Source organism: Variovorax sp. P4_B11 (assembly GCF_056402355.1).
Genome location: NZ_JBFUHO010000027.1, coordinates 1 through 97,838, shown reverse-complemented (window position 1 = coordinate 97,838; position 97,838 = coordinate 1). Strand labels below are relative to the sequence as shown.

The following is a 97,838-nucleotide window of genomic DNA, read 5'->3' as shown; positions in this document are numbered from 1 at the left end:
ATGGCGCAGGAAGCGTCGCAACCTCTGGATCACTTCGCCGGCGCGTCGGCTGTCAGCGACGATGTCGGCAACGGTCGCGCGCAGCTCGTCGAGCGGGGGTACGTTGGAACGGAGTAGATCAGACGCCGTCTCCGCATTGGCCCGGCTCGCCGCGAGCGGCTGCGTGAGCTCGTGCACCAGCGAGGCTGCGAACACACCCATCGAACCGACCCGCGCTGCATGGGCTGCCTGCGCATGCGCCTCCTGTTCGTGCCGCTCCGCTGACTGGCGTGCCAGAAAACTCGCAAATGCTTCCCCGAGCAGTTGGGCCCGCGGCGCAATGACCTGCGGCCAGGCGGGATCTTCTCGGACCGTGGCGATCGAGAGGGCCCCCGCGACTTTGCCCGACAACAACAGCGGCACGACCATGGCGGCGCCGATGCCCCAGGCTTGCAGTGCGTCGAGGTCTGCGGCGGCCTCTGGAGGAAGCTCGGCATGTCGGTTGAAGCGCACCACCGAACCACGTTCAAGTTGCGCCGTGATCCAGGGCAGGCTTCGCGCACGAGGTGGTTCTGGCAGCTGGAGCAGCCCATTGACCAACCCACGGTGCGTCTTGCTGAACGTGGCGTTGCCCTCGACGCGCTGCCAGAGCGTGGCACGATCGGCGCCGAACGCCTGTGCCACAGAGCGCAATCCGGCCTCGAGGACGTTGTCCTGCTCAGCGCGCGGCGCCGCAAGAAGTCTGGTCAGGATGTCGGACGCGATGCGCTCGAATCCGATGGCGGCGTCGAGCTCTTCTAGCGCTTGCTTGTGTGCAAGGGCACTGCCGAAGATGGTCGTCATCACCTCCATGCGCTCAACCAGATCGGGCGGCCAGGCGCGCTCCGCTCGCTCGCAATCGAGGGCGATGCAGCCCTCGATCGCATTCCCGACTTTCAACGGCGTCGCCAGGCACGCCTTCACGCCGTACTTCTCCCATGTTGCCTTGTCGGTGGACGATTCCTTCGGCAATTCGTCGAGGCTTCCGAAAGCGATGGTTCGGCCCGCCATGAGACGCGGGAGCGCCCAAGGGAAGACTTTCGAAAGTTTGCCAGGAGAGCCCTCGAGCCGACCAGGCGATGCGCCCGAATGAGTGACGCGGGGGGCGCCATGGCCGTCTGCAAAGCGGATCAATGACGTACGGTCGACGTCAAGCACCTCGGAGATGCGCCGCAACGACTCGGTGATCGCGCCGTCGACCTGGTCGTTGGGCAGATTGACGAACCAAGCCGACAAGTCTGCCAGCAGGCGATCGAAGGCTACGCTCGTCTGCGCGAATGCGGCCGCAGAACATCCTTCATCCCCACCGAACCGTTGGCATCCTTGTTGGGAGACTCCGCGGCGATTGACCCGGCGATTGACCATGTCATTGTTCCTTCGCTCCACTGCGGCGCTCCGCGGAGCGCGACAACCCATGAAGAGCGTCGTGGGATTGCAGACAATCGAGCGCACGCCGTGACGGACCGCCCGCGCGACTGCAACTCCTTTGACGAATGACATCAAGGATTCCGGGCGCCACGGTATCGCTGTTCGATGTGGGCCCTGTTGATCTGCATCAATCGCGACGTGCGTGGCCGCCCGATGCAACTGCGCGAGCACGACGAGTTCACCGCGACGCCGGCCGAACTGGGCGCGCTCGTGGCGACGGTCAATATGGAGTTCGAGAGGCTTCTGCAAGCCATGGACAGCGCCGGCGTGGCGCTGAGCAAGGCGCTACGGAAAGTTGTGCGCAAGACCTAGAAGGCCAAACCAAAGGGAAAATAGCACGCGCAAACGACCGGGCGTCCAGGCCGTGAACAACGTGCTGGACCACGACTGAGGTGGCGCCACGCCATCCTTGCGTACAGCGTGGCGATAGTCGCAAACAGGCCCGGCCCCCTCAAACGGGTACCGCCTCCCGCCCCGCCCTCACCTCCCGCGTCCCGCGCAGCTCCTGCGCGAGCTTCGACCCCCTGACGCGCGCCTGCACCAGGCTCTCCTCCTTCACGTGCCCATAGCCGCGGATCTGCTCCGGCAGCCGCGCCAGCGCGATCCCCGTGTCGCGCACGGCGTCCAGCCCGACCTGCTCGATGCGCGCCAACACTTCCTCGACGGCCGCGCGGTACTCTTCGATGAGCTGCCGTTCGGTCCGGCGTTCGGCGGTCCGCCCGAAGAGGTCCAGCGGCGTGCCGCGCAACCGGCGCAGCGCCGCCAGCACGCGGAAGCCATGCAGCATCCACGGACCGAAGCGCTGCTTGACCGGATGGCCGTGCACATCGCGCTTGCCCAGGATCGGCGGCGCCAGATGGAAGCGCAGCTTCGCCTTGCCTTCGAAGGCCTGCGCCAGCTGCGCCTGGAAGCGCCCGTCGGTGTAGAGCCGGGCCACTTCGTATTCGTCCTTGTAGGCCATGAGCTTGAACAGATTGGCCGCGACCGCCCGGGCCAGCGCATCCTTGCCGCCATGCTTGGCCTCGACGGCCTGCACGCGTTCGACGAAATCCGCATAGCGCTTGGCGTACGCAGCGTCCTGGTAGGCGATCAGCCGTTCGACGCGATCCTCCACCAGCGCGCGCAACACCATCGGCCGCGAGACCGAGACGACCTGCGCCGGCGAGGCCTCGCGCGCGACCGCGGCCGGATCGAGCGCCGCCTTGCGCCCCCAGCCGAAGGCCGCCTGGTTGGCCTTGACGGCCACGCCGTTGATCTCGATCGCCTTCAGCAGCGCGGCCGACGACAGCGGAATGCGGCCCTTCTGGAAGGCGAAGCCCAGCAGGAACAGGTTGGCGGCGATGGCGTCCCCCATCAGGCGGGTGGCCAGCGCCGTCGCGTCGATGAAGTTGGCCCCGCCCTCGACGGACTCCTCGATCAACGCGCGCACCTGCGCGGCCGGAAAGACCCAGTCGGCGTCCTGCGCAAAATGGCCGGTCGGCTGTTCGAAGGTGTTGATCAGCGCATAGGTGCGGCCGGGCCGCATCTTCGAGATGGCATCGGGCGCACCGGCGGTGAGCATGTCGCAGCCCAGCACGAGGTCGGCCTCGCCGGTCGGGATGCGCTGGGCCTTGAGCTGCGCGTTGTCGCGCGCGATGCGCACGTGCGAGGTCACCGAGCCGTTCTTCTGCGACATGCCGGTCATGTCGAGCACGCTCACGCCCTTGCCCTCGAGGTGCGCCGCCATGCCGATCAGCGCGCCGATGGTGATGACGCCGGTGCCGCCGATGCCGGTGATCAGGATGTTGTGGATGTTCTCCAGCGACGCGCCCGCGGGCTCGGGCAGCGCCGCTGCGGTTTCAGCCCTCGCCGCCACCGGCTTGCTCTGGCGTGGCGTGACGCCCTCGACGCTCACGAAGCTCGGGCAGAAGCCCTTGACGCAAGAGTAGTCGGCGTTGCACGCGCTCTGGTCGACGCGGCGCTTGAGGCCGAGCGCGGTCGGCTGGGGCAGCAGCGAGGTGCAGTTGGACTGCTCGCCGCAGTCGCCGCAGCCTTCGCACACCGCCTCGTTGATGAAGACGCGCTCGGCGATCTGCGGAAACTCGCCCTTCTTGCGGCGGCGCCGCTTCTCGGCCGCGCACACCTGGTCGTAGATCAGGACCGACACGCCCTCGTAGTCGCGCAGCATGCGCTGCACCTCGTCCATCGCGTCCCGATGGTGGACGGTGAGCGACAGGCCCTCGCTGTCGGCCGGCAGCTTCGAGCGGTCGGCCCAGCGGCCCGGGTCCTCGGCCACCAGCGCGATGCGCCGCACGCCTTCGGCCGCCACCTGCTGCGCGATGCGCGGCACGCTGATCGGCCCGTCGACCGGCTGGCCGCCGGTCATGGCGACGGCGTCGTTGTAGAGGATCTTGTAGGTGATGCGGATGCCGGCCGCCACGGCCGCGCGGATCGCCATCGATCCCGAGTGGAAGTAGGTGCCGTCGCCGAGGTTCGCGAACACGTGCTTGCGCTTCGAGAACCAGGCCTGCCCCAGCCACGGCGCGCCCTCCCCGCCCATGTGCGTGGTGGTCTTGTTGTGCGCGGGGTAGATCGCGGTGGCCATCACGTGGCAGCCGATGCCGGCCAGCGCCAGGCTGCCTTCGGGCACCTTGGTTGAGCTGTTGTGCGGGCAGCCCGCGCAGTACCAGGCGGGCCGCGCCGGCGTGGCCACGGACTTGCCGAGCACCACGTCCTTGGCGTCGAGGATGGCCAGGCGGGCGCGGATCATGTCGCTGGTGTGGAAGCGCGCGATGCGCCCGGCGATCACGCGGGCGATCTGCGCCACCGAGAAGTCCGCCGTGGCCGGCAGCAGCCAGCGGCCGCGCGGCGAGGCCCACTCGCCGGCCTCGTCGAACTTGCCGATGACGCGCGGGCGCACGTCCTCGCGCCAGTTGTAGAGGTGCTCCTTGAGCTGGTACTCGACGATCTGGCGCTTCTCCTCGACCACCAGGATCTCGTCCAGCCCGTCGGCGAATTCGCGGATCGAGTCGGGCTCCAGCGGCCAGGGCATGGCCACCTTGAACACGCGCACGCCGATGCGCGCAGCCTCGTCGGCGTCGACGCCCAGCTCCTCCAGCGCCTCGAGCACGTCGCGGTAGGACTTGCCCGAGGCGACGATGCCGAGCTTGGCGCGCGGCGAGTCGATGGTGATGCGGTTGAGCCGGTTCTCGCGCGCATAGGCGATGGCCGCGTAGATCTTGTAGTCCTGCATCAGCGCTTCCTGCTTGCGCGCCTGCAGGCCCAGCGTGTCGGTCGACAGCCGCGCATGCACGCCGCCGGTCGGAAAGACGAAACCCTGCGGCTGGCGCGTGTGCACCCCCATCAGGTCGGCCGGGATCGGGCCCGACGACTCGACCGTATCGGCCAGCGCCTTGAAGCCCACCGGCAGGCCGGCGAATCGCGACATCGCGAAACCGTGCAGCCCGAGCTCGACGTACTCCTCGACGCTCTGCGGGTAGAGCATCGGGATCATCGAGGCCGCGAAGATGTGGTCGCTCTGGTTGGGCAGTGTCGACGAGTAGGCGCCGTGGTCGTCGCCGGCCACCAGCAGCACGCCGCCGTGCGGCGAGGTGCCGGCGTGGCTCATGTGCTTGAAGACGTCGCCGCAGCGGTCGACGCCCGGGCCCTTGCCGTACCACATGGCGAACACGCCATCGACCGTGCTCTCGCCGGTCAGCTGCACCTGCTGGGTGCCCCACACAGCCGTGGCCGCGAGTTCCTCGTTGACGCCGGGCAGGAACTTGACGCCGTTGCCGTCGAGCTGGGACTGCGCCTTCCAGAAGGCCTCGTCGATGCCGCCGAGCGGTGAACCGCGATAGCCGGAAACGAAGCCGGCGGTGTTCAGGCCGGCCGACTGGTCGCGCCATTTCTGCACCAGCATCAGGCGCACCAGGGCCTGGATGCCGCTCAGGTAGACGCGGCCGGTGGTGGCGGTGTATTTGTCGTTCAGCGAGACGCTGTCGAGTTCGGGAGTCGTCATTTTTGTTCGATCCGGTAGGACGCTTGAGTGACGTGCGCGCGGCCGCGGGTAAGCGGTGCCCGCACGGAATACCTCGGCCGCAGGTAGGCGGCGAGGCATGGTTTCTTGAGCTTGCGGTGGCTGCGGTTTCAGTGGGGCGCGTGGTCCCCCTGCTCTTCTTCGTACCAGCGGTCCTTCGCGAGCATCACGCGGTGATGGCCGCGGCCCGACGGCATCATCGGGAAGCAGTTCTCCTGCGCCGCCACCTGCACATCGAGAAAGAAAGGCCCGTCATGGGCCAGGCATTCGGCCAGCGCTCCGGGCAGCTCGGCCGGATCGGCGACGCGGCGCGCGCCCCAGCCGAAGGCCCTGGCCAGCGCCACGAAGTCGGGCAGCGCCTCGTTCCAGCTGTGGCTCAGCCGGTTGCCGTGGTTCAGCTCCTGCCACTGGCGCACCATGCCCATGTAGCCGTTGTTCGACAGCACCAGCTTGACCGGCGTGCGGTGCTGCGCGGCGGTCGACAGTTCCTGGATGTTCATCAGCACCGAGGCATCGCCGCTGACGCACACCACGAGCGCGCCGGGATGCGCGATCTGCGCGCCGATCGCGGCCGGCAGGCCGTAGCCCATCGTGCCGGCGCCGCCCGAGGTCAGCCAGCGGCCCGGCCGCTCGAAGCGCAGGTACTGCGCGGCCCACATCTGGTGCTGACCGACGTCGGTCGAGACGATCGCATCGCGGCCCTCGATGGCCTGTTGCAGCGAAGTCATCAATTCCTGCGGCAGGATCACGTCGGCGCGCGGCGTGTAGCCGAAACACTGCTGCGCGCGCCAGTGCCCGATGCGCCGCCACCAGGGCGCGAGGCGCTCCGGCGCGAGGCCGTCCAGCTCGGGCATCGTGAGCAGCACGTCGAGGATGGCGCCGCAGTCGCCGACCATCGGCACGTCGACCTGCACGATCTTGTTGATGCTGCTCGGATCGATGTCGATGTGGATCTTGCGCGCGTGCGGGCAGAACTCGTCGAGCTTGCCGGTCACGCGGTCGTCGAAGCGCGCACCGACGCAGACCACCAGGTCGGCCTCGTGCATCGCCAGGTTGGCCTCGAGCGCGCCGTGCATGCCGAGCATGCCGAGGAAGCGCGGGTCGGACGCCGGGAAGGCGCCCAGGCCCATCAGGGTCAGCGTGCACGGGGCGTCGAGCCGCTCCACCAGCCGCGTGAAGGCCGCGCAGGCCCCGGGCCCGGCGTTGATGAGCCCGCCGCCACCATAGAGGATCGGCCGGCGCGCCGTCGACAGCAGGTCGGCGGCACGCTGCAGCATCCCGCGCGGCGGCAGCCCCGTGGTCCGGCCCTTGCGCAACGTCGCGGCGGGCGTTGCGTGCGCGGCGTTCAGCGGCGTGAGCTGGATATCCTTCGGCACGTCGAGCAGCACGGGGCCGGGGCGCCCGGACGCGGCGATCTCGAGGGCGCGCCGGACCACGGCCGGGATGTCGTCGGCGCTGCGCGTCTGGTGGTTCCACTTGGTCACGGGCCGCGACATCCCGAGCGCGTCGCTCTCCTGGAAGGCGTTGGTGCCGATCACCGAGGTCGCCACCTGGCCGCTGATGCACAGCACCGGGATCGAATCGCTCATGGCGTCCAGCAGGCCGGTGATGGTGTTGCCGACACCGGGGCCGGAAGTGACCAGCACCACGCCGACCCGACCGGTGGTTCGGGCATAGCCCTCGGCGGCATGGACCGCCGCCTGCTCGTGGCGAACCAGGATGTGGCGCAGGCGCGGCTCGCCGTGCAGCGCGTCATAGAGCGGCAGCGCCGCGCCGCCCGGGTAGCCGAAGATCGTGTCGACGCCGCACTCGATCAGGGTCTCGAGCAGCGCGACCGCGCCGTTGCGCACGCGCGGCGGCGACGCGGGGTTGTCCAGGGGGGGCGATGGGTGGGGGGTGGCGAGCGTTTGCATGCCAATATTCTTCCGTTCTGATTGCAAAATATGCGTCTTTATTCCGGCTCATTTCCACATGAACCCAAAAACCAATCGCCAAAAGGAAGTCGGAGACGAAAAATCATCCGACAAGATTGACCTGGCCATCCTCCGCGTCCTGCGGGAGGATTCGCGCAAGACCCTGCAGGAGATCGGCGCCGCCGTCGGGCTGTCGCCGACCAGCTGCTGGACGCGGATCAAGAAGCTCGAGTCGCAGGGCGTGATCAAGCGCTACACCGTCGACCTCGACGCGCCGAGCCTGGGCTACCACGACTCGGTGATCGTCCAGCTCACGCTCGAAAGCCACACCGACGAGACGCTGTACGAATTCGGCCGCGTGCTGGCCACCATCCCGGAAATCCAGGAGGCCTACCTGGTCTCGGGCGACTACGACTACTACATCCGCATCGCCGTGCGCGACACGCGCGACTACGAGCGCCTGTTACGCGAGAAGCTCTACAAGATCCCCGGCATCCGCCACAGCAAGTCGCATTTCGTGCTGCGCGTGCTGAAGGAGGCCAGCGTGCCGCTGGGCTGATTCCCGACAATGGCCGTCATGAGACCCGATCTGGATTCCCTGGCGCTGTTCCTGAGCGCTGTCGCGTTTCCGCAGCGGCGGCTGGTGGACCACCTGCTGGCGCGCAGCCTCGTCTAGTTCAGTACAGGCGGCGCTCCCGGGATGACAACCGCTTGTAACTTGCTGGCCAAGCGATACCTCGTTGCGGACTGAAGGCTCGCCATACGGCGTGAGCGTTGTAGCGCCTACGCTGGCGCAGCCGCCCACGCTGCTACCTGCGGAGACTGCGCGACGCACGCCAGTCGCCGCAGCTTCTGCAATTCGGAATCCTGAAACTGCGAGGACTGCATGCAACCGAAGGCCTTGGCTTCATCGGCGAACCGGTCGGCCGCATCCGGCAGCGCATCGCGACCTTCGAGGCGAAACGAAACCGGCGCGAGCGGCCCGAATAACAGGGCACGCCGAAGCTGAGGCCAGCGCTGCGGATCGGGCTCCACGCCCGCGGCGCGCGCAAACAGCAAGGCCATCAGGTTCATCTTGGTTTTCTGTGGCTCGCCGCACGCGCGGCACTTGGCAACGCCCACGTGCATCTCTTCAAGCGTCGGCGCTGCGATGGCGCCGCTCCACACATAGGCCATCCACCGGGCCTGCAACTCGATCGGCGGAAACATCGGGCCCGACTGATCCCAGATGCCCACGAATGCAAGTCCAGGCAGCTGCGGATGGAAGGTGTGCTGAAAGAGATCGAGCCGCTGCGCGTCGAGGTTGAGCGTGCGGCGGATCGGTTCGCCGAGGAAGGGCATTTTCAGTTCGAAGCCGGTGCCGAACAGAATACCGTCGAAGGTCTCCGCACGCCCGTCGCTGAAGCTGACCCGCGTGCCTTCGACCCTGTCGAACCACGGACGCACCTCGATGCGGCCCTCGGCAACCAGCGGAAGAAAATGCTGGCTCAATGTCAGGCCCGCATCGAGGATGCTGTCGGCGGGCTTCGGCGCACCGAACTGTTCCGGACTGCCGCCCCAGGCCAGCACCAGCTCTTTCAGCATCTCGCCGAATTCGCTGCGCGGCAGCGACTCCTCCGCCAGCGCCTGGAAGCGCGTGAACACGCGATGGTCCGAGGGCACCCCGGCCGCGAGCTTCGGCAACACATAGCGCTGCCGACGATGGCACACGACCACCCTTGCCGCGCCGAGCATGCAAAGATCGCTGGCAATCTCGAGGGCACTGATCGCGCAGCCCGCGACGAGCACGCGCTTGCCGCGGTACCGCTCGGGATGCTTGTAGGCATTGGTGTGCGCCACGCCATTGCTGCCCGAAAAAGACGTCAGCCCCGGCACCTCGGGAATCCGCGAATGCTGGAAGCGGCCACAGGCGACCACGGCTTTCTCGAAGATCTCTTCGTCGTGCGCGCCATGGCGCACGGCCCATCCCCCGGGCACCGCCGCAAGCTCGCGCACCTTGGTGCGCAGACGTATCCGCGCGGACAGGCCGAATCGGTCCGCATAGCGCTGCAGGTAGTCGCCGATCTCGCGATTGGACGGATAGACCGCGAGGCCCGGCGCATGCGGCAGGTCGCTGAATTGTGTGAGCACGCGGCTGGTGTTGGTGCGCATCGATGGCCATACGCCGCTGCAGGTCGCATCGCCGCTCCACTGGCCGCCGGGCAATGGCGCCTGCTCGAACAGCACGGGCTCGAAGCCTTCGGATTGCAGGTAGCGCGCAGCGATCAGGCCGCCCGGCCCGGACCCGATGACGGCGACTCTTGGCATCGTTGGAACCTCCGTCCTCATCGGGACCGGCACGCATGCCGAGCGTTTCAGGGGGTGGCGCCCGATTTCCCGAATTACGGCGCCGTCGACATGGTAGATCTCTTTGCCCTCGTTCTTCAGAGCGCCGTCGTCGAACTCGGATCTCCCTCGACGATGACGGCGAAGATCGGCCCCAACTGCCACTCACACAGATCCTCGTACCTCGAACTGCTGCCAGCTTCACTCACAACGTCGCCACTTTTGTTTCCAGGAAGGGTGAGGGGCTGGCTTGCCTTCGAAACGCAGGCTGACATCAACAATGGGAGCTGTGGACCAACGCGTTGCGCGAGAGAAAGCTCGCCACGGCGTCGTTGACCACTTCCGGATGTGTCACGGGGCCCATGTGACCCAGATCGTCAAACTCAAGCACTTCGACATTGGGAAGCGCGTTCGTCAGAAGTCGGGCCACCCCCCGCGACGAAGCGGGCGACTTCCCCCCCACCATGTAGAGGACTGGAACCTTCAACGCGCGAAACGCCCGCAATGGCGTCGGCTCCGAAAACAGGGCGCGAGCCCTGGATGGGGCCGGGGACCTGGAGCCGCATACCCGCCGCTCGCCAAGCGCCGGTCGCAGCATCCATGGCCAACGTCGCAGGCTGACGGCGATCCAGCCGCCTCGAAGACCGGTTCCAGCAAAGCCACCTCGTCGCTCAGCGTCACGATGCGATCTCGTGGCCACGCCGGGCCTTGTCCCGCGCCCAGCGAGTCCGGCGCGAAGACGTGGAAGTCCGGGGACAGGCAATCCATCAATACGCGCCACTGCGACAAAGTACTTGCGTTCGAGTGGACGCACACGACACCGGGTCCGGTGCCCGCCTCACGCACACTGGGAATTGGGAATGCCATCGGTGCTCCTTGAAACGCGGCTCATGTGCCGCACCATCGCGACTTCGGGTGAGTCGTGCGACTCGGTCCCGCTGCAGGCGAGCGGCGCCTGCGACGGATAGGGAATCGGTTGCGGAATCAGGACAAGGACGATCGCGCTCGCGAGAGCTGCGACGGCGACGACCAGCACCATCAGCGCTTTTCGCAGAGACCGCGTGGTGGCGCTGGCTCCCGCCCGCTCGACAGCGTCGGTCCGCGGCGGTTCCTGATGGATGGATTTCATGGAACGTCTCCTGAAAAGCGGTGCATCCTCATCTGCCTCACGGCAGGTCGCTTCAGTTCCCATTTTTGCGTGGGCGCGCTGGGCTGTATGTGCGATTCGGCACACCTGAGCCCATCTCGATGTTGGCCCTGCGTTTCCTCAATTCGGATCTGACCTCACGCGGTGGCTGTGTGGTGCACTTCCGCGCTGGAAGCGGAGACTCACTAGGGAGCAAACGTACCGCTGTCGCCCAGGCGCTCAAGGCTTATCTTCGTAGGCCTCGGCCGGGCGGTCGTTCGGCGAATGGAACGCCGCTTTCAGCGAATCGCTCAACGGAATGTTGATGACGGCGTTGCGGGGCGGAATCGGCGCCATGAACCACTTCGCGTAGAGCTTCTCGAGCGCGCCCGAGGCCATCACGCCGCCCAGGTAGCCATCCACCGCGCTCTTGAACGCCGGGTCGTCCTTGCGCAGCATGATCGCAATCGGCTCGATGCCCAGCGGCTTGCCGACGATCCTGAAATCGCCTGGGTTGCGCGCATTGGCGATGTTGCCGGCCAGCGTGTTGTCGTCCATGGCGAAGGCGTCGGCGCGGCCGGTTTCCAGCAGAAGGAAGCTTTCGGCGTGGTCCTTGGCGAGCACGATGTTCAAGCCGAAGCCCTTGTTGTCCTGCTCCAGCTTACGCAGCCGCTGGACCAGGGTCGTGCCGGTGGTGGTCACGATGGTCTTGCCCTTGAGCTGTTCCACCGACTGGATGCCGCTGTTCGCCCGCACCGCGAAACGCGCCTCGGTGATGTAGGTGGTGTTGGCGAACGCGACCTGTTGCTGGCGCGCAGCGTTGTTGGTGGTGGAGCCGCACTCGATGTCGACGGTGCCGTTCTGCAGCAAGGGCACGCGGTTCTGCGAAGTCACGACCATCTGCCGGATCGCCACGCCCGGCAGCAGCTTGCCGAGCATCTGCTCGCACAGCTCGACGTGATAGCCGACGTAGCTGCCGCCCAGTGAATACGAAAGAGGCGGCGAGGCTTCGCGCACGCCCATAGTGATGGTGGCCGCCGCCGCGGCCTTGGCCAGCGTGCCGCCGCTGTCCTGCGCGCTGGCGCCCACCACGGCGCACACCAGTGCTGCGCCGATGAAGATCGATCGATTCTTCATGATGATGCGCACCGTGCAGGTCAAGCCGCCACCGCCACGGGGGCTGGGCTCGCGATCTCGTCCAGGCTCTCGCGCAGGGCGCGGTCGAGGATGGCGATGGCGCGGTCGATCTCGGAGTGGCTCACGGTGAGCGGGGGCGCAATGCGCCACACCGAGCCGCGCTCGGGCCGGCGGCGGATGTTCATGCTCAGGCCCAACTCGAAGCACTTCTTCGTCGTGCGCGCGCCCAGCTCGTGGTAGGGCAAGCGCGAGGCGCGGTCCTGCACCAGTTCCACGCCCAGCAACAGGCCTTCGCCGCGCACATCGCCGATGGCTTCATAGCGCCGCTGCATCTCCAGCAGTTGGCCGCGCAGGTAGGCGCCGGTGGTGCGCGCGCGCTCGATCAGGCTATCCTTTCGGATGGTGTCCAGCACGGCCAGCCCTACAGTGGCGGGCAGCGGGTCGGACACATGGCTCGTGTAGAAGGTGAAACCCTTCTCGAACACGTCCTGCTCGATCTTCGGGCTCGTGGCCACGGCCGCCAGCGGCAGGCCGCCGCCCATGGTCTTCGACACCGACATGATGTCGGGCACCACGCCGTAGAAGTCCGACGCGGTGCGATGGCCGATTCGGCCGAACGCCGTCTGGGCCTCGTCGAAGATCAGCAGCATGCCGCGGTCGTCGGCCGCCTTGCGCAGGGCCTGCATGTACGACTTCGGAGGCACCAGCACGCCGCCCGCGCTGATGATGGGCTCGATGATGATGGCTGCGCGCCGGCCCGTGGAGGCCATGTCGTACATCTTCAGGCCCAGCTCCAGGCACGCCAGCGCAGACTCCTCGCCAGACATACCCTGGATGTAGGGCCGGTAGGCGTTGGGCTCGGGCATCAGGTAGACGCCGGGCACGTGCACGCCGTAGCCCTTACGGTCGCTTGCGAAGGACACGGCGCTGGTCCCACCCGTCACGCCGTGCCACGAGCCGCCCACGGCCAGGATCTCGAAGCCGCCGGTGTACATCTTGGCCATTCGCAGCGCCACTTCGTTGCTCTCGGAGCCCGTGTTCACGAATATCGACTTGGTGAGCGGTGCCGGCATCCAGTCGGTGGCCATCTTTTGCGCCAGCTCGGCCACGACTTCAGGAATCATGCCGCTGAACATGTGGAAGGCCTTCTCGCCGGCCTCGTGAACCGCGCGCACGATTGCCGGGTGGTTGTGGCCGATGGTGGCGCACATCTGGCCCGAGGTGAAGTCCAGGATCTCGCGGCCCGTGTCGTCGATGACGATGGCGCCGCGGGCGCTTCGGAACAGGTTGGGGAAGGTGTCGCCGCCGTAGCGCACCATGTATACCTTGGCCGCCGCGCGTAGTTGCTCGCTCATGTCCGAATCCTTTGCTGAAGTGGTGAGAAGATTCGTGAATGGTCGCGAGGAGCGGCGCCGCGGTCCAATGTCGAGTTTGCATCCAGGGGCAATGCGCGGCACGCATCGACGATGCGAACAACGAATTGGGATTCGACTTGCAAATTGCGCCCGCACAGGCGTCAATTCACCCTATGGACATTCGCTGGTTTCAGGATTTCGTCACCCTCGCCGAGGTGCAGAACTTCACGCGCGCGGCGGAGATGCGCAACGTGTCGCAAGCTGCGTTCAGCCGCCGCATCCAGGCGTTGGAGCAGTGGCTGGGCGCGAAGCTCATCGACCGCGCGAGCTACCCCACCAAGCTCACGGCGGCGGGTGAGCGCTTTCGCACGGTGGCCACGGGCCTGCTCAACCAGATCGCCGACGCCAAGGCCGAGATCGGCGACGCGCCCTCGCGCAACCACGTGCGCATCGCCTCCACCTATGCACTGGCCAGCACGCGGCTGCCCGGTTGGTGGGCTCGCTGGTCGAGCGCGGGCGAAATCAGTTGCAGCCTCGAGGTTGGCAATGTGCACGACACGGTGTCGGCCTTCAATGCGGGTTCGGCCGATGTGCTGATCGGGTTCCACCAAGCCGCTCACCCGGTGCAGATCGACCCAATGCGCTTCGAGCGGCACGAACTGGGCGTGGAAAAGGTGCGGCCCTACGTATCGCGCACATTGGCCGAGTCGGGACGGCTCGAACTGCCGGGCACGGCGTCGAAACCGTTGCCACTGTTGATGTATTCGGCAAGCGGCTACTTCGCCCGCGTGGTCGACTCGGCCATCGAACAGTCGGCGCAGGCGCTGGTCGGCTATCGCGCCTTCGAGGCCGAAATGACCGACGTGCTCGGCGACCTCGCGTTGCAGGGCCTCGGCATCGCATGGCTGCCTGACAGCTCGTTCGTCTCTGGCCGGCTGGCCGGGCTGGCGCCGCTGGGTGACGGCGCCTGGGACATCGAAGTGAGCATCGTGGCCTATCGCGCGCGGGTCAATGCGCGGGCGGTGGTGGGGCGGCTCTGGGAACAAATCTGTGCCGTGCATGACCTTGGGTGATGGCGACAGCGTGCCAGTTTCGAGCAATTTGGAACGGTATCGCGAAGTGGAAAAGCCGCCGCCTCTCGCTCAACTGCAGTCATGAAAACGCGAACAAGTCACTGGGGCGTCCGTTTGCCACCGTCCGCTTTCGCTCGTAGCTGCCGTTCCCCGCGCCAGCCGTAAGACCGCAACGGGCCCGGAGCGTTGGTTGGCGACATTCGGAAGCGGCCGCTCACGCGCGATTTCGCCCAGGTCGTCCACCGCGATCCGACGCTGGCGCCGAACTCGAACTTCCTAAACGATGTCGGCGAGGTCAAGTTCCAAAGTAGACCGGCCGTTCGTCACAGAAAAGGGCCAAGGTCGGGTTTCGGCGACCGCCGTCATTCGGCAGCCGAATTCGAAGGACAGCAGACAGTCTTCAGCAGCAGTTGGAGGCAGCGCGTCAATGATCGCAACTGGAGCTCTGCAGTCGACCAGCCGCCCTCCAACTGCCCTTTGGGCATCGGCCTACGACGGTGCTCCTTGGACCGCCTGTCTTCGGATCTGTTGGGTTTGTCTGCGGATGTAATGACTCAAGGCCCTCTTGACGTCGACTCGTTGACGAACTCGACGATGCTCAGACGTCGAGCACGTGGCGCAGCGCATGGAACGGCACCCGCCAAGTCCCGCCATCGCCGGTGCCGAGGGTAGCCGTGCGCTGGTTGATGCGCACGATCACGCCGGTGATGTTGCGACCATCACGGTCGTTGAACGTCACGGTGTCTCCGCGTTGGAACTCGCGCGCATGGGTTGTCGCGCTGGCAGGTTCCGGCGGCGGCTCATAGGGAGCTTGCTCGTCGCGACGTTCGGCACCGTGATAGCCCTGCATCGCCAGGCACGGGATCTTCCAGGTTCGCTTGGTGCCTTCTTCCAGTACCGTCGCCTGGGTATCCCGCATGGCGATGATCTTGCCGCGGCGCATCTGGCCGTCGCGGAAGTCGACGAACTGCACAGGCTGGCCAAGATGGAGGTTCGCACGTGCGGCAATTCCGCGACGCGGATCGGCCAACATGCCCTCGATCAATGCCTTGAGCTGGTAGAGCTGCGGGCTGCTCGCGCCCTCGAGGGCTTCCATCATCCGCGGGTCGGTGCCTTGCGAGTTCACTGCGTCTTCCTTCGTCGCGCAGCCTGCTTGCGTGGTTCAGGCCGCCAGTCGTTGCTCAACGTGTTGCCCGCCCATGTTCCATGGCAGCAACTCGTCGATGCGGTTGATCGGATGGTCGGCAATTCGGTCGAGCACGTCGCGCAGGTACGCCTGCGGATCGAGCCCGTTCAGCTTGGCCGACTCCACCAGACTGTAGATCGCCGCGGCCCGCTCGCCGCCGGCGTCCGAGCCCATGAAGAGATAGTTGGATCTCCCAAGGGCCACGCCACGCAGGGCACGCTCTGCGGCGTTGTTGTCGATCTCGATGCGGCCGTCGTCACGATAGCGCGTAAGCGAGCGCCAGCGCCCGAGCGAGTAGCCGATCGCCTTGGCCAGTTCCGACTTCCTCGAGACCCTGCCCAGCATGCTCTCGAGCCAGGCGCGCAGGTCTTCCAGCAAGGGCCCGGCACGCGCTTGTCGAGCCTGGCGTCTCACGTCCGGAGGTTGACCCCGGATCTGGGCTTCGATCGCATACAGCGCGGCGATGCGCTGGAGCGCCTGCTCGGCAATGGACCCTGGCACGAAGCCCTGGCTTTCATGCAGATCCCAGAACGGCCGACGCGCATGAGCCCAGCATGCCGCTTCGACGACGCGCCCGCTCGCGTAGATCTTCCCGTAGCCACCGTACGCATCGGCTTGGAGGATGCCGCTGTAGTTCGCAAGGTGTGTCTGCGGATGCTCGCCCTTGCGGTTGGGTGAGTAGCGATACCAGGCCGCAGGCGGATGCGTGTTTCCGGCCGGTCTGTCGTCGCGCACGTAGACCCACAGCCGGCCAGTCTTGGTGCGGCCTCGGCCGGGGTCGAGCACCGCCACCGGCGTGTCATCGGCGTGCACCTTCTCGCCGGCCAGCACGTAGCGGCCGAGCGCCGCCACCAGCGGGTCGAACAGTTTCTCGCTCTGGCCAACCCAGCCGGCCATGGTCGACGGGTCGATGACGACACCGTCGCGGGCATAGATGCGGCTCAAGCGGTGAAGTGGAATGTGATCGCAATACTTGGACACCAGCACGTTGGCCAGCAGCCCGGGGCCGGCCACACCGCGCGCGATCGGCCTGCTCGGCGCCGCCGCCTGGAAGATCGCTTCGCATGCCACGCAGGCCAGCTTGGGCCGCACGTGGCGGATCACCTTGAACCGCGAGGGTACGTACTCCAGTTGCTCCGAGACGTCCTGGCCGATCAGGCGAAGACGACCTCCGCAGGCGGTGCATCCGCATGGCTGGCCATTGCTGTCATGGTGAGCGGTGCTCGTTTGTGGCCGGTACACCTGGCTCTCGCGCGGCAGGTGGGCGGGCAGCGTGCGATCGATCTGTGGCGCGTTGGCAGCATCGGGTGCGGCCGGCACGATCGGCACGGAGCGTTCATACAGTGGTGCACCCTCCAAGAGAGCGATTTGAGGGTCGTCCAGCTGCTCGCTGGACGATCCGAAGCGAGCCCGGAGGCTTCGAAGCAATTGCAACTTGAGCTTGTCGACCATGAGCTTGAGGAGCACAACTTCGGCGTCTCGCTCCTCGACCACTCTCAGCAAACCCTCAACGGTGTGAGGTGCTGCGGGATCGTTGATAGGTGTCGTCACGTCCTCCACTGTGCCCGGCCCTCGACAGGTCGAACATCAGTGCTACACCGGAGAACTTCTCATCCAGTAGTTGCTCCGAGCCGGAGCGCGGAATCATGCAGCAAGCGTCGGCTCGTGTGTGCGCACCGGCATGCGCCAGTCGATGCCTTCCAGCAGCATGGACAGTTGCGCCGACGTGAGCGACACGCTGGCGGACGTGGCCTGCGGCCAGACGAAGCGGCCTCGCTCGAGTCGCTTGGCCAGAAGCATCAGTCCCTGGCCATCGAACCACAGGACCTTCAGGATGTCGCCGCGCTTGCCGCGGAAGACGAAGACGTGGCCACAGAACGGGTTGGCCGCGAGCGCCGTCTGCACCATCGCCGCCAGGCCGTCGAAGCCCTTCCTCATGTCGGTGTGGCCGGCTACGATCCACACGCGCGTGTTCGAGGGAAGACCAATCACGCGATGGCACCGAGTAGCCGCAGCACGCAGCGCACGCTGGCCTCGTCGACGGCTCCGCGCAGGCGAACACGTGTGGCTCCCACGTCGATCTCGATCACGCCGCTCGAAGGGCGAGGCGCAACGGCCTTGGGGGCCTTGGACACGGGATCCATCTGCACCGTTACCGGCAAGAGCGTCGGTCGCGCTGCAGCCTCGACTGCAGGTGCTTCGGCACGCAGTCGAAGCCGGCGCCAGTTGAACAGGAGATTGGCATTGATGCCGTGCTCTTGCGCGATGGCGGCGACCGACGCGCCGGGTTCCAGGCTGCGTTCGACCAACTCCTGCTTCAGCTCCTCGCTGTGCCTGCGCCGGGTGTCCTTGCCCGAAGTGACTCGCTTGTCCATATGTGCACGTACCGGTTAAATGCACACATCCAAGCGTGAGCATGATCAGGCGATCCTGCTCATGCCCGCGCGGTCCCGCCAGAGGGTGTTGAGGCCACGCTTACCTTGTTCTCGGCTTATTGATCCAGAACACATGCATGCTGTTCCGGGGCAAAACATTCGCAAACAGCGATCTAGGCTACATGTGGCCCGGAGACGGCCCTCACTGCCAAGAGGAACCAAGGGAATCCGCAAACAAGCAAGAGCGCGTTGAAGCCAGGGATCACGCTACTACCAATAGTTCCAAAAACACCATGTGCCACTCCGCCTTCCTGCGCCGGAGGGCGCCCATGAACCGAAGCTACGAAAGATGAGGTCGGCAATGGAAGCTCTAGAGACCAATCCCCTGAGTAGCAAGCCGGACTTGATCCCGCCGCTAATGCTGCCCGACGAGTGAAGGCAAAGAACAACGCCGAGGTGGAAGACATGGACTGCGCCCCGGACCCTGGCTTCAGCTCCCCACTCCGGCACGTTCGAGCATGGCGTGCAGCAGCACGTTGCAACCAGCGGTGATGTGCTCGGGCTTGGCGTCCTCGATTTCGTTGTGGCTGATGCCGTCCTTGCACGGGATGAAGATCATCCCGGCCGGTGCCAGCCGCGCCATGTAGATAGCGTCGTGCCCGGCGCCCGAAACGGCGCGCATGTTGCTGTAGCCGAGCATATCGGCCGCGCGCCCGACCGCCTCCACGCAGTCGGCGTGGAAACGTTGCGCCGGATAGCCCGAGACCTGCTCAATCTGGATGGGAAGGCCGGTCTCGGCGCTGAGCCTGGCAGCCACGGCGCGAATGTCGGCGTCCATTGCGTCGCACAGTTCGTCGCTGGCATTGCGCAGGTCGATCGAAAACTTCACGCGCCCCGGGATCACATTGCGGCTGTTCGGATGCACCTGCACCATGCCCACGGTGCCGCGACCGTGCGGCGGATGGCGGTGCGCGCAGGCCACCACTTCCTGCATCAGCCGGGACGCGACCTGCAGCGCATCCTTGCGTAAGGCCATCGGCGTTGGCCCGGCATGCGCCTCCATGCCGGTAACGGTGCAGTCGTACCATCGAATGCCGAGTACTCCGGTCACCACGCCGATGGTCTTGTCGTTGTCTTCGAGCACCGGCCCCTGCTCGATGTGGGTTTCGAAATACGCGCCGATCGCGTGTGCGCCGGGTTCCTCGCTGCCGAGGTAGCCGATACGCTCGAGTTCACCCTTGACCGTCTTGCCCTCGGTATCGGTGGCTGCGTAGGCATGATCGAGCGTGAAGGCCTTGGCGAACACACCCGAACCCATCATCACAGGAACAAAGCGCGAGCCTTCCTCGTTGGTCCAGAAGGCGACCTCGATCGGCGCTTCGGTCTCAATGCCGTGGTCGTTGAGGGTGCGCACCACCTCGATGCCGGCCAACACGCCGTAATTGCCATCGAACTTGCCGCCGGTGGGCTGAGTGTCAATGTGGCTGCCGGTCACGATGGGCGGCAGACTGTTGTTGCGGCCGGGTCGGCGCATGAAGCCGTTGCCGATCTTGTCGATCGTCACCGTCATGCCGGCCTCGCGCGCCCAGCTGGTAACCAGGTCGCGCCCTTGCTTGTCCAGGTCGGTCAGCGTGAGGCGGCACACGCCGCCTTTGGGGGTGGCGCCGATGCGTGCCAATTCCATCAGCGAGGCCCAAAGTCGCTCCCCGTCGATGCGAAGTTGGTGGATGGCCGGAGCCGTGTTCGTCTCCATTGGAGTCTCCTGTTCAGCGTTGCACCGCGGTCGGCGCGAGCCCTTGCGCACGCTTGGCCACGGCTTGGAAGTTGGCACCGAAGGCCGGACGCTTGAGGTAGCGGCCGCTGCCTTGCTCGGCGCGCAGATCGCCGTTGGCGTAGACCACACGGCCACGGCTCACGGTGTGGCTGGGAACGCCGCGTACCGAGCGTCCTTCGAAGATGTTGAAGTCGCCCCTGGAATGCTGGGTCTTGGCGGAAATCGTCTTCGTGCCGTGCGGGTCCCACATCACGAGATCGGCGTCGGCACCTTCGGCGATCACGCCCTTTCGTGGGTACAGATTGAATAGCTTGGCGGTGTTGGCCGAGGTCACGGCGACGAACTCGCTGGGCGTCAGCCGCCCGCTGTTGACGCCGGCATCCCAAATCACCGCCAGGCGCTCCTCGATGCCGCCGCAGCCGTTGGGGATCTGGGCGAAGTTGTCGCGCCCGGCGGCCTTCTGCGCCGCGCAGAAGGTGCAGTGGTCGGTGGCCGTGGTGTGCAGGTTGCCGGATTGCAGGCCACGCCACAGCGCCTCCTGGTGATCCTTGGGGCGAAACGGCGGGCTCATGACGTGGGCGGCGGCGCGCGCGAAGTCCGGGTCGCGGTAGACACTGTCGTCGATCACCAGATGCCCGGCCAGCACCTCGCCGTAGACGCGCTGGCCGCGCGCGCGGGCGCGGGCGATGGCCTCGGCAGCTTCGATGCAAGACACATGCACCACATAGATCGGCACGCCCAGCACGTCGGCGATCGCAATCGCGCGGTTCGCGGCCTCGCCCTCGACCATGGGCGGGCGCGACAGCGGATGACCCTCGGGCCCGGTGATGCCCAGCTTGGCTACTTCCTGCTGCAGCAGGTAGACCAGTTCGCCGTTCTCGGCATGCACAGTGGGCATGGCGCCAAGCTCAAGCGCGCGGCGAAAGCTGTTCACCAGGGTCTCGTCGTCGCACATGATGGCGTTCTTGTAGGCCATGAAGTGCTTGAAACTGTTGACGCCTTCTTGCTGCACCAGGGTGGCCATGTCGCGATGCACGCTGTCGCCCCACCAGGTGATGGCGACGTGAAAGCTGTAGTCAGCCGCCGCCTTCTCGGCCCAGCCGCGCCAGGTGCGGTAGGCCTCCATCAGCGGCTGCTGGGGGTCGGGAATCACGAAGTCGATGATGCTGGTCGTGCCGCCGGCCAGGCCGGCTGCCGTGCCACTGTAGAAGTCGTCCATGGCAACCGTGCCCATGAACGGCAGCTGCATATGGGTGTGCGGGTCGATGCCGCCGGGTAGCAGGTACTGGCCGCCGGCGTCCAGCGTCTGCGTGCCCGACGGGGCTTGGGCCTGCAGGTCGGCGCCGACGGCTGCGATGCGGCCGTCCATGCACAGGACATCGGCAGCGAACTCACGGTCGGCGTTGACCACCGTGCCGCCGCGAATCAAAAGGGCTGTACTCATGAAATTTGCTCCGGAAAATGAGGCCGCCGGTCTGGGGGCGGCCGGTCCATCAGGCGCGGCCCAGTGCCGTGCTCCGCGCCGCCACCTTGCCGGCCATGCCGACCCGGTAGACCACGGAAGCGATACCCAAGCCGACGAACCAGGCGTAGGTGTAGATCTGCTTGAACAGGTCGCCGACGTCGGGGAAGCTCTGCGGGAACGCCGCGTTCAGAAAGCCCGGCACATTGGGCAGCACACCCAGAACGAAGGCCAGCACGGCCACCCAGTTCCAGCCGCCGCGGTAGCTGTACTCGCCACCCTCGCAATAGAGCGCATCGACTTGCAGTTCGGTGCGGCGCAGCAGGTAGTAGTCGACGATCAGAATGCCCGCCACCGGGCCCAGCAGCGCCGAGTAGCCGATCAGCCAGGTGAAGATGTAGCCCTGGGTCGACTCGAGGATCTTCCACGGCATGATCGCAATGGCGATGCCGACCGTGATGTAGCCGCCGGTCTTGTAGCTGACGTGGCGTGGGCTCAGCGCCGAGAAGTCGTAGGCCGGTCCGACCAGATTGGCTGCCAGATTCACGCTCACGGTGTCAATCAGCAGGATGATCAGTGCGATCAGCACCGCTGCGCCGCTCATGCGGCTGGCCAGGTCCACCGGGTCCCAGATCGCCTTGCCATAGATCACCACGGTCGCCGAGGTCACGAACACCGCCAGCGCCGCCAGCAGGCCCATGGGCGCGGGCAGGCCCACTGCCTGGCCCACGAGCTGGTCGCGTTGCGACTTGGCAAAGCGCGTGAAGTCGGGAATGTTGAGCGCCAGCGTGGCCCAGAAACCGACCATGGCGGTCAGCGAGGGCCAGAACACGGCGCTGAACTGGCCGGCCTTCTTGCCGCCTTCGACGAACTGCGAAGGTTGCTCGAGGACGGGGCCGAAGCCGCCCGCCTGCTTGTAGGCCCAGGCCAGCAGCACGAAGCAGATGACGATCTTGATCGGTGCGGTATAGGTTTCGAGCTTGCGGATGGACTCGATGCCATGCACCACGAAGTAGAACTGGATGGCCCAGAACAGCAGGAAACAGACCAGCTGGCCGAGGTTGATGCCCAGGCCGGCGATCTTGTCGCCCGCCAGCGGCTGGCCGAGCAGGACACCGACCAGGGTGTAGATCATCATGCCGCCGAACCAGGTCTGTATGCCATACCAGCCGCAGGCGACCAGGGCGCGCAGCAGCGCCGGAAGCCGCGCGCCGCGCGTGCCGAATGAGGCGCGCGCCAGCACGGCATAGGGAATGCCGTACTTGGCACCGGCGTGGCCGATCAGCAGCATGGGCAGCAGCACGATCAGGTTGCCGAGGAACACCGTGCCCACGGCCTGCCGCCAGGACATGCCGCTTTCGATCAGGCTGGCGGCCAGGGTGTAGGCCGGAATGCACATCACCATGCCCACCCACAGGGCGGTGAAATGGAACCAGCGCCAGGTGCGCTGGGCGGCGCTGGTGGGCGCCAGGTCCTCGTTCCAGAGCCCGCTGTGTGGGCGCGGCCGATTGTCAGTATGCATGGATTTGTCTCCTTGGTGGGGTTGCGGCTCAGGTCATCTGCGGGAAAGCAAACTCCGGACCGCGGGCAATGCTGTCGGGCCAGCGCTGCATCACCGCCTTGTGGCGGGTGTAGAACCGCACCGCCTCGGGTCCGTAGGCATGATGGTCGCCGAACAGGCTGCGCTTCCAGCCGCCGAAGCTGTTGAAGGCCATGGGCACCGGCAACGGCACGTTGACGCCGACCATGCCGACCTTGATGTTGCGCACGAACTCGCGCGCCACGTTGCCATCTCGAGTGAACACCGCCACGCCGTTACCGTACTCGTTGGCATTGATCATTGCCACCGCGCTGGCCAGGTCCGGCGCGCGCAGCACGCACAGCACCGGGCCGAAGATCTCCTCGGTGTAGACGACCATCTGCGGCTCGACGTGGTCGAGCAGCGTGCCGCCGACAAAAAATCCGTTCTCGAATCCAGGCACCTTGTATTGCCGGCCGTCCACCACCGGCTGCGCGCCCTCCTCGATGCCCTGGCCGATCAGGCTCTCGATGCGCTGTTTGGCTTGCTTGGTAATGACCGGGCCCAAGTCGGCGCTGTCCTGGTGGCCTTCGCCGATCTTCAGCGCCTTGACGCGTGGTGCCAGCGCGGCGACCAGCTGGTCACCGACATCACCCACCGCCACGGCGACCGAGATCGCCATGCAGCGTTCGCCGGCAGATCCGTAGGCTGCGCCGATCAGCGCGTCCGCTGCCTGCTCGAGGTCGGCATCGGGCATCACCACCATGTGGTTCTTGGCACCACCGAGCGCCTGCACCCGCTTGCCGTGCGCGCTGCCGGTGGCGTAGATGTACTCGGCAACCGGCGTCGATCCGACGAAGCTGATGCCGTCGATGGCGGGGTGGCGCAAGATCGCGTCGACCATCGTCTTGTCGCCCTGGACCACGCTGAAAACGCCGTCGGGCAGGCCGGCTTCCTTCAGCCACTGTGCCATCAACAGGCTGGCCGAAGGGTCACGCTCGCTGGGCTTGAGGATGAAGCAGTTGCCGCAACCGATCGCCAGCGGGAACATCCACAGCGGAACCATGGCCGGAAAGTTGAAGGGCGTGATGCCGGCCACCACCCCCAGCGGCTGGCGCACCGACCAGGCGTCCATGCCACGCGAGATCTGCTCGGTGTACTCGCCCTTGAGCAACTGCGGCATGCCGGTGGCGAACTCGATGTTCTCGATCCCGCGCGCCACTTCGCCCAAGGCATCGGGCAGCGTCTTGCCGTGTTCACGCACAAGGCATTCGGCCAGTTGCGCGCGCCGGGCCTGCACAATTTCAAGAAAGCGGAACATCACGCGCGAACGCTGCAGCGGCGGCGTCTGCGCCCAGGCCGGCAGGGCGGCCAGCGCGCCGGCCACGGCGTCGTCGAGATCGGCTTCGCTGCCCAGCAACAACGTGCCCTGCACCTCCCCAGTGGCGGGATTGAAGATGTCCTGCCCGCGCGCGCCGCTTCCGCGCATCAGTCTTCCGGCGATCCAGTGGGAGACTTCATAGTGGTTCATGCTGTGGGCTCTCAGGCAGTGGCGGCGGTTTGGGTGTCCGCGCGCATCGGGTTGTTGGGGTGGGTGGTCCAGTTGGCGTATTCGCCGCTGACCCGAAGACCGGTGCGCTTGTCGATCTCGCCGGGCGCGAGCGTGCGCATCGTGATGGTGTCAGGCACCGGGCAGATCGACACGCAGAGGTTGCAGCCGACGCACTCCGCATCATTGACCTCAAAGTGGCGCTTGCCGTCCTTGGTGGCCGTGATGGCCTGGTGCGAGGTGTCCTCGCACACCACGTGGCAGCGGCCGCACTGGATGCACGAGTCCTGGTTGATGACCGCCTTGTCGATGTGGTTCAGGTTGAGCGCCTTCCAGTCCTTGACGGTCTCGACGGCGCCGCCGCGAAAATCCTCGATCGAGCGATAACCCTGCTGGTCCATGAAGTTGGACAAGCCGTCGCATAGGTCTTGCACGATCTTGAAGCCGTAGACCATAGCGGCGGTGCAAACCTGTACCGTGCCGCAACCCAGCGCGATGTACTCGGCCGCGTCACGCCAAGTGGTCACGCCACCGATGCCCGAGATTGGCAGGCCTGCGGTGGCCGGGTCGCGCGCGATTTCGGCCACCATGTTCAGCGCGATCGGCTTGACCGCCGGGCCGCAGTAGCCGCCGTGCGAACCCCGGCCGTCGGTGCTCGGGCTCATGACCATGCGATCGAGGTCGACCCCCATTACCGAGTTGATGGTGTTGATCAGCGAAACCGCATCGGCGCCGCCAGCCTTGGCCGCACGCGCGGGGTGCCGCACGTCGGTGATGTTGGGCGTGAGCTTGACGATGGTCGGCAACGACGAGTAGTGCTTGCACCACTCGGTGACGCGCTGAATGTACTCGGGCACCTGGCCGACGGCCGCGCCCATGCCGCGCTCGCTCATGCCATGCGGGCAGCCGAAGTTCAGCTCGATGCCGTCGGCGCCGACGTCTTCGACCATCGGCAGGATGCGCTTCCAGGATTCCTCCATCACCGGCACCATCAGGGACACCACCATCGCGCGATCCGGCCAGTTGCGTTTGACGCGCCGGATCTCCTCCAGGTTGGTGCGCAACGGCCGATCGGAGATCAGCTCAATGTTGTTCAGACCGATGACGCGCCGGTCCTGCGACATCAGCGTGGAATAGCGCGGTCCGTTGACGTTGACCACCGCCGGGTCTTCGCCCAGGGTCTTCCAGACCACGCCGCCCCAGCCCGCCTCGAAGGCGCGGGTGACGTTGATTTCCTTGTCAGTGGGCGGCGCCGACGCAAGCCAGAACGGATTTGGGCTCTTGATGCCCACGAAATTGGTGCTCAGATCAGCCATGCTGGTTCTCCGGGGTCGATTGGGGTTCAGCCGCTGCAGCAGGCTTGCGCAGCGCGAGGTCGATGGACACAGCAGAACGCTTACCGTGTTCGACCGCTTCGACGGTCAGGTCGCGCCCGCCGTGGCGGCAGTCGCCGCCGGCCCAGACGCGGGCGCGGCTGGTCAGGCCGTCTTCATTGGTGACGATGCGCCCACCGTTGAGCTTGATGGTCGCGCCAGCTGGCTCGGCAACATAGGTCTGACCGACGGCCCTGAGCACCATGTCGGCTTCGAGCGTGAAGAACTCGCCGGTCTCGACCAGCTTGCCTTCCTTCAACGCGGTGCCCGCGAAGCGCATGCCGCAGAGCTCGCCGCCTTCACTGATGACTTCCTTGGGTGCGGCCCGGTGGCGGATCGTCACGCCATGGGTCTGCGCCCACTGCTGCTCGACGGTTGAAGCCGACAAGGCTTCAGGCCCACGCCGGTAGACGATGGTCACCTGCTCGGCGCCGAGCAAACGCGCCTGCACTGCCGCGTCGACGGCGGTCATGCCGCCGCCGATGACGACCACCCTCCGCCCCACCGGCACTTCGGCCGGGCTGGCGGCCTGGCGCAGTTCCGCGATGAACTCCACCGCATCGCGCAAGCCGGAGACTTGCGGCTCGGCAATGCCAAGTGCATTCACGCCCGCCAGGCCCACCCCCAGGAACACGGCGTCGAACCGTGCGAGCAGGCTGTCGAGCGTGAATTCGCGTCCCAACTGCTGGCCGTTGTGCACCTCGATGCCGCCGATCGACAGCAGCCATTCGATTTCCTGCTGGGCGAAGTCGCCAGCGGTCTTGTAGGTGGCCAGGCCGTACTCATTCAGCCCGCCAAGCTTGGGTTTGGCGTCAAACAACGCAACCGAATGACCCCGGCGCGCCAGCCCATGGGCACAGGCGAGGCCAGCCGGGCCGGCCCCGACCACCGCAATGCGGAAACCTGTTGAAGCCGCGCGCGTGAACAGGGGCGCGCCCGGGTTGGCGAAGTAGGCATCCGTCGCGTAGCGCTGCAGCGCACCGATCTCGACGGGCTTTTCCTCGTTCGTGTTGCGCACGCAAGCCTGCTCGCACAGCACCTCCGTGGGGCACACGCGGGCGCAGATGCCGCCGAGCGGGTTGGCCTCGAGGATGGCGCGCGCCGCGCCACGGTTGTTGTCCTGGGCGATGCGCTGAATGAAGGTCGGGATGTCGATGCCCGTCGGGCAGGCCGTGGTGCAGGGCGCATCAAAGCAGTAGTAACAGCGTTCGGCCTCGATCAGCGCCTGGGCGCGGGTCAGCGGCGGATGGGCATCGCCGAAGTTCCTCGCGTAGTCGGCCAGATTCAGGCGGGCGGCGTGAATGCCGCAGGCGCGGGTGGAGGGGGTCTCCATGGGGTTTCTCCTTGTGGCTGTTGCGGGTACGGCTCAGTGCTGAGCCATGACGTGACGGATCGCGCGCCGCAGGCCATCGCTCATGGCCTGCAATTCGTCGACGGTCGAGATGAAGGGGGGGCCGAGAGCGATCGTGTCGGCGGTGAAGCGCAGCAACAGTCCTTCGTCGAGGGCACGCTCGAACACTTTCATCGCACGCACGCCGGGGTTGCCGGGAATGGGCTCGAGGTCGATGCCGGCCGCCAGGCCCACGTTGCGCACATCGATCACGCCGGCCTCGCCGCCCAGGCCATGCACCACCTCCTCCAGCACGATCATCTGCGCGGCGCTGAACACGCCGTCGGCATCGGGCACGATGGACGCACCGACAGCCTGGTAGTCGGCATCGCTGGCGGCGATGCCGGCGCCCGCACCGGACTCAACATACACCTCATGGCCGCGCGCGCAGAGCTCGCGCACGTTGGCGGGCACCAGACCGACGCGGTATTCCCGAACCTTGATTTCCTTCGGCACTCCGATTCGCATGGCCTGGCTCCTTGTCTGAAGTTGATGCGTCGACGTGGAGAACTTTACTAGTTAGTAAATTTCTTCTAGTTGGTAAAAACCCGTGGGCGAATTTGGGGACAATCACGCCATGAGCACTTCACCCAGACGTGGGTCTGCACCTTCCTTGCGCAGTCAAGCCACCGTCGCCGAGCTGAGCACCGCGCCGCGGGCGCCGCGGGCTGCACGCCTGCGCAAGCAGGAGCTGATCCTGCTGGAAGCCGAGCGGCAGTTCGCCCGCTTCGGCTTCGAGGGCGTGTCGTTGGATAGCATTGCTGCCGAGCTCGGCATTAGCCGCCAGAACATGCTGTACTACTTCTCGAGCAAGGAAGAGCTGTACGGTGCTGTGCTTGATGCCGTGATGGAGTCTTGGTTGGGTAGCATGGACGTGATGGCCAAGAAGCACGATCCCGAGGCCGCGATCAGCAGCTACATCCGCGCCAAGCTAAGCTTCTCGCGGGACCGCCCCAGCGGGTCGGCCGTCTTCACCCGCGAGGTCATGGCCGGCGCGCCTCGTTATGCCGACAAGTTGGCCGAACGCGTGATTCCCAAACTGCGCGCCGACGTACGGGCTTTTGAACGATGGGCACGGCAAGGTCTCATCGAACGGGTCGATTTCACCCACCTGATGTTCGTCATCTGGTCGGCCACCCAGGCCTACGCAGACCTGGCACCTCAGTTCGCGCTGTTGGTCGGCAAGCAGCACCTGGACAACGGCGACTTTGAAGCGGCCCATGCATTGATCACCAACCTGGTGATGAGAAGCTTGAGGAAGTGACCCACAGAGCTTTTTTCCGCGCTGATGTGGGCGTTGCTCCTGTATCGCCTGAGCCGATGAACAGGCTTTTCAGGGGGCGGCTCTGCAGCGTTTGCGGCCCTTCCCTGCCGCCCGGCGAACTCACGCTGTAAGCCCGATTCCTGTCATCCCGATGCCATGGGGATTTCAGCATCGACGGCCGGTTTCAAGGTGGTGCAGACATAGCCGTTGCCGTTGCCGTTGCTCAAGCTGGACCCCGCCTCGGCGACCAAGGCCCATCGAATGGCAGCTATCCAATCAGCCGGAATGGAACTCCGGGCCCACTGCAGCCATACAGCACCCGCGATTGAGCGCCGCGAAGCGGTCGTTCAACAAACCCACAAGGATCTGACGACCCAGCTGTAGGTAGTCTTGGAAAGACCTGTCGAGTACTTCAACACACTGCAGAACTGACGTCCGTGTCCCGGAGCGCAGATGCTGGGGGCCTCCTACGATCGCCGACACGATCACTGCCGGCCCGCAAGGCGGTGCGGTTTGCGACCTCGCGGTGCGCAGTGAAGAGGCGATACTCCCTGCCTTCAGCCCCATGTCATTGGCCTTCGTCGTGCCGATGCCAAAGCCATCGGCATGAGCTTTCCAATGTGCCGAAACAGGCTCATGGCGTCGGCATAGTCGAGGGCGTTTGACCATTTGAAGGTCTGTGCCGTCGAAGGGCGGCGCGCTGCCACCGTGCCTTTTTGCTATTTGGCCAGTCCCTTGATCATGTCGACGACTTCAGGATTGGCGAGCGTGGACGTCGCCAGGATCCTGGCCATTCGAAATCGCTGCGAGCACGCCGCGGATGATCTTTACTGGCTCACGTAGCGCTCCGGATCCTTCCAGATGGTCTTGAAGGATCCGGGCCACGGATTGCGGATACAGGTGCTGCCCGCCCCGCTCGGGAGCTCCTTTCCCTAGTCATCGTAGATCACCGATTGAATGCCTGGGGTTGTACTTCGCGGGCTCGTCGGGTCCGTTGCGCCGCAGCGCGCGAATAGCTGTCGGCCATGTGTGCAAGCTCCATCCGGATGATGAGCCCGGACCGGCGGGGCGTCGCCGCCGAGTTGACTCAGAAGCTTGCTGAAGGGGGAATCAACCTCCGCGGGTTCTCGGCCTCCGTGATTGGCAGACAATGTGCGGTCTACGTGGCGGTGGACACTCGCTGGACGACGCCAATAAGGCGATGGCAGTCTTGGCGAAGGCCTGAAAGGCGCTGCCGAGTGGTCTCCGGCGAATCGAGGGACTGGTCGTCATCTCATCAACAGTCAGCCCCAGCGGTCGTCCTTCACCCTGACCACGCCGCCCTCGACGCGGACCGGGAACGTTGCCACCGGTTCATACGCGGGCGCTGAGCGCGCCGCGCCGGTAAGAATCGAAAAGTGCGCGCCGTGGCGCGGGCAAATGATCTCCTCGCCCGCCACTTCCCCGCCCGAGAGTGTCTCGGCCTCGTGGCTGCAGATGTCCTCGATGGCGTAGTAGCGGCCGTTCAGGTTGAACACGGCGATCGGCGTGCCTTCGATCTCCAGCGTGCGCGCGGTGCCGGGCGGAAAGTCCTCCACCCGGGCGACGGCGACCCATTCGGCCATGTCAGATCATCCCCAGATCCAAGCGTGCCGCTTCGCTCATCCGGTCGCGCGACCAGGGCGGATCCCAGACCAACTCCACCCGTGCTTCGTTGACGCCCTGCACCGCCTCCACCGCGCGCTCCACGGTCGCGGGGAAGGTTTGCGCCACCGGACAGCCCGGGGCGGTCAAGGTCATCCGGACCTGCACCTTTCCCGCAGCCTCATCGACATCGAGCCTATAGACCAGGCCCAGATCGTAGATGTTGACCGGCAACTCCGGGTCGTACACCGTGCGCAGCGCGGCGATCACGCGGCCCTCAAGCCCTTCCGGCTCGGTCTCGCGCGTGGGCTCAAGTTGCTGTGCCCTGTACAACCAGTCGACGATGCTCATTGCTTCACTCCGTGGACACCGGCCGGGTCTCGTCATGCAGCGCCGCGTGCAAGGTGTGCCAGGCCAGTGCGGCGCACTTCACCCGCACCGGAAATTCGTGCACGCCGGACAGCACCTCCAGCTTGCCCAGCTGCACTGCGGAGTCCGCGCCATGGCCCGTGGTCAACAGCGCAAGGAATCCCTCGAACAGCGCCTGCGCCTTTTGCTCGGTCTTGCCCTTCAGCGCTTCCGTCATCAGCGAGGCCGAGGCGGTGGAGATGGCGCAGCCTGCCCCCTCGAAGGTCACGTCCTCGATCACTCCATCGACCAGCTTCAGGTACAGCGTCAGCTTGTCGCCGCACAAGGGATTGAAGCCCTCGGCGCTGCGGTTCGCACCCGCCAGGCGCCCGAAATTCCGGGGCGTGCGGTTATGGTCGAGGATGACCTCCTGGTAGAGATCACGCGGATCGGGCATGGCCAAAGACCTCCTGCACCTTGCGTACGGCGCGGAACAGCGCGTCCACTTCGGCGCGCGTGTTGTAGAGCGCGAACGAGGCGCGCACCGTTGCCGGCACATGGAAGTGCTCCATCACCGGCATGGCGCAATGGTGTCCCGTGCGCACAGCCACGCCCTCGCCATCGAGAATCGTTCCGACATCGTGCGGATGCACGCCGTCGAGCACGAACGACAGGATGCTCGCCTTGTCCTTCGCGGTGCCGATGAGGCGCAGGCCGGAAACTGCGCGCGCCTGCTCGGTGGCGTAGGCGAGCAGTTGGTGCTCGTGCGCAGCGATGGCGTCGAGTCCGATTGCGCTCATGTAATCGATCGCCGTGCCAAGACCGATCACCCCGGCGATATGGGGAGTACCCGCCTCGAACTTGTAGGGCAGGTCGTTGAAGGTGGTCTTGGCGAAGGTCACCTCGCGAATCATGTCGCCGCCACCCTGGTACGGAGGCATCGCGTCCAGCAGCGCCGCCTTGCCGTAGAGCACGCCGACGCCGGTTGGGCCATACAGCTTGTGGCCCGAGAAGGCGTAGAAATCGCAGTCGAGCGCCTGCACATCGATCTTGATGTGGGGCGCTGCCTGGGCGCCGTCGATGAGCACCGCAGCGCCTTTGGCGTGGGCAAGATCGATGATGCGCTTCACCGCATTGATGGTTCCCAGCGCGTTCGACAAATGAGTCACCGCGACGAACCGGGTGCGCGCACCGAGCAAGCGCTCCAACTCGCCCGGCACCAGCTCACCGTCGTCGTCGATCGGCGCTACCCGCAGCACCGCGCCGCTGCGCTCGCACAGCAACTGCCATGGCACGATGTTCGAGTGGTGCTCCATCTCCGTGATGAGAATCTCGTCGCCCGGCTGCAAGCGCTGCCCCCAACTCGCCGCCACGAGGTTGATGGCCTCCGTGGCGCCGCGCACGAACACGATTTCCTCGCGCCGTGCCGCGTTGATGACGCGCCTCACGGTATCGCGCGCGGCCTCGTAGGCGTCGGTTGCCTGCTGGCTCAAGGCATGCACGCCACGGTGAATGTTGGCATTGAGCTCGGCGTAGTAGCGCGCCTCGGCATCGATCACGCACTGCGGCTTCTGGCTGGTGGAGGCGTTGTCGAGGTAGACGAGGGGCATACCGTGCACGCTGCGGTGCAGGATCGGGAAATCCTCGCGCAGCCGCGCCACGTCGAAGGCCAAGATCGGCGCCGCGCCGCGCAATGCGCCCAGTTCGCTCGCTGCGCTCTTCACAGCAGCTCCTTCACCTGCTCGGGCAGCCGGCCGCGCAGCAGTTGCTCCAGGCGCGAGCGCAAGGGCACGCAGCTCACCCGTGTCGCGACGTCCTCGGCAAAGGCGAAGGTCAGCAGCGCGCGCGCCGACGCGTCATCCATCCCGCGCGAACGCAAGTAGTAAATCTGCTCGGCGTCGAGCTGGCCGACGGTGGCGCCATGGCTGCACTTCACGTCGTCGGCATAGATCTCCAGTTGCGGCTTGGTATCGACCTCGGCGTTGTCCGACAGCAGCAGATTGCGGTTGGATTGCTGTGCGTCGGTGCGCTGCGCGTCGGGATGCACGATCACCTTGCCGTTGAACACCGCGCGCGAGGCGCCGTCTAGCACGCCCTTATAGAACTCGCGGCTGGTGCCGCGCGGTCGCAGGTGGTCGATGCGGGTGTGATGGTCCATGTGCTGCCTGCCGTTCGCCATGTACAGGCCAATCAGCGTGGCTTCGCAGCCCGGTGCGTTGAGTCGCGTGCCGATGTCGTTGCGCGAGAGCCGCCCGCCCAGCGCAAAGGACTGCGACGTGAACCGGGTGTCGGGCCCCTGCTCGGCGCGAATGTCGGCGATGTGATGGCCGCGCAGGCTCTCCTGCTGCAGCTTGGTATGGATGATGGTCGCGCCCGCGTCGGCCTGGATGTGCGTGACCGCGTTGGTGAGGTACGTGGCATCATTGATGCCGACGTAGTGCTCGATGATCTCGGCCCGCGATCCGGTGCCGGCGCGGATGATGTTGCGCGAGTGAACGGCAAGATCGGCGTCCGTCGTGATGAACAGCAGATGGATCGGCTCATCGACCGCACATCCCGCGGCGAGATCGATGTGCGCCCCATCGGCCCAGAACGCAGCGTTGAGCGCCGTGAAGCCGTTGACGAGCGCTTCGGCATCGCGGGTGAACACGGCTTCGAACCGATCCGGGCGGTCCGCGAGCGCCGTTGCGAGGCTGCCGACTTCGGCGCCGCGCGGCAGGGAACCGGGGCGCGACAACCCTGGCGCATGACGTCCGTTGATGAACACCAGCAGGTGGCTTGTGGCCACGGCCAGCTCATCGACCTGATCCGCGCCGACGCTGTTAAACGATTCGGGCACGAACTTGAAGGTGCGCTTCTCGAGGGTTGCCACGCTGGTGTACTTCCAATCTTCGTCTCGAAGAGTCGGAAAGCCCAGCTCGGCGAAGCGCTCGAACGCGACCGCGCGCGTGCGTTGCAGCCACGGCAGCCGTGCGCCCACGAGGCGAGGCTCTAGCTGCGCGAATTGCGCGCGGTAGAGATCTTTATTCATCATGGTCGTGCCGTTTCATTCAGCGCCTGAGCCTGAGCCTGCGCCTCGACCCAGCCATAGCCGCGGCTTTCCAGCTCCAATGCCAGCTCCGGAGGACCGGACCTGGCGATGCGCCCCTGCGCCAGGACGTGCACCTGATCCGGCACGATGTAGTTGAGCAACCGCTGGTAGTGCGTCACCAGGATGATTGCGCGCTGCGGGCTGCGCATGGCTTCAACACCATGGGCGACGACCTTGAGCGCATCGATGTCGAGGCCGGAGTCGGTCTCGTCGAGGATCGCGAGCTTCGGCTCTAGCACCGCCATCTGCAGAATCTCGTTGCGCTTCTTCTCGCCGCCCGAGAAGCCTTCGTTCACCGAGCGGTAGAGCAGGCCCTGATCCATGTCCATCAACTTCAACTTGCCTTTCACCAGGGCGAGGAAGTCGATCGCATCCAGTTCCTGCTCGCCGCGGTGCTTGCGGATCGCATTGAGGGCCGCCTTGAGCAGATAGATGTTCGCCACGCCGGGGATCTCCACCGGGTACTGGAAGGCGAGGAAGATCCCTTCCCGAGCGCGCGCCTCGGGCGGCATGTCGAGCAGGTTCTTCCCGACGTAGAGTACCTCGCCGGCCGTCACGACGTAGTCCTCCCGCCCGGCCAGCACATGCGCCAGCGTGCTCTTGCCCGAACCGTTGGGCCCCATGATGGCGTGGACCTCGCCGGCATGCACCGTGAGGTCGATGCCACGGAGGATGGGTTTGCCGTCGACCGAAACGTGCAGATTCTTGATGGACAGCATCAACCTATGCTCCCTTCGAGACTTACGCCGAGCAGCTTCTGCGCTTCCACCGCGAACTCCATCGGCAGCTCCTTGAACACTTCCTTGCAGAAGCCGTTCACGATCATCGACACCGCGTCCTCCGCCGAGAGTCCGCGGCTCTGGCAGTAATAGAGTTGGTCTTCGCCGATGCGCGAGGTGGAGGCCTCGTGCTCGACCCGGGCGGTGGGGTTCTTCACCTCGATGTAGGGGAAGGTGTGAGCGGCGCACTTGTCGCCCAGCAGCAATGAGTCGCACTGCGTGTAATTGCGCGCGCCGACGGCGCTCTTCGCGACCTTCACCTGCCCCCGGTAGGCGTTGCGTCCATGGCCGGCCGAGATGCCCTTGGAGAGGATCGTGCTTCTGGTGTTCCTGCCGAGGTGGATCATCTTGGTGCCGGTATCCGCTTGCTGGTAGTGGTTGGTCAGCGCCACCGAATGGAACTCGCCCACGGCGTTGTCGCCCTGCAGGATGACGCTCGGATACTTCCAGGTGATCGCCGAGCCGGTTTCCACCTGGGTCCAGGAAATCTTCGAGTTCGCGCCGCGGCAGTCGCCGCGCTTGGTGACGAAGTTGTAGATGCCGCCCTTGCCGTCCTTGTCGCCCGGATACCAGTTCTGCACTGTCGCGTACTTGATCTGCGCGTCGTCGAGCGCAATCAACTCGACGACGGCGGCGTGCAACTGATTCTCGTCCCGCATCGGCGCCGTGCAGCCTTCGAGGTAGCTGACGTACGCGCCGCGGTCGGCGATGATCAGGGTGCGCTCGAACTGGCCGGTGTTGCTGGCGTTGATGCGAAAGTACGTCGACAGCTCCATCGGGCAGCGCACGCCGGGCGGGATGTAGCAGAACGAGCCGTCGGTGAAGACTGCCGAGTTCAGCGTCGCGAAGAAGTTGTCGGTGTAGGGCACCACCGAGCCGAGGTATTGCCGGACCAGATCGGGGTGGTTCTGCACGGCCTCCGAGAACGAACAGAACACGATGCCGAGTTCGGCGAGCTTCGCCTTGTAGGTCGTGGCCACTGAAACGCTGTCGAACACTGCATCCACCGCGACGCCCGCGAGCAGTTCTCGCTCCTGGAGCGGCACACCGAGCTTTTCATACATCCGCAGCAACTCGGGATCGACCTCGTCCAGGCTCTGCGGTCCGCTCTTCTGTGATTTCGGTGCGGAGTAGTAGGCGATGTTCTGGTAGTCGATGGGCGGATGCTCGACCGTCGCCCACTGCGGCTCGGTCATGGTCAGCCAATGGCGATAGGCGTTCAGCCGCCACGCCAGCATGAATTCCGGCTCGTTCTTCTTGGCGGAAATCACGCGGATCACGTCCTCGCTCAGCCCGCGCGGCACGGTGTCCGTGTCCACGGCGGTGAAGAAGCCGTGCTGGTAGTCGCGGCTGATCAGAGCATCGAGTTGGTGTGCCGGCGCAGTCATGTGGAGCTCCTTCACGCGAGCGCGCGCGGCCGCAGTGCACGCCGAGCGTCCAGATGGACGGGCTTGAACGTCGGTTGCGCCAGGTCCGCCAGCGTCATCTGGCCCAGGGCATCCAGAACCACGCGATTGATACGTTGCCAATTCGTGTGGATCGAGCACGACCCTTCCAGCGCACAGAGGCCGGCGATGGCACTGCATTCGGTCAGGCCGATCGGGCCTTCCAGGGCGTCGATGAGCTCGGCAATCGAGATCTCGCCGGCGGGCCGCGACAGCATGTACCCGCCCTTCACGCCACGCACTGATCGCAGCAGGTTGACCCGTGCCAGGATCTTCAGGACCTTGCTGGCTGTGGGCAAAGCCACGCCAATCGTCCCCGCCAGTTCGGTCGCGGCATGAATCCGATCCGGCTCGCGCGCGATATGGGCCATCGCCACGGTGCCGTAGTCGGTCAACTTGCTCAGTCTCAGCATTGGCATCACCCCAGTGAAAGATTGGTACCAATTTGGTGCTGATTAGTTCCCGATGACGGGATTTGCTCGAGAGGACCGGCAGAGTGCGTATATCGAAGTTCAGACTGCGATGGGCGATTCGCAGCGCCGTTTCAGCATTCGCGGGGATCAAAGCCCGGGCGAAGATGAACTCAAGGTAGCTCGCCCCGTCGGGAGGCGGAGCGACGATCTGGCCGGGCTGCGCCGTAATGGTGACCCCCCGTGACCCCGGGTACCGACTGCGCGGCTGCCAGGCCTTCGAGGCCGTGGCAAATGCCGCGCTGCGGAATGGGGATCATCATGACCCCCGCGGCGGCGCCCTCGCCGGCAAGGCCGAGCGGTTCTGCCAGCGGCGAAATACGGCCCGTCCAGGGGATCGGGCTTTTCGAACAGGGCAAGGGTCGAGAGCTCGCCCCGTTCCAAGGTGCCTTCCGGCGCGTACTCCCGTCCGGGAATAAAGGCCTCAATGATCAATCCCAGCTCCTGGGCGTCCCGGTCGGCCCGGGTCTGGATGGCCTGCACCCGGTTCACGGCTCGAAATAGCTCTTCGGGATCATCGGCGGATCACGCCGCGGCTCCCTGGGGCGCGCCAATCATCTTGGCCGGTCGTGTTGCCTCAACGGGCAGGCTTGACAGAGGGCGCGCTCAAGCTGCAGAAGCTCGGGCTGATTCGCTGCTGCGCAAGCGGGCAAGAGTACGAACCGCTGCTGTCCCAGAAGCTTGCGTACCAGGCATCAAACGACCGCACCGAACAGTGCGCCCACACCCGCGGTGATCGCCATCGCGAGCGCTCCCCAGAAGGTCACCCGCCAGGCGCCCATCAGAACGCCGGCGCCGCCAGCGCGCGCGGCGACGGCACCCAACAAGGCCAGGAAGAAGAGTGCCGTCCCTGATATCCATGGAATCACGCTCTGTGCGGGCGACAACGCCGTCACCGCCAGCGGCAGCGCCGCACCGACCGCGAAGCTGGCGGCCGACGCCAGCGCGGCCGTAACCGGCCGCGCGATCTGGGCTTCGAAGATGCCGAGCTCGTCGCGCCCATGGGCACCGATGGCGTCGTGCGTCATAAGTTGCTCGGCCACCTGCTGCGCCAGGCCCGGCTCGAGCCCTCGGCCGACATAGATAGTCGAGAGCTCACGCCGCTCCGCGGCAGGATCCTTTTCGAGCTCGGCTAGCTCGCGCGACAGGTCGGCATTCTCAGTGTCCGCCTGCGAATGGACCGAGACATATTCACCAGCGGCTATCGACATGGCCCCGGCCACCAGCCCCGCGACGCCGGTCACCAGAATGTTGCCGTGGCTCGAACCGGCAGCCGCCGGCGGGTCGATCGCAAGCAGGGCCCCGACACAGGCGCCAGCACATTCCGTTCGGTAAGTCAGACCGGAATACCCATGATGCGGCGCCCCGACCCGTCGAACGACGCTAAACGCCCGCCAGTCGGTGGTTTGCTCGACGAGGTAGCTGCCGACCTGTGGCGCGACGATCGCCTGCGAGCCATGGCGCCAGTCCGGGCTGTCGTAGAGTGGCTGAAGCCGATAGCATCTGGGGATGTGGAACCACTACCAGACGATTAAGGCGCGCGAACGTCTCCAGAGGAAGTTCGACGTCACCCTGCCGCCGGACTGGGTGCCACCGAACGGCGGCCACATCTACAAGCACAACCACGCTCCGTTCATCATCAACCCGGCAGGCCCCGACAACGCCGGAGGCCTTGAGCGGGAGTGCCTCATTGGGGAGTTCGGGCTGCTGCCTGCGCGATCGCGCAAGCGCGATATCAAGCGCGACACATTGAAGGCCAGGTCGGAAACAGCGGCGGAGGAGCTCTCCTACGCAATCCCCTGGCGGCGCCAGCACTGCGTGATCCCGGCCGACTGTATCTACGAGCCCGACTGGCGAACGGGGAAGGCGATCGAGACCCGCATCGAGCGCGTTGACGGCGATCCGATGGGCCTGGCGGGCTTGTGGGACCGGTGGGTCGACGCCGGCACCGGTGAGGTCGTTTTCAGCTTCACGATGCTCACGATCGACGCGACCACGCACGCGCTGATGAAGAACTTTCACCGCGCCGGCAAGGACAAGCGCATGGTCGTGATCCTGCCGGAGGCGATGTACGACTCGTGGCTGGCGGCGCCCGCCGACGAATCGATGGCGTTCATGCAGCAGTACACCGCCGAGCTGCTGGTGGCCACGCCTGAGCCGCTGCAGCACGCGCCGCAGACCGGCCTGCTCTAGTCCACAGCAACGAGGAACGCGGCATCCTCAAACACGTCGACGGCGGCGTGAGGGCGGCATCGCTGTAACGGCTTCGAGCGTTCTGCCCTGCTGGTGGGCGCGCTAGCCTGCGTGGAAGGCTGAATGTTATTCACGATCGTCCTTCTTGTTCACTGAATGGCAATGCGGCGCGGTTGCGCGGATGCCCGTCGCTGGACCGTGATTCGCAGCACGCCATCGGTCAGCTTGGCGTTGACGGCGTCGGGGTGGGCGTCGTCAGGCAGCGTGATCGCTCGCCGGAAGGAACCCGTGAAGCGCTCATTAATGTGAACCGCCGTCTTGCTGTCGGCCTCAGGCAGGACAGCCTTTCGCTCCCCTGCGATCGTCAACAGGCCGCCCTCGAGATGGACCTCCAGCATTTCGGGATCGACGCCGGGTGCGAATGCGTAGATCTCGATGGTTTGCGGCGTCCCACCGACGTTGAGGGCGGGAAAGCCGCTGCGGCCAAAGCCACGGATGGTTGGAGACAGATCAAAGGCCTGCTGCATATCGCGCTGCAGGCGATCCATCTCGGCGAGCATGTCGCGCGGGAACAAAGATCGATACATGGCGAAACCTCCATCCAAGTTCAACGGAGCGCTGGAGGGGTTCTCCAGCACTTGCGGTTTGCCAGCAAGCTATTATTTTACCGGCTTCAAGGCCCAAAAGGCACTCTCGGAAACCACCTCTCGAGGGCCCGTCCGCAGGCGTGCCGCCGTTCGGCGCTGCGTTGCTGGTGAAGCGCAATCCGCACTCATCTGTGTCTCTGCGCCACTCGCCAACCTGGTCGAGCAGGTCCCGCGGATTCCCGCCGCGGCGACGGATGACTTCGACTTCGCTAGCGACGCCGGCCTGCGCAAATCTGGCTTCAGGATCAACGCGGAGTGCGCTCCTGCAGCGTTCGCGACAAGCAGCAGTGTAGGCAGCGCAGGTCACCTTGCATGTTCATAGCGCACAAGACGGTTCTGACCCTGCCTCGTTTGCACGTACATCAAGTCATGCTGCCATGGTATTGCTCGTCCCTGACGACGGGGGCGAGGTGGACCCTATGTGCCGACGGCCGGGGCTGCACCCCTGACGCTGGCTCGACCAGATCAAATTGGCGGATACGGCTGCGGCAACGAGCTATACGGCTTGCGCGAAGCGCACTTCGTCGATTTGAGATCTTTCGACCATGGACCCCCTCCGGTGAAAGGGTTGGTGACATACCCGATAGGCGGGTAAGGTCGCCATCAGTAGCCAAGACGCGCACCGACACGACAAGCTGATGAGTGACTGTACGCCTTCCCCGCGACGACGAGTGCACCACCGAGGGCATGGCCTTTCGATGCCTTGGATGTTGACGACCACTTCAGTCCGCCACATTGCGGACGGGCTCCGAGTGCGTGACCTAGCATTTCCGACAAGTGCGCCACGGCCTGAACCATGGGCCACACCGACTGCGAAATGGCGCGGAACTTCTTATGCAGGGGCCGATCAAACCACGGTGATGCAACGGTGGACTCAGTGGCTCATCCCGCCACGGGAGCTATGCTCCAAGGGGTTCGCCCCTTCCTCCCGCATCGCCCTGAAACCCGCCCTTGTGGCGGGTTTCTTCATAAGTCGCCAACATGTGAATCGAGGTCACGGAGTGGCTGCATTGCGGTCATCCAAGGCCTCAGATCGGCGTGTGTGCCTCGGACCTGAATCGGGTGGCATTCTGATGGATGCGTAACCCGCATCTATTCAGAGGCACCCTGAACACCGCGCACATGCGCGACTTAACCCGGACGCCGCCAAACGGGCTCACACCCAGCGCCGTACGGTCGCTTTGTAGCGGAGATATTCGTCTCTGGGCTACCAATCGGCGATCCTGGCCCAGCTGGCACAGCGTGTCTACAGCATGGAGCTCATTGAACAGCTGGCTGTGCAGGCTCGGCACCGGTTGGCTCGACAAGGCCATGCCAACGTTGAAGTCAAGATCGGCAATGGCTGCGGCGGGTGGCCCGAACACGCACCGTTCGACAAAGTGATCGTCACAGCGGCTCCCGAGCTCATCCCGCCGTCGCTCATCTACCAGTTGAAGTCCGGGGGCAAGATGGTGATACCCGCCGGTCTGCCCGACGGACAGCAACTCATCCTGCTCGAGAAGGACGCCAGCGGTTCGGTATCGACAAAGGAGATCTTCGCAGTGCTATTCTCGTTGCTCAAGGACACTGAGCCCGACTGAATCGCCGAATGGCAGTCATCACGCAGTCAACGAGACGCCAGCAGCCCCATGGCCAATAGCCTCGCTCACGAGACAAGCCCCTATCTGCTGCAGCACGCCGACAACCCGGTGGACTGGCACTCCTGGGGTGACGAAGCCATGTCTTTGGCCCGCAGCTCGGGGCGGCCGATCCTGCTGTCAGTGGGGTACTCGGCCTGCCACTGGTGCCATGTGATGGCCCATGAGTGCTTCGAGGATGCCGACACCGCCGCGCTGATGAACCGGCACTTCGTCAACATCAAGGTAGATCGCGAGGAGCGGCCGGACATCGACCAGATCTACCAGGCAGCGCATCAACTGATCACCCGCCGATCGGGCGGCTGGCCGCTGACCATGTTCCTCACGCCCGAGGGCAAGCCATTCTTCGGTGGCACCTACTTCCCCAAGCGCTCACGCTACAACAGGCCAGGGTTCGACGACGTGTTGGCGCGCGTCGCTGAGGTGTGGGCCGCGCAGCGCGTGCAGGTCATGGCGCAAGGCGAGGAGCTTGTTTGCGCCCTGGCCGACGCGCTGGCCGTGCGCCGCGCGGACGATGGCGTCCAGGTCGGTGCGGACGTTCGCGCCGACACGCTGCAGAAAGCTGCGGCGCGGGCCGCAACTGGCCTGCGCGACGCCTTGATGCTTGCCTTCGACGAGGTCGACGGCGGCTTCGGTGGTGCGCCAAAATTCCCGCAGGCAGCCGTCCTCGACGCGCTGCTGAGGCACGCCGTGGCCGCGCCCGACGAAGCAACGCACGACGCCGTCCTGTTGACCTTGCGGCGCATGGCCGAAGGCGGGATTTACGACCACCTGGGCGGGGGATTCTGCCGCTACAGCACCGACGCTCGATGGATGATTCCGCACTTCGAGAAGATGCTGTATGACAACGGGCCGCTGCTGCGCCTGTGCGCGGCAGCCTGGCAGCTCACGCGCGATCCGCTGTGGCGCCAGGTGTGCGATGACACGGCCGCCTGGCTGATGCGCGAGATGCAAGGCAGCGAAGGCGGCTATTTCTCCAGCATCGATGCCGACTCCGAAGGCGAAGAGGGGCGCTTCTATATTTGGCAACGTGACGACGTAGCGCAGCAACTCGGCGCGGCCGAGTTCGCCGCGTTTGCCGCGCGCTACGGACTTGACGCGCCACCCAACTTCGAAGGCCGTGCATGGCACCTGCACGTGGCCCGGCCGCTGGCCGAGGTGGCCGCTCGGCTGGGGCGTGATGAAGCCGAGTGTGCGGCGCTGATCGCCGACGCCCGCGCACGATTGTTCGCGCTGCGCGAGGCGCGCGAGCGGCCTGGCTGCGACGACAAGGTGCTGACCAGCTGGAACGCATTGGCCATCGATGGCATGGCCTTCGCGGCACGGGTATTCGCCGAGCCACGCTGGGCCGCGTCAGCGCGTCGCGCCGCGGACTTTGTTCGCGCAGCGCTGTGGCGCAAAGGGCGCCTGTTGGCCACAAGCAAGGACGGCCGCTCGCACCTCAATGCTTATCTCGATGACCATGCCTTCATGCTCGGTGCGATGCTCGAACTCATGCAAAGTGACGTGCTGCGCATCGCCGATCTGCAATTTGCCTGTGCATTGGCCGATCTGTTGCTCGAGCAGTTCGAAGACCCGCATGATGGCGGCTTCTTCTTCACCAGCCATGACCATGAAGCGCTGGTGCTGCGACCGAAGCCGGGTCACGACGGCGCCACAGCGTCGGGCAACGGCACAGCCGCTCTGCATTTGCAGCGCCTGGGCCACCTGATCGGCGAGCCGCGCTATGTGCGGGCCGCGCAGCGCGCGATGGCGCTGTTTGCCGGCGAGGTTCGGCGCACGCCACACGGCTGCCCGACGCTCGTGACCGCGATGGCCGAAACTCTCTCGCCGCCGACGCTGGTCATGCTCACCGGACCGTCGCCTACGCTCGCGCCATGGCGCGCGGCGCTGGCCGGCCGCTACCTGCCTGGCGTGTTGGTGCTGCGACTGCCTGCCGATACCCGCGGCCTGCCCGACGTGCTGGTCAAGCCGGCGAGTGTCCATCCCCAGGCCTGGGTCTGCCGCGAGTCGAAGTGCCTGCCGCCGATCACCGGTATCGATCTGCTGCTTGCCACCCTGTCACGTCATGACGCTGACTCCTGAGCGCCCCCGGGAAAAGTCTTCGACGTTTCCGCCCCCCGAGGGGGTCAAGGAACTCGGGAGCGGCCCTCGACGCGCTCGACCGGCTGCGTAGCACCAACGAAACCTTGCGCGGCGCAAAGCCAGCCGACCTACCGATGGAGGAGCCAACCAAGTTCGATCTGATCCTGAACCTCAAGACCCTGCGCGCGATCGGCATCACGGTGCCGAAGAGTAGCCTGCTTCGCGCCACCGAGACGATCGAATGACCGGGCGCCCCTGGGAGTGGCCTGCCCAGCAGCGGCTGTTCACGAAGGACTGGTCCTGGCCGCGAGCACCAGTTCGCGGCCGCGCTTGGTAGCTGACCTTCGGCGTGGTCACGCTGTTGGCCAAGGGCGGCTATCGGCGAGTTTGGCGAACAGGCAGTCACGGCCACTATTCGACGTTCACTTGCCAGGCTCAATTCGCCTGAAAGCCGACGCTCGCGGCACGCTCACAACAAACTCTGTTCGCGATAGGTGTGCTCGCATTGAAGCGCACATACAAACTGGCCCGATCAGAGAAGCGGACATTCAGCCATGCGGCAGAAACCTCTTCGCCGCAAACGCTTACGGCACTCGTGGACCTACTCGGCCTTGATCTGGCCCTTCGTCACGATGGCCGAGAACTTGGTCTGCTCGCCCGTGATGAAATCGGCGAACTGGGCCGGGCCCAAACCCACCGCAGTGACGCCGCCATCCTCGAAATTCTTGCGCACGGTCGGCAATTTCAGTGCTTCTTGCAAGGCGGCGTTGACCTTGGCAATGATCTCGGGCGGCGTCCCCTTGGGTGCAAAAACGCCTTGCCACACCGATACGCGGGCGCCCTTCCAGGTCGGCACGCTGGCGCCCAGCACGGGTGCTGAAGGGAGCGCCGGCGAAGGCTTGTCGTCAAGCACGCCCAGCACCTGGACCTTGCCCGCCTTGGCCTGCTGCATCACCATCGAGATGGGCAGCACCGCCAGGTCGAGTTGATTGCCGGCGAGGTCAGTCACGATCTGCGGGGCCGCACGATAGGGCACATGCACCATGTCCACCCCACCCTCCTGCTTGAGCATCTCGCCGCCCAGGTGCAGCGAGGTGCCGACGCCGGAGGTTGCGTAGCTGTACTTCCCCGGGTTGCCCTTCATGTCCTTGTAGAGTTCGGCGGCGCTGCGGCTGGCCAGACCGGGCTTGGCGGCCAGCACGAGGGGCTGTGAGCCAAGTAGCGTGACGGGCGCCAGATCCTTCAGGCCGTCGTAGCGCACCGTGGAGGGCGTGACCATCTTGGCGATGACGATGGTGCTTTCCACCGACAGCAACAGCGTGTAGCCATCCGGCTTGGCGCGCACCACCTTCTCGGTGCCGATGACGCCGCCGGCGCCGGCCAGGTTCTCGATCAGCACCGGCTGGCCCAGCTTGGCTGACATCTCGGGCGCAACCCAGCGCGCCATGGCGTCCACGTTGCCGCCCGCCGCGTAGGGCACGAGCAGCGTGATGGGCTGGATAGGCCAAGGCGCATCGGCGGCGGCGGCCGGCGCCGTGGCCAGCGGCGCTACGGCCGCTAGCGCGAGGGCGCCAAGCAGAGTGCGGCGGACGGAAGCGGTGGCTTTCATGATCGGGAGCTCCTGAGAAAAGATGGAAGGGTTGAAGGAATTTCGGCTCGGATTGCTGACGGCAACTCGCGCTCCAGCGCCGCGATCTCGTGCTCGAAACGCTGACGCAGCATTCGCTTGGCATCGTCGTCCAGCCAGGAGGCGTCGACGCCGGCGAGGCTGAAGGCATGGGCCTGGGTCCAGCCCCACTCGCAGCCATCGAGCACCAGGGCGTAGGTGTCCGTGAGGCTGGTGTGGAACATGGCTGGGTCGTCGGTATTGAGGGTCACCAGCAGCCCGGCGTCCACCATGGCGCGCACCGAACGCAAGCGCTTCTCGCGATTGCGGGTGACGCTGGTGACCCCGCAGACACAAAAGTACACGCCCCGTTCGCGCGCGTGGCGCAGGCCGTCTTCGCTGGCCAGCAGGTTGTAGCCGTGGTCCAGCCGGTCGCAGCCCATGAGGTGGATGCAGTCGTCGACGTTGGCGGGCGGCGCCTCTTCCAGCGTCTGGTTGTCCTCGCACACATGGGCGGTGCGCTTCAAGCCGGCCCGACCGGCGCGTTGGAACAGCTGCGCCATCTGGGCCGGACTGCCCTCGCGCTCGGGGCCATCCAGGCCCACGCCCACCACCAGTTCGTGCCGCAGGCGCACGATGTCGTCCATGGTCTGCTCGGCGCTCGCCATGGGCAGGCCGCGGTCCAGCGCGGCGATCAGCAGGGCCGAGCAGTCCCAATCGCGGCGGGCGGCGCGCACGCCCGCCACCAGTCCTTCCACCTGCACCCGGTAGGGCACACCCGTCGGCTGGTAGTACTGGGGGTTGAAGGAGAGTTCTACATGGCGCGCGCCGCTGCGGGCAGCATCCTCGATCGCCTCGTAGGCCACCCGCTCGAAGTCACCTGCCGTGCGCAGCACCCGTCCGCCCAGACGCAGCACGTCGATGAAGTCGTAGAACCCGCTGTAGGTGTAGAGCGTTTCCAGGGGGCGCGGGAGCGTCTCTCCGTGGCGCCGCGCCAATTCGGCCAACGTGGTCGGCCGCACCGCGCCGGCCAGGTGGCAATGCAGATCGACCTTGGGCAGCCGCGCCAGAAGTGCGCGGGGCACGGCAGCGCGGTCGGTGGTGGGCAATTCGATGGCGGCACTCGTCATGCCCCGAACAATAGATGCGCGCAGGCCCGGTGCACAGCACAGCGCCGTGCAGCAGGTTATGACGCCGGTGTCATGACCTTGGAGCGGAGGGTGCTCGCGCGTGCCAAGGCGCCGATCTCTTCACGCAGCCAGCGCATCGCTTGATTGGCATGGGTACGCTCATGCCACACCAGACGATAGCGAAGCGGCTTGATTGAGGCCGGAAAGGGCACGATGGCAAGCTGGGGGTCGGCCGCCGCAAAGTCTTCCGCCAGCGATCGACCAGTCGTGAAGATCAAGTCGGTACGCGCCAGGATCGCCGGAGCCAGGCCCAGGTACTGGGTGTGGACAGCGGTGCGGACAGCGGCACCCAACTCGGCCAACTGGTTGTCGATGACGGTGCCCTGGCCCGGCACGTGCTCCAGCGAGGCCAAGTGCCGGGCGCTCAGGAAGTCCTTGAGGATCATGGGCCCGCGCGCCAACGGGTGGTCCCGCCGCATCAGGCAGACGATGGGTTCGCTCAGCAGGACGCTGGCCCGCAAATGCGCCGGCAGCTCGGGCCAGACGGTAATCACCAGGTCCACCTCACCATCGGCCAGTTGGCGGTAGTGTTCAAAGCGCATGCCAAGTCCCTGGATCACCAGATCGCATTCGGGCGCCTGGCTGGAAATTCGGGCGGCCAACTCGCCAAAGAAGCGCCTAGGTAGGAAGTCGTAGGCCGCGATGCGGAACGACAGTCGCAGGTCGGCCAGCGAAAGTGGCCCGGCCTGCGCGGTGAGCAGCGACATGTCGGCCAAGATGCGCCGTGTCGGCGTTACCAGCGACTGCGCCCGCTCGGTCAGCACCATGCGGTTACCCACCCGCACCAGCAGTTCGTCACCGGTTAGGCGACGCAGCACGCCCAAATGACGGCTCAGCGCCGACTGCGCGATTCCCAGCTTGCCCGCAGCGCGCGACGCGCTGACCTCGGTCAGCAGCGCATACAGCGAGCGCAGTAGCGGCTCGTCCAACCGCCGGACGTTGTCTTCAAGAGGAGATGCGGCATTGGGCATGGCGCGAGTGTGCCGCAAAGGTTCATGCTTCACGTTCGGCCGCGGTTCGCCGCCGGCGACTCCACAAGCGACCTCAAAAACCTGCCGCGGTTTCGAGCCTGAGTGACCGCTCTCGAAGATTGCGAATCTCAGCTCTGGGCCCAGAACGCCAGTTCGCGACATTCGGAAGCAGTCGCTCACGCGCGACTTCGTCCTGGTCGTCAGTTGCCGCCCGCGATGTGAGCTGGCGACATCGGCGACGGTCAAGTTCCAAAGTAGACCGGCCGCTCGTCAAGAAAAGTGCCAAGGTCTAGTCTCGGCGACCGCTGTCATTCGGCAGCCGAATTCGAAGGACAGCAGACAGTCTGATCCGGAAGTCCAGATCCAGATTTGGCGCCCAAGTCGCTCTGCGACACGGCAACGTGACCCAGCGCTGAGCCCGAGCTGTGAGTCGGGTTCGATAACGACGCTTTATCGCCCTCCCCTCGCCTGGTCGCAGCCGCCCTCCCCTGGTCACGAGCCTTGAAGCGCAGCTCGATGCGCGCCATGATCTCGGATTGATCCAGGAGCGTTGTCATGGCTTCTCGTCGGCGCGTCGATCCTTCCCCGCTGGGCTCATCGGCGCCCAGCCATGCCTTGGTCGCCTCCTCGCTTCGTCCGGAGGCGGCGGCCACCGAGGTAAGCAGCGATCGAGCGGCGGGATCAGCCACAACCTCAGCGTTGGAAGCTGCAGATCTGGCCGCGCTCCGTCCCCTGGACATCCCAAGTCTGGCGCCGGAGGCACTGTCGAGCTTGGCTGCATCTTCCTTGCGCGCCCTGCTACGCCAAGGGCAGTCCCCCAACACCCGCACCTCGTACGACACCGCGATGCGCTACTGGGGTGCTTGGTTCGCGGCACGGTACGGGGTCGCTCTCGAGCTCCCAGTGCCCGTACCGGTTGTGCTTCAGTTCATTGTTGACCACGCGGAGCGACTCGACAGCACCGACGTCAACCGAGCGACACCTGACCGCCCTGCCCGGCTCGTGCACGACTTGCCAGATGCGATTGACCAACTTCTTGTGGATACGCACTTCAAGGCAAGGCCGGGGCCCATGGCTCTGAGCACCCTTTCGCACCGCGTTTCAGTTCTTTCCAAGGCACATCAGGTCCGACACGTTGACAACCCTTGCGCGCATGCCGGCGTACGAGAGCTGCTCCGAACGGTGCGGGTAGGCTATGCACGGCGGCAGGTCCACCCGCGTCAGCAAGCGGCCTTGACCCGAGATCCTCTGGAGGCAATGTTGGCCACGTGCGATGCGTCACCGCGAGGAGTAAGAGATCGTGCCCTGCTCCTCTTCGCCTGGGCAGCAAGCGGAGGTCGGCGGCGCTCCGAGGTAGCGACGGCCACAGTGGAAAATCTGCAAGATCACAAGGATCGCGGCTACGTCTACGTCCTGGCGCATTCAAAGACCAATCAGGAGGGTCGCAGCGACGACACCGTCCAGAAGCCCGTCGTCGGGCGAGCGGCCGAGGCACTTAGGACATGGTTGCAACTCAGCGGCCTGCGAGCCGGTCCGATCTTCCGACGAGTCCTCAAGAGTGGCCGGATACTGAATGAATCGCTACAGCCTTCGGCTGTTCGAAAGATCGTGATCAAGCGAGCGAATCTTGCGAACCTGCCGGGATACTCCCCTATGATTCGTCGCCATCGATGCGGCAGAACTCGCCTTCGACAATCACTTGCGCCCACGAACGAATCGATGAAGTCCGAAAAATCAGAGCGCGCCACCGCCCCGCATCACTGGCACCTGGCTGAGGACGATCTCGGTATCGCGCTGACCGATCTCGAGTACGCCGTGATGCGCACCTACGAGTCGTTCGTGCGATGGCAGGCCGAGTGCCTGGCGGCCGTCACGGGCGCGGCCTTGACCGGCCAGGAAAACGCGCTGCTTCACGTCATTCGCATGCACGATCAAGCGAAGACCATCAAGGATCTGTTGCATCTGACGAACCGCCAAGACGTGCCCAATGTGCAGTACGGGTTGCGCAAGCTGCTCAAGCTGGGCTTCATCGAAAAGCAGGGCTCGGGGCGGGCCGGCGTCTACTACGAAGCGACGGCGGAAGGCGCGAAGGTGTGCGACGACTACGCCAAGCTGCGCAAGAAGTTGCTGCTGGAAGGTGCCAAGCACTACCCCGCCTTCAGGCAGCATTCGCACAGCGCCGGAGCTCATCTGGAGCTCCTGGAAAGGCTGTACGAATCGGTAACGCGAGAAGCCGCCACTTTCCACCGGCGCGGCTGATCGCCCGCGAGCCCGATCCGCCGATTCGCAGGCGCAAGTTCCCACCACACCCCCCGGGAGCGTTCCTTCGGCCAAGGCACGAAGACCGATCACGGCCAGTCTTGGCCCTGAAACCGCGACCCGGGAAAACCCCCATTTCGGATCGACGGCGCCTTCCTATACTTCAATCAAATAGATAATCTATTTAAAAGTCTATTTAAAAGTCGCATGATGGCCACGAGATCGGACCCGGATCATGCAATGAACGCCAGGAGACGCACCGTGAACGCCAGTCATCAGCCTTGCACCACGCGCCAAGCCTTCGAGTTGCGATTCGCCCCGCTTGCTGACGGAGGCCGCGCGCTTGCCTTCCCATGCGACGAAAAGGGTTGCGTGGACCTGGATTCACTGGGCGAACGCCCCCGCATCGACTACCTGTTCGCGCGCGCCGTTCTCGTTACCGGGCGCGCGTTCTCGCTGCCGGCGGTGACAGCGCTGCACTGACACCCGCAGCACCCATTCGGGACCGCTTGTTCCGAAAGAGCAAGAGTCCACCCTGCGGTTTCGCGCATGCGGCGCGTGAAGCCATTTCTCACTCTCGGCCTCCAAGCCCTCGTCAACCGAAGGAACATCCATGAATCGCTTGTTGAATACATCCGACTTTCTGCTGGGCACGTTCGCCTCCAATTGCTCGGGCGGCATGTCCGTCACCAAGGTCGAGGAACGATGGGACAACTCCTGGGACAACAACCTGCGCCTGGCGGTGCTGCTCGACGAGGCCGGCATCGACTTCATGCTGCCCATCGCCCGATGGATCGGGTACGGCGGAGAGACCGACTTTCATGGCAACGTGCTGGAGACCGTCACCTGGGCGGCCGCGCTGCTGGCCCATACCCGGCGCCTGACTGTGTTCGCGACGGTTCATACCGCTGCGAACCATCCGATGGTCGTGGCCAAGCAGATCGCCACGCTCGATCAGGTGGGGGCGGGACGCGCCGGTCTCAACATCGTTGCCGGATGGAATCGGCCCGAGTACGAAGCTCTCGGCCTGACGCTGGCTGACGATCACAAGACCCGCTACGGATACGCCCAGGAGTGGTTCGACATCGTCCAGAAGCTCTGGACGCACCCGCGTCCGTTCGACTGGCAGGGCGCGTATTTCAAGCTCAGCAAGGCATATGGCCTTCCTGCGCCGCGCAGCGGCCGGCCGCCCATCCTGAACGCTGCGGGTTCAGCCGAAGGGCGCGAGTTCGCCTTGAACAACGCGGACTTCCTGTTCACGCCTGCAATCGATCTCGATCGTTCGAGCCAAGAGATCGCCGAGCTGAAGGCCAAGGCCGTCGTACAAGGACGCAAGGTCGACATACTGACCTTCTCGCATGTCGTGTGCCGGCCCACCGAGCGCGAGGCGAAGGACTACCTCAAGCACTTCGGCAACGACCACGCCGACTGGGCGGCGGTTGACAACCTGATTGCCCTGCAGTTCGCCAATGCCAAGTCCTTTCCCCATGATTTGTTGGCCCTGATTCGCGATCGAATGGCGGCCGGCCATGGCGGCTATCCGTTGACCGGCACGCCCGAGCAGGTGGCGGACGGCATTTGCGCGCTTGCCGCGGCAGGCTTCAAGGGGACGACCCTTTCCTTCGTCGACTACGTCGAGGAGTTTCCTTACTTCCGCGACCACGTCCTGCCCATCCTCGAGTCCCGCGGCCTGCGCGCACCCGTGGCGGTGGCTCCGGACTCCGTGCGGTTGGCAGCATGAACACCGTGGAAGCCACATCCATGCCGCGGGCGGCGCATTCGCTGGCCATGGCGGCCGAGCCGCCGGCCTTCAAATCGGCGATGCGCGAGCTCGCGGGGGGCGTCAGCATCGTCACGGTACAAGTCGGGCGTGAGCGCTCCGGCTTCACCGCCACCTCTGTGACCTCTCTCTCGGCCGATCCGCCCGCCGTGATCGCCTGCGTCAACCGGAAGAGTTCATCGGCATCCCTGCTGTCGAGAACCGATCGCTTCGGCGTGAGCATGCTCACGCACGCCCAGCAGCGGGTCGCGGACCGCTTCGCCGGAGTGAACGGCGTGACGGGCGGCCGGCGCTACGCCGCCGAGCGCTGGATCCAGCTGACCGCGGGCGGCGCGCCCGTCATGCTCGACAGCGCGATCTCGCTCGACTGCCATATCGAGGACATGATCGAAAAGCACTCGCACTGGATCTTGGTCGGACGTGTGATGGCCATTCACCGCGGCGAGGCCGAGGCAGCCCCACTGGTTTACTGGCGAGGCGGCTATCACCAACTGGCCGATTGCCGCTGCTAGCTCGTCGTCCGCACCATGCATCGCTCGCATCACATCAGCCCTGGATACCACCCATGAACACGAACTCCTTGACGCCACTCCAACGTGCCCTGGCCGCCGACTCGGTGCGCATCATCGACCTGACCCAAACCCTGTCGCCATCATTTCCCGCATTGCAACTGCCACCCCAGTTCGGCCAGGTGTGGTCGTTCAAGATGGAGAAGATTTCGCAGTACGACGACGCCGGCCCGGGCTGGTACTGGAACAACTTCTCCTGCGGCGAGCACACCGGCACTCACTTCGACGCGCCGGTGCACTGGGTAACCGGCAAGGACCAACTGAACAACACCGTCGACACGATCGATCCGTCGCGCTTCATTGGCCCGGCGGTCGTGGTGGATGCGAGCGCGCAGGTCGCGATCGACCCTGATTGGCTGTTGACCGTGGACTTCCTCGAGGACTGGGAAGGCCTGCATGGACGCATTCCGGCGGGCGCCTGGGTGCTGTTCCGCACCGACTGGTCTAAGCGCATCGCCGATCCGGCAGCGTTCGTCAACATGCAGGAGGACGGTGCGCACACGCCCGGCCCCACGCAGGAGACGGTGCAGTGGCTGATCGAGGAGCGCGAGGTACGAGGATTCGGTGTCGAGACGATCAACACCGATGCAGGTCAGTCCCACGCATGGCCGGTGGCCTATCCGTGCCACACGCTGATGCACGGGTCGAACAGGTATGGACTGCAATGCCTGACGAATCTGGACCAGTTGCCGCCGACGGGATCCGTGATCTTTGCTGCGCCGCTGAAAATCGAGGGCGGCTCCGGGAGTCCGCTGCGCGTACTTGCGCTGGTGGGGTGACTCGACCCACTCGCAGCACGTCCCGCCAGCCCTCCGGACGGGCGGCGGACCCTGCGCGCCTTTATCAGACCAACGCATCTACCGCTTCTTGGCCATGGCGGCGGCTGTTGGCGAATGCCTGCTTTCTGCGGTTCCACTCGAGGTCCTGAAAGGCAGGGTTGCGCCCGGAACGCCAGTTCGCGACATGCGGAAGCAGCCGTCCACGCGCGATGTCGCCCTGGTCGTCCACCGCGATCCGACGCTGGCGCCGAACTCGAACTTCCTAAACGAAGTCGGCGAGGTCAAGTTCCAAAGTAGACCGGCCGTTCGTCACAGAAAAGGGCCAAGGTCGGGTTTCGGCGACCGCCGTCATTCGCCAGCCAAATTCGAAGGACAGCAGACAGTCTTTTTGAGGCGTTCGCACAGTCGACAGCGGCACGCCAGGGCATCGTCGATCAGTGCCATTCGCAACAGCCTGATTTAGCAAGTCCCCTTGCATGCTGCTGACGGGCCGACGCGATGAAGAGGGCGCTTTCGTAGTGCCTATCCGGTCGCCATCGACTCGCAGGGCAACCGACCTGCATCGCAGACTCGCAGCGAGTCCGGCCCCGCCCCTCTCCGTCGGCCAACTCGCGCCGCGACACCGTTTTGACAGGCACCCTTCCGATCTGCCCATCCCCGGGTAAACACCCATTTCGTTGGGATTGCAACTAGTTGGCATACCAATCACAATCGGCTCAAGCCCGAGCGGTCCCGCTGGCGCACCGGGGCACGAACCACTACTGGAGACTCACGATGAACACCAACCGTCGCGCAATCGCATTTGCGCTCCTCGCCTCAGCCAGCCTGACGCTCGCCTTGCCACAGGCCATGGCGCAAGGCGTGAAGGTCGGCATCATCGGACCCTTTTCGGGGCCATTCGCCCACTACGGCACCCTGTTCAAGGCTGCGGCGGAAGGATATGTCGCCAGCCAGGGCGGCAAGCTCGCGGGCAAGGACATCGAGTTCATCTACCGCGACACCGGCGGCCCCAATCCGGCCCTGACCAAGACCCTGGTTCAGGAGCTGCTGGTCAAGGACAAGGTGGACTACCTGGGCGGCTTCGTGTTCACGCCGAATGCCATGGCCGTCGCACCTCTGATCCAGCAGTCCCAGACGCCGACGGTCGTCTTCAATGCCGCGACTTCAGCCATCACCGAGAAGTCCGACTACTTCGTCCGCACGAGCTACACGCTGTGGCAGGTCACCGTGCCGGCGGCGCAATGGGCGGTCAAGCAGAACATGAAGAAAGTCGTCACGGCGGTCACCGACTATGGTCCGGGCATCGACGCCGAGACGGCCTTCAAGAGCGAGTTCACCAAGCAGGGCGGCACTGTGGTCGAGAGTATCCGCATGCCGATCGCAACTACCGACTTCGGCCCTTTCGTGCAGCGAATCAAAGCCAGCGGCGCTCAAGCGGTGTACACCTTCCTTCCCGGCGGCCCGCCCAACCTGGGCTTCGTCAAGGCCTACAACGAGAACGGTCTGGCAAAAGCCGGGGTGCAGTTCCTCGGCTCGGCCGAGACCGACGAATTCGACCTTCAGAAGTTCGGTGACGCAGCACTCGGCCTGACCACGGCCTTCCACTATTCGGGCGCGCACGACTCGCCCGAGAACAAGAAGTTCATCGCCGCACTCAAGAAGCAGGACCCGCGCGCCGTTGCCAACTACGCGTCGGTAGGCGCTTGGGACGGCATGTATGTCATCCACCAGATGATCGAGGCGACGGGCGGCAAGAAGGACGGCCCCAAAGCACTCGCCGCCGCACGCACGCTCAAGTGGGAAAGCCCGCGCGGGCCCGTGAACATCGACCCCAAGACGCGTCACATCGTGCAGAACGTCTACCTGCGAAAGGTCGAGAAGGTGGGCGATCAGCTGGTCAACAAGGAGCTGCAGAGCTTCGGGCCCCAGGCCGACTTCGGCCTGGAGAAGTGAACGTCTGTCCGCATCGCATTCCCTGAGTTCCGTCCCGTGAACACTTTCCTCAACATCCTGATCGACGGGCTGGCCTACGGCATGGTGCTGTTCGTCATCGCTGTCGGACTGTCGGTGACGCTGGGCCTGATGCGCTTCGTGAACCTGAGCCATGGCGCGTTCGCCATGGTCGGGGGCTACGGCGCGGCCCTCCTGACCCGCGAAGCCCAGTGGAGCTTCTGGCTGGCAGTGCCAGCCGCCATCCTGGCAACCGCTGCGCTCGGCGCCGCGCTCGAAGCACTGGTCCTGCGTCACCTGTACCGCCGCACAGAGCTCGACCAGGTGCTGTTCACGATCGGACTGAGCTTCGTACTGATCGCCACCACCAACGCACTGGTGGGCCCGCAGGTGCAGATGATCCCATTGCCGCCTTTACTCGCCGGCTCGGTGGACCTGGGTTTTCGCACCCTCCCCGCCCAACGCCTGGTAGTGATCGCTGCCGGCTGCGGCGTTGCGATGCTGGCCGCATGGACGGTCACGCGCACCCGCTTCGGTATCTGGCTGCGCGCGGCGGTCGACCACAGCGGCACCGCCTCTGCACTGGGAATTCCGATCCGCACGGTGCAATGCGCGAGCTTCGCCGCAGGCGCGGCGCTGGCCGGTCTCGGCGGCATTCTGGGCGCCGAGCTGATGCCGCTAGAGCCCTTTTACGCACTCAAGTACCTCGTGCTGGTCCTGGTCGTCGTCGCCGTCGGCGGCATGGGCAGCATCGCCGGGTCACTGGCCGCCGCCGTGCTGCTTGGGGTCATCGAGACCGCTAGCAAGTACCTCGCCTCAGATTGGGGAAGCCTGTTCTTCTTTGTTGCCATGGCCGTTCTGCTGGCCTGGCGTCCCAACGGCCTGCTGAAACGATGAACACCATAACCACGACACCGACGCTCGCTGCGCCACCGGCGCAAGCCGCAGCACCGCGCTGCGCCCCCGCTTGGCGAGCACCCGCGGTGCTGCTCGTGACTGGCATGGCGGCTTGCGTCTTGATGCCGGACCAACTGGGTCTGCTGACGAGAATATTTATTGCAGCGCTCCTCGTCCTCTCGCTGGACCTGGTGGTGGGGGTCGCCGGATTGGCCACGCTCGGCCATGCCGCATTGTTCGGCATGGGCGCCTATGCCGCGGGCATCTTCGCGCTGAAGGTCCACCCCGATCCTCTGGTCGGACTGGCCGTCGGCATCGCAGCTGGCGCAGGTTTGGCACTGCTGTCGGGCGCGTTCCTGCTGCGCTACCAGGGATTCACCTTCCTGATGCTGACCGTCGCGGTCTCGCAGATCCTGCTGAGCCTGGCGCAGAAGGCGCGCCGGTGGACGGGCGGCGACGACGGCTTGTCCGGCTTCGTCATGGGGCCGCTCCTAGGCCGATTCGATTTCGATCTCGAAGGCCGCGTCGCTTCAGTCTATGCATTGACCGTGCTGGTCGTGCTTTTCTACGTCACACGCCGAATCGTGGATTCGCCCTTCGGTCTGGCCGTGCGCGGCATCCACGAAAACCGCGCTCGGATGGCGGCCCTGGGCACGCCCGTGTTCGCTCGGCTGTGGGTGCTGTACACCGTGGCCGGCGCCATCGCCGGCGCGGCCGGCGCGCTGTCGGCCCAGACCAATGCCGTTGTCGGCATGGACAGCCTGTCGTTCGCGCTGTCCGCCGAGGCCCTGGTCATGCTCATCCTGGGCGGTGCCGGGCGGCTCAGCGGTGCGCTGGTCGGCGCAACCGTGTTCACGGTGCTGCACCACACGGCAGCCTCCATCAATCCCTACCACTGGCTGTTCGTGGTAGGCGCCTTGCTGATGCTGGTCGTCCTCGTGTCGCCGGCCGAGGCCTGGGCCTGGCTGCGCCGCCGTGCCGGAGGTGTGCGATGAGCGCGTTGCTGGAACTCAAGTCCCTCGACAAGCGCTTCGGCGGACTTCATGTGACGCGTGGCGTGTCGTTCGCGCTGCGCGCCGGCGACCGGATGGCGCTGATCGGTCCCAATGGTGCGGGCAAGACCACGCTGGTCAACCAGATCAGCGGCGTCCTGACCAGCGACGCTGGCGAGATCCGCCTTCGCGGCGAGAACGTCACACGGCTGAGCCAAGCCAAGCGTGTGCGCGCCGGCCTGGCCCGCACCTTCCAGATCACGACCCTGGCGCCGCATTTCGCGGTGCAGCGGCAAATCGAGCTCGCACTGTTCGAACGCGAGGGGTTGACCGGCGGGATGTGGCGCAGCGTCGATGCGTATCCGACCCTGCAAACGGAGGCGCAGAGCATCCTGACCCGCTTCGGTCTGCGTACACACGCAGCCACAGCGACAGAGGACCTCGCCTATGGCGAGCAGCGCCTGATCGAAATGGCACTGGCACTGGCGCTGCGACCCACGGTCCTGTTGCTGGACGAGCCGATGGCGGGCGTGCCCAAGGGCGATGGTGACCGGTTGCTGGCCGCGCTGGATACGCTGCCGAGTGAACTGGCCGTACTGATCATCGAGCACGACATGGACCTGGTGTTCCGCTTCGCCAATCGCATCGTCGTGCTGGCCGAAGGCGCGGTGCTGGCCGATGGGTCTCCCGACGAAATCCGGTGCGACCCCAGAGTGCGGGCCGCCTATTTGGGTAATTGAGATGGCAGAACAGATGCTCAAGCTCGAGGGCGTGGTGGCTGGATACGGCCCAACCACCGTGTTGAACGGCCTCTCGTTCGAAATGGCGGCCCAGGAGCGCCTCGCCATGGTCGGGCGCAACGGCGTGGGCAAGACCACGGCGCTGCGGGCCATCATGGGACTGGTGCCGCTTCGCAGCGGCCGCGTGACGTTCCGTGGCCACGATGTTTCGGCCCTGGCGCCGCACCAGCGTGCGGAACTCGGCCTCGGCTACGTGCCGCAGACGCGAGACATCTTTCCCTCCCTGACCGTCGAGGAAAACCTGCTCGCCGGCCTCAAGCGGCGATCGCGCAGTGCCCTGGACGAGGCCTACGGCCTGTTTCCGAGGCTCGCCGAGCGTCGGCGCAATGGGGGTGCCCAGCTTTCGGGCGGCGAGCAACAGATGCTCTCGGTTGCCCGGGCCCTGCTTGGCCAGCCATCGCTGCTCTTGCTCGACGAGCCGTTGGAGGGCCTCGCGCCGCTGATCCGACAGGAGCTACTGCGCGCCTTCCGCGACCTGAGCCAGGAAATCGGCATCGCCGTCGTCATCGTCGAGCAGCAGGTCGATGAAGCGCTCGGTTATGCGGAGCGTGCGCTCGTCCTCGACCATGGGGCTGTCGTGCACAGCGGCGGCGCCGCCTCGCTTCTGAACGACCGTGAGACGCTCGAGCGCTGGGTCGGCATGGCCGTGCATTGAATGCCAACGAGCACGATCGCATGAGCCATCGCAGACTGACATCGGTCCCGCAGCCGCAAGAAAACGCGGCGCCCCCGACGGTGAACCTGGACCGCTACGTTCCGGCGTACCTGACCTGGATTGCCAACAAGCTTTCGCGCGGGGCCTCCCAGCACTACCTGAGCACTTTCGACGTTGGCATCGAGACCTGGCGCTGCCTGGTCCTGTTGGCGGTCGAGCGGGCCATCTCGGCTCAGCAAGTGTCCACCGTCATTGGCATGGACAAGGGCTCGGTCAGCCGCTGCTTCAAGAGCATGCAGGAAAGGGGCCTGATTCGCACCGAGCTCGACACCTCCGATGGCCGGGTCCGCATCGCAGTGCTCACGTCCAAGGGGCGCCATTTGCACGATCAGATCATGGGCATGGCCTTGGACCGCGAACGAGCCTTCCTGTCGGTCCTGGACGAAGACGAAGTGGAAGTACTGCTCGGGCTGATGCGCCGTCTCCACGCCAACCTGCCAGCGGTCGAGGTCTCGACGCAGAACTACGTGCGCGCGCGCTTTCCCAAGGCGGCCGGCGCACTGCGATCCAAAGATGAAGAAACACCATGACGAATGAACTGACGGTTCGAGTCGCCCGGCGCGTCGAGGAGGCAGAGGGCATCTGCAGTTTCGAACTCGTGCCGCAGGACGCCGCCGCTCTACCCGCCTTCTCGGCGGGAGCACACATCGATGTCCACGTGGCGCCGGGCCTGATACGCCAATACTCGCTCAGCAACGATCCAGCGGAGCGGCACCGCTATCGCATCGCGGTCATGCGCGAGCCGACTTCACGCGGCGGATCGGCCGGAATGCATGACCAAGTGCAAGCCGGCGATGTCCTGCGCGTAAGTTCGCCGCGCAACCACTTCCCTCTCGCAGAGGCGCCACGCAGTCTCCTGCTGGCAGGAGGCATCGGCGTGACTCCAATCCTGGCCATGGCCCGCACCTTGCACACGCAGGGCAGGCCATTCGAGATGCACTATTGCGGCCGCTCCGCGAGTCGGATGGCCTTTCTCGACGAGATCGAGTCGTCAGGGTTCTCGCGCTGTGTCGCCCTCCACGCCGACGACGTGCCCGCGCAAAAATTCGATGCGCAGCACGTGTTGGCCAATCCCCGCGAGGACACCCAGCTGTATGTCTGCGGCCCGACCGGCTTCATGGACCACGTGCTGGAGACCGCCAAACGCCAGGGTTGGCCGGAAGCGCAGCTGCATCGCGAGTACTTCGCCGGCCAGGCGACGGCATTGGCCACCGATGGCAGTTTCGAGCTTCGCCTGGCAAGCAATGGCCTGAGTTGCCAAGTGCCTGCCGGCAAGACCGTGATCGAGGTACTGGCGGCGCATGGCGTGGACGTGCCAACGTCGTGCGAAGCAGGCGTCTGTGGAACTTGCTTGACGCGTGTTCTGGAAGGCACGCCCGATCACCGCGACACCTTCCTGACCGATGCCGAGCGCGCGGCCAACGACCAGTTCACGCCCTGTTGTTCGCGAGCGCTATCCCCGCTCCTGGTGCTCGACCTTTGAATCGCCCCTGCCCCTCCAAGGAGAACTTGAATGACCACGACCTGCATCCCCATCAAGACCGTGACTCAGACCGCTGACGCCAGTTCCTTTCCGCTTGACCAGTGGTATGTGGCCGGCTTCTCGTCCGAGCTCACAGACAAACCCATCGCTCGAACCTTCCTGAACCAGAAAGTGGTTCTGTTTCGCACGGGGGAAGGTCATGTTTCGGCGTTGGAAGACCGTTGCTGCCACCGGTCGCTGCCGCTCTCGTGCGGGACAGTCGAAGGCGCTGGGGTGCGCTGCGGCTATCACGGCCTACTGTACGCACCGAATGGGCAATGCATCGAGATTCCCGGCCAGGAGCGCATCCCCTCGAAAGCCAAGGTCAAGGCCTACCACGTCGTCGAGAACAACCAGATCATCTGGATCTGGATGGCTCGAGAAGAGGGAGCCGAGCCTGACCGCCCAACGCCAGACTACCCGTTCCATGACGACCCGCGCTACAAGTTCGGCAGCGGCAACTATCACTACAGGTCGCCCTGGCAACTGATTCACGACAACCTGCTCGACTTGAGCCACCTGGGCTATGTCCATCTGCAGACCATCGGCGGCGACGCCAAGCTGCACATGAACGCTCCCATGAAGGTCTCCTCCGAAGGTGGGCAGGTCAAGGTGGTGCGCCTGATGCCCGACTCATCGCCGCCTCCGACCTACCGCGCGGCCTGGCCCTTCGGCGAGAAATGCGAACGCTGGCAGGAAATCGAGTTCGACGTTACTCATCTGCGCATCTGGACAGGCGCTGTCGAGCCGGGAACCTATGCCATCGACGACCCCAACCGCGGCGGCTTCCACATGCGCGGCTTCCATGGTGTCACCCCGGAGACCGAAGAGACCTGTCACTACTTCTGGAGCATGGCCAGCACCAAGCACCCCGACATGCCGGAGAACATCGACGCGGTCATCCAGCAGACGGCCTTCACGTTCGACGAGGACCGTACCGTCATCGAAGCGCAGTACCGGAACATGCTGGAGTTTGGGGACAAGGCGAACTGGATAGACATCCACGTCGATGCCGGCGCGAACCGCGCAAGACGCATCGTCGCCGAGCTTCTCAAGCAGCAGGCAGTTGCCGGATCCAGCGAAGCCTGATTGCCGCAAGATCATGGAAGTGATCCGGGCAGCCGGCAAGGTCGGCATGCCGGGCTTGTACATGGCGGACGACCCGGGCGGGGTCGAACAATAGGCCAGCGGGACCGTCGATCGCACACGCGCCCGTGCGCCTTCGCCGGAACCAGTGGCGCACAAGGCGGCTACAGTGGCGCAAGCAACTCTAGCCTTTTTCTCCGATGCCTCGTACCAAGACCATTTCCGCGCGCAGGACGGCCTCCAAGGCTGCGCCGGGCGACGTTGTCGATCTCGAAAACTACGCCCCGGCCTATCTCACCTGGATCGCCAACAAGCTGTCGAGCGGGGCCTCGCAGGCCTACCTCGCCGCTTTCGACGTCGGCATCGAAAGCTGGCGCGTCCTGGTGCTGCTTGCCATCGAAGGCTCCATCTCGGCGCAGAAGGCTTGCGGCGTCATCGGCATGGACAAGGCCTCGATGAGCCGCTGCTTCAAGAGCATGCATGAGCGCGGATTCATCAAGCTCGCGCTCGACCCGCAGGACGGGCGTGCCCGGATCGCGACCCTGACACCAGCCGGACGTGCCATCCACGACCAGATCCGCGACATTGCGATGGAGCGCGAGCGCGCTTTCATGTCGGTCCTGACGGTGGCCGAGCGCAAGGTGCTCCTCGATCTGCTGCGCCGCCTGCATGAGAACTTGCCGGCCGTCGAGGCCGCGACGCGCGACCATCTCAGTCGCCATCACCCCCATGCACTACAGCGGCGAGGCGCCAAGGCGACAGAACCCTGAACTCCTTCGTCTGGTCGGGTGCCGGCATCTCGCCTTTTTCAATGACATCGACCTGAGCCTGCGCATCAGCTTCGCAGCGCTTGCTGCCGATCACGGGCGGTCCCCGAACGCACGCTTTGGGCCCGCACACCGGTCATTTTGGGTAGGACGGAACTCCTGGAGCGGATGCACGTTTCTAGAGCCGCAACTGAGTGCGCACCAAAGCTACCGTTCAGACGAGGTCTTCACTAGCGGACCTCGGCTGTCGCACCGCGGGCCCACCTTTCACGGGCCGTTGAGCGCCTGCAGCCCCCGACCGGCCACGAACGTTCGCCGACGCCGAGCGGCCACCAGGGTCACCGCCGCACAACACACCAGGTTGAGCATCGCAATCAGCGTGAAGAACAGGTCGCAGGCGACGAAGGCCCCATAAGCAACAGCCGTCGCATTGGCCACGACCCAGGATCCCCAGGTGAGCAGGGAGATGTCGCGTGCGCCGTCAGCGCTGCGCCAAACCGCCCTCAATTGCGGCAGGTAGGTGAAGATCCGCGCCGCGTTGGTCAGGATGTAGAGCCAGGCGATCATTGTGTCTGACGCGTGGGGCGCCGGGATGGGAAGCAGGGTCATCTTGCGGCGATCAGCATCGGTATCGAGCTCTCGATCCACTGCGGTGGTCGCAGGCGTGTCGATTCACTGGCGAGCCTCCGCATTGAAGAGCCAGGTGTCGAGAAGCGCCGTTCCCTCCGGGCCTACGCGGAGCGCCCGGCCCTTTCCCGTGCGCGAATTGAGCGTGTAGACCCACAGCACCGTCGTGCCGCGCGCTGTTGCGAAGATCGATTCGCCTTCCGACTCGGCAAGTGCAAGTTGGTTGCCGAGACCCGCACAGCCTACGCCCGCGCGTGAGGCAAATCCGCAGTCGGGGCGCTCGGGTCCGTTCAGAAGCGACGGCACCGAGGGTTGTTCGGTCGTCCAGAATGTGACCTCCTCGAGCCGTTCGCGCACGCAGGCCTGCTCCGCGCCATTCATGACCCCATCGAGCCCGTCGTGGGGAAACTCGTATTTGCGCACCAGCAGGACGCCACTTCGGGTCGTCGGATTGACCAGCAGCACGAGCCACGACGCACCGGCGTGCTCACGCAGCAGACTGGCGCGCAATCGTTGTCGGAGCTGCGCGACGAATCGATCTCGTTCGCCCGACTGGATGGCGCCGCTGTCCATCGCCCGCTCGGCCACTGTCCCGGCGTCCAAGGACATCGCGGCCATCGCCTCCAGCTCGACGCGCACGCGCGAATTCAGCGCGCTGCGAGTCGAGACCCCATCGGAGGCGCTGGCATCGCTGGCGATCTCGTTCGCATAGAACAAGCCGGTATAGCCGGCTTGCGTCGTGCCTCTGATGGCTTGCTTGAGCGAACGGCATTCGCCATCCGCATGCGCCGTGCCAAAAGCCAACATGCCAGCCAGCAAGAACAGAACAATACGCAGCCAACAGGTTGCGACGCATGTGATCGAGACGGCGTCACGCCGATGTTGTGCAGCCTTCCGGGACGTGAACGCAAAGACCGCTGCTCCCATGCAAGGTTTCATCGCCGACGCCAGACCTGGCCAAGCCAACCCGATCAAGAGGCCGGCGAACAACAACGCCGGACCGCGGCGGTCTGCAAAACCGAGTAGGGACTTCATCGTGGGCTCTCCTCCTTCAACGGTCTGCGGTGGCTGCCCGTGGAAGGCATGGTCGCGGCGCCTGAGCTGCCCGGCGCGCCAACGTTCAATATTGACCGGCGGGCCCTGGTGTCGTTGTGAGATGACTCAAGCAGACGGCCGCCGTCCGGGCCGCGCCTGCGGCAGGCCTTCGCCCCAGTCTGGTATGCGTTAGATCAGGCTCGGGCGCGCACGGCAGGCCGAGTTGGCGCTTCGAAGGCACTGGTCAGCCGGCTGCTGACCGACCTGGCCAAGGGCGGCTGCGTCGAAGTCTCGCGCGAGCGCATCGCGCTGTCGGAAAGTTGCCACTCCGCTGGTAACTGCGCTACTTTTCGTAGCGCACGACGCCGTCCCAACGGGACAACTGCTCCCGGACTTCCAACGGTCTTTACTGTGCTTGCAACCAGCGCATGCGAGGATCGTCTGCCCACGCGGGCGCGCCAATCGCCGCTTGGAGCTCTTGCAGATCGGCTACCTTGCACGACCTCGGGCGAAGGTCAAGTTCCGAAGTTGGACCGGCCGATCGCAATGAAAAGGGCCAAGCTCGGGTTTCGGCGACCGCCGTCATTCGGCAGCCAAATTCGAAGGACAGCAGTCAGTCTGGAGGACGCGTTCGAGCTTGGACCTCGAACTAGATCTGTCGGCCATCATCGGCCTTTCGCGCGCCCGCCTACTACGACCGGTCTCGCCCGCAAAGCGTCAGAATCGATCGGAGATAAACGACTACTTCTTCTTCAGAGTCAGCGCTCGGAGATACTCGGCCAGATCTAGCGTACCGTCGTGGTCCGGATTCGCCGCGTCGAAAGTGTCCTTGCTCTTGATGCCGGCCTTGCCCGCTTCCTTGCGATCGAGGGTGCCGTCCTTGTCGGGGTTTGCCTTGTTGAACTGATACGTGATGGCGGCAAGGAACTCCTTCATGTCGAGAGTGCCGTCCCTGTCGGGGTTCGCATGATCGAAAGCTTCCCTGCTGATGCCAAATTTCCTGGCCTCCTCCCAATTGACAGTGCCGTCGTTGTCGGGATCAGCTTTTTTGAACGCCGCGGCAATCTCCGCGTCTGTCGGCTGCCCCCCTGCAGCAAACGCTGTAAGGGAGATCAAGGCCGTCGCAACGGCCGTCATGAGGATTTTCATCGGGAACCTCTTGAAGTTGAATGCGGAAATCGCTTTTTGGCGCACTGAAAGACCCCAAGCGTACATGTATCCACGCCGCGCGGTTCTCGGCATTCCACCGCTGCGGTACGTCAGACAATGTTGAACGGGACGATGGGAAGGAAGGCTTCACAATACCGTTTTCCAGCGTTCCACTGCCATGCCCCCGCCACGCATCCCGCCCATTCAAGGTCTGTTGGCCTTCGAGGCGGTGGCGCGCCTGCGCAGTGTGACGCTGGCGTCCGAAGAACTCAGCGTGACGCCCAGCGCGGTAAGCCACCGCATCCGGCAGCTCGAAACGCAACTCGCCCTGAAGCTTTTCGCGCGCAACGATTTCAGCCTGAGCGCTGATGGCGCCGCCTACCTGGCCCGCGTGCGCGAGGCCCTGGCGGCGCTGCAGCAGGTGCCCAGCCAGGCTGACGCGTCCGGCACGGCCCGGCTGCGCGTTGCGGTCACGCCGACCTTCTCGCGCCAGTTGCTGCTCCCGCGGCTGGCGCTGTTTCGCCATGCCTACCCCGAGATCGAGCTGAGCCTGCAAGTTGCCATCCCGGTCCTGAACATGACGGCCGAAGAGTCCGACATCGAGTTGCGATTCGGCACCGGGCCCTTTCCCGACCGCGAGTCCATGCACCTGCTGTCGGACGAGGTGTCTCCGGTCTGCAGTCCCGATTACCTGCACGAGGCCGGCCCCTTTGACAGCTTCGAGACCGACGAAGCGGTGGCGCGCGCCCGGCTGATCCGCACACCTCTGGAGCCCTGGCGCACCTGGTTCAAGACCTGCGGTATCACGCAGGCGGAGCCCCGCGCCGGCGACCAGTTCAACGACCTCGGGCTGGTGCTCGACGCCGCCGTTGCCGGTTTCGGCGTGGCGTTGATGCGGCTCAAGCTGGGCCAGGCCTGGCTCGACAGCGGGCGGCTCGTACGCCTTTCGCGCAGGAGCGTGCGTTCGCCGCACGACTATTTCCTGTGCTGGAAGCCGGGCACGCTTGAGCGTTGGGAATGCGCGGCCTTCGTCGACTGGCTACGCCAGGCATTGCGCGACTGAGGCCGATCTTGACGCGGCGCTGACGCCGTTTGAAAAGTCTTCACGCGGTCGACCAGCGTTTTTCACGCCAGGCGTGAACCGGCGTTTCTACAGTCGGTGCCACACCCTGCCGCGGCCGGCCCCACCGGTTTCGCGGCGTTCTTGAACAACGACTCCGGAGACAAGCCATGGCCTGGCAGCAAATCTACGACCCCTTCGGCAACATGATCATTTCCACCGCGCTGGCCGCGATCCCGGTGGTGGTGATGCTGGCCTGCCTCGGCTTCTTCCACATCAAGGCGCACTTCGCCGCCGGCCTGGGCCTGATTGCCGCGCTCGTGGTGGCAGTGTTCGCCTACAGGATGCCGGCCGAAATGGCCGGGCGCGCGGCGCTGTTCGGTGGCTTCACCGGCCTGCTGCCGATCGGCTGGATCGTGCTGAACATCATCTTCCTGCAGCAGTTGGCGGAGCAGAACGGCAGCTTCAAGGTGCTGCAGGATTCGCTCTCGGGGATCACCGAGGATCGCCGCATCCAGCTGCTGCTGATCGCCTTCTGCTTCGGCGCCTTCTTCGAGGGCGCCGCCGGCTTCGGCACGCCGGTCGCTGTCACGGCCGGGATCTTGATCGGGCTCGGCTTCTCGCCGCTGGCCGCCTCGGGCCTGAGCCTGATCGCCAACACCGCGCCGGTGGCCTTCGGCGCGCTCGGCACGCCGGTCATCACGCTGGCCAAGGTGCATGGCTACGACCTGATGGAGGTCACCGCGATGATCGGCCGCCAGCTGCCCTTCTTCTCGCTGATGGTGCCGTTCTGGCTGATCTGGGCCTTCGCCGGTCGCAAGGCCATGATGGAGATCTGGCCGGCCATCCTGGTGACCGGCCTGTCCTTCGCGATCCCGCAGTACCTGGTGTCCAACTTCATCGGCCCCGAGCTGGTCGATATCATCGCGGCGATCGTCTCGATGGTCTGCCTGGTGCTGTTCCTGCGCATCTGGCAGCCGCGCACGATCTGGCGTTCGCCCTCGCTCAAGGGCCACGACGTCAGCGCGCACGAGGCCAAGCCGCCGGCACCGGTGGTGACCCACAGCCGGGCGGCGCTGATTCGCGCCTGGACACCGTGGCTGATCCTGTCAGTGTTCGTCTTCATCTGGGGGCTGCCCTCGGTCAAGACCGCGCTGAACGGCGTCTTCGCGCCCTCGTTCCCGATGGCCGGTCTGCACGACATGATCGAGAAGATGCCGCCGGTAGTGGCCACGCCCACAAAGGAGGGAGCGGTCTATGTCCTGAACCTGCTGTCGGCGACCGGTACCGGGATCCTGTTCTCGGCGATCGCGAGCGCGCTGTTCATGCGCTACAACCCGCTGGAGATCGTGCGCATCTTCTTCCGCACGCTGTGGCTGGTGCGCTATTCGCTGCTGACCATCGTGCTGATGCTCGCGCTCGGCACGCTCACGCGCTTCTCGGGCACTGACACCACGCTGGGCCTCGCGTTCGCCAACACGGGCGTGTTCTATCCATTCTTCGGCACGCTGATGGGCTGGATCGGGGTGGCGATGACCGGCTCCGACACGGCCAGCAATGTGCTGTTCGGCGGCATGCAGAGAGTCGCGGCCGAGCAACTGGGCCTGTCGCCCAACCTGATGGGCGCGGCCAACAGCTCGGGCGGCGTGATGGGCAAGATGATCGACGCGCAGTCGATCGTGGTCGCCTCCACCGCCACGCGCTGGTTCAACCACGAGGGCGACATCCTGCGCTACGTGTTCTTCCATTCAATCGCGCTGGCCTGCCTGGTCGGCCTGTTCGTGACCCTTCAAGCCTACGTGCGGCCCTTCACCCTGATGGTGATCCACTGAGCCGGGAGACATTCGCCATGACCATCATCACCACCATCGAAGACCTGCGCGTGTTGGCGCAGCGCCGCGTCCCGCGCATGTTCTACGACTATGCCGACTCCGGCTCCTGGACCGAGAGCACCTACCGCGCCAACGAAAGCGACTTCCAGAAGATCAAGTTGCGCCAGCGTGTGGCCGTCAACATGGAAGGCCGCAGCACACGCAGCACCATGATCGGGCAAGACGTGACCATGCCGGTGGCCATCGCGCCGACCGGCTTCACCGGCATGCAGCATGCCGACGGCGAGATCCTGGCGGCACGCGCGGCCGAGCAGTTCGGCATTCCGTTCTCGCTCTCGACCATGAGCATCTGCTCGATCGAGGACGTGGCCGCCCACACCACGGCGCCGTTCTGGTTCCAGCTCTACGTGATGCGCGACAGGGATTTCGTCGACCGGCTGATCGATCGCGCCAAAGCCGCCCGCTGCTCGGCCCTGGTGCTCACGCTCGACCTGCAGGTGCTGGGGCAGCGCCACAAGGACCTGAAGAACGGCCTGTCGGCGCCGCCGAAGCCGACCCTTGGCAACCTGATCAACCTGGCGACCAAACCACGCTGGTGCATGGGGATGCTCGGTACGAAGCGCCGCACCTTCGGCAACATCGTGGGCCATGCGAAGGGCGTGGGTGACCTGTCGACGCTCAGTTCGTGGACCGCCGAGCAGTTCGATCCCGCCCTGAGCTGGGCGGATGTCGAGCGGATCAAGAAGCGCTGGGGAGGCAGGCTCGTCCTGAAGGGCATCATGGACGCGGAAGATGCGCGCCTTGCAGCCGCCAGCGGAGCAGATGCGCTCATCGTCAGCAACCACGGCGGGCGCCAGCTCGACGGCGCGCCCTCGACGATCGAGGCGCTTCCGGCCATCGTCGAAGCGGTGGGATCGCAACCGATCGAAGTGTGGCTCGACAGCGGCGTGCGCTCGGGACAGGACGTGATCAAGGCCCTGGCGCTCGGCGCCAAGGGCACGATGATCGGCCGCGCCTTTCTCTACGGCCTCGGTGCGATGGGCCAGGCCGGTGTCACCAAGGCGCTGGAGATCATCCACAAGGAACTCGATATCACGATGGCTTTTTGCGGCCACACCGACATTCGCAACGTCGATCGCGGCATCCTGTTGCCGGGCACGATTCCGGGCTAAGCACCCCCGCCAATGCCGGTGGGCTTGGTGTTGTGGACATGCGAGCCTGCGGCTAGGGGTCGGTTTGCTTTCGGTGTCAAAACTGACGGTTCGAATCCCCAGCAACGGCGCGGGGTCAGTTCGCTAAGTCGTTGATTTCACGAGCATTGCCGTTCCGCTGCGGCGTATTGTGTCCGGCCCTCGAACTGCGAAGGAGCGCGGGTAATGCAAGGCTGGCAGACGTCCTACTTGGGGCTGCGCGAGATCCCGGGCTAGCTCAGCGAGTTCGAGCTGCAAGCGTTTTTCAGCTTCAGCCACGTCGAGCGCGTGTGCTGCGCGACGAGGTGGCGCACTGCGCCACTGCGCCGACCGCAACCGGCTGCTCGTTCTCACCCGGCAATGGTTAGCCGACGAGCGGGCGCGTCGGCCGACAGCCGATCGGCGTTCCCAGGATGCTGCGCATGTACTGCCTCCAGCAGTGGTACGGCCTGGCCGACGATCCCATACCGCTGGACGTTCCCGCTGATGTCTCAGTCAGTTCCCGGGCTCCGCCGCCGGGCGGCACAAACCTCATGTTCATCACGTTTCCGCCCGACGCCGTGATGATGAGTCCTGGCTTCGATCCGGCGGCCGCAGGCGCGGAGTACATGCAGGTCCTGCCCGGCTTGGCGGAGAAATTCGAGATGGACCACCCCGGCATGCACACCACCGATTCCGCGACTACGGTGTGCTGATGGAGGGCGAACTACACCTCGAGCTCGACGATGGCGCCACCAAGAAGCTCGCGCACGCGATGTGGTCATCCAGAACGGCACGCGGCACGCTTGGCGTAACAAGAGTGATAAGCCGGCGACCATGCTGTTCGTGCTCGTTAGAGCCAGGCGTTCCTGAGTTCAGGGCGTCTTTGCGATATGGCTTGCGGCCACGCCAGTCAAATGGCAGGTCGCAGTCCTTCTCGAGCGGTCGTTGACCATAGTGGTCCGGGGGACGGTGTCGGCCGACTCGTGTCAGTTGCCGTCCAAAAGTCGATGACCGGTGTCAAGGCATATCAGACTTCGCCCGCGATCCACCCGCCTCACCGACTGCGTCAACCCAGTTTCGAAGCCCGATCGAACGGGCGCTTTTCACGTCGCCGAAGTGGTAGTCCGGCCCCTGAAGAGACATCCACTTTCCTGATCTCGTTGCCGCAAAGCTGCCGGTCGAGCCCTCCCACAGGGACCTGAAGGAAGTCCCGCAGCGGAGGGCACACATCGGCAGGCAGCAGACGGAACGGTTGAGGCGCCAAGCACGACTTGAGGCTTACCATCGCTGCATGGACTCACGCGAGACCGCCCCCTCCCCCGAGCGCAATAAGCAGCCGATCCTCGAGGTACTTGCGCGCGTATTGCCGCCACGCGGCCTCGTGCTCGAGATCGGCAGCGGCACCGGGCAGCACGTGGCGCACTTCGCCAGGGCTTTGCCCGCCCTCACTTTCCAGCCCAGCGAGATGGACGTGGAGCGCCATGCTTCCATCGAGGCGTGGGTGGCCGAAGGCAACCTGTCGAACGTAAAGCCGCCCCTCGCCATCGATGTCACGAAGCATCCCTGGCCCGTATCCGCGGCCGACGCGGTCGTGTGCATCAACGTGATTCACATCTCCCCGTGGGAGGCCACGCTCGCGTTGATGGCGGGCGCCGGCAGGATCCTGCCCGCCGGTGGCGTGCTTGTGACCTACGGCCCGTACATGCGCGGCGGCGCGCATACGTCGCAGAGCAATGAAGCGTTCGACGCGAGCCTGCGCGCAAGGAATCCGCTCTGGGGCGTTCGCGACATCGACAAGGTGGCGGAAGTGGCGGGCAATGAAGGCCTTGCGCTGGAGGAGGCCGTACCAATGCCGGCAAACAACTTCACTCTGGTCTGGCGGAAATCAAACGGCGCACTCCCCGGCGCGCGGGCCCTCATCGACGGGTTTGCTTGAGCACCAAAGCTGTCGGCCACGAATGGCGGGAACTGGCTGTTCGCCAAATTCGCCGATAGCAGTCCTTGGCCAATCGGGCGATTTCACGCCGAAGGTCAGCTACCAGTGACGGCCGCGAACTGGTGCTCGCGGCCATGAGCAGTCGGTCGCTCCGCCACCAAGCTATGTCCGTTTCAGGTGAAACCGGTCGTCGCCCGGCTTGATGGCTGCATGCATGGCAGTACCAGCTTTGGGCAGACAGTTTTGCCGCCGGACGGCACGCTCCCGTCGTTGCTGCCGACACGTGACTTGCTGAAAGGCGCATATCAGCTCTGTGGGAGCGATGGCTTCGTCATTGCAGGCCCGCACTAGACTGGCAACACCGAACAAGACAAGCGCGCTTTGCGCCGGAAACGGAGACCATGAACGACCTGACCCAACTCAACTACGAGCTGAACAACTTCGTAGCCACCCTCACGCTCAATAGCCCGCCGGTGAATGCGCTCACGCGCACGCTCAACGACGAACTCACGCTGGCCCTCGATCGCATCTCCGAGATGGACGAAGTGCGCGTCGTCGTGCTGACCGGCGCGGGCAAGGTGTTCTGTGCCGGCGCCGACCTCAAGGGCCGCGCGTCGGTCATCAAGGGGCCAGGTGATCTGCCCGCCCATTCGCGGCGAACGCGCGAATGCTTCCATGCGATCCGGGAGTGCGCCAAGCCGGTGATCTGTGCGATCAACGGCGCCGCACTCGGGTCCGGTGTGGCGATGGCCGCCTCCAGCGACATCCTGATCGCATCGGAAAAGGCGTCGCTCGGCCTGCCCGAAGTCGACGTGGGGCTGCTCGGCGGCTGCCGTCACGCGATGCGTTTGTTCAGTCACTCTCGCCTGCGTCGCATGATGTTGACAGGCATGCGCGTGCCGGGTCCCGAGCTGTATCGCCTTGGCATCATCGAAGAGTGCACAACGCCGGAGGACCTGATGCCCAAGGCGCTGGAACTGGCGGCCACCATCGCGTCCAAAAGCCCGGTGTCGACACGCATGGGTAAGCACACACTGAATGTAATCGAGGACATGAGCCTGCGTGACGGCTATCGCTACGAACAGGACATGACGGCGCTGATCGGCAAGACCGACGACGCGAAGGAAGCGCAGCGCGCGTTTGCGGAGAAGCGCGCCCCGGTCTTCACGGGACGCTGAGCCATGACGCCTGCAAATTCGCGTGTATATCCCGGTAGCCTGTACCCGACCCGGCGCGGGATGCTACTGGCCAGTGCATCGCTCGGGCTCTCGGCGCTGGGCCTGCCCGCCCATGCGGCCGCGTATCCGGACAAGCCGATCCGTCTCGTCGTGCCGTTCCCCGCGGGTGGCGCGACCGACCTGATGGCACGCACTTTGGGCCAGAAGCTGTCAGAGCGCATCGGCCAGCCCGTGATCATCGACAACCGCGCCGGTGCTGGCGGCGGGATTGGCGCCGAAGCGGTGGCGACCTCCGCACCCGACGGCTACACGCTGCTGTTCGCCACCATGGGTTCGCTCACCATCAACCCGAGCCTGTACAAGAACCTGCGGTATGACCCGGCCAAGAGCTTCGAGCCCATCACGCTGACGCACAACACGTCCAACCTGCTCGTGGTCAATCCCAACGTGCCCGCCAAGTCGGTGGCCGAACTGATCGAGCTCGCGCGCAAGAGGCCCGGCGAACTGACCTTTGCATCGGCGGGAAACGGCACCACCAGCCACCTCTCTGGCGAGCTCTTCAAGAGCCTGGCCAAGGTCGACCTGACGCACGTTCCTTACAAAGGGAGCGCACCCGCGATGACCGACTTCCTCGGCGGTCGCACCTCGATGATGTTCGACACAGCGTCGAACTTTGTCGAGTACGTCAAGAACGGCAAAGTGCGCCCGCTCGGCGTCACCGACCGCAAGCGTCTGCCTTCGATGCCGACCGTTCCCACCATCTCCGAAACGCCCGGCATGGGCGAGTACGAGATGTCGCTCTGGCTCGGCGTGCTCGCGCCCGCTGGCACACCCAACACCATCGTCGCAAAATTGCATGACGAGATCGGCGCTGCCATGTCGTCGCCGGACATCATTCGACAGATGGCCGATGCCGGTATCGAAGTTCGGCTCAGCACCTCGAAGGAATTCGCCGCGCTGATGCGCGCGGATACAGCGAAGTGGTCAGAGGTGGTAAAGCGCGCCGGCGTGCGCCTCGACTGATTCCGATCGCGAGCCGCCTCGTCACACGCGAGACGGCCTCTTCCCATCGGCAGCGTTCTAATCTTGAACAGCAAGCGTCATGACCGGACGCGTCCTTCAAGACTCGAGGACACACCATGTTTGCTGAACTTTCCCCCAAGACACACAAGACCTGCTGCAGCGCATGCGACAGTTCTTCGACCGGCCCTTCAATCCGAACGAGGCGCGCTGCTACGAAGAGAAGGAGGCGTTTCGTCGCTCGGGCACTGCCTGGCAGGTATCGCCGTTGACCGAGGGGCCCAAGCCGCTCGCGCGCCGCCGGCCTCTGGAACACAACCAAGGCGCCGCGTGCCGCGTGGCCCTTGCGTCAGCCTCCGTGGAACACCTATCAAACTCGTTCCAGGATGACCGCGATGCCCTGGCCGACGCCGATGCACATCGTGCACAGCGCATAGCGGCCGCCGCCCTTGTGCAGCTGGTTGATGGCGGTGGTGGCCAGGCGCGCACCGCTGGCGCCCAGCGGGTGGCCCAGCGCGATCGCGCCGCCGTTGATGTTGACGCGCGCATCGTCGTCCTTGAGCCCGAGCAGGCGCAGCACCGCGAGGCCCTGCGCAGCGAAGGCCTCGTTGAGTTCGATGACGTCGATCTGGTCGAGCTTGAGGCCGGTAAGCTGCAGCACCTTCTGCGTGGCCGGTGCCGGGCCGATGCCCATGATGCGCGGCGCCACGCCGGCGGTCGCCATGCCGACCACGCGGGCGCGCGGCGTCAGGCCGTGCTTCGCCGCGTTGGCCTCGTCGGCCAGCAGCAGCGCCACGGCGCCGTCGTTGACGCCGCTGGCATTGCCGGCGGTGACGCTGCCATCGGGCCGCACCACGCCCTTGAGCTTGGCCAGCGCTTCGAGGCTGGTCTCGCGCGGATGTTCGTCCTTGCTGACGATCACCGGGTCGCCCTTCTTCTGCGCCACGCTCACCGGCACGATCTCGCTGTCGAAGAAGCCTGACTTCTGGGCCGCCACGGCGCGCTGCTGCGAAGCCAGCGCCATGCGGTCCTGCGCCTCGCGCTCGATCTTGTAGTCGGTGGCGACGTTCTCGGCGGTCTCGGGCATCGAGTCGACGCCGTACTGCGCCTTCATAAGCTTGTTGACGAAGCGCCAGCCGATGGTGGTGTCGTAGACCGCATTGTTGCGGCTGAAGGCGCTCTCGGCCTTGGGCATCACGAAGGGCGCGCGGCTCATGCTCTCGACGCCGCCGGCGATCATCAGGCCCGACTCGCCGGCCTTGATGGCGCGCGCGGCCGTGCCCACGGCATCGAGGCCCGAGCCGCACAGGCGGTTGATGGTGCCGCCGCCGACCTCGATCGGCAGGCCGGCCAGCAGGGCCGCCAGGCGCGCGACGTTGCGGTTGTCTTCGCCCGCCTGGTTTGCGCAGCCGTAGAGCACGTCGCTGACCGCCTGCCAGTCGACCTTCTTGTTGCGCGCCATCAGCGCCTTGAGGGGCACCGCGCCAAGGTCGTCGGTGCGCACGCTCGACAGGGCGCCGCCGTAGCGGCCGAAGGGGGTGCGAACGGCGTCGCAGATGAAGGCTTGGGTGGCCATGTGGTGGATCCAGAAGATTGACAAAAGCAGCGCCACTGGGGCGCTGAGCGCTTCGAAAAGATCAGGTGTCCGCCGGTTCAGTCCAGTTTGGCGCCCACCGCCTTGGCCAGCGAACCCCAACGCTCCGATTCGGCGGCGATGAACGGTCCGAACTCCTCGGGCTTGCTGCCGACGACTTCCACGCCCTGTTGCTCGAACTGCTGCTTCAAATCGGGCGACCGCAATGCGGCTCCGACGGCGMCATACATCTTCTGGATGATCTCGGGCGGTGTCCGCGCCGGCGCGAGCATGCCGTACCAGTTGTAGGCTTCGGCTTTCGGCAGACCGAGCTCGCCCACCGTAGGGACATCCTTGAGCACGGGAATGCGGGTGGCGCTGGTCACCGCCAACGCGCGCACCTTGCCCGACTGTATGAACGGCAGTACCACGGGGATGTCGACCATCATCATGTCGACCTGACCGCCCATGAGGTCGGTCAGCGCCGGGGCCGCGCCCCGGTAGGGAATGTGGTTGATGTTCAGCCTGGCTTCGCGCTTGAGCAGTTCGGCCTGGAGGTGCGGCGTGGTGCCGCTGCCGGCCGATGCGTAGTTGATCTTGCTGGCGTCGCCCGTGGCGGCGGCCTTCAGGTCCGCGAAGGTCTTGTATTTCGAACTGGCCGCCACCACCAGCACCGCCGGAACCTTCAACGCCTGGGTCACGGCAACCAGATCCTTCTGCGGGTTGTAGGGCATCGACGGGACGATGTGCGGCACGATCGCCAGTGCGCCCGCCGAGGAGAACAGCAGCGTGTAGCCGTCGGCCGGCGATTTGGCGACCGCGTCGGCGCCCAGCAGGCCGCCGGCACCGCCCTTGTTGTCGATGATGATCGATTGGCCAAGGGACGTGCTCAGCTTGGCGCCGAGTGCGCGCGCTGTCTGGTCAACCGGCCCACCGGCAGGAAAAGGAACGACCAAGCGGATCGGCTTGGTGGGATAGGCCTGCGCCCATCCCGAGGCCGCGGCCAGAGCCAGGGTCAGTGCAGCTGCGGATTTGAAAAGTGCATTCATGGTCGATGTCTCCAGTTTGTCGTGGATGAACTTTAGGGACGGGAGCGATTCCTGCCACCGCGCTCTGGCGCATAGCTGCTATGCGAGGCTGGGCACGCGAGTCTTGCCGGTATGCGCCACGGCGCATCACAGTCTTGCGGCCCCGCACGTAGCCCAAAAAGGATCCTGATTCCAGAATTCAGTCCACCACAAGGAGACTTCAAATGACCACCAACAAGGGCCCGCTGTCGCACGTCAAGGTGCTCGACCTGAGCCGCATCCTCGCCGCGCCCTGGGCTAGCCAAATTCTCGCGGATCTGGGCGCGGAGGTGATCAAGGTCGAGCGGCCCGGCGCCGGCGACGACACGCGCACCTGGGGGCCACCGTTCCTCAAGGACGCCGAAGGCAACGACACGAAGGAGGCGGGCTACTACCTTGCAGTCAATCGCGGCAAGCGCTCGATCACAGTCAGCCTTGAGAAGCCCGAGGGCCAGAAGATCGTCAAGGAACTTGCCAAGCGAGCCGACATCGTGCTCGAGAACTACAAGGCCGGCACGCTGGCGCGCTATGGCCTGGATGAAGCATCGCTGCGCAAGATCAACCCACGCCTCATCTACTGCTCGGTCACCGGCTTTGGCCAGACAGGACCGCGGCGCGACCAGCCGGCCTACGATTTCCTGATTCAGGCGATGGGTGGCCTGATGAGCGTGACCGGCGAGAAGGATGGCCGGCCAGGCGGTGGACCGCAGAAGGTCGGCATCCCGATCGTCGACCTGATGACCGGCATGTACACCGCCGTTTCGGTGCTGGCCGCATTGGCACGGCGCAACGAAACGGGCGTGGGCGACAACATCGACATCGCGATGCTCGACGTGCAGGTCGCCACCCTGTCCAATCAGGCAATGAACTACCTGGTCTCGGGCAAGGTGCCGCGCCGCAACGGCAACGCCCACCCCAATATCCAGCCGCAGGACGTGTACGCCTGTGCGGACGGCGATGTGATCCTGGTGGTTGGCAACGACGGCCAGTTCGCGAAGCTGTGTGAGGTGTTCGGGCGGCCGGACTGGATCGTCGACGAGCGCTTTGCCACCAACGCACAGCGCGTGCGCAACATCGGCGAACTGTCGGGCATGTTGCGCGACGTGTTCGCCGAGTGGGAACGCGACCGGCTGATTGCTGCGCTCGACAAGGCGGGCGTGCCTTGCGGCCCCATCAACACCGTGGCGGATGTGTTCAAGGAACCGCAAGTCAAGGCGCGCGAGATGCTGCGCTACGTGCCGCATCCGAGTGGGGTCGACGTCCCGCAGGTGGTCAGCCCCATGCGCTTTGCCGAGTCGCCGCTGCAGACACAGTCGGCGCCGCCGCTGCTCGGCCAGCACAGCGATGACATTCTTGTCGAGTTGGGCTACAGCCCGGCATGCATCCATTCTCTGCGCGGCGCGGGAGCGATCTGATGACGAAAAAGATGAGGCTGCACTGGTCGCCCAAGTCGCCCTATGTGCGAAAGGTGATGATCTGCGCGCACGAACTCGGCATCTTGCCCAGGCTCGAACTCGTGCGCTCGGTCGCAGCCATGCTCAATCCCAACGCGGCCCTCATGGTGGACAACCCGTTGTCGAAGATCCCGACGCTGGTGCGCGAAGACGGCTCGACGCTCTTCGACTCGATCGTGATCTGCGAATACCTGAACGACCTGGCCTGCGGCTCGCTGTTCCCGATACAGGGCGAGGCACGGTGGCAAGCGTTGCGCTGGCATGCGCTGGGGGATGGCCTGCTCGACGTGCTGATCCTGTGGCGCAACGAGCGCGAACGCGAGCATCCTTTGCGGGCGCTGGCGGATGCTTTCGAGCTCAAGACCCGCGCCTCGCTGAAGCTGCTCGACGCGGAGGCCGACTCGATCGGCAGCGCGCCGTTCTCCATCGGCCACGTGACGCTTGGCTGCGCCGTAGGGTATCTCGACTACCGCTTCGACGCGTTCGGCTGGCGTGCGCTGGCACCCCGTCTCGCCGGCTGGTTTGCAACTTTGCAGGCCCGCCCTTCCTTCCAATCCACGGAGCCCGTCGATGGTTGAACAACCCACCTCAACACGCGGCGAGGCATTGCCGCTGGACAAGAGCGTCATCGTGATCGGTGCCGGCACCATGGGTAGAGGCATCGCGGAAGTGACGGCGGCCGCCGGCCACACGGTCTACTTGCGCGACACGAACGACGCAGCGGTCGAGCGCGGCCTCGGCATGATCCGCGCAAGCCTGGACAAGCGGGTGGCGCGCGGCAAGCTCGGCAGCGCGGCGCGCGACGAAGCACTGAAGCGCGTCCAATCCACACTGCCCGACGGCGCGATGGCCGGGGTTGGCCTCATGACCGATGGCCGCACCGCGACCGAGCGGGCCGCCGCGCTGGGTGAGGCGGTGGTGCTGTTCGATCTCGCGCTTGATTACGTCAGCTGTGGTCGGATTGCCGTCGCCGCGGCGGCTCAGGCGAGCGCTGCAGACGTACTCAAGGCCGCGGGACTGTTCGGCGCATTGGGCAAGCGTGTCTCGCAGCTCGCGGACGTGCCCGGCATGTTGGTGATGCGCACGGTGGCCATGCTGGTCAACGAAGGCGCGGAAGCCGTGTACCAGGGCATCGCCTCCGCCGACAGTGTCGATGCCGCGATGCGCAAGGGTGTCAACTATCCCGTCGGCCCGATGGCATGGGGACGCGCCATCGGCCTTGCAACCGTGCTTCGGACGGTTCGCAACCTGGGCGCAAGCTATGGCGAGGACCGCTACCGCGGTTCTGTGTGGCTGCAACGCGAAGTGCAGGCCGCGTCATGAATGCCGAGACCCCTTGTCCCATGGTGCGCTGCGAGCGCAGAGGCCGTGTCGGCATCGTGACCATCGATCGGCCGGAGCGTCGCAATGCCTTGAATCTCCAGGTCAAGCGCGAGCTGGTTGAGCACCTGGAGGCGCTGGCCAGCGACGATGCCGTTGCCGCGGTGGTGCTGGCCGGCAGCGAAGGCTATTTCGTCGCCGGCACCGACATCGGCGAGATGTCGAGCATGCGGCCAAACGACCAGGTGCGCCTCGACACCGATCGCGTGTTCCACGTCGTGCGGCAACTCTCGAAGCCAGTGATTGCCGCAGTGGAAGGCTACGCGCTTGGCGGTGGCTGCGAACTGGCGCTGGCATGCGACATCATCATCGCGGCCGAGGATGCGAAGTTCGGGCAGCCCGAAATTCGTGTCGGAATCATGCCCGGTGCAGGCGGCACGCAGCGGCTGCTGCGCGCTGCGGGCCGCTACAACACCCTGCTGTGGAGCTTGACGGGCGACATGATCCCGGCAGGCGACGCCTACCTGTCCAATGTGGTGAGCGAGCTGGTGCCAACGGGGCAGGCGCTGGCACGTGGCGTCGGCAAGGCAGCTGCCAGTGAGGCAGCAGATGCGCTGAACTCCACCGCCTCGCCGATTCATTGTCATTCGGCGGTCGCACCGGATTTCTTGACGATCTCGGCCCACTTCGGGATCTCGCTGCGAATCAGCGTACCGAAGGCCTCGGGGCTGCCAAAGGTGGTCTCTATGCCAAGCGTCGCCAACTGCTCGCGCAATGCCGGCGTTGCCATCGCGCGCCCCAGCGCGGCATGGATCTTGGCGACCACATCCTTCGGCGTGCCCGCCGGCGCCAGCAGGCCGAGCCAGTTGGAGACCTCGTAGCCCCGGACGCCGGCTTCGGCCACGGTCGGCACCAGCGGCAGCGCCTGCAGCCGCCCGCTCGAAGTCACCGCGAGCGCGCGCACGCGGCCGGACTTGATGTGCTCCTCGTAGACGGTGTAGGAGTCGAAGGTCATATCGATGCGGCCAGCCAGCACGTCGGTCAACAGCGGCGCGCTGCCCTTGTACGGTACGTGCAGCATCTTGACGCCGGCCATGCTCTCGAACAGCGCGCCGGCCAGGTGGCTCGAGCTGCCGTTGCCGGCCGAGCCATAGGTCAACGCGCCGGGTCTGGCCTTGGCCTGGGCGACAAGTTCGGCGATGTTCCTGGCGCTCACCTGCGGCCCGACCACCAGCACGCGCGGCGTCAGGTGCGTCACGCTGATCGGCGCGAAGTCCTTCAGCGGGTCGTAGCGCAGCCTGGGATAGAGGGCCGGGTTGATCGCCTGCGTGCCCATGGTCGCAAAGAACAGCGTGTAGCCGTCCGGCGCCGCATGGGCGGCGGCCTCGGCCGCCGTGGTGCCGCCAGCGCCGCCGCGGTTGTCGACGATCACCTGCGTGCCGAGTTCGGTGCCAAGCCGCTGCGCCATGCCGCGCGCCATCACGTCGGTGGCGCCGCCGGCCGGGAAGGGCACGGTCAGGCGGACCGGCTTGTCGGGGTAGGCTGCCGAGAATGAAGGCGAGGCCGCGAAAGCCAGCACCATCGCCAGCAGCATCGCGCGACGGTCCCTGCGGTTATTCGCAGCGGAAGTTGGTTGCGTCATTGATGTCTCCCGCGCCCTTGTAGCGCGCCTGTTGCGGGTGCGGGCACAGCGGACGGCTGCGGGCACCGACATTGAAGTACCCGGGGTTGCTGGCCTTGGCAAGGACACTGTCGGGTGCCGTGCCCGCCTCGACCCATTGCACCAGTTGCGGCAGCATGTCGAAGGTGTCGGTGGCGGGACCGCCTCGGCAATGGTTCATGCCGGGCACCACGTACATCCGTGCGAAGTCCTGCGCACTGCCGCCCATCTGCCTGGCGACACCTTCATACCAACGCAGCGTGTCGTTCAGCGATACCGACGAGTCCGCGCCACCGTGGTAGACCATGAGCTTGCCGCCGCGTCTCTTGAAAGGGGACAGATCCGTGGCGTCCGTGAAGTACATCGACGCCGAAGACGGCCTGTAGGCTGGTGTGACGCCAGGCGCCGAGATGCCGTAGATCTTGACGGGGTCCGTGTCGAAGTTGTAGGCCAGCGAGAAGGGCAAGGCATCGCTGTCGGCAAACGGGACCTTCGGTGCCGAGGTGTAAAGCACCGATATGGCGGAAACGAATGAGAGCTTGATAGCGTTGTTCGCCGTTGCGCTCGATGATCCGAGCCACCACGAACGCCATGCCTGGCTGTAGCTCTTGTCCGTGGCCGAGACTCCGCCCATGCCGGGATCCCACGGCCAGTCTGAGTAAAGTTGGCGGCCCTTTGAATCGACGGCACCGGCATATGCTGTCTCCAGAGTCCTGATCTGGTCCGCGGTCAGGCAGCTGTCCCCTTTGGCGCCCGGGCACTGCGCCGTCAGCAACTGGACATGCACCCGTGGCGCGGTGCAAGCGGGCAGGTTGTCGACGATGCCATCCGACAAGCCATCGAGCGCGTCGCACGCCTTGAGCACTGCATTGCGCACCAACAGCAAGTCGGCGTCGCTGAAGCTCTGGCCAATGGCCGGCTGACCGTCAGGAAGCGACTTGCCCAGGCGCTTGGCCAGCCCAGCGAAGAGTTGAGTCGTCTGGATGCCGGCCAGCGGGCCCAATGGCAGGTGCAAGGTCGGATCGCCGGCAATGATGCCGTCGTAGTGCTCGGGGTAGCGCTGCGACATCAGCAAGGCCTCGCGCCCGCCTTCCGAGCAGCCCTGGAAATAGGCGTAGCGCTGCGGCTGTCCGTAGTAGGCCCGCGTGAGCAGCTTCCCCACGCGCGTGACCTGGTCGTAGGACTCGTAGGCGAAGGCAAGGCGCGCCTGCGGGTCGAGCCCGAACGCGGCTGTGCCGCCAGCATCGGGACGGCTGTTGAGCGTATTGTCGTGGCCGGAGTCGGTCCCAATGGTCGCGAAGCCCTGGCCCATCACGGCGACTGGGTCGACCAGCACGCCGTTGATACCGCCGCCGCCGCCCATGTAGAAGCGCTGGTTCCAGGCTTGCGGCAGACGCAAGCGGAACCGCGTGGCGTAGCGCTGGCCGTCGACGCCGACTCGGGAGTCGATGTCGCCGTCGATGCGGCAATGCGCCGGCTGTGTCGGCGTCGCCGTCTCGAACACCGCAGCCAGGATGCGCGTATTGGGTGGCAGGGCGACGGCGGTGGCCAACGCGCCGCACGCTTGCGGTGTGTCGAATGCCGCGCCATTGGCGATGACGTCGTTCCGGTAACTGCAGGCGCCAAGGCCAAGTGTCGCCACAATCGCAATGGCCAGCGTCGGCCGATTGGCTCTTGCCGGGCGATCCATCGTGGGGCGCGGATTCATCGGTAAAGGCGCTCCGGATTGGCGCGAAGCACCTGGCCTGCAATGGCCTCGTTGCCGGCCCAATCCCTGAACATCGAGAGCAGTTGCGCAGCGTCGGGCGTGGGCGTCACCCGCAGATGCGGCCAGTCGCTGCCCCACACCAATCGCTCGGGGTTGGCTTCGATCATCCTTTGCTGAAAGGCCCGCCCGGCTTGCCAGTCAGGTGCGTCGAGGAGGTTTCGATAGGCACAAAGCTTGACCCAGACCTTGCCCGACGCGAGTAGTTTGAGCAGCGTCCGAAACCCCGGTTCGTCCGTGCCGGCGTTCACGTCGAAGCCGCCCATGTGGTCGATCACGATCGGCACGGGCAGCGCCAGCAATTGGGGGGCAATGGCGGGCAGTGCCTTGCAGTCGGTCCATAGCTCTGCATGCAGGCCGGCGTCTGCGAGCGCGGGTGCGAGCGCCTGCAGGTCATCGAAAGACGCGCTGCCAGCGAAGTTGGTGCCTGGGCCGCTTCGATGACTGAAACGTGCACCTCGCACGCCGTGATCACGCAGGCCATGCAGCGCCAGCTCGTCGCCTGGTTGCACCACGACCACGCCGCGCAGGGAGGGCCGTGCCGCCAATGCGTTCAGCAGCAGTGTGTGGTCCTTGCCATATGCGCTTGGATGCACCAGCACTCCGTGGTCGAGACCAAGTCGTGCGAGCAGCGCCAGATAGTTCGACTCGATGGCTTCCGGCGGCGTGTAGTTGCGCTCGGCCGCCAACGGAAATTGGTCGTAGGGACCGAATAGGTGGGCGTGGCAATCCCAGCCCGCGCCTGCAGCGGCGGACTCTCTCATCGCAGGTCTGCCTTTTGCGGGAGCTGGAAGGCCGGTGCGACGCCATCAGGCAGTGGAATCTCGTGACAGTTGAGCGTCATTGCGACCATCGTGTAGTAGCCGATCAGAGCAGTCAGTTCGACCACCGTGCGTTCTCCGAAGCGCTCAAGCGCCGTGGCGTAGGTCGCATCGGAAACCGAGTTGTGCCGGTTGAGTTCGACCGCGTAGTGGTAAACGGAAGCGTCGTCCGCCGAAAGGCCGGGTGGCTCGGTCTGGGCGAGTAGCGCTTCGATGATCGGCTTTTCGATGCCCGCCTTCTCGGCTTCGGCGCGATGCGCATACCACTCGAAAGGCGAGTTGCAGGCTCGACCGGTGACCAGGATCGCGATTTCTGACTGCCGCGGCGTCAACGTCGTGCCGTAACGCAGCAGGGCGCCGATCGCCTGCCATTTGTCCGCGAGCTCCGGGTTGTGGAGCGCGGCTCGAAGAGGACCCTGAATGCGCCCGCGCGGCCCGGAAATGATCTTGTCGTAGACGGCGCGCTGCTCGGGATTCATGGTCTCCGGCGCGGGCAGGGAAATTCTTGGCATGCACGTGTCTCCTGTGGTCGATCGTTGCCAACGAGCTTAGGCGACCGGGACGATGCGAGCAGCTGTGCGCGACGCAACGCTGCTATGCGTGCGCACGCAAGACGAGGCTACGCGGGACCGCCGGAGTGCCACATCCCGCTGCGCGCGCTGTCTTCCACGACGCTGACGATTTCCGCCGCGACCGCAGATACCGCCCGCGCGGGTCCCTTCGTGCGCGCCAGGGCCATGGAAACGATGCGCTGCAGTGGCGGCGAAACGATCTTGGCCGCTTGCAGACGCCCTTCCTTCAATTCGGCCCACACCGCATGGATGGGTAGCACGGTGTAGAGCCGAGCTTCGGCGACTGTCGTTCGCATCAGCGGAAGCGAATCGGCTTCGATGGCCGGCGCCAGCGTAATGTGCCCCTGCCGGGCCATCGCGTCCAGTGCCGTGCGCAGCCCATTCGGAGCGCTCGGCAGGATGAAAGGCAACTCGTGCAGGGCGGAAAAGGCAACTTCGGGTGCAGCAGTCAATCGGTCACCCGCGGGGCCGATCAGGTAGCTGTCGACGGTGGCAAGCGCCTGCTCCTGCTCGTAATGTGCATTGCCGTATCGATAGAGAATGGCTATGTCGACGCGCGCGTCGGACAGCCATTCCTCTACCTGACCGCTCGAGCCTTCGAGGATCTTGAGCTGGATTCCCGGATGGCGTTCGCGCAACTGTTTGAACAGGCGGCCGACGATCGGATTGGTGATCGAGGGCAGCGATCCGATGGTGACTCGGCCAGAAGGCTCGCGCGCCTCACCATGGATTTCCAGCTCCAGCTGCTCCGCATCCGAGAGAAGCGCCTTTACCAGCGGAAAGATGCGCTGGCCGACATCGGACAGTGCCACGCCGCGGCCTGTGCGATTGAAGAGCCGCGCCTTGCATTCCCGCTCAAGCGAATTCAGATGGCGGCTCAGCAGGGATTGATTGCTGTCCAGAAACAGGGCTGCTCGCGTCAGGCTGCCGAGTTCTGCAATGGCCAGGAATGCCCGCCACTTCTGCAGGTCAGAGGTGATGTCGAGCTGGATCTGAGTGGCTTTGCCAGTTTGCATCGGACTTCGCTCGCATCGATATAAACGTGCCATTGTCCGGCTTGTCAACGGCACTCGAATGCCGGGTTTCCCTCACCCCTGCCGCCCACGTCGCCCGATTTAGGCCGCCACTTTGAGCTTCGGCATGGCGCTCGCGCGATTCCGGTTGTGGTGGCCGATCACCTCGACGGTGACGGCGCCCACGATCATCAGGGCTGCAAGGTAGTATTGTCCTGCGGCGAGGGTTTTGGTGGCCGCTTTCGCCCTGCATACCTGCCGTTGGCCGCTCGGTGGCGACGGACAGCAACGGGCCCATCTGCGCCCTTCGCGCCTCGCGGGTGAACTTCAGCAATCAGTCTGAAAGGGCGTTGTCACGTTGGCCGCCAGTGGCTGCAACATCGGCAGGTGGCGTTGCGATTCAGAAGGCGGAGGACGGATTTTGGGTGAGGCCTGTGAAAAGGCGCCAGGCGTCGAAGCGCTCAGGCAGGCGAAAACCTCGCATGCGCCGCTCCCTCTCACGGGTGGGCCTGATGGCTGTTCTCGGCACGGTTGTTCACGCGGGCGCAGGCCTTGACGAACACATGCCGGACGTTCGCCAGCTCCGCGATCTCGGCCTTGGCGGCCGGGTAGCTGCGGGATCCGAAGCGTAAACAAGCGGGGTTGGCCGGCTGCGTTCAGGCGCTCTTGATCCAGATGGCCTTGGTCTGGAGGAACTCTTCCATATGCTCGGTGCCGGATTCGCGGCCGTACCCGCTCATCTTGTAGCCGCCGAACGGCACGGCAGGATCCATCAGTTGGTAGCAATTCACCCACACGGAGCCGCTGCGAAGTCCGGCACTGACTTGCATCGCCGTACCCACGTCTCGGGTCCATACGCCGGCGCCCAAGCCATAGACTGTGTCATTGCCGCGCCAAATGGCCTCGTCGACGGAGTCGAATGGCAGCGCGGAAATGACCGGCCCGAAAATCTCTTCGCGGGCGATCCGCATGCCGTCACTGACCGAGGAGAACACGGTTGGCTCAACGAAGTATCCTGCGTCGTATTCGGGGCCGGCTTTGCGGCCCCCTCCCGCCAGCGCGACGGCCCCCTCCTGCACCCCTGATGCAAGGTAGCCGCAAACTCGGTCCAACTGCGCGGCGGACACCAGTGGCCCCAACTGCGTCGTAGGGTCGCGCGGATCGCCGAGGCGCAGGCCGCGGGCGAAGTCCGCCACTCGCGCAACGAATTCGTCATAGATGTGTCGTTCCACGAACAGACGGGTTCCCGCGCTGCAGATTTGGCCCGAGTTGGCGAATACGGCCATCGCTGCGCCGGGCACCGCGGCGTCCAGGTCAGCATCGGCGAAGACAATGTTGGGCGACTTCCCGCCTAACTCGAGCGATACGCGCTTGATGTTGCCGGCGGAGGCTTGAATGATCTTGCGCCCCACCTCCGTGGATCCGGTGAACGCAACCTTGTCCACGCCAGGATGTGCGGCCAGCGCAGCACCCGCTTCGCTGCCGCCGGCCACCACGTTGACTACGCCGGGCGGAATCCCTGCTTCCAGGCACAGCTCGCCCAGCCGCAATGGCGACAGAGGGGCCTGTTCCGCCGGCTTGATGATGATGGTGCAGCCCGCTGCGAGCGCCGGGGCAATCTTCCAGATCGCCATACCGAGCGGTCCGTTCCACGGGTTGATAGCCGCGACGACGCCGACCGGCTCCTTCACGGTATAGGAGAAAACCGCACCCGCCTGGGAATTCGGGATGGTCTGCCCGTGCACCGCGGTCGCCAATCCGGCGTAGTAGCGCAGCAGTCCGACTGCCCGCGAGCGTCTCCCTATTGTTGCGCTGATCGGGGCTCCCATGTCCAGGGTATCGAGCAGCGCGAGCTCGTTGAAACTCGCATCGACGAGGTCCGCGAGCTTCAGCAGGCATTGCTGGCGGTCAAAGGGCTTCATGCGTTTCCAAGGACCCTCCAGGGCACGTCGCGCCGCAGCGACCGTCGCGTCGATGTCTTCAGCCTCGGCCCAAGCGACATTCGCGAGAAGTTCTCCCGTTGCGGGATTGCGCGTTTCGAAGGTCTTGCCCGATAGCGCCGGCACACGCCGCCCGTCAATCAGAAGAAGGCGAGGACTGTCATCCAACCAGGCGGGGACGTCTTGTCTATTACGCATGCTGCAGGGCTCTCTCTTTGGTCATTTGCGGGCGCTGGGATGGCAGGACAGGATTGCAGATGAACTCGGCGGCACGCTCCCCGATCATCATGGCCGGTGCGCTGGTATTGCCCGAGATGATGTCGGGCATGATCGAAGCATCTGCGACCCGCAATCCCTCGATTCCATGGACGCGCAATTGCGCGTCCACGACTGCTGCCGGGTCAGACTGGGGCCCCATCTTGCAAGTACCGACAGGGTGGTAGATAGTCATAAGTCCAGCACGTATGGCCTGCTCCAGTTCCGCATCCGACTCAACCGCCGCGCCGGGAAACAACTCCGTTCCAAGGTGCCGAGCCATTGCATCGGCAGCGAAGATGCGCCGCGCTTCGCGGACGCCGCTCACCAGCGTGCGTAGGTCGGAAAGCTCTTCGAGGAAGCAAGGGCGCATGAGGGGTTGGTCCTCCGGACGCGCAGACTTGAGGCGGAGGTGACCGCGGCTCAATGGCCGCAGCAGCGTCACGAAAGCCATCACGCCGTGCTCGCGTGGAATCGCGCGCGCAGAGTTCTTCAGCCCGGCCATGAACGTGAGTTGCACGTCGGGTCTTGTTTGCGAGGGACCGGTGCGCAGGAAGCCGCCGGCCTCGGCGGCATTGGAGGCCAGCATTCCCGAACGCCAGAACCAGAAAGCCAACGGACTGAGCGCGATGGCCGGCAGGAAGCGCGCAGAGAGTGCATAGGACTGTCGGCTCGGATCACGCATCGACAGCGGCACCGACGCGTGATCCTGCAGGTTCATGCCAACACCCGGCAAATCTTGTGCGACCGGGATGCCGAGGTCCATCAAATGCGTTGCGGGTCCGACCCCGGAAAGCATCAACAATTGCGGCGAGTTCACCGTCCCCCCTGTGAGAACCACCTCGCTAGCGGCGTTCAGGCGCCGCCGACTGCCGTTTTGGATCACGTCGACGCCCACTGCGCGCCCGCCCTCGATCACGATCCGTTCCACCAGCGTGTCTGTCAGGACAGTGAGATTGGGTCGGTGCATGACTGGATGCAGGAATGCGCGCGAGCTGCTCAAGCGGATTCCGTCGCGTTGATTCACCTCCCAAAGCCCGAACCCATCCTGCCGGCCACCGTTGAAGTCATCGTTGCGCGAGTGGCCGGCCTGCACGGCCGCCTCGACGAATGCGCGCGATAGGGGGTTCGCGGCACCGGGGCGAACGACATCGAGTTCGCCGCCAACACCGTGATGCGGCCCGAGTCCTCCCGCGCGGTTCTCGTGCCGCTTGTATGCGGCCAGCACTTCTTCGTAGGACCATCCCGGATTGCCCTTGGCTTCCCAGGCATCGTAGTCGGCGGGGTGGCCCCGGACGTACACGGAACCGTTGACGGAACTGCAGCCGCCGAGCAGCCGCCCGCGCGGCACAGCGATCTTGCGATGATTGATCGCCGCGCCGCCCTGAAACTCATACTTCCAGTTGTACTTGGCATGCGGCAGCAGGAAGATGTTGCCCACCGGCAGCGACGTCTTGATGTTCGCCGGAAACGCGCGATCCGATGGGCCAGCCTCCACCAGCGCCACGCGGACTGCAGGGTCGGCCGAGAGCCGATTGGCCAGGACGCATCCCGCAGAGCCAGCGCCAACGACGATGAAGTCGTACCCGGCGTTCACTGCTCGATCTCGGCAGCGCGACCGACGAAGGCAGCGTCGGTCTCTCCATCCGGGGCCACCTCTACCAGCACCTTGGCGATCTGGCCGGTGAACGCGAATGGTGCCTCGTACGCCAGACTCACTGGTAGGCCGGTGTCGCGGCCGCAGGTCAGACCGGACTGCACGGCGCGGTGCGGCCAAGTCCGTTCCACCCGCACAGTGCCCACCACGGCGCCGTCGACCACCAGACGGCCAACGCCGCCACTGTCGCCGTGCCGCGCAAACTCGTAGCGCACCGTGCGAGGGCCGGGCGCCAGTACCCCATTCGACGTCACCACGAACTTCTCGTCCTCGGAAAAGACGTACTCGTGCACCAACTTCCCGCCTTTTATGTACATGGTGTAGCCGGCCAGCGCCGTCCCGAACGCGAGCAGGACACCTTCCGCGCCCGACGGCGGAATCACGATGTCGGCGGCGATCGCATAGGAGCGAGAGGTCAAGTCCGGCGCGCTCAGCCGATCGATCCGCGCTTGGCCCGCTCGGTACTCGTACACCCGGGTCTGCACCTGCGGTGCTTCGGGCGGCAATCGACCCCACTTGCGATCGTCCAGCGGCAGCACTTCGAAGGCACGAGCCTCCGACCACCACAGGTCGACCATCTCGCGCAGACGGTCCGGAAACTTGTCCCCCAGGTCGTGGCACTCTGAGAAATCATTGTCCAGGTGATAGAGGGCCCAGCGGTCGGCATCGAAATCCGTCCCCGGTTGATGCAGCGTAACGGCCTTCCAGCCGCGATGCCAGATAGCCCGGTCGCCGTTCAGTTCGAAGTGCTGGGTGACCTTGCGCGTCGACGCCGTGGGATCTTCAAACGTGTAGCGCATGCTCGTGCCGTGCACTGGCACCTGCTCGACGCCCTGGTGCACGCCCAACGCCGGGACACCAAGCACATCGAGTACCGTCGGGAACAGGTCGATCACGTGGTGATACTGAGTGCGCAGGCCAGGCTCAGTGATGCCCCTAGGCCAGTGCACCAGCAGCGGCGCACGCACGCCGCCACCATACGTATTCATCTTGTACCACTTGAGCGGGGTGTTGCTGACCTGTGCCCAGCCGGCGGCATAGTGCGGATAGGTGTAGGGTCCGCCCAACTTGTCCAGCGCGCCTTCGCGTTGCTGCGCAGTCTCCGGGCCGTGGTAGATCGCCTTGCGCATGTTCAGCGAAATCGATCCGAGCGGGCCGCCTTCGGGACTGGCGCCGTTGTCGGATATCAGCACGATCATCGTGTTCTCGATGCGTCCGCTGTCTTCCAAGTACGAGATCAGCCGTCCAATCTGCTGGTCGGTGTGGTCCAGGAACCCGGCAAATACCTCCTGGGAGCGTTCGAGGAACTCCCGATCTTGCTCCTCGATGTCTGCCCAACTCTTCACACCAGGGTTCCGCTCGGGGAGACTGGTGTTTTCCGGCACCACGCCCAAGGAACGCTGTCGGGCCAGGCGCTCTTCGCGGATGGCGTCCCAGCCTTTGGCGTAGCGCTTGTGATACTTGTGGATGAATTCGGCCGGAACATGATGCGGGAAGTGGCATGCACCTAACGCGAGGTACATGAAGTAGGGGCGCGTCGCGTTCGCCACCCGGAGATCGCGGATCATCGCGATGGACTGATCCACCAGGTCGTTGGTGAGGTGATAGTCAAGCCGAGGAGTCAGGTCCACGGGATGGTTGTCGCGGAAAAGCTCTGGATTCCACTGGTCCGTCATCGCGCCCTGGAAGCCATACCAGTGGTCAAAGCCGCGGCCCAGCGGCCATTGTGTGAACGGCCCGGCAGCGCTGATTTCCTTCATGGGCGTCAGGTGCCACTTGCCCACTGCCATCGTGCTGTAGGCATGTCCGCGCAAATTCTCTGCAAGCGTTCCGGCCCGCTTGCTTATATGCCCGCGGTAGGAGGGGTAACCGCCGGCCCACTCGGCAATGGCGCCCATGCCAACGGCATGCGCATTGCGCCCGGTCAGCATGCAGGCTCGCGTGGGTGAGCACATCGAAGTCACGTGAAAGTTCGTGTACTGCGCGCCCATCCGCGCAAGGCGGTCCATATTGGGAGTTTCGATTTCGGACCCATAGCAGCCCAGGTCGGAGAAGCCTACGTCATCCAGAACAATGAAGATCACGTCCGGGGCGTCCGCGGGTGCCTTGGCTTCAGGCGGCGTCCAGGGCGTTGAGCTCTTGTAGGTTCGGCCGATGGTTCCGGAAAAGTGCGAGTCGTAGTCCATGGGATGTGTCGCTGACGATAAAAGACCTGATTAGGGGTCAGCCAACCGGATCAAATTTTCGCAAGTGAGACAATCCAAGGGTGATTACCGACGCCAGCCTTCGCCGCCCAGGGGCCGACACATTCGCTGCAGCAATGGGTTTGCTGCCGCCCTCAACGGCAGGAGCTATCCGCGCCCTCGGTCAAATGCGCAGCTTCGAGGACCGTGAGGTTGTGCTCAGCAGTGGCGCAGTCGCAGGTTCGGTGTTCTTGCTGCTCGCTGGCAAGGTACGGCTTGCAGGCATCACGCCCGAGGGCGAGGAAGTGTTGCTCCGCTGGTTCATGCCTGGGGAGTTCGTGGGGCTCGCATCGGTTCTCGGGCGCCTGCCGTTTTCGGCAGAGGCGGTGGCCACTGGGCAGGTCCAAGCCGTCCAAGTAGATGCCGACGCCCTGTATCGCCATCTGTCCACGGATCCGCAAGGCGCCCTGCAATTCGCACGAATTGTGAGTGCCTTTGCGTCCGAACTTGTCGAAGTGTTCGTCACGTTCACCGCCGGAAGGCTGGAACGCCGTATTCTCGGAGTGCTTCACCGGTTGGCCGCGCATGAGCCGCCTGCGGCCGAGCATCAGGGCATCCGGCTGGAGGTTTCACAACAGGATCTCGCACATGCGGTAGGTGCATCTCGGCAGCGTGTGTGCATCGAACTGCGCAAGCTCGAGGAAGGCGGCTGGATCCGGCTCGGCTATCGCCATCTTGTCGTGCTGCGAAGCCTGCCGTCGCAGCCGCTTGTTCGGGGTGATTGAAGGCGGCGCCTTCGACGGCGGTATATACCCCTACATTGTCGCAATTGTTCCGGGCGGCTGATGCACGACGAACTTCAATGTGGCATTCAGAACGATGGAGCCTTCGATGAGACTGTCCCTTCCCCCCGCATTGATCAAGCGCCGCCAAGCGATTGCGATCGTGCCGATTCTCGCTGCGTTCCTCGTGACCGGCGTTGCATGGGCTCCGCCTGCTACCGCGCAGACTGGCTATCCGGAAAAGCCAATCCGGCTCATCTTGTCGGCTCCCGCGGGGGGCACTCTGGATGCAATCGGCCGCGCCGTCGCCGAGAAGATGAGTGCCGCCTGGAAGCAGCCTGTGATTGTTGAATCGAAAGCCGGCGCTGCGGGGATGCTGGCCGCCGCCGCCGTGGCCAAGGCGCCACCTGACGGGTACACGGTCCTTCTGAGCCTCGCTTCCGTTGTACAGAATACGGTTGTGCGGCCTGCCGCGCCATACCGCCTGCAGGATCTCGTTCCGGTCTCCCTCGTCGCGACGATGCCGGTCGTGCTGGTGGTCAAGAACGACAGCGCCGCGAAATCGCTGTCGGACTTGGTTCGCATGTCGAAGGAGCCACAGCAACGCGTCAGCGTCGCGTCCTGGGGCATCGGATCGACGGGGCACATCATCAGCGAGGCCATTCGCCAAAAGTCCGGCGCAGACTGGACCCACGTGGCGTACAAGGGCGAGGCGGAGCCGCTTTCGGACCTGCTGGGTGGGAGGGTGACCGCCGCCACCGGTTCACCCGGCTTTTACTTGAATCACCTGAAGGACGTTCGCGTCCTGGCGGTGGGCGCCCCGGCTCGGCTAAAAAAGCTCCCGGAGGTTCCGACCTTTGAGGAGGTAGGTTATCCAATGGCCAATCTGTCCGGCTGGGGCGGCTTTTTCGTACCGGCAGGTACCCCCGCCGCGATCATCTCAAAACTCTCCGCCGAGATTCAAAGAATCGTGGCATTGCCCGATGTGGCCGAGCGCATTCGATCTCTTGAGTACGAACCGGTTGGTAACAGTAGCGAGGCATTTGCCCGCTATGTCGAAGAGGACGCGGCCCGCTGGACTGCCGTCGTCAAGAAGGGCAACATCGTCCTCGACTAGGGCAATGCGCGTAGAGCAATAGTCTCACCTGAGCCGCCGATACTTTGATACGACGAAGGAGCTGCAGACCTGCGATTTCCTTCGGGCAGGCGCTGAACGATCCACAGGTCCTAGCGGGCGACGTGGTGGTCAATGTGCCTTTTTGTGCAGAGGGCGGCTCCGCGCGCTCGCCCGATATGCGGTTGAAGATCTCGGAGGCCGCGCGGCGTCCGTTCCTCACCCCTCCCACATTGGGTCGCGATACGGACGCGGTGTTGGCCCACGACTGGATGCTTTGCTGGCTATCAGGCCGTACGGCTCATGATGAACTGCGCTGAGCGGGCGCCAAAGTTCGTGCCGTCGAAGCGAGTCGCCGACAGCGGCTGGGTCTGCTGCGCGAAACGTCACTGTTTATCGCGCTTGGCATCTTCGGCGGCCTGCCTATGTCTCTTGACACCGCGCCTGACGTAGCTTCCACGAAGTGAGGTCTTTCTGTTCTTCAAAATCGTCTCCTCTCAATTCGACTCTTTCGTTCTTTGGTAACGGAGGCCGTGTCGCTCGGATCGAAGGGTTGCCGCAACGCATTTGCGACGTCGACGCAGATCAAGACGACGCGCGGGGCGGGGCCACCTTGAGCCTGTCGTATCCGGCCCTGCTCCGGATAGAGGCGACCCTATTTAGATAGCTTCGACCAGTTCCGGCACGGCCGTGAACAGGTCGGCCATGAGGCCGTAGTCGGCCACCGAGAAGATCGGGGCTTCTTCGTCCTTGTTGATCGCCACGATCACCTTGGAGTCCTTCATGCCGGCCAGATGCTGGATGGCGCCCGAGATGCCTGCTGCGATGTACAGCTGCGGGGCGACGATCTTGCCCGTCTGGCCCACTTGCCAGTCGTTCGGGGCGTAGCCCGCATCCACTGCGGCGCGGCTGGCGCCCAGGCCCGCGTTGAGCTTGTCGGCCAGAGGTGCCATCACCTCGGTGAACTTCTCTGCGCTGCCGAGAGCCCGGCCGCCCGAGACGATGATCTTGGCGGCGGTCAGTTCGGGGCGTTCGCTCTTCGTGACCTCGCGGCCTACGAAGCTGCTCTTGCCGCTGTCGGCAACGCCTTCGGCCGTTTCAATCGCTGCGCTGCCACCGGTGGCGGCTGCGGCGTCGAAGCCGGTCGTGCGCACCGTGATCACCTTGGTCGCATCGCTGCTCTGCACGGTGGCGATGGCGTTGCCGGCGTAGATCGGGCGCTCGAAGGTGTCGGGGCTATCGACCTTGGTGATGTCGCTGATCTGCGCCACGTCGAGCTTGGCGGCCACGCGCGGAGCGACGTTCTTGCCGTTGGCGGTCGAGGGGAACAGGATGTGGCTGTAGTTGGATGCGATCGTCAGCACCTGGGCTGCGACGTTCTCGGCCAGGTTTTCAGCGAGGCTGGGGCCGTCGGCCACGATGACCTTGGCAACGCCCGCGATCTGGGCGGCGGCCTTGCCGGCTTCGGCGGCATTGGCACCGGCCACCAGCACGTGGACATCGCCGCCGCAAGCCAGCGCGGCAGTCACGGTGTTCAGGGTCGCGGGCTTGACGGTCGCGTGGTCGTGTTCGGCAATAACAAGTGCGGTCATGTTCAGATCACCTTCGCTTCGTTCTTCAGTTTGTCCACCAGCGTTGCAACGTCAGGCACCTTGATGCCAGCGCCGCGCTTGGGCGGCTCGCTGACCTTCAGGGTCTTCAGGCGGGGCTTCACATCGACACCCAGGTCTTCGGGCTTGAAGGTGTCGAGCTGCTTCTTCTTGGCCTTCATGATGTTGGGCAAGGTGACGTAGCGCGGCTCGTTCAGGCGCAGGTCGGTCGTGACGACGGCCGGCAGCGTGAGGGAGACGGTTTCGAGGCCGCCGTCGACTTCGCGGGTGACGGTAGCTTTGTCGCCAGCGACTTCGACCTTGGAGGCGAAGGTGGCTTGGGGCAGGTCCGCCAGGGCCGCGAGCATCTGGCCGGTCTGGTTGGCGTCGTCGTCGATGGCCTGCTTGCCCAGGATGATGAGCTGGGGCTGTTCCTTGTCGACCAGGGCCTTGAGCAGCTTGGCGACGGCCAGGGGTTGCAGCTCTTCTGCGGTTTCCACCAGGATGCCGCGGTCGGCGCCGATGGCCATGGCGGTGCGCAGGGTTTCCTGGCACTTGGCGTCACCGCAGGAGACGGCGATGACGTCGGTCACAACGCCCTTTTCCTTGAGGCGCACGGCTTCTTCCACGGCGATTTCGTCGAAGGGGTTCATGCTCATCTTGACGTTGGCAATGTCCACCCCGGTGCCGTCGCTCTTGACGCGCACCTTCACGTTGTAGTCGACGACCCGTTTGACAGGTACAAGAACTTTCATACTTACGCTCCTCTAATGTGTTGATGTGGTCCCGCGCAAGCGCGGCTGCTCGAACTCGACGGCGACCGGTACGCTGATCTACATGTGCAGCGTAACGCTGAGCCGCCTGGTACTCGGCGTGCTTGAGCGCAACAGGCTCCAAGGCACGCGTGCGCCCTGAGAGCCTGCGATGCCCGGACGCAGTCTCAGGCAGGCGAGAGCGACGCGCCGGTGACAAGCCCGATTGCCTCCACCTCAACTTTCAGCCCGAAATGCAGTGGTCCCGTGGGCACGACTGCACGGGAAGGTCGGACGCTGCCAGCCCACTCGCGATAGATCGCATTGAAGGCTGGCCAGTTCGCCATGTCATCGACATACACGCGGACTTGTACGAGGTGCTTGACTTCGCTGCCGGCGGTCTCCAGCGCCGTCTTGACATTCGCCAGCACCTGGCGCGCTTGATCCTCGAAGGAGGCGTCGACCAGCTTGAGACCGGCAGCAGTAATGGGCAATTGACCAGAGACGAAGGCAAGTCCTTGCGCAACACTTACATGGCTATAGTGCCCGCCGGGCGCAGCCAGATCGTCAGGGTCAACGTACTGAACTTCACCGGAGCCAGATTCACGGCTGAGCATGTGCTTTCCCTCCCTTCTTCTTGCTCTCAACAACTGCCGTCGATGGCCGTGCGCGAGCCACGCGGCGCGGACCATCGGAAGAGCGGACGATGAGCTCGGGCCTCCATATTTCCTGCAATTCGCTCGCCGGCGTCCCATCCAGACGCGACATCAGCATCTCGACCATCCGCTTCCCTGCCCGATGGGTCTCCGCAGAAAAGGTAGTCAGCGCCGGCGTGACATAGCGGCCAATCGGATGATCATCACCGCCGATGACACCGACGTCCTCGCCCGGCGTTCTTCCCGTCTCGGAGATGGCCCGCATGACGCCCAGCGCAACCAGGTCGTGGCCGCAGACGATGGCGGTCGGCGGATCGGGAAGATCCAGCAAACGACGCGCAGCGCTCACACCGCCTTCTTCCGAGATCGCTTCTTCGACGCACAAGTCGGGGTCAATCTCGATTCCCGCGGCGCGCAATGCCGCCTCGTACCCGATGCGCTGATAGTGACTGAACATCAGGAACTCGGGCGAGTGGACCAGGGCAATCCGGCGATGCCCCAGCGCGATGAATCGCGCGCATCCAGCGCGACCGACAACGGTGTGATCGATGTCCAGGTACGGGTAATCGGTGGATGTTTCACTTCGTCCGAACGCGACAAATGGAACGTCCCGCTCCAGAAGGTATGCGATCCGCTCATCGTCTCTGCGGGTACGACCAAACAGCAATGCATCGACGCGTTGGCGCTCGACCAGCCGCTTGAACACGTCGATCTCGGTTTCAACGCTCCGGGCTGACGCAATGATGATCTGGTAGTTCGAACCGTCCAGCGCCTCATCCACGCCCATGAGCATGTTCAAGAAGAACGGGTGAGCGAACGAGGCCTGCGGGGCCGACAAGACGAAGCCAATGGTGTCCGAAGACTGGCGCCGCAAACGACGGCCAGCCGGATCGGGCGAAAAGCCCAGGCGGACGGCCGCTGCCAGGACGCGCTCGCGCGTCGCCGGACTCACGTCTTCGCGGCCATTCATTGCCTTGGAGACAGTGCTGACCGACAGCTTCAGCTTCCCTGCGAATTCTTGGATGTTCAAGTTGCGTTCCTTGGTGAATCTGCGAGCTCCATTCTCGCGGACATCGACAGTTTACCGAAACCGTTTTTCCAAGAACCCTACTCGATGGCAGTTGACATTTCGTCATGACCTCGTAAGATTATCGAAATCGTTTTCGTAAACACATGATCATGACCACATCCGACACAGAACTTTTGATGATCCGAGATACGGCGCGCCGCTTTGTGCGTCAGCGTCTGGTCCCGCTTGAACAACAGATCGAGACCGACGACGACGTCAGCCTCGAGCTGCTCGCCCAGTTGAGATCCGAGGTCGCAGCGCTCGGGCTGTATGGCTTCAACCTCCCGGAAAGCATTGGTGGGCCGGGCCTCTCGGCCGCGACAAAGGTCGCGATCCTGGAAGAGCTCACGTACACCTCAGTGCCGTTGAGCGAAGTTTTCGGCCATTTGCCGCTGCAGCTGAGTCAAGTCAATGATGAGCAGCGRCAAACGATGCTGCCTGACCTCCTGTCCGGCAGCAAAATCGTCACCTACGCACTGACGGAACCCAATGCGGGCTCCGATCTGAGCGGGTTGCGCACGCGCGCAGTCAAGGCAGACGGGGGCTGGGTGCTGAGCGGCAGCAAGCACTTCATCTCGCACGCCGAAACTGCGGACTACATCATCGTCCTGGCGGTGACGAATCCTTCTGCCTCGCTCAAGGGGAAGCTCGGAACATTCATCGTGCGCCGCGACAACCCGGGCGTCGTGGGCATGACGCGCTACAAGAAGATGGGCTGGCGCGGCTACCACCTCAACGGCTTTTCACTCGAGAACTGTTTTGTGCCCGATGCCGATGTGCTCGGCGCGCCCGACGCGGGCTTCCTGGGGATGATGCAGTCGATCAACCAAGACCGGCTTCTCTCGGCGAGTCGCTCACTCGGCCTTTCTGCCCGCGCGCACGCGATGGCATGCGAGTACGCCGTGGAACGCAAGGCCTTCGGCGCCAGCTTGTCTCAGCACCAGGCCATCCAGTTCATGGTCGCCGACAACGATGTGGACATCGAGGCGGCGCGCTTGCTGATTCGCAGTGCCGCGGAAATGATCGAGGCCGACGATCCGCAGGCGCGAATCGCCGCGTCGCGCGCGAAGCTCTTCGCTAGCGAAATGGGATGCCGCGTCACCGATCGCGTGCTGCAGATTTTTGGTGCCATGGGCTACATGTGCGAACTCCCCATCGAGCGCTTCTACAGAGACGCGCGCGCCTTCCGTATCGGCGAGGGCACCTCCGAAATGCAGCGACTCCAGATTGCGCGATCTGCGCTGGCCGCATGAAAGACGAGTGATGGCTTTTGATCTTCTGAACACCCACTCCGGTGATCTACCGGCTTTTCATGCCGACGGTCACACGGTATCCCGCGCAGAACTCAAGATCTCGGCGCAACGTGCAGCCGCGTTTCTGCATCAGCTCGGGTTGCGCCGCGGCGATACGATGGCCGTCTGGATGCCGGATGGCGCCGTATGGCTGCAGCTGTTGTTCGGTGCGGCCCAGCTCGGTGTGCTCATGGTGCCTGTCAGCACCCGCCTCAAGCTCTCGGAAGCACAGCATGTGGTGGCCACGTCACGGGCGCGCGTGCTGGTGGTTCCGACAACGTTCCTGGACTTCGACTATCTGGGGGCATCGCTCGCCATTCAAGCGTCTGAACCCACTCTCGAGCATGTGATCGACGTGCCCGCTGGTGCGGGCTTTCAATGGGGTGACTACGCACCTCATCCGGAGATTGCCGGCCAGGACTCCGACCCGCTCTGTACCTTCAGCACCTCCGGCACCACCGGCAAGCCGAAGCTGGCAGTTCACACGCAAGGCGGGATCGCGACCCATGCCCGCAATGCCGGCCGCGTGAACGACATCCACCTGGGCGATGCGATGTTGTGCGCGCTGCCCCTTTACGGCGTGCTCGGCTTCGTCAAGGCCTTTGCAACGCTCGCCGCCGGCGGGGCCTGTGTTTTTCTGCCGGTGTTCAAAGCGGACGCCGCGGCCGCAGCCATCGAGAAGTACTGCATCACCCACTTCTTTGGTTCAGATGGAATGCTCGACATGGTGCTCAACGCCAAAGGCGGCTCGCTCGCCACCTGGCGCCGCGGGAGCTTCGCCGAGTTCGCGGGTCTCGGGCGCAAAGTGATCGAGCGCGCCTGGAATGACTTGGGCCTGCGCTTGAGTGGCCTCTATGGGATGTCGGAGTGCTTCGCGATGACGGCCATCCGTGATCCGAGCGCGGAGGCAGAGGTGCGAGGCATGCCCGGTGGCACACCGATCTCGCCAAGTATTCAGTTCCGCATCGCGGACCCGGTAAGCGGCTCGCCAGTGGCTGAGGGCGCACAGGGTGAGCTTCAACTGCGCGGCTACAACGTAATGATCGGCTACTTGAACAATCCGACTGCCACTGCTGAGGCGTTCACAGCGGACGGTTGGTTCAAGACAGGCGACCTAGCCTACGCGGACGGCGGCAGCTTTTGCTACCTGGCGAGACTCAAGGACAGCCTGCGACTGAAGGGCTACCTGGTTGACCCGACCGAGGTCGAGGACTTCCTCGCCAGACACCCCGCGGTCGATGCCGCGCAAGTGGTCGGCGTTTATCAGGAAGGCGAAGGCGACGTTGCCGTGGCGTTCATTCGCGCATCGGAGCAGCCTGCCGCAGAGTCCGAACTGCTTGCGTACTGCAAGGCGGGCATTGCTGGATACAAGGTGCCACGGCGCATCGTCGTGGTCGACGACTTCCCTCAGATGAGCGGCCCCAACGGCATCAAGATCCTCAAGAACGTCTTGCGCGACATGGCCACGGAACACCTCAACACCGTCAATTCCCTCTCCACACTTTCGAAAGCAAGCGCATGAAACGCACTGAAGTGAAATCCGACATTGCTTGGGCAAGCCCCAATACTGTTCGTTTAGACTATGAAGGACCTGAAACGGCGCGGTATGTGGGAGTCGGCTGGTTTGGGTCGGGGTCCGGGAGGGCCGATGATCTCGGGAGTGCAATCCGTGGGCACGCGCGTCGGCGCGTGGTGGTCGAATGATGCGTAAGGCGAGTGACGCCGCTTGACCATCCGCGGCGAGCGCTTGTTCAGCGTGCGCGTGGCGCGGATCCGGGCGCTGGCTTCGAGCAGTTCATTGAACCATCG

At 65.0% G+C, this 97,838-nt stretch carries 83 protein-coding genes and 5 pseudogenes; 37 read left to right on the top strand and 51 right to left on the bottom strand.

What is annotated here, in order from left to right; translation table 11 throughout:
* A partial coding sequence (locus AC1DYD_RS22875; protein ID WP_478175039.1) for a GAF domain-containing protein occupies window positions 1-1,518 on the bottom strand: 1,518 nt, incomplete at its 3' end.
* A gap of 33 nt (window positions 1,519-1,551) precedes the next feature.
* Here AC1DYD_RS22875 and AC1DYD_RS22870 point away from each other — a divergent pair.
* Window positions 1,552-1,758, top strand: a complete 207-nt coding sequence (locus AC1DYD_RS22870) for a hypothetical protein (protein ID WP_478175038.1) — start codon at window positions 1,552-1,554, stop codon at window positions 1,756-1,758.
* A gap of 139 nt (window positions 1,759-1,897) precedes the next feature.
* Here the strand turns inward: AC1DYD_RS22870 and AC1DYD_RS22865 are convergent, their stop codons facing one another.
* Window positions 1,898-5,446 carry an indolepyruvate ferredoxin oxidoreductase family protein gene (locus AC1DYD_RS22865; RefSeq protein WP_478175037.1) on the bottom strand — a complete coding sequence of 1,183 codons (3,549 nt, stop codon included), beginning with the start codon at window positions 5,444-5,446 and terminating at the stop codon, window positions 1,898-1,900.
* A 128-nt stretch (window positions 5,447-5,574) separates the two neighbouring features.
* A complete protein-coding gene (gene ilvB / locus AC1DYD_RS22860) occupies window positions 5,575-7,377 on the bottom strand; it encodes a biosynthetic-type acetolactate synthase large subunit (protein WP_478175036.1) in 1,803 nt (600 codons plus the stop codon).
* 58 nt (window positions 7,378-7,435) lie between these two features.
* Between ilvB and AC1DYD_RS22855 the strand changes: the two genes are divergently transcribed.
* On the top strand, window positions 7,436-7,936 hold the full coding sequence (locus tag AC1DYD_RS22855; RefSeq protein WP_478175035.1) for an Lrp/AsnC family transcriptional regulator: 501 nt from the start codon (window positions 7,436-7,438) through the stop codon (window positions 7,934-7,936).
* A 224-nt stretch (window positions 7,937-8,160) separates the two neighbouring features.
* On the opposite strand, the gene AC1DYD_RS22850 is transcribed toward AC1DYD_RS22855, so the two are convergent.
* The 4 genes from AC1DYD_RS22850 to AC1DYD_RS22835 all read right to left on the bottom strand — a co-directional run bounded on the left by AC1DYD_RS22850 (window position 8,161) and on the right by AC1DYD_RS22835 (window position 13,320).
* Window positions 8,161-9,867: a flavin-containing monooxygenase gene (locus AC1DYD_RS22850; protein WP_478175034.1), complete on the bottom strand. Its 1,707-nt coding sequence runs from the start codon at window positions 9,865-9,867 to the stop codon at window positions 8,161-8,163.
* Window positions 9,868-10,540: 673 nt separating this feature from the next.
* Window positions 10,541-10,831, bottom strand: a complete 291-nt coding sequence (locus tag AC1DYD_RS22845; RefSeq protein ID WP_478175033.1) for a hypothetical protein — start codon at window positions 10,829-10,831, stop codon at window positions 10,541-10,543.
* Window positions 10,832-11,068: 237 nt separating this feature from the next.
* Window positions 11,069-11,965 (bottom strand): transporter substrate-binding domain-containing protein, encoded by an 897-nt coding sequence (locus AC1DYD_RS22840; protein WP_478175032.1) that lies wholly within the window; start codon window positions 11,963-11,965, stop codon window positions 11,069-11,071.
* Between the two features lie 20 nt (window positions 11,966-11,985).
* On the bottom strand, window positions 11,986-13,320 hold the full coding sequence (locus AC1DYD_RS22835) for an aspartate aminotransferase family protein (RefSeq protein WP_478175031.1): 1,335 nt from the start codon (window positions 13,318-13,320) through the stop codon (window positions 11,986-11,988).
* A gap of 173 nt (window positions 13,321-13,493) precedes the next feature.
* On the opposite strand from AC1DYD_RS22835, the gene AC1DYD_RS22830 reads away from it, so the two are divergent.
* Window positions 13,494-14,393 (top strand): LysR family transcriptional regulator, encoded by a 900-nt coding sequence (locus AC1DYD_RS22830; protein WP_478175030.1) that lies wholly within the window; start codon window positions 13,494-13,496, stop codon window positions 14,391-14,393.
* A gap of 598 nt (window positions 14,394-14,991) precedes the next feature.
* On the opposite strand, the gene AC1DYD_RS22825 is transcribed toward AC1DYD_RS22830, so the two are convergent.
* From AC1DYD_RS22825 to AC1DYD_RS22775, 11 genes are all read right to left on the bottom strand, one after another.
* Window positions 14,992-15,519 (bottom strand): hypothetical protein, encoded by a 528-nt coding sequence (locus tag AC1DYD_RS22825; protein ID WP_478175029.1) that lies wholly within the window; start codon window positions 15,517-15,519, stop codon window positions 14,992-14,994.
* 36 nt (window positions 15,520-15,555) lie between these two features.
* Complete coding sequence (tnpC, locus tag AC1DYD_RS22820) at window positions 15,556-17,118, bottom strand: IS66 family transposase (protein WP_478175045.1); 1,563 nt, start codon at window positions 17,116-17,118, stop codon at window positions 15,556-15,558.
* A gap of 105 nt (window positions 17,119-17,223) precedes the next feature.
* On the bottom strand, window positions 17,224-17,544 hold the full coding sequence (gene tnpB, locus AC1DYD_RS22815; RefSeq protein WP_478175028.1) for an IS66 family insertion sequence element accessory protein TnpB: 321 nt from the start codon (window positions 17,542-17,544) through the stop codon (window positions 17,224-17,226).
* 23 nt (window positions 17,545-17,567) lie between these two features.
* Window positions 17,568-17,954, bottom strand: coding sequence for an IS66-like element accessory protein TnpA (gene tnpA / locus AC1DYD_RS22810; RefSeq protein WP_478175027.1), 387 nt, complete (start codon window positions 17,952-17,954; stop codon window positions 17,568-17,570).
* 490 nt (window positions 17,955-18,444) lie between these two features.
* Complete coding sequence (locus tag AC1DYD_RS22805) at window positions 18,445-19,707, bottom strand: Zn-dependent hydrolase (protein WP_478175044.1); 1,263 nt, start codon at window positions 19,705-19,707, stop codon at window positions 18,445-18,447.
* 13 nt (window positions 19,708-19,720) lie between these two features.
* A complete protein-coding gene (gene hydA / locus AC1DYD_RS22800) occupies window positions 19,721-21,172 on the bottom strand; it encodes a dihydropyrimidinase (protein WP_478175026.1) in 1,452 nt (483 codons plus the stop codon).
* Window positions 21,173-21,221: 49 nt separating this feature from the next.
* Window positions 21,222-22,712: an NCS1 family nucleobase:cation symporter-1 gene (locus AC1DYD_RS22795; protein ID WP_478175025.1), complete on the bottom strand. Its 1,491-nt coding sequence runs from the start codon at window positions 22,710-22,712 to the stop codon at window positions 21,222-21,224.
* Window positions 22,713-22,740: 28 nt separating this feature from the next.
* The gene (locus AC1DYD_RS22790; RefSeq protein WP_478175024.1) at window positions 22,741-24,240 is read right to left on the bottom strand and encodes a CoA-acylating methylmalonate-semialdehyde dehydrogenase; all 1,500 of its coding nucleotides are present in this window, start codon (window positions 24,238-24,240) and stop codon (window positions 22,741-22,743) included.
* A gap of 11 nt (window positions 24,241-24,251) precedes the next feature.
* Window positions 24,252-25,574, bottom strand: a complete 1,323-nt coding sequence (gene preA, locus AC1DYD_RS22785; RefSeq protein WP_478175023.1) for an NAD-dependent dihydropyrimidine dehydrogenase subunit PreA — start codon at window positions 25,572-25,574, stop codon at window positions 24,252-24,254.
* Window positions 25,567-26,964 (bottom strand): NAD(P)-dependent oxidoreductase, encoded by a 1,398-nt coding sequence (locus AC1DYD_RS22780; RefSeq protein WP_478175022.1) that lies wholly within the window; start codon window positions 26,962-26,964, stop codon window positions 25,567-25,569. Before AC1DYD_RS22780 ends, preA begins: the two co-directional genes overlap by 8 nt.
* Window positions 26,965-26,997: 33 nt before the next feature.
* Entirely contained in the window at window positions 26,998-27,489 is a 492-nt protein-coding gene (locus AC1DYD_RS22775) for a hypothetical protein (protein WP_478175021.1), read from the bottom strand.
* A 109-nt stretch (window positions 27,490-27,598) separates the two neighbouring features.
* Here AC1DYD_RS22775 and AC1DYD_RS22770 point away from each other — a divergent pair, with 109 nt between their 5' ends.
* Window positions 27,599-28,285 carry a TetR family transcriptional regulator C-terminal domain-containing protein gene (locus AC1DYD_RS22770; protein WP_478175020.1) on the top strand — a complete coding sequence of 229 codons (687 nt, stop codon included), beginning with the start codon at window positions 27,599-27,601 and terminating at the stop codon, window positions 28,283-28,285.
* A gap of 1,283 nt (window positions 28,286-29,568) precedes the next feature.
* Here the strand turns inward: AC1DYD_RS22770 and AC1DYD_RS22765 are convergent.
* From AC1DYD_RS22765 to AC1DYD_RS22725, 9 genes are all read right to left on the bottom strand, one after another.
* Complete coding sequence (locus AC1DYD_RS22765; RefSeq protein ID WP_478175019.1) at window positions 29,569-29,889, bottom strand: Rieske (2Fe-2S) protein; 321 nt, start codon at window positions 29,887-29,889, stop codon at window positions 29,569-29,571.
* Between the two features lies 1 nt (window position 29,890).
* Window positions 29,891-30,259 (bottom strand): SUF system Fe-S cluster assembly protein, encoded by a 369-nt coding sequence (locus AC1DYD_RS22760; protein ID WP_478175018.1) that lies wholly within the window; start codon window positions 30,257-30,259, stop codon window positions 29,891-29,893.
* A 4-nt stretch (window positions 30,260-30,263) separates the two neighbouring features.
* A complete protein-coding gene (gene sufU / locus AC1DYD_RS22755) occupies window positions 30,264-30,713 on the bottom strand; it encodes a Fe-S cluster assembly sulfur transfer protein SufU (RefSeq protein WP_478175017.1) in 450 nt (149 codons plus the stop codon).
* Entirely contained in the window at window positions 30,697-31,980 is a 1,284-nt protein-coding gene (locus AC1DYD_RS22750) for a SufS family cysteine desulfurase (RefSeq protein WP_478175016.1), read from the bottom strand. Before AC1DYD_RS22750 ends, sufU begins: the two co-directional genes overlap by 17 nt.
* Window positions 31,977-33,290 (bottom strand): Fe-S cluster assembly protein SufD, encoded by a 1,314-nt coding sequence (sufD, locus tag AC1DYD_RS22745; protein ID WP_478175015.1) that lies wholly within the window; start codon window positions 33,288-33,290, stop codon window positions 31,977-31,979. Before sufD ends, AC1DYD_RS22750 begins: the two co-directional genes overlap by 4 nt.
* The gene (gene sufC / locus AC1DYD_RS22740) at window positions 33,287-34,066 is read right to left on the bottom strand and encodes a Fe-S cluster assembly ATPase SufC (RefSeq protein ID WP_478175014.1); all 780 of its coding nucleotides are present in this window, start codon (window positions 34,064-34,066) and stop codon (window positions 33,287-33,289) included. Before sufC ends, sufD begins: the two co-directional genes overlap by 4 nt.
* Entirely contained in the window at window positions 34,066-35,514 is a 1,449-nt protein-coding gene (gene sufB, locus AC1DYD_RS22735) for a Fe-S cluster assembly protein SufB (RefSeq protein WP_478175013.1), read from the bottom strand. The genes sufC and sufB overlap by 1 nt, the downstream gene beginning before the upstream one ends.
* Window positions 35,515-35,525: 11 nt before the next feature.
* Entirely contained in the window at window positions 35,526-35,966 is a 441-nt protein-coding gene (locus tag AC1DYD_RS22730; RefSeq protein WP_478175012.1) for an SUF system Fe-S cluster assembly regulator, read from the bottom strand.
* Window positions 35,967-36,736: 770 nt separating this feature from the next.
* Window positions 36,737-37,381 carry a VIT1/CCC1 transporter family protein gene (locus tag AC1DYD_RS22725; RefSeq protein ID WP_478175043.1) on the bottom strand — a complete coding sequence of 215 codons (645 nt, stop codon included), beginning with the start codon at window positions 37,379-37,381 and terminating at the stop codon, window positions 36,737-36,739.
* 169 nt (window positions 37,382-37,550) lie between these two features.
* On the opposite strand from AC1DYD_RS22725, the gene AC1DYD_RS22720 reads away from it, so the two are divergent.
* On the top strand, window positions 37,551-38,234 hold the full coding sequence (locus AC1DYD_RS22720) for an SOS response-associated peptidase (RefSeq protein ID WP_478175011.1): 684 nt from the start codon (window positions 37,551-37,553) through the stop codon (window positions 38,232-38,234).
* 149 nt (window positions 38,235-38,383) lie between these two features.
* Here the strand turns inward: AC1DYD_RS22720 and AC1DYD_RS22715 are convergent, their stop codons facing one another.
* Window positions 38,384-38,821: an Hsp20/alpha crystallin family protein gene (locus AC1DYD_RS22715; RefSeq protein ID WP_478175042.1), complete on the bottom strand. Its 438-nt coding sequence runs from the start codon at window positions 38,819-38,821 to the stop codon at window positions 38,384-38,386.
* A 1,262-nt stretch (window positions 38,822-40,083) separates the two neighbouring features.
* Between AC1DYD_RS22715 and AC1DYD_RS22710 the strand changes: the two genes are divergently transcribed.
* Both AC1DYD_RS22710 and AC1DYD_RS22705 read left to right on the top strand, forming a co-directional pair.
* Complete coding sequence (locus AC1DYD_RS22710; protein WP_478175041.1) at window positions 40,084-40,461, top strand: protein-L-isoaspartate O-methyltransferase family protein; 378 nt, start codon at window positions 40,084-40,086, stop codon at window positions 40,459-40,461.
* Window positions 40,462-40,509: 48 nt separating this feature from the next.
* Entirely contained in the window at window positions 40,510-42,603 is a 2,094-nt protein-coding gene (locus AC1DYD_RS22705) for a thioredoxin domain-containing protein (RefSeq protein ID WP_478175010.1), read from the top strand.
* A gap of 601 nt (window positions 42,604-43,204) precedes the next feature.
* On the opposite strand, the gene AC1DYD_RS22700 is transcribed toward AC1DYD_RS22705, so the two are convergent.
* The 3 genes from AC1DYD_RS22700 to AC1DYD_RS22690 are packed head-to-tail and all read right to left on the bottom strand — an operon-like array spanning window position 43,205 to window position 46,370.
* The gene (locus AC1DYD_RS22700) at window positions 43,205-44,212 is read right to left on the bottom strand and encodes a tripartite tricarboxylate transporter substrate-binding protein (protein ID WP_478175009.1); all 1,008 of its coding nucleotides are present in this window, start codon (window positions 44,210-44,212) and stop codon (window positions 43,205-43,207) included.
* Complete coding sequence (gene add / locus AC1DYD_RS22695) at window positions 44,209-45,339, bottom strand: adenosine deaminase (protein WP_478175008.1); 1,131 nt, start codon at window positions 45,337-45,339, stop codon at window positions 44,209-44,211. Before add ends, AC1DYD_RS22700 begins: the two co-directional genes overlap by 4 nt.
* Window positions 45,340-45,395: 56 nt before the next feature.
* Window positions 45,396-46,370, bottom strand: coding sequence for a LysR family transcriptional regulator (locus AC1DYD_RS22690; RefSeq protein WP_478175007.1), 975 nt, complete (start codon window positions 46,368-46,370; stop codon window positions 45,396-45,398).
* 555 nt (window positions 46,371-46,925) lie between these two features.
* Between AC1DYD_RS22690 and AC1DYD_RS22685 the strand changes: the two are divergent.
* The 6 genes and pseudogenes from AC1DYD_RS22685 to AC1DYD_RS22660 all read left to right on the top strand — a co-directional run.
* Window positions 46,926-47,999, top strand: a pseudogene (locus AC1DYD_RS22685) (tyrosine-type recombinase/integrase); the annotation flags it as partial.
* Between the two features lie 90 nt (window positions 48,000-48,089).
* Window positions 48,090-48,629 (top strand): winged helix DNA-binding protein, encoded by a 540-nt coding sequence (locus tag AC1DYD_RS22680; RefSeq protein WP_478175040.1) that lies wholly within the window; start codon window positions 48,090-48,092, stop codon window positions 48,627-48,629.
* A 261-nt stretch (window positions 48,630-48,890) separates the two neighbouring features.
* A complete protein-coding gene (locus AC1DYD_RS22675; RefSeq protein WP_478175006.1) occupies window positions 48,891-49,112 on the top strand; it encodes a hypothetical protein in 222 nt (73 codons plus the stop codon).
* Between the two features lie 130 nt (window positions 49,113-49,242).
* A complete protein-coding gene (locus AC1DYD_RS22670; protein WP_478175005.1) occupies window positions 49,243-50,370 on the top strand; it encodes an LLM class flavin-dependent oxidoreductase in 1,128 nt (375 codons plus the stop codon).
* Window positions 50,367-50,921, top strand: coding sequence for a flavin reductase family protein (locus AC1DYD_RS22665; RefSeq protein WP_478175004.1), 555 nt, complete (start codon window positions 50,367-50,369; stop codon window positions 50,919-50,921). Before AC1DYD_RS22670 ends, AC1DYD_RS22665 begins: the two co-directional genes overlap by 4 nt.
* 53 nt (window positions 50,922-50,974) lie before the next feature.
* Window positions 50,975-51,757 (top strand): cyclase family protein, encoded by a 783-nt coding sequence (locus AC1DYD_RS22660; protein ID WP_478175003.1) that lies wholly within the window; start codon window positions 50,975-50,977, stop codon window positions 51,755-51,757.
* Window positions 51,758-51,821: 64 nt separating this feature from the next.
* On the opposite strand, the gene AC1DYD_RS22655 is transcribed toward AC1DYD_RS22660, so the two are convergent.
* Window positions 51,822-51,986, bottom strand: coding sequence for a hypothetical protein (locus AC1DYD_RS22655; RefSeq protein ID WP_478175002.1), 165 nt, complete (start codon window positions 51,984-51,986; stop codon window positions 51,822-51,824).
* A 545-nt stretch (window positions 51,987-52,531) separates the two neighbouring features.
* Here AC1DYD_RS22655 and AC1DYD_RS22650 point away from each other — a divergent pair.
* From AC1DYD_RS22650 to AC1DYD_RS22610, 9 genes are all read left to right on the top strand, one after another.
* Entirely contained in the window at window positions 52,532-53,710 is a 1,179-nt protein-coding gene (locus tag AC1DYD_RS22650; RefSeq protein ID WP_478175001.1) for an ABC transporter substrate-binding protein, read from the top strand.
* Between the two features lie 36 nt (window positions 53,711-53,746).
* Window positions 53,747-54,604, top strand: a complete 858-nt coding sequence (locus tag AC1DYD_RS22645; protein ID WP_478175000.1) for a branched-chain amino acid ABC transporter permease — start codon at window positions 53,747-53,749, stop codon at window positions 54,602-54,604.
* Complete coding sequence (locus AC1DYD_RS22640; RefSeq protein WP_478174999.1) at window positions 54,601-55,599, top strand: branched-chain amino acid ABC transporter permease; 999 nt, start codon at window positions 54,601-54,603, stop codon at window positions 55,597-55,599. The genes AC1DYD_RS22645 and AC1DYD_RS22640 overlap by 4 nt, the downstream gene beginning before the upstream one ends.
* Entirely contained in the window at window positions 55,596-56,336 is a 741-nt protein-coding gene (locus AC1DYD_RS22635) for an ABC transporter ATP-binding protein (protein ID WP_478174998.1), read from the top strand. The genes AC1DYD_RS22640 and AC1DYD_RS22635 overlap by 4 nt, the downstream gene beginning before the upstream one ends.
* 1 nt (window position 56,337) lies before the next feature.
* Complete coding sequence (locus AC1DYD_RS22630; protein ID WP_478174997.1) at window positions 56,338-57,051, top strand: ABC transporter ATP-binding protein; 714 nt, start codon at window positions 56,338-56,340, stop codon at window positions 57,049-57,051.
* Entirely contained in the window at window positions 57,048-57,641 is a 594-nt protein-coding gene (locus AC1DYD_RS22625) for a MarR family winged helix-turn-helix transcriptional regulator (protein WP_478174996.1), read from the top strand. Before AC1DYD_RS22630 ends, AC1DYD_RS22625 begins: the two co-directional genes overlap by 4 nt.
* Complete coding sequence (locus AC1DYD_RS22620) at window positions 57,638-58,594, top strand: PDR/VanB family oxidoreductase (protein WP_478174995.1); 957 nt, start codon at window positions 57,638-57,640, stop codon at window positions 58,592-58,594. Before AC1DYD_RS22625 ends, AC1DYD_RS22620 begins: the two co-directional genes overlap by 4 nt.
* A gap of 30 nt (window positions 58,595-58,624) precedes the next feature.
* On the top strand, window positions 58,625-59,722 hold the full coding sequence (locus AC1DYD_RS22615; RefSeq protein WP_478174994.1) for a Rieske 2Fe-2S domain-containing protein: 1,098 nt from the start codon (window positions 58,625-58,627) through the stop codon (window positions 59,720-59,722).
* A gap of 197 nt (window positions 59,723-59,919) precedes the next feature.
* Window positions 59,920-60,489 (top strand): MarR family winged helix-turn-helix transcriptional regulator, encoded by a 570-nt coding sequence (locus AC1DYD_RS22610; RefSeq protein ID WP_478174993.1) that lies wholly within the window; start codon window positions 59,920-59,922, stop codon window positions 60,487-60,489.
* A 264-nt stretch (window positions 60,490-60,753) separates the two neighbouring features.
* Here AC1DYD_RS22610 and AC1DYD_RS22605 read toward each other — a convergent pair whose 3' ends face one another.
* The 3 genes from AC1DYD_RS22605 to AC1DYD_RS22595 form a co-directional block, all read right to left on the bottom strand.
* A complete protein-coding gene (locus AC1DYD_RS22605) occupies window positions 60,754-61,053 on the bottom strand; it encodes a hypothetical protein (RefSeq protein ID WP_478174992.1) in 300 nt (99 codons plus the stop codon).
* A 105-nt stretch (window positions 61,054-61,158) separates the two neighbouring features.
* Window positions 61,159-62,148 (bottom strand): hypothetical protein, encoded by a 990-nt coding sequence (locus tag AC1DYD_RS22600; RefSeq protein ID WP_478174991.1) that lies wholly within the window; start codon window positions 62,146-62,148, stop codon window positions 61,159-61,161.
* 741 nt (window positions 62,149-62,889) lie between these two features.
* Entirely contained in the window at window positions 62,890-63,297 is a 408-nt protein-coding gene (locus AC1DYD_RS22595; protein ID WP_478174990.1) for an EF-hand domain-containing protein, read from the bottom strand.
* 178 nt (window positions 63,298-63,475) lie between these two features.
* On the opposite strand from AC1DYD_RS22595, the gene AC1DYD_RS22590 reads away from it, so the two are divergent.
* The 7 genes and pseudogenes from AC1DYD_RS22590 to AC1DYD_RS22560 all read left to right on the top strand — a co-directional run bounded on the left by AC1DYD_RS22590 (window position 63,476) and on the right by AC1DYD_RS22560 (window position 71,498).
* A complete protein-coding gene (locus AC1DYD_RS22590; RefSeq protein WP_478174989.1) occupies window positions 63,476-64,360 on the top strand; it encodes a LysR substrate-binding domain-containing protein in 885 nt (294 codons plus the stop codon).
* Between the two features lie 167 nt (window positions 64,361-64,527).
* Entirely contained in the window at window positions 64,528-66,189 is a 1,662-nt protein-coding gene (locus AC1DYD_RS22585) for an L-lactate permease (RefSeq protein ID WP_478174988.1), read from the top strand.
* A gap of 17 nt (window positions 66,190-66,206) precedes the next feature.
* Window positions 66,207-67,361, top strand: a complete 1,155-nt coding sequence (locus AC1DYD_RS22580; protein ID WP_478174987.1) for an alpha-hydroxy acid oxidase — start codon at window positions 66,207-66,209, stop codon at window positions 67,359-67,361.
* Between the two features lie 386 nt (window positions 67,362-67,747).
* A pseudogene (locus tag AC1DYD_RS22575) lies at window positions 67,748-67,846 on the top strand (transposase); the annotation flags it as partial.
* Window positions 67,847-68,652: 806 nt separating this feature from the next.
* On the top strand, window positions 68,653-69,297 hold the full coding sequence (locus AC1DYD_RS22570; protein ID WP_478174986.1) for a DUF938 domain-containing protein: 645 nt from the start codon (window positions 68,653-68,655) through the stop codon (window positions 69,295-69,297).
* A 401-nt stretch (window positions 69,298-69,698) separates the two neighbouring features.
* The gene (locus AC1DYD_RS22565; RefSeq protein ID WP_478174985.1) at window positions 69,699-70,475 is read left to right on the top strand and encodes an enoyl-CoA hydratase/isomerase family protein; all 777 of its coding nucleotides are present in this window, start codon (window positions 69,699-69,701) and stop codon (window positions 70,473-70,475) included.
* 60 nt (window positions 70,476-70,535) lie between these two features.
* Complete coding sequence (locus tag AC1DYD_RS22560) at window positions 70,536-71,498, top strand: Bug family tripartite tricarboxylate transporter substrate binding protein (protein WP_478174984.1); 963 nt, start codon at window positions 70,536-70,538, stop codon at window positions 71,496-71,498.
* A gap of 367 nt (window positions 71,499-71,865) precedes the next feature.
* Here the strand turns inward: AC1DYD_RS22560 and pcaF are convergent, their stop codons facing one another.
* Both pcaF and AC1DYD_RS22550 read right to left on the bottom strand, forming a co-directional pair.
* The gene (pcaF, locus tag AC1DYD_RS22555; protein ID WP_478174983.1) at window positions 71,866-73,071 is read right to left on the bottom strand and encodes a 3-oxoadipyl-CoA thiolase; all 1,206 of its coding nucleotides are present in this window, start codon (window positions 73,069-73,071) and stop codon (window positions 71,866-71,868) included.
* 77 nt (window positions 73,072-73,148) lie between these two features.
* Complete coding sequence (locus AC1DYD_RS22550; protein ID WP_478174982.1) at window positions 73,149-74,117, bottom strand: Bug family tripartite tricarboxylate transporter substrate binding protein; 969 nt, start codon at window positions 74,115-74,117, stop codon at window positions 73,149-73,151.
* 203 nt (window positions 74,118-74,320) lie between these two features.
* On the opposite strand from AC1DYD_RS22550, the gene AC1DYD_RS22545 reads away from it, so the two are divergent.
* From AC1DYD_RS22545 to AC1DYD_RS22530, 4 genes and pseudogenes are all read left to right on the top strand, one after another.
* Window positions 74,321-75,550 (top strand): CaiB/BaiF CoA transferase family protein, encoded by a 1,230-nt coding sequence (locus AC1DYD_RS22545; RefSeq protein ID WP_478174981.1) that lies wholly within the window; start codon window positions 74,321-74,323, stop codon window positions 75,548-75,550.
* Window positions 75,550-76,167 carry a glutathione S-transferase family protein gene (locus AC1DYD_RS22540; RefSeq protein WP_478174980.1) on the top strand — a complete coding sequence of 206 codons (618 nt, stop codon included), beginning with the start codon at window positions 75,550-75,552 and terminating at the stop codon, window positions 76,165-76,167. The genes AC1DYD_RS22545 and AC1DYD_RS22540 overlap by 1 nt, the downstream gene beginning before the upstream one ends.
* Entirely contained in the window at window positions 76,160-76,912 is a 753-nt protein-coding gene (locus AC1DYD_RS22535) for a 3-hydroxyacyl-CoA dehydrogenase family protein (protein ID WP_478174979.1), read from the top strand. Before AC1DYD_RS22540 ends, AC1DYD_RS22535 begins: the two co-directional genes overlap by 8 nt.
* Window positions 76,909-77,535, top strand: a pseudogene (locus AC1DYD_RS22530) (enoyl-CoA hydratase-related protein); the annotation flags it as partial. The gene AC1DYD_RS22535 and the pseudogene AC1DYD_RS22530, both read left to right, overlap by 4 nt.
* Window positions 77,536-77,552: 17 nt before the next feature.
* Here AC1DYD_RS22530 and AC1DYD_RS22525 read toward each other — a convergent pair.
* The 9 genes and pseudogenes from AC1DYD_RS22525 to AC1DYD_RS22485 form a co-directional block, all read right to left on the bottom strand.
* Entirely contained in the window at window positions 77,553-78,551 is a 999-nt protein-coding gene (locus AC1DYD_RS22525; RefSeq protein ID WP_478174978.1) for a Bug family tripartite tricarboxylate transporter substrate binding protein, read from the bottom strand.
* Entirely contained in the window at window positions 78,523-80,121 is a 1,599-nt protein-coding gene (locus AC1DYD_RS22520) for a tannase/feruloyl esterase family alpha/beta hydrolase (RefSeq protein ID WP_478174977.1), read from the bottom strand. The genes AC1DYD_RS22525 and AC1DYD_RS22520 overlap by 29 nt, the downstream gene beginning before the upstream one ends.
* Before the next feature lie 152 nt (window positions 80,122-80,273).
* Window positions 80,274-81,098 carry an amidohydrolase family protein gene (locus AC1DYD_RS22515; protein WP_478174976.1) on the bottom strand — a complete coding sequence of 275 codons (825 nt, stop codon included), beginning with the start codon at window positions 81,096-81,098 and terminating at the stop codon, window positions 80,274-80,276.
* Window positions 81,095-81,667 carry a carboxymuconolactone decarboxylase family protein gene (locus AC1DYD_RS22510; protein ID WP_478174975.1) on the bottom strand — a complete coding sequence of 191 codons (573 nt, stop codon included), beginning with the start codon at window positions 81,665-81,667 and terminating at the stop codon, window positions 81,095-81,097. Before AC1DYD_RS22510 ends, AC1DYD_RS22515 begins: the two co-directional genes overlap by 4 nt.
* Window positions 81,668-81,774: 107 nt before the next feature.
* Window positions 81,775-82,743, bottom strand: a complete 969-nt coding sequence (locus AC1DYD_RS22505; protein ID WP_478174974.1) for a LysR substrate-binding domain-containing protein — start codon at window positions 82,741-82,743, stop codon at window positions 81,775-81,777.
* Between the two features lie 397 nt (window positions 82,744-83,140).
* A pseudogene (locus tag AC1DYD_RS22500) lies at window positions 83,141-83,357 on the bottom strand (IS6 family transposase); the annotation flags it as partial.
* A gap of 39 nt (window positions 83,358-83,396) precedes the next feature.
* A complete protein-coding gene (locus AC1DYD_RS22495; protein ID WP_478174973.1) occupies window positions 83,397-84,878 on the bottom strand; it encodes an aldehyde dehydrogenase family protein in 1,482 nt (493 codons plus the stop codon).
* Entirely contained in the window at window positions 84,871-86,532 is a 1,662-nt protein-coding gene (locus tag AC1DYD_RS22490; RefSeq protein WP_478174972.1) for a GMC family oxidoreductase, read from the bottom strand. The genes AC1DYD_RS22495 and AC1DYD_RS22490 overlap by 8 nt, the downstream gene beginning before the upstream one ends.
* Window positions 86,529-88,778 carry an arylsulfatase gene (locus AC1DYD_RS22485; RefSeq protein ID WP_478174971.1) on the bottom strand — a complete coding sequence of 750 codons (2,250 nt, stop codon included), beginning with the start codon at window positions 88,776-88,778 and terminating at the stop codon, window positions 86,529-86,531. The genes AC1DYD_RS22490 and AC1DYD_RS22485 overlap by 4 nt, the downstream gene beginning before the upstream one ends.
* A gap of 80 nt (window positions 88,779-88,858) precedes the next feature.
* Here AC1DYD_RS22485 and AC1DYD_RS22480 point away from each other — a divergent pair, with 80 nt between their 5' ends.
* Together AC1DYD_RS22480 and AC1DYD_RS22475 are read left to right on the top strand one after the other, a co-directional pair.
* A complete protein-coding gene (locus tag AC1DYD_RS22480; protein WP_478174970.1) occupies window positions 88,859-89,560 on the top strand; it encodes a Crp/Fnr family transcriptional regulator in 702 nt (233 codons plus the stop codon).
* Window positions 89,561-89,666: 106 nt separating this feature from the next.
* Window positions 89,667-90,674, top strand: a complete 1,008-nt coding sequence (locus tag AC1DYD_RS22475) for a Bug family tripartite tricarboxylate transporter substrate binding protein (RefSeq protein ID WP_478174969.1) — start codon at window positions 89,667-89,669, stop codon at window positions 90,672-90,674.
* A gap of 656 nt (window positions 90,675-91,330) precedes the next feature.
* Here the strand turns inward: AC1DYD_RS22475 and AC1DYD_RS22470 are convergent.
* The 4 genes from AC1DYD_RS22470 to AC1DYD_RS22455 form a co-directional block, all read right to left on the bottom strand.
* Entirely contained in the window at window positions 91,331-92,263 is a 933-nt protein-coding gene (locus AC1DYD_RS22470; RefSeq protein WP_478174968.1) for an electron transfer flavoprotein subunit alpha/FixB family protein, read from the bottom strand.
* Between the two features lie 2 nt (window positions 92,264-92,265).
* Entirely contained in the window at window positions 92,266-93,015 is a 750-nt protein-coding gene (locus AC1DYD_RS22465; RefSeq protein WP_478174967.1) for an electron transfer flavoprotein subunit beta/FixA family protein, read from the bottom strand.
* Between the two features lie 185 nt (window positions 93,016-93,200).
* A complete protein-coding gene (locus AC1DYD_RS22460; protein ID WP_478174966.1) occupies window positions 93,201-93,629 on the bottom strand; it encodes a RidA family protein in 429 nt (142 codons plus the stop codon).
* Window positions 93,616-94,698: a substrate-binding domain-containing protein gene (locus tag AC1DYD_RS22455; RefSeq protein ID WP_478174965.1), complete on the bottom strand. Its 1,083-nt coding sequence runs from the start codon at window positions 94,696-94,698 to the stop codon at window positions 93,616-93,618. Before AC1DYD_RS22455 ends, AC1DYD_RS22460 begins: the two co-directional genes overlap by 14 nt.
* Window positions 94,699-94,847: 149 nt before the next feature.
* Between AC1DYD_RS22455 and AC1DYD_RS22450 the strand changes: the two genes are divergently transcribed.
* Together AC1DYD_RS22450 and AC1DYD_RS22445 are read left to right on the top strand one after the other, a co-directional pair.
* Complete coding sequence (locus tag AC1DYD_RS22450; protein ID WP_478174964.1) at window positions 94,848-95,990, top strand: acyl-CoA dehydrogenase family protein; 1,143 nt, start codon at window positions 94,848-94,850, stop codon at window positions 95,988-95,990.
* A gap of 10 nt (window positions 95,991-96,000) precedes the next feature.
* Window positions 96,001-97,551 (top strand): AMP-binding protein, encoded by a 1,551-nt coding sequence (locus AC1DYD_RS22445; RefSeq protein ID WP_478174963.1) that lies wholly within the window; start codon window positions 96,001-96,003, stop codon window positions 97,549-97,551.
* 53 nt (window positions 97,552-97,604) lie between these two features.
* Here the strand turns inward: AC1DYD_RS22445 and AC1DYD_RS22440 are convergent.
* Window positions 97,605-97,838 (bottom strand): annotated as a pseudogene (locus AC1DYD_RS22440) (hypothetical protein); the annotation flags it as partial.

Excerpts from the sequence above, each read along its gene's own strand:
- AC1DYD_RS22795 (WP_478175025.1), bottom strand. The coding sequence starts at position 22,712 with ATGCATACTGACAATCGGCCGCGCCCACACAGCGGGCTCTGGAACGAG.
- AC1DYD_RS22515 (WP_478174976.1), bottom strand. The coding sequence starts at position 81,098 with ATGAGAGAGTCCGCCGCTGCAGGCGCGGGCTGGGATTGCCACGCCCAC.
- AC1DYD_RS22720 (WP_478175011.1), top strand. The coding sequence starts at position 37,551 with ATGTGGAACCACTACCAGACGATTAAGGCGCGCGAACGTCTCCAGAGG.
- AC1DYD_RS22780 (WP_478175022.1), bottom strand. The coding sequence starts at position 26,964 with ATGGAGACCCCCTCCACCCGCGCCTGCGGCATTCACGCCGCCCGCCTG.
- AC1DYD_RS22680 (WP_478175040.1), top strand. The coding sequence starts at position 48,090 with ATGAAGTCCGAAAAATCAGAGCGCGCCACCGCCCCGCATCACTGGCAC.
- AC1DYD_RS22475 (WP_478174969.1), top strand. The coding sequence starts at position 89,667 with ATGAGACTGTCCCTTCCCCCCGCATTGATCAAGCGCCGCCAAGCGATT.
- AC1DYD_RS22770 (WP_478175020.1), top strand. The coding sequence starts at position 27,599 with ATGAGCACTTCACCCAGACGTGGGTCTGCACCTTCCTTGCGCAGTCAA.
- tnpA (WP_478175027.1), bottom strand. The coding sequence starts at position 17,954 with ATGGACAAGCGAGTCACTTCGGGCAAGGACACCCGGCGCAGGCACAGC.
- AC1DYD_RS22830 (WP_478175030.1), top strand. The coding sequence starts at position 13,494 with ATGGACATTCGCTGGTTTCAGGATTTCGTCACCCTCGCCGAGGTGCAG.
- AC1DYD_RS22570 (WP_478174986.1), top strand. The coding sequence starts at position 68,653 with ATGGACTCACGCGAGACCGCCCCCTCCCCCGAGCGCAATAAGCAGCCG.
- AC1DYD_RS22495 (WP_478174973.1), bottom strand. The coding sequence starts at position 84,878 with ATGCGTAATAGACAAGACGTCCCCGCCTGGTTGGATGACAGTCCTCGC.
- AC1DYD_RS22485 (WP_478174971.1), bottom strand. The coding sequence starts at position 88,778 with ATGGACTACGACTCGCACTTTTCCGGAACCATCGGCCGAACCTACAAG.
- sufB (WP_478175013.1), bottom strand. The coding sequence starts at position 35,514 with ATGACTGCGCCGGCACACCAACTCGATGCTCTGATCAGCCGCGACTAC.
- AC1DYD_RS22600 (WP_478174991.1), bottom strand. The coding sequence starts at position 62,148 with ATGAAGTCCCTACTCGGTTTTGCAGACCGCCGCGGTCCGGCGTTGTTG.
- AC1DYD_RS22835 (WP_478175031.1), bottom strand. The coding sequence starts at position 13,320 with ATGAGCGAGCAACTACGCGCGGCGGCCAAGGTATACATGGTGCGCTAC.
- AC1DYD_RS22760 (WP_478175018.1), bottom strand. The coding sequence starts at position 30,259 with ATGAGCATCGTCGACTGGTTGTACAGGGCACAGCAACTTGAGCCCACG.
- AC1DYD_RS22775 (WP_478175021.1), bottom strand. The coding sequence starts at position 27,489 with ATGCGAATCGGAGTGCCGAAGGAAATCAAGGTTCGGGAATACCGCGTC.
- preA (WP_478175023.1), bottom strand. The coding sequence starts at position 25,574 with ATGGCTGATCTGAGCACCAATTTCGTGGGCATCAAGAGCCCAAATCCG.
- AC1DYD_RS22525 (WP_478174978.1), bottom strand. The coding sequence starts at position 78,551 with ATGACGCAACCAACTTCCGCTGCGAATAACCGCAGGGACCGTCGCGCG.
- AC1DYD_RS22620 (WP_478174995.1), top strand. The coding sequence starts at position 57,638 with ATGACGAATGAACTGACGGTTCGAGTCGCCCGGCGCGTCGAGGAGGCA.
- AC1DYD_RS22540 (WP_478174980.1), top strand. The coding sequence starts at position 75,550 with ATGACGAAAAAGATGAGGCTGCACTGGTCGCCCAAGTCGCCCTATGTG.
- AC1DYD_RS22585 (WP_478174988.1), top strand. The coding sequence starts at position 64,528 with ATGGCCTGGCAGCAAATCTACGACCCCTTCGGCAACATGATCATTTCC.
- ilvB (WP_478175036.1), bottom strand. The coding sequence starts at position 7,377 with ATGCAAACGCTCGCCACCCCCCACCCATCGCCCCCCCTGGACAACCCC.
- sufC (WP_478175014.1), bottom strand. The coding sequence starts at position 34,066 with ATGCTGTCCATCAAGAATCTGCACGTTTCGGTCGACGGCAAACCCATC.
- sufD (WP_478175015.1), bottom strand. The coding sequence starts at position 33,290 with ATGATGAATAAAGATCTCTACCGCGCGCAATTCGCGCAGCTAGAGCCT.
- AC1DYD_RS22805 (WP_478175044.1), bottom strand. The coding sequence starts at position 19,707 with ATGGAGACGAACACGGCTCCGGCCATCCACCAACTTCGCATCGACGGG.
- AC1DYD_RS22565 (WP_478174985.1), top strand. The coding sequence starts at position 69,699 with ATGAACGACCTGACCCAACTCAACTACGAGCTGAACAACTTCGTAGCC.
- AC1DYD_RS22445 (WP_478174963.1), top strand. The coding sequence starts at position 96,001 with ATGGCTTTTGATCTTCTGAACACCCACTCCGGTGATCTACCGGCTTTT.
- AC1DYD_RS22700 (WP_478175009.1), bottom strand. The coding sequence starts at position 44,212 with ATGAAAGCCACCGCTTCCGTCCGCCGCACTCTGCTTGGCGCCCTCGCG.
- AC1DYD_RS22510 (WP_478174975.1), bottom strand. The coding sequence starts at position 81,667 with ATGCCAAGAATTTCCCTGCCCGCGCCGGAGACCATGAATCCCGAGCAG.
- AC1DYD_RS22665 (WP_478175004.1), top strand. The coding sequence starts at position 50,367 with ATGAACACCGTGGAAGCCACATCCATGCCGCGGGCGGCGCATTCGCTG.
- AC1DYD_RS22505 (WP_478174974.1), bottom strand. The coding sequence starts at position 82,743 with ATGCAAACTGGCAAAGCCACTCAGATCCAGCTCGACATCACCTCTGAC.
- AC1DYD_RS22845 (WP_478175033.1), bottom strand. The coding sequence starts at position 10,831 with ATGAAATCCATCCATCAGGAACCGCCGCGGACCGACGCTGTCGAGCGG.
- AC1DYD_RS22560 (WP_478174984.1), top strand. The coding sequence starts at position 70,536 with ATGCTACTGGCCAGTGCATCGCTCGGGCTCTCGGCGCTGGGCCTGCCC.
- AC1DYD_RS22650 (WP_478175001.1), top strand. The coding sequence starts at position 52,532 with ATGAACACCAACCGTCGCGCAATCGCATTTGCGCTCCTCGCCTCAGCC.
- AC1DYD_RS22595 (WP_478174990.1), bottom strand. The coding sequence starts at position 63,297 with ATGAAAATCCTCATGACGGCCGTTGCGACGGCCTTGATCTCCCTTACA.
- AC1DYD_RS22640 (WP_478174999.1), top strand. The coding sequence starts at position 54,601 with ATGAACACCATAACCACGACACCGACGCTCGCTGCGCCACCGGCGCAA.
- pcaF (WP_478174983.1), bottom strand. The coding sequence starts at position 73,071 with ATGGCCACCCAAGCCTTCATCTGCGACGCCGTTCGCACCCCCTTCGGC.
- AC1DYD_RS22545 (WP_478174981.1), top strand. The coding sequence starts at position 74,321 with ATGACCACCAACAAGGGCCCGCTGTCGCACGTCAAGGTGCTCGACCTG.
- AC1DYD_RS22670 (WP_478175005.1), top strand. The coding sequence starts at position 49,243 with ATGAATCGCTTGTTGAATACATCCGACTTTCTGCTGGGCACGTTCGCC.
- add (WP_478175008.1), bottom strand. The coding sequence starts at position 45,339 with ATGACGAGTGCCGCCATCGAATTGCCCACCACCGACCGCGCTGCCGTG.
- AC1DYD_RS22635 (WP_478174998.1), top strand. The coding sequence starts at position 55,596 with ATGAGCGCGTTGCTGGAACTCAAGTCCCTCGACAAGCGCTTCGGCGGA.
- AC1DYD_RS22470 (WP_478174968.1), bottom strand. The coding sequence starts at position 92,263 with ATGACCGCACTTGTTATTGCCGAACACGACCACGCGACCGTCAAGCCC.
- AC1DYD_RS22535 (WP_478174979.1), top strand. The coding sequence starts at position 76,160 with ATGGTTGAACAACCCACCTCAACACGCGGCGAGGCATTGCCGCTGGAC.
- AC1DYD_RS22855 (WP_478175035.1), top strand. The coding sequence starts at position 7,436 with ATGAACCCAAAAACCAATCGCCAAAAGGAAGTCGGAGACGAAAAATCA.
- AC1DYD_RS22705 (WP_478175010.1), top strand. The coding sequence starts at position 40,510 with ATGGCCAATAGCCTCGCTCACGAGACAAGCCCCTATCTGCTGCAGCAC.
- AC1DYD_RS22610 (WP_478174993.1), top strand. The coding sequence starts at position 59,920 with ATGCCTCGTACCAAGACCATTTCCGCGCGCAGGACGGCCTCCAAGGCT.
- AC1DYD_RS22865 (WP_478175037.1), bottom strand. The coding sequence starts at position 5,446 with ATGACGACTCCCGAACTCGACAGCGTCTCGCTGAACGACAAATACACC.
- AC1DYD_RS22840 (WP_478175032.1), bottom strand. The coding sequence starts at position 11,965 with ATGAAGAATCGATCGATCTTCATCGGCGCAGCACTGGTGTGCGCCGTG.
- AC1DYD_RS22790 (WP_478175024.1), bottom strand. The coding sequence starts at position 24,240 with ATGAACCACTATGAAGTCTCCCACTGGATCGCCGGAAGACTGATGCGC.
- sufU (WP_478175017.1), bottom strand. The coding sequence starts at position 30,713 with ATGCCCGATCCGCGTGATCTCTACCAGGAGGTCATCCTCGACCATAAC.
- AC1DYD_RS22590 (WP_478174989.1), top strand. The coding sequence starts at position 63,476 with ATGCCCCCGCCACGCATCCCGCCCATTCAAGGTCTGTTGGCCTTCGAG.
- AC1DYD_RS22465 (WP_478174967.1), bottom strand. The coding sequence starts at position 93,015 with ATGAAAGTTCTTGTACCTGTCAAACGGGTCGTCGACTACAACGTGAAG.
- AC1DYD_RS22580 (WP_478174987.1), top strand. The coding sequence starts at position 66,207 with ATGACCATCATCACCACCATCGAAGACCTGCGCGTGTTGGCGCAGCGC.
- hydA (WP_478175026.1), bottom strand. The coding sequence starts at position 21,172 with ATGAGTACAGCCCTTTTGATTCGCGGCGGCACGGTGGTCAACGCCGAC.
- AC1DYD_RS22615 (WP_478174994.1), top strand. The coding sequence starts at position 58,625 with ATGACCACGACCTGCATCCCCATCAAGACCGTGACTCAGACCGCTGAC.
- AC1DYD_RS22870 (WP_478175038.1), top strand. The coding sequence starts at position 1,552 with ATGTGGGCCCTGTTGATCTGCATCAATCGCGACGTGCGTGGCCGCCCG.
- AC1DYD_RS22605 (WP_478174992.1), bottom strand. The coding sequence starts at position 61,053 with ATGATCGCCTGGCTCTACATCCTGACCAACGCGGCGCGGATCTTCACC.
- AC1DYD_RS22660 (WP_478175003.1), top strand. The coding sequence starts at position 50,975 with ATGAACACGAACTCCTTGACGCCACTCCAACGTGCCCTGGCCGCCGAC.
- AC1DYD_RS22690 (WP_478175007.1), bottom strand. The coding sequence starts at position 46,370 with ATGCCCAATGCCGCATCTCCTCTTGAAGACAACGTCCGGCGGTTGGAC.
- AC1DYD_RS22765 (WP_478175019.1), bottom strand. The coding sequence starts at position 29,889 with ATGGCCGAATGGGTCGCCGTCGCCCGGGTGGAGGACTTTCCGCCCGGC.
- AC1DYD_RS22715 (WP_478175042.1), bottom strand. The coding sequence starts at position 38,821 with ATGTATCGATCTTTGTTCCCGCGCGACATGCTCGCCGAGATGGATCGC.
- AC1DYD_RS22630 (WP_478174997.1), top strand. The coding sequence starts at position 56,338 with ATGGCAGAACAGATGCTCAAGCTCGAGGGCGTGGTGGCTGGATACGGC.
- AC1DYD_RS22460 (WP_478174966.1), bottom strand. The coding sequence starts at position 93,629 with ATGCTCAGCCGTGAATCTGGCTCCGGTGAAGTTCAGTACGTTGACCCT.